This is a genomic window from Streptomyces marinisediminis, from assembly GCF_026262575.1.
In the GTDB taxonomy this organism is placed as follows: domain Bacteria; phylum Actinomycetota; class Actinomycetes; order Streptomycetales; family Streptomycetaceae; genus Streptomyces; species Streptomyces marinisediminis.
Genome location: NZ_JAPKFL010000012.1, coordinates 1 through 115,088 on the forward strand (window position 1 = coordinate 1; position 115,088 = coordinate 115,088).

Sequence of the window (115,088 nt, forward strand, 5' to 3'; positions counted from 1 at the left end):
AGGCCGAAGGCGCCTACACGGTCGACCCTTCCTCTCGGTACTGAGAAGCGTTTCCAGGATTGCCCTGCTTCGCACCACGGCAGGGCAATCCCCTGGAATGCTTTGCGTCAGGGTGAGAAGAGTGTCTCCTGCGACATCGCGAGACTTTGCTCGTGTTCTTCGGTGAGCTTACGACTCAACGAAACATAGGATGGGTCTTGTTCGATCATTACGGACCGCATGCCGGCGCTCAGGGCAGCGCGCGCGGTAGTTCCCGAACCACCGAATGGATCAAGTACCAAAGACCCAGCAGGAAGGCCGTCGAGAAGACGTTCCGGCAACGCTTGCGGGAACGGAGCAGTATGGCCATGACGGTTTTCGCCGCGAACCATCTTTACGATCGGGTGGATGCGAGCCACCTTACGTGCGTTATCAAGCAATACTGAGTCTTCGCTACCGGGTCCAGGCTTCTGGAAAATGAGCACATGCTCCCAGCAATTGAAGGGGGACTGGTAGAAAGGTGAAAAATTCTCGGCATTGAATCCGCGTTTGCCGTGAATTTCACCCTTGTCCCAGACGAGGTTTCCCCTCAGCTCGAATCCGACGCGTCGGAAGATGTCGGCGGTCCAAGCCGACAGGCTGATACGCTTCTTACCCATGTCCGAAAACGTGACAATTCGCTCGTTGTCGAAAGTGTCGAAGATGTTGTAAGCATAGACGGCTCCCGGCTTCAGGACACGGAAGACCTCGCGCGCGATGGCCTGCATGTCATGCAAGTAGCAGTAAAGATTCGGCCACTGGGAGTACTCGCGGGCATTGAAATAGGGAGGAGAGGTGATGGCTCGATCAAACGTAGCTTCCCCGATTCGCGCCAGAACATGCAACGAGTCGCCGGCAAGGATTTGCCACGGGTGGTCTTCTAGGGAAAGCTGACTTTCCTGGCCTGGCTCTTTCGATACAGGTGCGGACTGAAAGCGCTGAAAAAGAGCACTGTTCCAGAAGGCCTCCTGTTCATTACTGGACCCGATGTGGCGACGATAGTTCTGCTCGCGCCCCACGGCCGAAACTTCACTCAGGGCTTCCTTCGGGACTTCGTGGAAGGTGACGCTATCTCCGACCATCGAGTAATGACGGACGCACATGTCCAGAATCTCCCCGTCGGATTCGAAGGGCAGGATGTCCTTCTGCCAGCGGCGCACGCTCTCTACGGGGATCTCGTTCGAAGGATGCTCGATGGCTTCTTGCGACAACAGCGCCTTGAAGGAATACCGCTTCCCGCGATTATAAATACTCCGCTCAGGACACAGTACGTTCGAGCATTCCCAGCTCTTCACGCCCAGAATCGGGTACGAATTTCCGGAAATATTAGAGCTTCGGCAAGCGGGACAAGGAATCGGCGTCTCGTCACGCTGGTTTTTTTGCATGAGTAGTACGAGTCTTTTTTGCTGCCCGTGAGGATCAGTGAGAACGAACTGATCGCGGTAGGTGTAACCTTCATTGGCAATCTCGAAGCCTGCCTTCTGTGCGTCCACGTAAGGGATGTGCCGCCTCGTCTCCTGCATCACCTCACGCCAACGGAAAAACCTATTCTGCAGCCTCGCCTCAATGAAGTGCTCGCCGTACAGCACCAGGTCGCAGGCCAGTTGCCAGGCTTCCGCGATGGCTTCCGTGTCGATAATCACCGAAATGAAGCCATAGTTATTCAACTTGCCATACTCGGAAGAGAGCCAGTGGGTTAGCTTGCTCCGCAGATCGGTGTAGCCTGTGGACGCATATTCACTTCCCACGAAAGCCACTGTGAGCGCGTAATCCCGGTTGAACAAGTCCGGTGACTGGTGCTGCAGGTCCTGGAGGTACTCACCCGAATAGGGCATACCGCCAGGTTGCTCCTGGAAGTGGCGATGTAGAATTTTCGGTTCCCACAGTGACCACACAAGAGGTCCAGTGGCGGCGTTAAATACATCGTTCAGCACCTGGCGACCATGTGCTTTCCGAAGCTTTGAAGGATTTACGGCCTCACGTTGCAGGGCTTGTTTAGTCTGCCGGGGGTCGCATGGGTCCAATTCGTCCAAGCTGACAGGATAGGACGCATACCCGGGCCAATGCGCGGCGAGAATAGACTCAAGGGACTCCTTGTTCATGGAGTCAACGGCCCAAGAAATTGATTTCTTGGTAGGGTAATTAAAAGTAACTCCGGCTCGGGCCGCAACAGAGTAAAGCGTTCCTAGTGCGAATTGGTTCAGTGAGAGTTTTTGGTTCAGGCGGCCGTAGAACTGTGACTCGACCTTCTCCATGTCGACGCGGTCCGGGGGGCCGATCTCCGAGATCAGTTCGCCAAGGGTCAGGCGAACAGTGGAGTCGAACGTCCCGTCAAGACCGGTCAACTCGGTAAGAAGGTCCTGGATGTCAGCAACCGAGTTAACGGATGGCACGACGTTCATGGGAGGGCCTCCTGGTAGATCTGCGCCTTGGTGCGACGACGCGGCCACAGGCGATGGTAGCCGGAGGCGCAGACATCGAGCTGTTTCCAACCTCAGTTCGCGCAGGTCAGGTGGAGGGTGGGGGCGGCTTGTACGAGGTCGGTGTTGCGGTCGTCGGCGCATCGCGGTTCGCGCAGGAGGAGCCAGGTCTCGAGAGTGGCCGTGGCCTGTTCGGCGAACGCGCGGTCTCCACGTGCGAGCGGTTGGCAGCCTGCTGGTCCTGCGGGAAGCGTCTCCCGGCGGTTCCCGTAGGGCAGCCGTACGGTGCCGGGCGCTCCGGTAGCCCTTGTCGGCCACCAGTGGTCCACGCGGGCTCCGGCCAGGGCATCGGTGATGCCCTGGGGTCGTGCGGCCTTGATCTCGTGGATCGCCCCGGGCGGCGCGGGCGAGGCACACAGGAGCCTGCCGTGCCTCTTGTGTGCCCTGGGGTGGAAGGGCTGGTCGGCGGCGATCCGGTCGATCGGCAACAGCGTGGCGCCCAGGATTACGGACGTCTTGGGCGGAGACAGGCTCGACCGCCTGGGTGAGCATCGGGGCGGGGGCGCCAGGACATCGATGGGCTCGACGATGTAGCGGTAGGCCGTGGTGGTTGCGCACACCGAACCCGGCAGCGAACTGGGCGGAGGTGCGACCGTTGCGCAGGTGGGTCAGCGCCAGCAGTGCCTGTCATTGGGCGGGCAGACGGTGCCGACATGTGTCTTGGCCAGGACGGCGTGCCGCCAGCTCAATGCGAGGAAGCGCACCGCCCAGGTACTCAACGGCCTTGCTCGGCGAACAGGTTGGAAGACGCTCAGTGCCACGACGGACGCCAGGAAGCCGCCAGCCTCGGCCTCACCGAGCTGCTGGTGGAAGGGCAGGAGGACGGGTGGCGAACGGCATCGAATCGGTTCGCGAGCCCGACCTCCTCGCGTGAGGAAGTCAGGCTCGCACGTGTTCTGGGCTGGCGCTGAGCCGCGCTGACGTCCCTGGGGAGCCGTCCACGAGTAGCCCGCGGCCCACGGCCTACGGCCGCTCCGGGTGGCACGTGGCCGCACATACAGCAACGCCCCGCATCCAGCGTTCTGACTGGTGGCGGGGCGTTTCGGTACCTCGTACAAGGTACCCCCGGCAGGATTCGAACCTGCGCACACGGCTCCGGAGGCCGTTGCTCTATCCCCTGAGCTACGGGGGCGTGGCCGCGTTGCGGCGACGGGTGAAACCTTACCAGGTCGGGATGGGTGGTCCGGAACCCGTTTCGGGTGGGTGGGGGCGGGTGGCGTGGCGGCAGCCGGTGAGTTCGGTGCGGGAGCGGATGCCCAGCTTGCGGTAGATGCGGGTGAGGGAGGCCTCGACGGTCTTGACGCTGAGGAAGAGGTGGGCGGCGACCTCCTGGTTGGTGGCGCCGGTGGTGACGAGGGCCGCGATGCGGGATTCGTGGTCGGTGAGGTGGGGGTCGGGGCCGTGCCCGGCCTGGGCGGTCCAGGAGCGGGCGGCGTGGCGGGTGAACAGGGCCAGGGCGTCGGCGACCGCGCGGCGGGCGGCGGCGTAGCGGCGGCGACGGCGTTCGATGCGGCCGCGTTCGAGGAGGGTCTGGCCGTGTTCCAGGGGCTGCCCGGACGCGGCGAAGCGGGACTCGGCGGCGTCCAGGAGGGCGAGGGCGGCGTCGGTGTCGCCGCGGGCGGCGTGGAGGGCGGCGTCGGCGCGGTCGAGCTGGGCGGTGACGGTGGTGGCGCCGTGGGCCGCGGCGGCAAGGGACGCGCGGGTCGCGTCGATCAGCTCTTCGGCGGCGCCGAGGGAGCCGAGCGCGGTGAGGGCGGCGGCGTGGTCGGCGTGCCAGCGCAGGACGTGGGGTGCGCGGACGCCGTGGGCGTCCTCCAGGTCGCGCAGGCGCTCCAGGGCCCGGACCGCGCCGCGCAGGTCCCCGGTGCGCAGGCGGGCCTGGCCGAGCGCGTGCAGGTGCCCGGTGAGGTGGCGGACGTCGCCTTCCTGCTCGCAGGCGAGGACGCCGCGTTCGGCGTGGGTGGCCGCGCGGGCGACGCTGCCCCCGGCCAGTTCGGCCACGGCGGCGGCGTACCAGGCGGGGGCGGGGCTGTGGGCGGCCCGCTCGGTGGCGCGCACGGCACGGTCGGCGAAGTCGAGCGCCTCGCGGCAGCGGCCGGCGCGGGCGGAGGTCTCGGCGAGGTGGCACAGCAGGGCGATGGCCTCCTCCCCTGAGCCGCGTTCGGCCAGGGCGAGCAGCGTCAGGCCCGCCTCGCGGGCTTCGGTCAGGCGGTCGGTGTGGAGGGCGAGGCGGGCGGCGAGGAAGCGGGGGCCGTGGTGCCGGTGGCCGGGCGGGAGCGCGGCGGGCAGCCGCAGGGCGGCGGTGAGGTGGGCGTGGTGGTCGCTGCGGCCGGCGAGGTGGGCGACGGTGGCCTTGCCGGTGAGGGCCATGGCCTCGGTGACGGCGTCGGCCGCCGAGCGTGCGTGCCGGACGGCGCGGTCGGCCTCGGCCTCGGCGCGCAGCAGGTGGCCGGCCCGCAGCGCGGCCCGGGACAGGCGCAGCCGCAGCGGCGCCAGGAGTTCCGGGGTGTCGGCGGCGTCGAGGAGCGCGGCGGCGAAGGTCTCGTCCCCGTCCGCCGGGGCGGGGCCGGCGAGGTCGAGCAGGGCGAGGCGCACGCGGACGCGGTCGCGGGGGCGGGCGTCGGCGGCCAGCACGGCGTCGGCGGCCCGGTGGGCGATGACGTGCAGTGAGGCGGCGGCCCCGGCCTCGGCGGCGGCGACCAGGCGGTCCAGCCGGTCGGTCTCGGCCGGGCTCGCGCCGGGTGGTGGGGCGGGCGACGGGACGGGCGGTGGCACGGGCGACCGGGCGGACGGCGGACGGCCGGGCGCCGGTGCGGGCGGGTGCGGGACGGGCGGCGCACCGCACGCGGACGGGCCGGGCGGCGTCTCCGCCGGGCACGGGACGGGCTCAGGCGCGCCAGGGCCGGGCCGACGGGGTCCGGACGCGGGCGTGGTCGGGGCGGCCCCGCACCCCGGGGCCGGGGCGGGGGGCGTGAGGTCGGCGGCCAGGAGGGAGAGGTCGGCGGCCGTGTGGAGGTCGCCCTTGGCGTGGGCCGTCGCGGCGGCGGTGGCCAGGGAGCGGGCGGTGTGCGCGTCGGGCCGTGCGGTGGCGAGCGCCTGGTGCCGCAGGCGTCCGGCGGAGTCGGGGGACGCGGCGGCGAGTGCCCGGTGCCACCGGGCGCGGTGGGGGGCCGGGGCGGCGGCGGACAGGACGGCGGCGACACCGGGCGGGGTGAAGCGGAGGGGGCCGTCGGAGGTGGTGACGAGCCCGGTGGCGGCGGCCGCGCGGAGGTCGCGCTCGGCGTCCGGGCGCCCGGCGCGTATCAGCAGGTCCACGGTGGGGCGGACGGCGAGCGCGGCGGCGAGCAGCGTCTCGCGGACGCCGTGGGGCAGGGCGGCCAGCCGGTCGGCGACGAGGGCGCGCGGGGTTTCGGTGAGCGGGGCGGGACGACCGGGTTGCGGCGGCCGGTCGGTGAGGCCCGCGGCGAGGGCGAGGGCGAGTCCTGGGTTGCCGCCGGAGTCGGCGTGGAGGCCGCTGACGAGGCGGAGCGGGAGGGCGTACGGGGCGAGCAGGTCCGCCAGCGCGTGGGTGTCGAGCGGGGGGAGCGGGACGCGGACGGCGTCCGGGGGCCATGGCGGGCCGTCGTCCGGTGCGCCCGGCCACCGCCCGGCGAGCACGGTGCGGACGGGGCGGCCGGTGCGGTGGTGCAGGGCGGTGACGAGCGCGGTGGCGCGGCCGGGGCACAGCCGGTGGGCGTCGTCGACGAGGAGGAGCACCGGGGCGTGGTCCCCGGGCGGTGGTGACGCGGGTGATGGGGACGCGTCGGTCCGGGGCAGGGCCGGGTCCTCCGCGGCGGCGCCGGCCGCACCGGGGCCGGCCACCGCGGACCCGGACGCGAGGGACCCGGACGCGGCGGACCCGGACGCGAGGGACCCGGACGCGGCGGACCCGGCCGGGCCGCGCCCCGCCGAGCCGCCGTGGCCCGGGGGCAGTTGGGCGAGGAGGTCGGCCGGGGTGCACAGGGGCGGTGGGTGGCGCGCGGGGTCGGTGCCCGCGCAGTGCAGGGCGAGGTCGCCGCGGGCGCGGGCGGCGGCGAGCGCGGCGCGCAGGAGGGCGGAGGCGCCGATGCCGCGCGGGCCGGTGAGGACGACGTCGCGTCCGGAGTCGAGGTGGTCGAGGACGGCGCGCAGCACCCCGTCGCGCCCCACGAGTGGCGGGGGCGCGGCGGGCGGTGGCGGCGCGGCGCGGTCGGCGATCGTTCCCCCTGCTCGGAAGCGGGCGTCGCGCCGACCCTAGCCAGGTGGCGAGGACATGCCAACGACCGTGCCCCGGGTCGCCGCCGCCCTATCGCCGGTTCCTATGGGGCCGGCGGCGGGGCGGCGGCGGAAGCGGCGGGAGGAACCGCTTCGTCCCGGGGGTCAGGGCGTGTCGTAGCCGAGGGTGTAGGCGCCGGAACCGGAGTAGGCGTACACCTGGTAGCGGTAGTAGCCGGAGGTGCCGTCGTAGCTCACCGACTCGTCGGGGCCGGGGCTGGTGGAGCTGTCGACGGTGGTCCAGCCGGAGCCGTTCCACTTCTGCAGGGAGAGGTCGAAGTCGGCGCCGTCGGGGCCGTCGAGGCAGGCCCGGTGGGTGCCGGAGCCGGAGCTGTGGTAGTAGCTGCCGTCCGGCTGGTAGTCGGTGTCACCGCGGCCGGAGAGGCTGCCGTCGCGGCTGGTCTCGAACCCGGAGCAGGTGGAGGTGCCGCGCACGGTGAGCCGGTAGGCGGCGGTGTCGGTGGCGTCCGGGCCGGTGCCGGTGACGGTGACGTCGTACGTGCCCGACGCCGCGGAGTCGGCGGCCGTGAGCGTCAACTGGGCGGAGTCGCCGGAGGTGAGGTCGGCCGGGGCGAAGGAGGCGGTCACCCCGCTGGGCAGGCCGGAGGCGCTCAGCCGTACGCTCTGGCGCTGCCCGCGCGTCGTCTCCGTCGCGACCGTCGCCGCCACCGAGGAGCCGGCGTCGACGGTGCCCGAGGCGGGCGACAGGGCGAGGGAGAAGTCGTTGGCGGACCGGCTGCCGCCGACCGTCCACACGGCGTGCGCGATGGCGTCCGCGTTGCGGTCGAGCGCCGTGTCGTCGATGTTGTCGAGGTCGTCGCAGGCGCGGTGGTAGCAGGGGTCGTAGGGCTGCCCCGCGGTGCCGCCCCACATCCGGGCCTCGGCCGCGGTCTTGCGGCCCTCGGCACCGGTGAAGGTGCCGCCCGCCGCGATGCCGGCGCGGATGAACGGGCCGTAGTCGCTGCGCCCGTCGAAGTCGGTGCCGCGGGTGGGCACGTTGCGGGCGGCGAAGGCGTCCTCCAGGACTTCTTCGAGGTACGCCGATCCCTCGGGGCCCGGGCCCGCGCCGACGCCGTCGGAGTTGTCGCCGTCGTAGACGAAGTAGCCCGCGTTGGGCGAGCCGACCATGTCGAAGTTGTAGTAGCCGTCGATCCGCGCGCGCTCGGCCGCGGAGAGGCTGCCGACGTAGTGGTTGGAGCCGATGAGGCCGTACTCCTCGGCGCCCCACCAGGCGAAGCGCAGGTGCTTCTCGGGCGTGTGGCCCGCGCGCGCCACCTGGAGGGCGACCTCCAGGACGGCCGCGGAGCCGGAGGCGTTGTCGTTGATGCCCGGGCCGGAGCCGACGCTGTCGAGGTGGCCGCCGACCATGAGCACCTGCTCGGGGTCGCCGCCGGGCCAGTCGGCGATGAGGTTGTAGCCGGTGGCGCTCCGGTAGGTGAAGGACTGCACGCGGGTGTCGAAGCCCGCGGCGTCCAGCTCGGCCCGCACGTAGTCCACGGAGGCGCGGTAGCCGGGCCTGCCGTGGGCGCGGTTGCCGCCGTTGGCGTCGGCGATGCGCTGGAACTCGGCGAGGTGTCCCTTGACGTTCGCCAGCGGCACGTCCGGCGCGGCGGCGGGGGTGGCCGCCTGGGTGACGGTCTGGGTGACGGTCTGAGTGACGGTGGTCGCGGCGGCCGGCGGCGCGACCGTGACGGCGGCGAGAGCACCGGATATGGACAGAGCGAGAGCTGCGACGGGCGCCGTGAGGCGTCTGAGCATCCCTTTCTCCCTTCGTGTGGCACGCCGCCGCCGGGGGCGGGCGTGCCGGTGGGGGGTGGCGTGCCGAGAGTAGGGACGCGGGGCCGGAAGGGAATCGGGGGGAACCCTTGCTGTGCGGCACGTCCTCCGCGCCGGACGCGCTCTCCGGCCCGGGGAGGGCCGGGGCGGCCCGGCACGGACCAGGACTGCCGGGAGGTTCCGAAAGTGCTGGTACAACACGTAACGGGCCGGGGCAGATCGGTACACCGGGACGGCCAGGACGCCCACGACGCCCACGGCGCCCCGGGAGCGAACCCGCGCGGAGGAGGCGCCTCGGCCGCGCGACGGCCGCCCGCCCGGCGAGCGCCCGCCCCGTCGCGACGTCACCCGGCAGGCCGCGCGCGGGCTCCCGGCCCAGGTCGGGGCCGGTGCGCGGGGCCGGGGGCGCGGCGGGCCCGGGCCCGGTGGCGCACCGGTCGCCCGCGCGCACCGGCGCCGCGCGGCGTCGGCCGCCGCCCGGCGGGGAGTCCCGGACCCGCGGCCTGACCGCCTCGCCGGCGGCGCGCTCCGGATACGCTGCGGGTATGACCGTCCCGGCGTACCGACGACTGAGCGTGGAGCAGCGGCGCAGTCAGCTCATCGCGAGCGCGCTCGGCCTCTTCGCGCGCCGCCCGCCCGAGGACGTCACGCTCGACGACGTCGCGGCGGCGGCCGGGGTGTCCCGGCCGCTGGTGTACCGCTACTTCCCCGGCGGCAAGCAGCAGCTCTACGAGGCGGCGCTGCGCAGCGCCGCCGACGTGCTGGAGCGCTGCTTCGACGAGCCGCCCGTCGGGCCGCCCTCCCGGCGGCTGGTCAACGTGCTGGACCGCTACCTGGACTTCGTCGACGAGCACGCCGCCGGGTTCACCGCGCTGCTCGCCGGGGGCAGCGTCGCCGGGACCTCCCGCACCACGGCGATCGTCGACGAGGTGCGCAGGGCCGCCGCCGACGCGCTGGTCACGCACCTTCAGGTGCCGCCGTCGGCCGCGCGGATACGCGTGATGCTGCGCACCTGGATCGCCGGGGTGGAGGCCGCGTCGCTGATCTGGCTGGACGAGGGGCGGCAGCCGCCGCGCGAGGAGCTGCGCGACTGGCTCGTGGACCAGTTCGTGGCCCAGTTGGTGGCCACCGGTGTGCAGGACGCACCGGGCGGGGACGTGCTGCTGCGGGCGCTGGCCCAGGAGGACCGCGAGGGCCCGGTCGGCGCCCTGACGCGCCGCGTCGTACCCGTGGTGACCGACGCCGCGCACCTGCTGTGACACTGGGCCGGTGAGAAGCGAGGAGACGGTGTTCGTCGGCGGGCCGCTGGACGGGCGGGTGCTGGACGTGCTGGTCGGGCCGACGGGGCGGCCGCCGAAGTGGTACGAGGTGCCGGTGCCCGACGCGGGCGGCGGGCCCGCGGTGGTGCACGCCTACCGCCTGGAACCGGCGGCCACCGGACGGCTGGGCCTGCCGCGCGGCTGGCGGTACACCTACGTCCCGGAGGGACGGCCGCCCCGGGTGCGCCTGCCGTGGGGCGGGCCGCGCTGACCCGGCCCGGAGCGGCCGCGGGCGGCGCGTCGGCGGCGCGCGAGCGCGGGGCGCTGGGCGCGGGGCGCGCACCACGGCGCACACGGCGCGGGGACGGTGGGCGAGCCGCCACCGCGCGGGCGCAGGCGGGGCCGCGCCCCGACCTGGTGGGCGGCCCGCCCCGGACGCTGGCGCTCGGCACCCGCCCCGCCCTGGACACTTCCGAACTGCCGTCGGCACTGCGGGGGGGGACGCGCCGTGCCGCGCCGGCCGCACCGCTCGGCGCGCCGGGCGCCTGCCGCGTCGGCGGCGGGGTCGCCCGGGGAGGGCGGGCGGCGTGCGGCCACGGCGGGCGTGGAAAGCCCGGCTCCACCGAGCCCGGCCCCCGGCCGCCCCGCGCCCTGGCATCATCGCTTCCCTGATCCCGGGCTCCCGAACGGGTGATTCCGCTGGGCCGAATCGCGGACATTCGTAGTGACAATATGACCGCTGCGCCGGTGCATCGCCTCTTGTGGGACGTGGGAGGTGATGCGGTGTCAGCCCACCGCGGACGACGGATCGGCGGAGCGTGCGCCGCCGCGGCGTTGGCCGTCGCGCTGACGGGCCCGCTGCGGCCGCCGGTGTTCCCCGCCGCCGCCGCGCCGGTCCCGGGCCCTGAGCCGGCCCCGCGGGCGACACCGGAAGCGGCGGGCCCGTCGACACCGCCGACCGCTCCCCCGCCGACTCCTCCGTCCGCACCGTCCGCACCGTCCGCACCCTCCGCGCCCTCCGACACCGCGCCGTCGGACACCGCGCCCGGCTCCCCCACCCCGCCCGGCGGCCGCGCTCACCGGCAGCCCGCCGCCGAGCAGCCGGTGAGCGCGCTGCTGACCGAGTTGCGCACCGCCTACCGCGACGTCGCCGCCGCCACAGAGCGGTTCAACGCCGCCGACGAGGCGCTGCGGGTTCAGCGGGCGGACGTCGACCGGCTGCGGCGCGAGCGGGACGCCGCGCGCGCCGAGCTGTCCGAGCAGCGCGCGGCGGCGGGGCGGCTGGCCCGCGAGCAGTACCGCGGCGGTGGGGCGGGGCTGCCGTCGTACCTGCGACTGCTGCTCAGCCGGGACCCGCAGGAGGTCTTCAGCCGCGGCCACCTGCTGAGCCTGGCCGCCCAGGAACAGGCGCGGACGGTGCGGCGGGTGGCGGACGGGAGCCGGCACCTGGACCGCACGGCCGAGCGCGCCGAGGAGGCGCTGCGCCGGCGCGAGGAGCTGACGCGGACCCGGGAGCGGAGCCGGCAGGGCGTGCGGGAGCGGCTCGACGCCGTGGCGAAGCTGCTGGCCTCGCTCAGCGACGCCCAGTTGGCCGCCGTCCGGGAGCTGGAGCGCCGGCAGGCGCGGGAGGCCCAGCGGACCCTGCTGTCCGAGGTGCGGCTGACCGGCGGGGAGGCGGGCGCGCGGACGCCGTCGGAGGCGGGCGCGGAGGCGGTGCGGTTCGCCGTGGCGCAACTGGGCAAGCCGTACCGCTGGGGCGCGGAGGGCCCGGCGTCCTTCGACTGCTCCGGCCTCACCTGGCGGGCCTGGGCGGCCGCGGGCGCGGAGGTCCCGCGCACCAGCCAGGAGCAGTGGCGCCGGCTGCCGCGCGTCGAACTGGCCGAGTTGCGCCCTGGCGACCTGGTGGTCTACTTCGACGACGCGACGCACGTGGCGCTGTACGTCGGCGGCGGCCGGGTGGTGCACGCGCCCCGGCCCGGGGCCCGGGTGGCCGTGTCGCCGCTGGCCGGGCCCGGGGACGTGCGCGGCGCGGTGCGGCCGGACGCGGGGAAGCGGGCGCTGCCCCGTCACCCGCCACCGGCGCTGCCGCCCGCGAGCTGAGCGCACGGTCCCACCCCGCACCGGCCCGGCCGGAGGGCACACGCCGCTTTCCGGCCAATGTCGTGCGGTTTCCGGTTGGCACGCGGTCCGGACGGATAGCGAAGAACCCGGTGTCCGGAAGCAGAGGTGGTGCGGCATGCCGCGTGGGGAGCGTCCGCTGGACGAGGGCAGCAGTCCGCTGCTGGAGTTCGCCGCCGAGCTGCGACGGCTGCGGCGCGGCGCGGGCACGCCGTCCTACCGGGAACTGGCCCGGCGCGCGCACTACTCCATCGCCACGCTCTCCGAGGCGGCCGGCGGCAGGAAGCTGCCGACGCTGGCGGTGACGCTGGCCTACGTGCGCGCGTGCGGGGGCGACGCGCAGTCCTGGGAGCGGCGCTGGTACGAGGTCACGCGGGCGACGCTCCCGCCGGTGCCGGAGCCGGCGCGGGGCCCCACGGGCGCGTGCGCGGCCGGCGCCCCGCCCTACGCCGGGCTCGCGGCCTTCGACAGCGCGGACGCGGACCGCTTCTTCGGACGGGAGCGGCTGGTCGACGAGCTGGCCGAGCGGCTGGGTCGGCAGCGCCTCGTCGCCCTGGTGGGCGCCTCGGGCGAGGGCAAGTCGTCGCTGCTGCGCGCCGGTCTGGTGCCCCGGCTGCGCGCCGCCGAGGGCGGGACGCTGGTACGGGTCCTCACCCCGGGGGCGCACCCGCTCGCGGAGTGCCTGCGCCACCTGACCGCCCTGGGGGACGAGGACGCGTCCGCGGCGTCCGGCGGCGGGCCGGGCGGGACGGAGGAACCCGGCAGAAGCGAGCGCGGGCCGGGCGACCCCGTGGTGAGCCGGACCGGGGCAGGCCGACCCGCCACGGTCCAACCCGAGGCCGGCGAACCCGGGGCGGCCCGCTCCGGGGCGGGCGGAGCCCGGGCGCGCGTGCCCGGGCCGCGCGTGCCGGAGTCGGGGCGGCCCGGCGCGGGCGCGCCGCGCGCGGGCGGGGGCGCGGGGCCGCCCGAGCCACCCGCGCCACCCGCGCCCCCCGGGACGGACTGGGCCGAGCGGGTCGACCGGGCGCTGCGGGCGCACCCGGGGGCGGGCGAACTGGTGCTGATCATCGACCAGTTCGAGGAGGTCTTCACCGTCTGCCGCGGCGAGCGGGAGCGCGAGGCGTTCCTGGCCGAGCTGGCCGCCGTCGCCCGGGGCGCGGCGGGCCGGTGCCGCGTCGTGCTGGGGGTGCGCGCCGACTTCTACGCGCACGGCACCGCGCACCCGCTGCTGGTGGACGTGCTCCGGGAGGCCCAGGTCGTGCTCGGCCCCATGTCCGCGGAGGAGCTGCGCCAGGCGATCGTCGAACCCGCGCGGCGCTCCGGCCTGAACGTGGAGGGCGCCCTGCAGGCGACGCTGGTCGCCGGCGCGCACGGCCGGGCCGGGGTCCTCCCCCTGCTCTCGCACGCCCTGCTGGAGACCTGGCGCGGACGGCGCGGCACGACGCTGACCCTGACCGCGTTCCAGCGGGCCGGGGGCCTGGACGGTGGCCTCGCGCAGACGGCCGAGGGCCTCTACACCGCGCTGCGGGAGCGTCAGCGGGACATCATCCGGCAGGTTTTCGTCCGCCTGGTCGCCCTCGGCGACGGCCCGGAGGACACCCGGCGCCCCCTCCCCCGCACGGAGCTGGACGACGACGAGGACACCGCGCAGGTGCTGGAGTCGGCGGCCCGGCTGCGGCTGATCAGCCTCGACCACGAGCGGGTGCAGCTCACCCACGAGGCGCTGATCCGGGCGTGGCCACGGCTGCGCGGCTGGCTGGAGGAGGACCGCGACCGGCTGCGCGTGCACCGGCGGCTGACCGAGGCCGCGCACGCCTGGGAGGACGTGGACCGCGACCCGGGCGCGCTGTACCGCGGGGAGCGCCTGGCCCTGGCGCGCGAGCTGCTGACCGGTCCGCGTCCCGGCCTGACCGCCGGTGAGCGCGCGTTCCTGGACGCCAGCTCGGCCGCCGAGGCCGCCGCGCGCCGGTCGGCCCGCCGCCGCACGCTGACCTGGCGGTACGTGGTCGCCCTCCTCGCGGTGCTGCTGGCGGTCGCCGTGGTCGCCACCGAGCGGGCCGCGCGGGCGCAGTACGAACTCGCCCGGCAGCGGGACCGGGCCGCCGCGCAGAGCCTGGCCGACACGGCCGCCGACCTCGGGCACGACCAGCCGGGCCTGGCCGTGCAGCTCGGGCTGACCGCCTACCGCCTCGACGCCTCGCCGCGGACGCGCGACAGCCTGCTCAGCACCCTGGCGACGCCGTGGGTGGCCCACCCCGGCGAGGTGCTGTGGCTGGCGTACGCCCCCGGCGGGGACCTGCTGGCCACCGCGGGCAGCGACCACACCGCCCGGCTGTGGCGGACGGAGGACGAGAGCCTCCCGGTGGCCTCCGCGACGGTGCCCGGGCACCGCAAGACCGTCCGCTCCGTCGCCTTCAGCCCGGACGGCGCCACACTCGCCACCGCCAGCGACGACCACACCACCCGCCTGTGGAACATCACCAACCCCCACCACCCCACACCCACCGCCACCCTCACCGGCCACCGCGACGCCGTCCGCTCCGTCGCCTTCAGCCCCGACGGCACCACACTCGCCACCGCCAGCGACGACCACACCACCCGCCTGTGGAACATCACCAACCCCCACCACCCCACACCCACCGCCACCCTCACCGGACACACCACCTCCGTGTTCTCCGTCGCGTTCAGCCCGGACGGCGCCACCCTGGCCACCGCCGGGGGCTCCGACGCCCCCGTGGCGCTGTGGGACGTGCGCGATCCCGGCGCGCCCGACCGGCTGGCCACCCTGCCGGGGCACCGGGACGTCGTCGGGGCCGTCGCCTTCAGCGCGGACGGGAACCGGCTCGCCACGGCCAGCGACGACCGCACCGTGGGACTGTGGGACGTCAGCGACCCCGGCCGTCCCACGCCCACCGCCACCCTGTCCGGGCACACGAGCGCCGCGAGCTCCGTGGCCTTCAGCCCCGACGGCGGCACACTGGCCTCCAGCGGCTTCGACCGCGTCGTCCGCCTCCAGGAGCTGGACTTCGCGCGCGCCATCGCCCGGGCCTGCGCGCACGCCCACCCGACCATCTCGCGGGAGCAGTGGGAAGCCCACGTGTCCTACCTCGACTACGCCCCGCCCTGCGACCCGGCCGGAGGCCGGACCCGCACCCCGCGCGGGCGGCGAGCCGACGGGGGGAGCCCGCCGGCTCGGTGACCGGCGGACTCCCCCCTCCCGCGCGCTAGGCTCCCGCGGGCGCGTGGCGCCCTGGGGCGGGTCAGCACTCCTTCAGGCCCGGGGCCGGGTCCACCGGGGTGTGCACGTCGACCGCCGGGACGTTGCCCCAGCCGCCGGTGTCCGTGGCCGTCCAGTACCAGACGTTGTTGCCGCCCGGGTGGTGGTCGCCGCGGCCCCAGCAGGCGAACCAACTGTGCGTGCTGCGCAGCTCGCCGCGGACGGCGGAGCTGTAGGACCGGTGGGCGTAGGCCTTGGCCCCGTACTTGTTGCCGCACCACAGCTTGCCGTCGCTCTTCACACCGCAGAACGCGGCCGCCTCCGCGGACTTCGCCGGCGCCGGCGCCGCGCCGGCCGCGGGGCTGCCGCCCAGGACGGCGGTCAGCGCCGCCGCGGCCAGGACTGCGGTCTTCTTCCAGGTGGTCATGGACTCCCTCTCGTCGGTTATCCGGAGCACCCCAGACCTACCGCGGGAGCCCGCGTTCACGTTCGACCGCGCGGCCCGAACAATCGGACGCCGAACAACGGCGGCCGCCCGGGGCGGACCGGGGCCGGCGTACGCGCCCCGCGCGGGACGGCCCCGGGCGCGGGGACGCGTCCGCTACGCGCCGGCGACGGAGGCCAGGTAGGCCCGGGCCTTCTCCGGGTCGAAGAACCAGTGCTGGAAGTCGGTCGGGTCGTTGAAGCCGTTGGCGAAGCGGTCGGCCACCGGCTGGAGTTGGCCGCCCGCGCCGATGAGGTCGAGCACGTGCTCCGGCGGCGGCGCCAGCATCGCGTTCGTCCACCGGGTGACGTGCTGGGCGGTCTGCCAGTAGCGGTCGAAGGTGGCCTGCATCCACTCCTCGTCGAACGGCTGGTCACCGCGCTCGACGATGGAGGCGAGGTAGGACGCCGCGCACTTGGCCGCCGAGTTGGAGCCCTGTCCGGTGATGGGGTCGTTGGCGACGACGACGTCGGCCACGCCGAGCACCGCGCCGCCGCCCGGGAGGCGGCCGACCGGCTTGCGCACGGTGGGCGCGTAGCGCCCGGCGAGCGTCCCGCCCGCGTCCGTCAGCTCGACGTTCGTCGCCCGCGCGTACTCCCACGGGGTGAACTTCTCCATCAGCTCCAGCGTGGTGTCCAGGTGCACCTGCGGGTCCCGGATGCCCCGGAAGACGTCCAGCGGGCCGTCCGGTACGCCCTCCCAGAAGAGGATGTCGCAGCGTCCGGAGGTGGTCAGGGACGGCATGACGAAGAGCTCGCCCACGCCGGGGACGAGGTTGCAGCGCACCGCGGTGGTCTCGGGGTGCTCCGGGCGCGGGCCGAGTCCGTGCACGTAGGCGACGGCCAGCGCGCGCTGCGGGGTGGTGTAGGGGGAGCGTTCGGCGTCCCGGGCGAACATCGACACCAGCTCGCCCTTGCCCGCGGCGACGAGCACGAGGTCGTAGGCCCGGGCGAAGTAGTCCAGGTCGGAGACGGCGGCGCCGTGGATGACGAGCTGTCCGCCGCGCTGGGCGAACGTCTCCAGCCACCCGGCCATCTTCAGCCGCTGGTCCACGGACTGGGCGTAGCCGTCCAGGCGGCCCAGCCAGTCCACGGCCCGGCCGCCGTCGGGGGCGGCGACGGACACCCCCAGTCCCTCGATGCGCGGGGCCTGGCTCTCCCAGAAGTTGACCTGGATGTCGCGCTCGTGCTGGAGCGCCCGGTCGAACATGCACTGGGTGGACATCACCCGGCCGGCGCGGATCTCGTCGGCCGTCCGGTTGGACATCACGGTGACGTCGTAGCCCTGCGCCTGGAGGCCGAGGGCGAGCTGGAGCCCGGACTGTCCGGCTCCGACGATGAGTATTCTGCGCATGTCGTCCTTCTCCTCGAAACGCGTACGCCGGTGCGGGTGACGTGGCGGGGTGGGCGGTGCGGCGCGCGGGGTCAGGCGGGGGTGAGGTCCACCGCGTGGCCGACCAGCGCCAGCAGGGTGCTGACGACGCTGGGGCGTTCGCGCGCGTCCATGATCACCACGGGGACGTGGTCCGGGACGGAGAGGGCGTCGCGCACGTCCACGGCCTCGAAGCGCTCGGTGCCCTCGAAGTGGTTGACGGCCACCACGTAGGGGATGCCGCAGCTCTCGAAGTAGTCCAGCGCGGGGAAGCAGTCCTCCAGCCGGCGGGTGTCGGCCATGACGACGGCGCCGATCGCGCCGCGCACCAGGTCGTCCCACATGAACCAGAAGCGCTGCTGACCCGGCGTGCCGAACAGGTACAGCACCAGGTCGGCGTCGAGGGTGATGCGGCCGAAGTCCATGGCGACGGTGGTCGTGGTCTTCTCCGGCGTGGCGGCGAGGTCGTCGGTGTCCTCGCTGGCCTCGGTCATCACCGCCTCGGTGGTGAGGGGTTCGATCTCCGAGACGGAGCCGACGAGCGTCGTCTTGCCCACGCCGAAGCCGCCGGCGACGACGATCTTCGTGGCGATCGGGGCGCGGGTGGTGTCGCGCTGCCAGTCCCGCACCACCTCGTCGGTGACCGGGGGCGGCGGCGCGGCCGGGCGCGGCGCGGCGCCCGGGGCGGTCACCGGCTCCGCGGCCGCTCGCGCGGGCGGCACGGTCGGGGCCGGCGCGCCGGTGGCGGTCGCGGCCCGCGCGGCGCCGCCGTCGCCCGTGGCGGTGCCCTCGGCGGTGGTGCCCTCGGCGGTGGTGCCGCGCTCGGCCGCGGTGGTGGCGTCGTCCGTGGTGGTGGCGGTGTCAGAGCCTGCGAAGTCCACCCAGAACCCTTTCCAGTAGTGCTCGGTCGGGGCGTCCCGTCGATTCCCGGCCGGTTCCGTAGACGCGGATGCGGCCCTGGTCGGCGAGGTCGCTGAGCAGCACCCGCACGACGCCGAGCGGCATCCGCAGCAGGGCGGCGATCTCGGCCACGGTGCGCATGCGGCGGCACAGCTCGATGATCGCCTGCATCTCGGGCATGACGCGGTCGCGCAGCCCGGCCCGGCTCAGCGGCGGCAGTTCGCGCAGTTGCTCGGGGGCCTCGATGGCCGCGACGAACGTCTCGACGAGCAGGACGTGGCCGAAACGGGTGCGGCCGCCGGTCAGCGAGTACGGGCGCACCCGGGCGGGCCTGCGGTCGTCGGTCGGGCGCGCGGGCAGCGGGGCGTGCGGGGTCACTGGTCCAGCTCCATCGACTTGCGCAGCTCGTTGCGGAGTTCGGGGGTCAGGACGTGGCCGGCGCGGCCGACGAAGAGCGCCATGTGGTAGCCGATGACGTTCATGTCGCTGTCCGGGCTGGCGTGCACGCCCAGCAGCGAGCCGTCGCTGATGGACATCACGAACAGGCTGCCCGCGTCCATCGCGACCATGGTCTGCGTGACCGGGCCGGCGTCCATGAGCTTGGCCGCGCCCACGGTCAGCGAGCCCAGGCCCGAGACGATCGTGGCCAGGTCGGCGCTCGACCCCCGGGGCCCGGTGCCGGTCTCCTTCCGCTCGCCGGTCTGCGCCGGGTCGGATGACAGCAGCAGCAGACCGTCGGAGGAGACCACGGCCACCGAACGGATGCCGGGCACCTCCTCGACCAGGTTGGCGAGCAACCAGCGCAGGTTGTCCGCTTCGCTCCTGCGTGTGTGCGCGGTGGTGGACGCGTTCACTGACGTGCCTCCTCGGTGCCACCCATCTCGTCCGCCCCCGCTCGGTCCTCCTCCGCGGCGACCTGTGCCGCCGCCGCGCGCAGCCCCTCGCGGGCCCCGCGCTGGAAGCCGCCGAGCCGCTTGCGCAGCTCCTCGGCGTCCGCTCCGCCCCGGGCCGCCGGGCGGCCGGCGCCGCGCTCCGGCCCGGGGTCGGTGATGTGCGGGGTGCGCTTGGGCAGCCCCTTGTCGGTGTAGCGCCGTCCGCCCGCGGGCGCGGCCGCGGCGTCTCCCGACACGGCGTCTCCCGGCACGGCGTCTCCCGGCGCCGTCGCGTCCGGCGCCGCGCCCCGGGGGGCGGGCGCGGCGGGCGCCGCCGGGGCGGGCCCGGGGCGCGCGGCGGCCGGGGCGGGCGCCGCGCCGGGCTCCGGGCGCGGGGCCCCGTCGGGCCGGTCCTGGACCACCGTGTCGGCGGCCCGGGTGTGCTCCGGGGCCTCGGGGCGCACGGGGGCCTGCGGCCCGGCGGCCCCGTCGGCCGCCTCGGACTCCGCGGGCCCGGTGTGCTGCGCGGCGGCCCGTCCGTAGCGGGTGGGCAGGGTGTTGGAGTTGGACTCCGCGACCGAGCCGGGCAGGTGCGGCGCGGTGCCGCCGGGCGCCCCGCCGACGGTGGCCGCCGAGCCGGGCGCCGGCCGGTCGGGCAGCAGGGCGCGCGGCAGCACGGCGACGGCCGCGATCCCGCCCTGCCGGTGCGCCCGAAGCTGCACCCGGATGCCGTGCCGGCTCGCGAGCCGGGCGACGACGTACAGGCCCAGGCCCAGGTCGTCGGGGGCGCCGTCGCCGCCGGGGGGCCGCAGCGCGGAGGGCTCGCCGAGCCGCTCGTTGAGCGCGGCCAGCCGCTCGGCGGTGACGCCGATGCCCTCGTCCTGGACGGTGAGCATGACCTCGCCGTTCTCCAGCAGCCAGCCGGAGAGCTCCACCTCGGCGTCCGGGGGCGAGAACGCGGTGGCGTTGTCGAGCAGCTCGGCGACCAGGTGGCTGACGTCGTCGGCCGCGAACCCGGAGAGCTGGGCGTGCGGCGGCAGCGAGGTGAGCTGTACCCGCTCGTAGCGTTCGATCTCGCTGATCGCCGCGCGCAGCACGTCCAGCAGCGGGACCGGCTGCGGGTGGTGCCCGCCGGCGTGCTCCGAGCCGGCCAGCAGCAGCAGGTTCTCGCCGTGCCGCCGCATCCGGGTGGCCATGTGGTCGAGCTTGAACAGGGTGGCCAGCCGCTCGGGCTCGGCCTCCCGCTCCTCCATCGACTCGATGAGCGCGAGCTGCCGCTCCACCAGGGACAGGCTGCGCAGCGCCAGTTGCACGAAGGTGTGGTGGGCGCCGTCGCCGCGCCCGTCGAGCTCCTCGCGCAGCCGGTCCCGCTCGGCGCGCAGCCGTTCGTGCTCGGCGGCGAGCCGGTCGCGGGCGGCGGCCCGCCCGGCGTCGTCGGCCCCGGTGCGCCGGGTCTGCTCGGCCGTGCCCGCGGCCGCCGCGTGCAGGGTGTTGACCGCGCGGACGACGTCGGCGAACTCGTCGTTGCGCCCGGTGAAGCGCACCGGCTCCTCGACCGCCGGGTCGGCGGCGACGCGCTGGGCCCCGCGGCGCACGGCGGCCAGCGGCCGGGCGATCGAGCGGGCGACGCTGACGGCGGCCGCGGCCGCCAGGAGCACCGCCCCGCCGAGCAGGGCGAGACGGAGCTGGAACGCGGTGACGTCCTCGTCCCGGAGCTGTTCGAGCCGGGCCAGTTCCGCGCCGGCCAGGGAGAGCTGGACGCCGCGCATCCGGTCCACCCGGGCGGCGAGCGAGGCCGCGACCTCCTCCTGGCTCACCGCGAGTTCCTCGTCGGTGAGGGAGGGCTGGTCGGTGAGGCGGTCGAGGTAGGCGTCGGCGGTGCTGACCTCGGTGCCGTTGACGGTGGTGGTGAGGGACTCGCGGGCGCGGTCGGGGGCGAGGCGGTCGAAGTCGGCGAGCGCGGCCCGCTCCCGGGTGCGGGCGAGCTGGGCGGCCGCCACGAGCCGGGAGTCGCCGTCCCGCGCCGTGAGCACGCCGAGCAGCAGGCTCCGGGTGGCCGCCGCGTGTTCCACGGCGCGGCCGAGGTAGGGCAGGGCGTCGGCGGTGCCCGCCGCGCCCACCCCGCGCTCGTCGCCCTCGCCGGGCTCCCCGGCCTCCGGGGGGCCGGAGGTCTCGGCCGAGCGGGCGGGCAGGTCCCGGGCGGCGGCTTCGCCGAGACCGCCCAGTGCCTGCACGATGTCGGTGTAGCCGGCGTGCACGGACTGCGCGTCCTGCGCGCCGCCCTCGGCGGACTCGGTCTGCTGGCGCAGCTCGGGCAGCCGGTCCAGCAGCCGCCGCACGGACGCGGGGAGTTCGGGGCGCAGCTCGGCGGCCTTGCGGTCGACGCGCGCGTGCTCGCCGCTGCCGGGCCGCTCACCGACCGCGGCGGCGGGCCCGGTTCCCCCGAAGCGCCCCGGGGGGCCGGCCGGCGCACGGTGGGCGACGCCCTGCGCCCCGGTGCCCCCGGCGGGGTCCGGGTACGTGGCGCCGGGCGCTCCGGTGGTCCCCGGCTGCGGCGGCGTGGTGCCGGGCGGCCCCGGGTCCGGCGCGCCGGCCCCGGCCCCGCCGGTCCCGGGCGGCACGCTCGTCTCCGGCGGCACGCCGGTCCCCGGGGGCACACCCGTTCCCGGCGGCCCGCCCGCTCCCGGCGGCGTCCCGGCCTCCGGCCCGTCGGCCTCCGGTGCGTCACCGGTGGTTCCGCGCTCGGCCACGGCGCGCACGGCGGCGTCCCGCTCGTCCGCGACGGCGTGTGCCAGGGAGATGGCCCGCCGGGTCGTCTCGGCCTGGTCCACCAGGGCCTGTGACTCGGCGACGTGCGCGGCGCCGGTGGCGATGCTCGGAGCGCCGGCGGCCAGCACCGCGACGGTGCACAGGGCGACGGAGGCGAGCAGCCGGTTGCGCACCCGGGCCCGGCGGCCCTGCGGCACCCGTGCGCCGGGTGCGCTCGCCGCGTCGTCCGTGGTGCCCGCCGAGCTCGTGGTGCTCGCGGTGCCGGCTTCACGCCGTCGGCGGATGCCTCGAAGTCGCTGCTTCCCCACCCGTGCTCGCATTCTCCTTCCGCCGTCCGGGGGCCTGCCCGGTCGGCGACTCAGCCGGTGCCGGCCTCGCCGGTCCGCGCCACGTGACGGCATCCGACCCTGCCAAGGGTCCGATTCAAGCGGGCGGACTTCTCGGGGTCGGCCACCCGAAAAAGTGAACCGCACGCGGGAGCGCGCCAACAACTTCGCCGGGCGCGGCCCGGGGCGGGCGCCGGAACCGGGGCTTGGACACCCCGCGCGGAGCGTGGCAGGATGCGCGCCCGCAGCTTCACGGAATAACTGATTCCGGGTCAAATGGCCGTCGGGGGACGGGAACAGCGCTGGTCCGTACCTGCGCCCCGGTTCGCGGGGCGCGCCTCGTGCGGCGCGGGCCGCGTCGGACGGCAGACTGCTCCCCATGCGCGTAGAGATGGCCACCCGCCCCGGCACCGCGGACGTCGCCAACGAGGACTATGTTTCGGCCGCTCTGCCCGCCTCGGGCCTGGGTGGCGCCCTGGTCGTGCTGGACGGCGTCACGCCGCCGCCGGACGGTGGCGGATGCGTGCACGGCGTCCCCTGGTACACCGCTCGCCTGGGGGCGGCACTGCTCGAACTGTCCGGTTCGCGCCGGGATATGACGCTGGCCCAGTGCCTCGCGCACGCGATCGCCCTTACCGCCGCGCGACACGCCTCAACCTGTGACCTTTCTCACCCCCGCACGCCGCAGGCAACCGTCGTCGTCGCCCGCTGGGACGGGGAGAGCGTCGAGCACCTCGTGCTCTGCGACTCGGTGCTGCTCGTGGAGTCGCCGCACGGGGAGGTGACCCCGGTGCTGGACGACCGCCTGGACCTCCTGCGGCCCACGGTGCGGGGCCTGCCGACCGCCGCCGAACGGGCCGCCGGCATCGAGGCGCTGCGCAACGCCGAGGGCGGCTTCCACACCGCGGCGGCCGACCCCGCCGTCGCCGACCGGGCCGTCACCGGCGCCACCCCACGGGCGCGGGTGCGCACGCTGGCGGCCCTCACCGACGGCGCCGCCCGCTGGAGCGACGTCTTCCGCCTCGGTGACTGGACGGCCCTGTGCGCGGCCCTGCGCGACCGGGGCCCGGCCGCCGTCATCGAGCGCGTGCGCGCCGCCGAGGCCGCCGACCCGCGCGGCACCGCCCACCCGCGCGGCAAGGCCCACGACGACGCCACGGCCGCCCTCGTGGAGTTCTGAAGCCGCGCGCGGGGCTACGCCCCGGGGTCGCCCTGGGTGTTGAACCGGTGCAGCAGCCGCGCCAGCTCCGCGATCTCGGCCCGGTCCCACCGCGCGAGCTTGCGCACGTACCGCTCGCGGCGCGCCACCCGCACGGACGAGAACCGGTCCCGCCCCTCGTCGGTGAGCGCCACCAGCGAGGCCCGCCCGTCGGCCGGGTCCGGGGTACGCGCCAGGAGCCCCAGCACCTCCAGCGCCCGGAGCTGCCGGCTCATCGTGGCCTTGCCGACGCCGAAGTAGGCCGCGAGTTCGGTGGCCCGCTGCGGCCCGGTGTCCTCCAGCCGCAGCATGATCCCGTACGCCGCCGGCTCCAGGTCGGGGTGGACCGCGCGGGCGATCTCGCCGGAGGACGCCCGGGCGCGGCGCAGGAAGACGGAGAGCTCCCGTTCCAGGTCGAGCATCTCCGGGGCCGGGCCCTCCTCGTGCACGGCGCACCCTCCTTCTCCTTCGCACCCGCGCTGACGTGCGTCACGCGCGGCCAGTATCCCGCGCACCGCGCCCCGCCCGGTATCCCGCGCACCGCGCCCCGCCCGGGTGCCGACGTCCCCGTGGCCCCCGACGCCCCCGTGCGCCGACGCCCCGGCGCCCGCGGCGGGGCCCGGGGCGCCGGGCGCGCGGCTTCAGGCGGCCAGCGGCAGGTGCCGGGCCTCCGCCGTCGCCGGGGCCAGGGCCAGCTCCAGCACCGTGCGCACGTCCGACACCGGGTGCACGGTGAGGTCGGCGAGGACGTCGGCGGGCACGTCGTCCAGGTCCGGCCCGTTGCGCTGCGGGATGATCACCGTGGTGACCCCCGCCCGGTGCGCGGCCAGCAGCTTCTGCTTGACGCCGCCGACGGGCAGCACCCGGCCGGTGAGGGAGACCTCGCCGGTCATCGCCACCTCGGGCCGCACCCGGCGCCCGCTGAGCAGCGAGGCCAGCGCCGTGACCATGGTGACGCCCGCGCTCGGCCCGTCCTTGGGCACGGCGCCGGCCGGCACGTGCAGGTGGACCCCGCGCTCCTTGAGGTCCCCGACCGGCAGCTCCAGCTCCGCGCCGCGCGAGCGCAGGTAGGAGAGCGCGAGCTGGCCCGACTCCTTCATGACGTCGCCGAGCTGGCCGGTGAGCGTCAGCCCGGCGCCACCGGTCTCCGGGTCGGCGAGCGAGGCCTCGACGTAGAGCACGTCACCGCCGGCGCCGGTGACCGCGAGGCCCGTGGCCACCCCGGGCACCGCGGTGCGCCGCTCGGCCGGGTCCTGCGCGGACTCGGGCGTGTGGCGCGGGTGCCCCAGCAGCTCGCGCAGCCCGTCGGCGTCCACGGTGACCGGCAGCGCCCGCTCGCCCAGCTCGGCGCGCGCGACCACCTTGCGCAGCAGCCGCGCCAGGTGCCGCTCCAGGGACCGCACGCCCGCCTCGCGGGTGTACTCCCCGGCCAGCCGCCGCAGCGCGGCGTCGGTGACGGTGACGGTGACACCGTCGGCGTCCAGCCCGGCCGCGAGGCGCTGCCGGGGCAGCAGGTGGTCCCGGGCGATCGTCACCTTCTCGTCCTCGGTGTAGCCGTCCAGGCGGACCAGGTCCATGCGGTCGAGCAGCGGCTGCGGGATGGACTCCAGCACGTTCGCCGTCGCCAGGAAGACCACGTCGCTGAGGTCGAGCTCGACCTCCAGGTAGTGGTCGCGGAAGGTGTGGTTCTGGGCCGGGTCCAGGACCTCCAGCAGCGCGGCGGCCGGATCGCCGCGGAAGTCCGCGCCCACCTTGTCGACCTCGTCCAGCAGGACGACGGGGTTCATCGAACCGGCTTCCCTGATCGCCCGCACGATGCGGCCGGGCAGGGCGCCGACGTAGGTGCGCCGGTGGCCGCGGATCTCCGCCTCGTCCCGCACGCCGCCGAGCGCGACGCGCACGAAGCTGCGGCCCATCGCGCGGGCGACGCTGGCGCCGAGCGAGGTCTTCCCCACCCCGGGCGGGCCGACGAGCGCGAGCACCGCGCCGCCGCCCTGGCGCCGCGCGCCGGACGCCGCGCCGCCGTCCCCGGCGTCCGCCCCGGCCCGCTCGGCGAGCTCGGCCCGCTCGGCGCGGCGCTTGCGCACGGCCAGGTACTCGGTGATGCGCTCCTTGACGTCCTCCAGGCCCGCGTGGTCGGCGTCGAGCACCGCGCGGGCGGCGGGGATGTCGTAGGAGTCCTGGGTGCGCTCGTTCCAGGGCAGCTCCAGCACGGTGTCCAGCCAGGTGCGCAGCCAGCCGCCCTCGGGGCTCTGGTCGGAGGCCCGCTCCAGCTTGCCGACCTCCTTCAGCGCCGCCTCGCGCACCGCGTCGGGGAGGTCGGCGGCCTCGACGCGGGCGCGGTAGTCCTCGCCCGCCTCCGCGCCGTCCCCGGTGAGGGAGGCCAGCTCCTTGCGCACGGCCTCCAGTTGCCGGCGGAGCAGGAACTCGCGCTGCTGCCGGTCGACGCCGTCCTGCACGTCCTTGGCGATGGACTCGGCGACGTCCTCCTCGGCCATGTGCTCACCCAGCCAGCCCACGGCCAGGCGGAGCCGGGCCACGGGATCGGTCGTCTCCAGGAGCCGGACGCGCTGCTCCAGGGTGAGGAACGGCGAGTAGCCGGCGTTGTCGGCCAGCGCGGCGACGCCCTCGATCTGCTGCACCCGGTCCACGACCTGCCAGGCGCCGCGCTTGCGCAGCCAGCTCGTGGTCAGCGCCCGGTACTTCTCGGCGAGCTCGGCGACGGCCCCGGGCAGCGGGTCGGGCACCTCCTCGGCGACCTCCGTCCCGTCCACCCACAGTGCGGCCCCGGGTCCGGTGGTGCCGGAGCCGATCCGCACCCGGCGCAGGCCCCGGACGAGGGCCCCCGGGTCGCCGCCGGCCAGGCGGCCGACCTGCTCGACGCTGCCCAGCACGCCGATGGCGGCGTACCTGCCGTCCACCCGCGGCACCAGCAGCACGCGGGGCTTCTCGCCGTCCGGCGCGGCGGCGCGGGCGGCCTCCACGGCGGCGCGCACCTCGGCCTCGGTCAAGTCCAGCGGGACGACCATGCCGGGCAGGACCACTTCGCCGTCCAGCGGAACCACGGGCAGATTCATGATCTCTCCCTCAGCAACGTAGTTGAGTCACCAGGACTCAATGAGGTGCGGAGGCGGGATGTTCCGCGGCGGGGCGCCCGTTCGCTCACGGCGAAGGCCGGCGGGAGGCGCGGCCCGCGCCGGGGTCCTGCGGGACGAGCCGGGTCAGGTGTCGACGCGCGGGTGGGCCGCCGAGCCGACGGCCTGGTAGCGACGCAGCGCCGGCCACAGCGCGATGCCGGTGAGGACCGCCAGCAGGTGGCTCCAGTCGGTGACCGGGTCGGTGAGCGTCACCAGGTCGGCCACGACCTTCGTGCCGACGACCGCGACGAGCAGCCAGCGCACCCACGGCACCCGCAGCACCCCGGCCAGGGCGCCCGCGCACGCCAGCACGCCGCAACTGATCCCGTAGTCCAACCGGGTGAGGGAGGACTCCGGCAGGTGGTCCAGCGCCACCGCGGCGGCGACCGTGAGCTGCGTGGCCAGCGTGGCCAGCACGTGCCCGGCGACGAACACCGCCGCCGTGCGCCAGCCCCCGACCCGCCGCTCCAGCGCGGTCAGCGCCAGCACGAACCCGAGGGCGACGGGCGCGAGCAGCGGCCCGTCGTACAGCAGCGCGCTCGCCACCAGGACGAACAGCGGCTCTTTGGCCAGGTTCTGCACGTCCGTGCTCGCGCCGGCCAGCCAGCGGCTCACGGCGGCCGGGTCGCCGATCTCGGTGAGCACCGTCGTGGTGATCAGCAGCAGCAGGTACCAGAAGGTGAACGGCGTGCCCTTGGGGTCGGGCAGCAGCCGCATCAGGTGCCGGTGCGGCGGCAGGTGCGGCGGCTCCGGTGGCCGCGCGGCCCCCCGGCCGCCGCCCGCCGTCCGGGAGCCCGCGGCGCGGCCGCCCGAGCCGCCGTCCGCCGCGGAGGCGTCAGGGGCGTCGGCGCCGTCGGACGCCCCGGGGGCGCCCGGTCCGGAAGCCGACGAGACACCCGTGGCGACGCGCTCGCGCGCCGCCCGTGCCGTGGTCCGCATGCCCGGCTCCTTCCCTAGCGCGACCGCAGGCGCCCGCGGGCGCGCGCACGCCCGACACACGCCCCGGCCCACGGGTCAATGTCAGTGGTGGAGGCCACACCTGTCAATCCAGCCGCTGAGGCGTGCCACCGTACGTGACCGGGTGCCCCGGGTACCGCCGGTGACTCCGCGCTAGGCGCCCCTTACGCTGCTGGCACACAGCGCTTGGCACCACAGCACCGACGGACCGGCACAGCAGGGCGGGCAGCCACATGGACCACAACAACACGGCGCACGGCCGGGGTGGCGCGGGAGCGGCCGCCACCCCGGGGGCACAGCGGCGCGTCCTCGTCGTCGAGGACGATCCGACGATCGTCGAGGCGATCGCCGCGCGGCTGCGCGCGGAGGGCTTCGCCGTGCAGACGGCCGCCGACGGCCCCGCGGCGGTGGCGCTGGCCGAGAGCTGGGCCCCGGAGCTGCTCGTGCTCGACGTCATGCTGCCCGGCTACGACGGGCTGGAGGTGTGCCGCCGGGTCCAGGCCAGGCGCCCCGTCCCGGTCCTGATGCTCACCGCGCGGGACGACGAGACCGACATGCTGGTCGGCCTCGGCGTCGGCGCCGACGACTACATGACCAAGCCGTTCTCCATGCGCGAGCTGGCCGCCCGGGTGCACGTGCTCCTGCGCCGGGTGGAGCGGGCGACGCAGGCGGCCTCCGGACCGCCGGGCGGGGCGCTGCGGCTGGGCGAGCTGGAGATCGACCACGCGCAGCGCCGGGTCCGGGTGGGCGGCCAGGACGTCCACCTGACGCCGACCGAGTTCGACCTGCTGGTGTGCCTGGCCAACTCCCCGCGCGCCGTCCTCTCCCGCGAGCAGCTCCTGGCGGAAGTGTGGGACTGGACGGACGCCTCCGGCACCCGCACCGTCGACAGCCACATCAAGGCGCTGCGCCGGAAGATCGGCGCGGAGCGCATCCGCACGGTGCACGGGGTCGGCTACGCCCTGGAGTCGCCCGCGCCCGCCGCCGACGGCGCCTGACGGTGGCGTCCGCCCCGGACCGCCCGGGCCTGCGCACGCGCGCCTGGGCCGCGCTGCGGCACGTGGACCCCTACCGGTCGGTGAAGGCCGCGCTCGGCGCGCTGGTGATCGTCTCGGTCGGCATCACCACCTTCCTGGTCCTGGTGGCCGTCAACGTGGAGATCGAGATGCGCGTCATCGCGATCCTCGCGCTGATCGCTTCGCTGCTCATCACCCAGTTCGTCGCCCAGGGCCTGATCGCGCCGCTGGACGAGATGACCGACACGGCGCGGGCGATGGCCCGGGGCGACTACGCGCGCCGGGTGCGCTTCGACCGGCGCGACGAGCTCGGCGAGCTGGGCCGCACCTTCAACAGTATGGCCGCCGACCTGGAGGCGGCCGACCGGCACCGCAAGGAGCTGGTCGCCAACGTCTCGCACGAGCTGCGCACGCCGATCGCGGCGCTGCGCGCGGTGCTGGAGAACGTGGTGGACGGCGTCTCCCGTGCCGACCCGGAGACGATGCTGACGGCGCTGCGGCAGACCGAGCGGCTGGGCGGCCTGGTGGAGCAGCTCCTGGACCTCTCCCGGCTGGACCACGGGGTGGTGCCGCTGCGCCGCAGGCGCTTCGAGGTGTGGCCGTACCTGGCGACGGTGCTCAAGGAGGCCAACATGAGCAAGGGCCAGGGCCACGCCCGCACCGACGTGCACCTGCACCTGGACGTCTCGCCGCCGGAGCTGACCGCGCATGCGGACACCGAGCGGCTGCACCAGGTCGTGGCCAACCTCATCGACAACGCCGTCAAGCACAGCCCGCAGCACGGCCGGGTCTCGGTGCGGGCCCGCGCCGGCGGGCAGCCCGAGAGCCTGGAGCTGGAGGTGCAGGACGAGGGTCCGGGCATCCCCGCGCAGGACCGGGACCGGGTCTTCGAGCGCTTCGGCCGGGCCGCCGGCTCCGAGGGGAAGCAGGACGGCGGCACCGGGCTGGGGCTGGCGATCGCGCGCTGGGCCGTGGACCTGCACGGGGGCCGCATCCGCGTCGCCGAGTCCGCGCGCGGCTGCCGGATGGTCGTCACCCTCCCGGGGCTCGGGCGGCTGTCCGATTGACGTAGGGTCGGCCGCGTCGCGCACCCGTCGCTCGCGTGAAGTCCGCGTGAACCGGTGAAGCCTTCGAATGGCTGTGGCAGCAGGGCGCCGCAGCCGCGGCGCCGTGTACCCCAAAAACCCGGAACCATGCAGCTTTCCCCTCGCGGAATGCGCTGAAACCGCCGTCCGGATGTGACGTACGCGACGACGGGGGGCTACGGACTGCACCGAACGCCCTCGGGGGCGTAGCCTTTATTTCCGCTGTCCACCACCATGTGAAGCGGAAGAGGGCGGTTGCCGCCGTGTCGTCACAGTCCCCGAAGACCTCGAGCATCTCGACCGAACAGGACGGGCAAGAAAAGGGCCCCGTCACCGGTTTCGGTCCCAACGAGTGGCTCGTCGACGAGATCTACCAGCAGTACCTCCAGGACCCGAACTCGGTAGACCGGGCCTGGTGGGATTTCTTCGCCGACTACAAGCCGGGCCAGACGACGAGCGGGGACGCCGAGCCCGCCGCGGAGCAGGCTCCGGCGCAGCAGGCCACCGCCCGGCCCGCCGCGCCCCAGGCCCCCGCCGAGCCCCGGCAGGCCCAGCCGCCGCGGGCCGAGCGGCAGCAGACCCAGCGGCCGCCGCAGGCCCGGCAGGACGCCGCCGGCGCCGCCCCGGCCCAGCAGGCCCCGCAGGCGGACGCCAAGCCGGCCCAGCCCCAGCCCCAGCCCCAGGCGAAGGCCCAGCCCGCGCAGTCGGGGCAGGCCGGGGACGGGCGGGCGCCCACGGCGAAGACGCGGGCCGCGGCGCCCAAGAAGGACAAGAAGGAGGAGCAGCCGAAGCAGGAGTCGGCGCCGCGGGAGCAGCCCTCCGGTCCGGAGTACGTCACCCTGCGCGGCCCCGGCGCCGCCGTCGCGAAGAACATGAACGCCTCGCTGGAGCTGCCGACGGCCACCTCGGTCCGCGCGGTCCCGGTGAAGCTGCTGTTCGACAACCGCATCGTCATCAACAACCACCTCAAGCGCGCCCGCGGCGGCAAGGTGTCCTTCACGCACGTCATCGGCTACGCCATGGTGCAGGCGCTGAAGGCGATGCCGGCGATGAACCACTCGTTCGCCGAGAAGGACGGCAAGCCGACGCTGGTCAAGCCGGAGCACGTCAACCTGGGCCTGGCCATCGACCTGGTGAAGCCGGGCGGTGACCGGCAGCTCGTGGTGGCCGGCATCAAGAAGGCCGAGACGCTCACCTTCTTCGAGTTCTGGCAGGCCTACGAGGACATCGTGCGCCGCGCCCGCGGCGGCAAGCTGACGATGGACGACTTCCAGGGCGTCACCGCGTCGCTGACCAACCCCGGCGGCATCGGCACCGTCCACTCCGTGCCGCGGCTGATGCCCGGGCAGGGCGTGATCGTCGGCGTCGGCGCGATGGAGTACCCGGCCGAGTTCCAGGGCACCTCGCAGGACACGCTGAACAAGCTCGGCGTCTCCAAGGTGATGACGCTGACCTCCACCTACGACCACCGCGTGATCCAGGGCGCGGCGTCGGGCGAGTTCCTGCGCGTGATGCACCAGTTCCTGCTGGGCGAGAACGACTTCTACGACGAGATCTTCGAGTCGCTGCGCATCCCGTACGAGCCCGTGCGCTGGAACCAGGACATCGACGTCTCCCACGACGACGAGGTCACCAAGGCCGCCCGCGTCTTCGACCTCATCCACTCCTACCGGGTGCGCGGCCACGTCATGGCCGACACCGACCCGCTGGAGTACAAGCAGCGCAAGCACCCCGACCTGGACATCGCCTCGCACGGCCTGACCCTGTGGGACCTGGAGCGGGAGTTCGCCGTCGGCGGCTTCGCCGGCAAGTCCATGCTCAAACTGCGCGACATCCTCGGCGTGCTGCGCGACTCGTACTGCCGCACCACCGGCATCGAGTACATGCACATCCAGGACCCCAAGCAGCGCAAGTGGATCCAGGACCGGGTGGAGCGCCCCTTCACCACGCCGGAGCGCGAGGAGCAGCTCCGCATCCTGCGCCGCCTGAACGCGGCCGAGGCGTTCGAGACGTTCCTGCAGACCAAGTACGTCGGCCAGAAGCGGTTCTCGCTGGAGGGCGGCGAGTCCGTCATCCCGCTGCTGGACGCGGTGATCGACTCCGCGGCCGAGTCGCGCCTGGACGAAGTGGTCGTCGGCATGCCGCACCGCGGCCGGCTGAACGTGCTGGCCAACATCGTCGGCAAGTCCTACGCGCAGATCTTCCGCGAGTTCGAGGGCAACCTCGACCCGAAGTCGATGCACGGCTCCGGCGACGTGAAGTACCACCTGGGCGCCGAGGGCAACTTCACCGGCCTGGACGGCGAGCAGATCAAGGTCTCGCTGACCGCCAACCCCTCCCACCTGGAGGCGGTGGACCCGGTGGTGGAGGGCGTCGTCCGCGCCAAGCAGGACATCATCGGCAAGGGCGGCACGGACTTCACCGTCCTGCCCGTCCAGCTACACGGCGACGCGGCGTTCGCGGGCCAGGGCGTGGTCGCCGAGACGCTGAACATGTCGCAGCTGCGCGGCTACCGCACCGGCGGCACCGTGCACATCGTCATCAACAACCAGGTCGGCTTCACCGCGGCGCCGGAGGCGGCCCGCTCGTCGATGTACTGCACCGACGTGGCCCGGATGATCGAGGCCCCGATCTTCCACGTCAACGGCGACGACCCGGAGGCCGTCGTCCGCGTGGGGCGGCTGGCCTTCGAGTTCCGGCAGGCGTTCAACAAGGACGTCGTCATCGACCTCGTCTGCTACCGCCGGCGCGGCCACAACGAGACGGACAACCCCTCGTTCACCCAGCCGCGGATGTACAACCTGATCGACAAGAAGCGCTCGGTGCGCAAGCTCTACACCGAGTCGCTCATCGGTCGCGGCGACATCACCATGGAGGAGGCCGAGCAGGCGCTCCAGGACTTCCAGGGGCAGCTTGAGAAGGTCTTCACCGAGGTCCGCGAGGCGGCGGTGACGCCGGGCGAGGCCGAGGTGCCGGCGCCCAAGCCGGAGTTCCCGGTGGCGCTGGAGACCGCCGTCAGCCAGGAGGTCGTCAAGCGCATCGCCTCCTCGCAGGTGGAGGTGCCCGAGCGGATCGCCGTCCACCCGCGGCTGCTGCCGCAGCTCCAGCGCCGCGCGGCGATGGTCGAGGACGGCACGATCGACTGGGGCATGGGCGAGACGCTGGCCATCGGCTCGCTGCTGATGGAGGGCACGCCCGTCCGGCTGGCCGGCCAGGACTCGCGCCGCGGCACCTTCGGCCAGCGGCACGCGGTGCTGATCGACCAGAACACCGGCAACGACTACACGCCGCTGCTGTACCTCACCGACGGCCAGGCGCGCTTCAACGTCTACGACTCGCTGCTGAGCGAGTTCGCGGCGATGGGCTTCGAGTACGGCTACTCCCTGGCCCGCCCCGAGGCGCTGGTGATGTGGGAGGCGCAGTTCGGTGACTTCGTCAACGGCGCGCAGACGATCGTCGACGAGTTCATCACCTCCGCCGAGCAGAAGTGGAACCAGACCTCCGGCGTCGTCCTGCTGCTGCCGCACGGCTACGAGGGCCAGGGTCCGGACCACTCCTCGGCCCGTATCGAGCGGTTCCTCCAGCTCTGCGCGCAGAACAGCATGACGGTGGCCATGCCGACGCTGCCGTCGAACTACTTCCACCTGCTGCGCTGGCAGGTGCACAACCCGCACCACAAGCCGCTGGTCGTCTTCACCCCGAAGTCGATGCTGCGGCTGAAGGCGGCGGCCTCCGCGACGGAGGAGTTCACCACCGGCGGCTTCCGCCCGGTGATCGGGGACACCGGCGTGGAGTCCGGCAAGGTCGAGGCCACCGACATCCGCAAGGTGGTCTTCTGCTCCGGCAAGGTCTACTACGACCTCGACGCCGAGCGGCAGAAGCGGGGCGCGCACGACACGGCGCTCGTCCGCATCGAGCGGCTCTACCCGCTGCCGGCCAAGGAGATCCAGGAGGTGCTGGAGCCCTTCACCAAGGCCCAGAAGTACGTCTGGGCCCAGGAGGAGCCCGCCAACCAGGGCGCCTGGCCGTTCATCGCGCTCAACCTGGTGGACCACCTGGACCTGATCATCGGTGCGGCGCCGGACAACGCGGACCGCCTGCGCCGGGTCTCCCGCCCGTCCTCCTCCTCCCCCGCCGTGGGCTCCCCCAAGCGGCACGCCCAGGAGCAGGCCGAGCTGGTGGCCGAGGTGTTCGACCTCTGACGCCGCACGGCGGCCACAGGACGCCGGGCCGGGCGCCCCCCGTCGGGGAGCGCCCGGCCCGGCGCCGTGTGCGGGCGCCGCGCCCGTGCGCGTACGGGCGCGGCGCCCCCACACAGCACCGTACGCGCCCGGCGCCGCACCGGCGGGGGTGGCGACGGGGCGGCCGCGGTGCCCGCGCCGCCTGCTCCCCGCGTGCTTGCCGCCTGCTCCCCGCGTGCTCGTCGCGGACTCCCCGCGCGCTTCCCCGCCTACTCGTCGTCCTCGTCGTCCAGCCGCGCGAGCCACGTCGCGAGCCGCTCGACCGGCACCTCGAAGTCCGGGTTCAGGTCGACGAAGGTGCGCAACTGCTCGGCGACCCACCCGAGGGTGACCTCCTCCCCGCCGCGCCGGTTCTCCAGTTCCTCGATTCCGCGATCAGTGAAGTACACACGCGCAGCATAAGCGGCCGTCCCGGCGCCCTCGGACGCGGTGCCGCGGCCGGCGGCCGGGCCCGGGCCGCTCCCCCGGACGAGGGATTGACGCGACACAGACGCGATGTATCGTGAGAGGCACAGATCAGACGTCCGTGCCCTGGGAGGCCCTCGTGTCCAGCCCGTCGGAGTGGTGGATCGACGCCCCACACCAGCTCACCCTCACCGAACCGGTCGAGCGGCTCGACGTCCGCATCGTCGGCGGCTCCGTCAACGTCGTCGGCAAGGACACCGCAGGGGCCCGTATCGAGGTCTCCGACCTCGACGGCCCGCCCCTGCACGTCACCCACCACGCCGGCACGCTCACCGTGGCCTACGACGACGTGCCCTGGCAGGGCTTCCTCCAACTGCTGGACCGCAAGCGGTGGCGCCGCAGCGTCCACCTCACGCTCGCCGTACCGGCCACGGCCGGGGTCCGCGTCGGCGCGATCACCGCCGCGACGGTCGTCTCGGGCACCACGGGCGAGGCGGAGGTGCGCGGGATCACCGGCGAGACCACCCTCGTGGGGCTCGGCGGCCCGGTCCACGCGCACTCCGTCTCCGGCGGCGTCGCGGCGCAGGCGCTGCGCGGAGCCCTCGCCTTCCACTCCGTCTCGGGCGACCTCACGGTCATCGACGGCGGCGCCGCCTCCCTGCGCGCCGACTCCGTCTCGGGCGACCTCACGGTGGACGTGCCGGAGAGCGGCGCCGACCCCACCGAGGTGTCGTTGACCACCGTCTCGGGCGAGATCGCGGTACGGCTGCCGCAGGCCCCCGACACCACGGTCGAGGCGCACACCAACGGCGGCTCGGTCTCCTGCGCGTTCGACACCCTGCACGTGGGCGGCCAGTGGGGCGCCAGGCGCGTCACCGGCACGCTCGGCGCGGGGCGGGACACGCTGAAGGCCACCACCGTCTCCGGCGGCCTCGCGCTGCTGCGCCGCTCACCCGGGACCCACACCGACGCCCCCCTGCTCGTGAAGGACGCCTGACATGCCCCCCGTCTTCGCCCACGGCCGCCTGCGCCTGTACCTGCTGAAGCTGCTCGCGGAGGCACCCCGGCACGGGTACGAGGTGATCCGGCTGCTGGAGGAACGCTTCCAGGGCCTCTACGCCCCCTCGGCCGGCACCGTCTACCCGCGGCTGGCCAAGCTGGAGGCCGAGGGGCTGGTGAGCCACACCACCGAGGGGGGCCGCAAGGTGTACTCCATCACCGACCGGGGCCGCGGCGAACTGGCCGGCCGCCAGGGCGAACTCACCGATCTGGAGCAGGAGATCCACGACTCCCTGACGGCCCTGGCCAACGAGATCCGGGAGGACGTCCGCGGCTCGGCCAGCGACCTGCGGCGCGAGATGCGCGAGGCCGCCGAGCGCACCCGCGACACCGGGCCGGGAGCCTTCGGCACCGAGGGGTCCGACCTGTGGCGGGAGGCCACCCGGGAGTGGAAGGAGCAGGCCCGCCGGGCGAAGGCCGAGAGCCGGAAGGCCCGGGAGGAGAGCCGGGCGGCGCAGGAGGAGGCCCGCCGGGCCCGGCACGACGCCCAGCGCGCCGCGCAGGAGGAGGTCCACCGGATCGCCCGGCAGGTGCAGGACCAGGTCTCAGCCCGCGCGCAGGCGGGCGACTGGCAGGGCGCGGTGCGCGAGGGCATGGCGGAGCTGGCCAAGGAGATGGGCTCGCTGGGCGGTCGCCTGTCCGCCCACACCGCCGCGTGGTCGCCCCCCTTCACCGCGGGCCGCTCCACCAAGGCCCCCGGCCCGGATGCGCCCGGCAACGGGACGCCCGAGCCCGGAGCCCGAGAGCCCGGGGCACCGGGGCCGGGGGCGCCCGAGCCCGGAGCCCCCGGGCCCGGAGCCCCCGGGAACGCGGCGCCGGAGGCCGGGGCACCCGGGGCCGGTGCCTTCGAGTCCCGAGATCCGCGCACCGGATCCCGGCCTGACGAGGCACCGGCGCCGGCGTGGGCGGCCGATGCGGGGCCCGCCGACGCCGACGCCGACGCCGCCCGGGTCCTGGAACGCCTGCTGGACCGCTTCCGGGACGACATACGGGACGCCGCGCGGGACCACGGCGTCACCGGGGAGCAGGTGCGGGAGGTCCGCCGCCACCTGTCGACGGCCGCGGCGCACATCGGCGTCCTGCTGCGCCCGCCGCGCTGAGTCAGCGCAGCCGCTTCTCGAGGAAGTGGTCGGCGTGGGGGCCGTCGTGGTAGGCGGGGATCTCGTGGTAGCCGCGCGCCGCGTACAGGGCGCGGGCTTCCACGAGGTCCGCCCGGGTGTCCAGGCGCATCACACCGGCACCCAACTCCCGGGCGGTCTCCTCGGCGGCGGTCGCCACCGCCGCGCCGCCGCCGGTACCCCGCAGCGCGCCCCGTACGTAGACGCGGGCCAGCTCCGCCACGCCGGGTTCCAGCAGCCGGACTCCGGCGCACCCCGCCGCCCGCCCCGGTACCGGGCCAGGAGGAAACGGCCGTGCGGCGGGGCCAGGGCGTCGCTGGGCTCTCCCGCCATCGCCGCGGCGACCTCCACGGCGGTGGTGGCGCGCCCGTGGTACCGGCCCACGATGTCGGCGCAGGAGGCGCGCAGCACCTCTCGCGCCTCGGCTCCGTCCACGGGCGCCGGCCCGACCTGCCACTCCACCGTTCCGCTCCCCCGCCCCCACCGCCGTCAGACCGCCGGCACACCAGACCGCCGAAACACCAGGCCCCCGGCACACCAGACCGTCAGAACATCAGACCGTCAGAGCGTTATCCGGTCAGACCGTCAGGACGACCTTGCCGAACAGGTCGCCCGAGGCCATCTTCTCGAAGCCCTCGCGCGCCCGGTCCAGCGGGAGGGTGGAGTCGATGACCGGGCGGACGCCCTTGGCCGCGCAGAAGTCCAGCAGCCCGGCCAGCTCGTCCTTGGTGCCCATGGTGGAGCCGACGACCTTCAGCTCCAGGAAGAAGATGCGGTTGAGCTCCGCGGACGCGGGGTTGGGCCCGCTGGTGGCCCCGGAGATGACGAGCGCGCCGCCCGGCTTGAGCGACTTCACCGAGTGGGACCAGGTGGCCGCACCCACCGTCTCGATCACCGCGTCCACCCGCTGCGGCAGGCGGGCGCCCGGCTCGCACACCGCCTCCGCGCCCAGCTCCAGGGCGCGTCGGCGCTTGGCCTCGTCCCGGCTGGTGGCGAACACCCGCAGGCCCGCCGCCGCACCGAGCACGATGGCGGCCGTCGCCACGCCACCGCCCGCGCCCTGCACGAGCACGCTGTCGCCGGGGCGCACTCCGGCGTTGGTGAAGAGCATCCGGTAGGCCGTCAGCCAGGCGGTGGACAGGCAGGCCGCCTCTTCGAAGCTCAGCTCCTTCGGCTTGGGCAGCACGTTCCACTGCGGCACGGCCACGCGCTCGGCGAAGGTGCCCTGGTACTTCTCGGTGAGGATCGTGCGCGGCTCGCGCGGCCCCACACCGTGCCCGCTGAGCCCGATGACCGGGTAGACGACGACCTCGTTGCCGTCCGCGTCCACCCCGGCGGCGTCGCAGCCGAGGATCATCGGCAGCGCCTCCTCGCCGAGCCCCACGCCGCGCAGCGTCCACAGGTCGTGGTGGTTCAGGGAGGCGGCCTTGACGTCCACGGTCGTCCAGCCCGGCGGCACGTCCGGCTCGGGGCGGTCGCCGAGTTCGAGGCCGGTCAGCGGCTGTTCCGGGTCCATGCGGGCGGCGTAGGCAGCAAACATGATCCTCAAGCTACGCCGCAGGGGCCCGTCGGGGAACCGCCCGGCCCTGTGACACGCGCCGCGCACCCGCGGCGGGGGGCGGCCCGGCCACCGCCGTGCCGCCCCCTCGGGCCTCGACGTCCGCCGCGCTAGAGGACTTTGGACAGGAAGGACTTGGTGCGCTCGTGCTGCGGGTCGGTCAGGACCTCGCGCGGGTGTCCGGACTCGACGACGACGCCGCCGTCCATGAAGACGAGCGAGTCCCCCACTTCGCGGGCGAAGCCCATCTCGTGGGTGACGACGATCATCGTCATGCCGTCGTCGGCCAGGTCGCGCATGACGTCGAGCACCTCGCCGACGAGCTCGGGGTCGAGCGCCGAGGTGGGCTCGTCGAACAGCATCAGCTTCGGCTCCATGGCCAGCGCCCGCGCGATGGCCACGCGCTGCTGCTGCCCGCCGGAGAGCTGGGCCGGGTAGTTGCGCATCTTGTCGCCGAGACCCACGCGGTCCAGGAGCTTCTCGGCCCGCGCCCGGGCCACGGCCTTCGACTCGCGCTTGACCTGGACCGGCGCCTCCATGACGTTCTCCACCGCCGTCATGTGCGGGAAGAGGTTGAAGCGCTGGAACACCATGCCGATGTCCCGCCGCTGCGCGGCCACCTCGCGCTCGCGCAGCTCGTAGAGGCGGTCGCCCTTCTGCCGGTAGCCGACGAGCTCCCCGTCGACGTAGAGCCGGCCGGCGTTGATCTTCTCCAGGTGGTTGATGCACCGCAGGAAGGTGGACTTGCCGGAGCCGGACGGGCCCACGAGGCAGAACACCTCCTTCGGCGCGACCTCCAGGTCGATGCCCTTGAGCACCTCCACGGGCCCGAAGGACTTGTGGACCTGCTCGGCCTTCACCATCGGCTGGGCGGTGTCGCTGCTGCTCATGCGGTGGTGCCTCCCACCTTGCTCGGCGTACGGGAGGTGGACAGGCCCGCGCGCAGGCGCTGCAGCGGCGTGGGCGGCAGCGCGCGGTCGGCGCCCTTGGCGAAGTGCCGTTCCAGGTAGTACTGGCCGATGCTGAACACGGTGGTCAGCAGCAGGTACCAGACGGAGACGACGATGAACATCTCCATGACCGTCAAGGTGGTGGAGCCGATGTTCTTGCTGACGTAGAACAGCTCGGCGTAGCCGATGACGAACGCCAGCGACGAGGTCTTGAGCATGTTGATGTACTCGTTGCCCGTCGGCGGGATGATCACCCGCATGGCCTGCGGGAGCACGATGCGCACCATCGTCTTCGTGCTGTTCATGCCCAGCGCGTGGGCCGCCTCGGTCTGGCCCCGGTCGACGGACTGGATGCCCGCGCGGCTGATCTCGGCCATGTAGGCGGCCTCGTTGAGACCGAGCGCGAGGAGCGCGGCGACGAACGGCGTCATGACGTCGTTCATCTCGTTGCGGTAGATCGGCCCCAGGTCGACGTACTGGAAGACGAGCGACAGGTTGAACCACAGCAGCAGTTGGACGATGACGGGCGTGCCGCGGAAGAACCACAGGTAGGCCCAGGAGACGGCCGCCAGCACGGGGTTGGACGACAGCCGCATGACCGCCAGCACGGTGCCCAGGACCACGCCGATGATCATCGAGTAGACGCTGATCTTCAGCGTCTCCCAGGCCGGCGAGACGAAGGTGCCGTCCGTCAGCCGCTTGCCGACCACGTCCCAGGCGATATCGCCGTTCGCGAAGCCCAGCGCGATCGCGCCGACGAGGGCGAGGACGATCGCGGCTCCGATCCAGCGGCCGTAGTGGCGCACCGGGATGGCCTTGATCGCCGCCGGCGGCACCGGCCCGTCCGGTTCCGTGCCCCCGGGCCCGGCAGCGCCCGCCCCGCTGGCCGCGCTGGCCGCGCTCTCGGAGTCGGTGGCGGCGTTGCTCTTGGTGGCCGCGCTCTTGTCGGCCGCACCGGCCTTGGCCGCGCCGGCCTTGGCCGCGCCGGCCTTGGCCGTGGCGGGCTTGGCCGTGGCGGGCTTACCGGCCGCGCGGGTCTTCCCGTCCGCGCCACTCCCGGTGGCCGCGGCCGGTGGGTCAGTCCTGGCCGGCTGGGTGGTGCCGGTTTTGTTCTCAGCGTTCTCGGCGTTCTTGGCGCTTTCGGCGCTTTCGGCGCTTTCGGCGTTCTGGGCTTCTTCGGCCCGGTCGGACCGGTCGGCCGGGTCGGCCTGCCGGGACTGGTCGGGCTTGTCGCGTGGTTCGCTCACAGGAGTCTTGCCTCAGGTGGAGTGCGGGTGGGGCGGCCGGTCGGCGTTACTCGCCCGCGTTGACGGTGGCCTCCTCGACGGCCCCCGCCTCGGCGTTCCACTCCTTGAGGACCTCGGCGTACTCACCGTTGTCGATGATCGCCTGCACGGCCTGCTGGATGGCGTCGCGCAGCTCGGTGTCGTCCTTGCTGACGGCGATGCCGTAGGGCGCGGCGTCGATCTGGTCGCCGACGACCTCGAAGCGGTCGCCGCCACCGCCGGTCTTCTCGTTGTAGATCGCGACGGGGAAGTCGGTGATGACGGCCTGCACGCGGCCGGTCTGGAGCTGCGTGACCGAGTCGGTGTCCTTGTCGGCGATGAACGACTTGATCTCGTCGTCGCCGCACTGCTCACTCTGCTGCTTGAGCAGCTCCTCGTTCGCGGTGCCGCGCTGGGCCGCGACCGTCAGGCCGCACAGGTCCTCCAGGGACTGGATCTTCTCCGGGTTCCCCTTCTCGACGAGGAGGGCGGAGCCGGCCTTGAAGTAGTCGACGAAGTCCGCGCCGCCCTCCGCGTCCGCGCTCTGGCCCTCCTGGCGCTCCTTGGTGTCGGTCATGGCCGACATGACGATGTCGTAGCGGTCGGAGTTGAGGCCGATCACCAACTGGTCGAAGGTGGCGTCGTGGAACTTCAGCTCGACGCCGAGCTGCTCGCTCATGGCCTCGGCCAGCCCCGGGTCGATGCCCTTGAGCTCCTCGCCCTCGAAGAACTCGATCGGCGGGTAGGCGATGTCGGAGCCGACGTTGATGACCCCGGCGTCCTGTATCTCCTTGGGCAGCGCGTCGAAGAGGGGAGCGGCGTTCTCCTTCTTCTCCTGCTCGACGGAGTCGCCACCGCCCTCGGCGCCGTCCGTCTGGTCACCGCAGCCGGTGAGCAGCAGGGCACCCGTGACCGCGATGGCTCCGGCCGCGCCGAGGCGGCGGCGGGCGGAGTGACGTCGGGTGAAGCGTGCGGTCATGAGGGGTCCTCCTGCGAGGGGTGAGGGGGTGTCCGTCAGGCAGCGAAGCACGTCGTCGGGGGACGCGGCCCTGCGTAATGCGAGGAATCTTGCCATCCGGACAGGCGTCTGGTGGAGCCACGCATATCAAAATCGGATAACGGCGATCGGGAAGCGGACGCCCCGCGCACCTGATCGAGCGGATCGCGAGCTTTCTCAGACCACTGAGAGCTTCCTCACGCGTCCCCGCGCCCCGTCGGTCACCGGGCTCTCACCGGGCCGTCTCACCGGGAGTTTTTCGTCCGGTTTTCTCGGTTATGCTCGGCCGGGCCGTTCACCCGGCGTACCCATGCCGCTGCTAAGACGGGGAAAGCGACTCGTGGCGGTCACCGTCATCAGGTACAAAGGGCTGTTACACCCCTCACCCGGGGACCCAGGGCGCGTGTGCGGCGCGTCCGGCGTCCGTACCTCCCTCCTGAACGGTGGCGACCGCCCGACGGAACACGGACGCGGTTCCGCCCGCGCCTCACCAGGCAGCGGTACCCTCGGCAGTTTATTCGGAATAAGGGGTCAACAGTGGCAGCGGAGATCGTCAATCCGCAGGGAGAGCTGGCCGAAGACGCGATCGATCCGGCCTTCGCGCTGCATCGCGGCGGCAAGATGGCGGTGCGGGCGACCGTCCCCGTGCGGGACACCGCCGACCTTTCCCTCGCCTACACGCCGGGCGTGGCAAAGGTGTGCAGCGCCATCGCGGAGAAGCCCGAGCTGGTGCACGACTACACCTGGAAGTCGCAGGTGGTCGCCGTGGTCACGGACGGCAGCGCGGTCCTCGGGCTGGGCGACATCGGCCCGGAGGCCTCCCTGCCGGTGATGGAGGGCAAGGCCATCCTGTTCAAGCAGTTCGGCGGCGTGGACGCCGTGCCGATCGCGCTGGACACCCAGGACACGGACGAGATCGTCGACACCGTGGTGCGGCTCGCGCCCTCCTTCGGCGGCGTCAACCTGGAGGACATCTCCGCCCCGCGCTGCTTCGAGATCGAGGAGCGGCTCAAGCAGCGGCTGGACATCCCGGTCTTCCACGACGACCAGCACGGCACCGCCATCGTCACCCTGGCCGCGCTGCGCAACGCGGCCCGGCTGACCGGCGCCGACCTCGCGACCCTGCGCGCGGTGATCTCCGGGGCCGGTGCGGCCGGTGTGGCGATCGCCAAGATCCTCCTCGAAGCCGGCATCGGCGACGTCACCGTCTGCGACCGCAAGGGCATCGTCTCGGCGGACCGGACGGACCTGAACCCGGTCAAGCGCGAACTGGCCGGCTACACCAACCGGTCGGGGCTCTCGGGCACGCTCGACGCGGCGATGGACGGCGCCAACGTCTTCATCGGCGTCAGCGGCGGCACGGTGCCCGAGCCGGCGGTCGCCCGGATGGCACCGGGCGCGTTCGTCTTCGCCATGGCCAATCCCACTCCGGAGATCCACCCGGACGTCGCGCACAAGTACGCCGCCGTGGTGGCCACCGGGCGCAGCGACTACCCGAACCAGATCAACAACGTGCTCGCCTTCCCCGGCGTCTTCGCCGGCGCGATGCAGGTCCGCGCGACGAGCATCACCGAGGGCATGAAGCTGGCCGCCGCCGAGGCGCTGGCCGCGGTGGTCGCCGACGAGCTGAGCGCCGACCGCGTCATCCCCTCCCCCTTCGACGAGCGCGTGGCCCCGGCCGTGACCGCCGCCGTCGCCGCCGCCGCCCGCCTGGAGGGCGTCGCCCGCCGCTGACCCGGGCGCGGCGACGGCGGCCACCGCCGGGCCGGACGCCGCCCGCGAGGGAGACGTCCGGGGGCCGGGACGCGTGCGTCCCGGCCCCCGGACGTCTCCCGTCCGCGCCTCGGGCGCGGCCACCGCGGCGCGGTCACCGCAGCGCGGCGACCACCGCGTCGGAGGGCGAGGCCCACACCGTGCGGGCCTCCGCGAAGCCCGCCTCGCGCAGTGCGCGGGCGTGCCAGCCCGGGGCCTGGATCTCCCCGTCGCTGTGGTCCTCGGCCGGGGAGCCGAAGATGCGGTCGCGTTCGGCGACGGCGTCGGCGAGCGTGGGGTCGGCCGCGGCCGCCTGCCACCACTGCGCCCAGTCCTGCGCTCCGGCGGCCTTCTCCCGCTCGCGCCGCGCCTTGTCGCGGGCGTGCAGGGCCGCGTTGAGGCGCGGCGTGGCGGCGTCGGGCATGTGGTCCGCGTTGAGGAACACCCCGCCCTCCCGCACGAGGCCGGCGAGCTGCCCGTAGAGCGCGGACAGCTCGTCGGTGCGCAGCCAGTGCAGCGCGGTGGCGGTGAGCACGGCGTCGTAGGACGGGTGCGGCAGCCGCTCGGTCCAGTCGGGCCGGCGCAGGTCGACGCTGACGAACTCCACCCGGTCGTCGCCGGCGAAGGTGCCGCGCGCGATGGTGAGCAGCGCCGGGTCCAGGTCGGCGCCGGTGCAGCGCGCTTCGGGGAAGCGGGTGAGCGTGCGGTCGGAGATGCTGCCGGTGCCGCAGGCCAGGTCCAGCACGCGGGGGCGGGGGCCGACGAGCGCCTCCACGGTGTCCAGCATGACGGCGAAGCGCTCCTCGCGGTCGGGCAGGTACCACTCCTGCTGCCGGTCCCAGGAGCGCTGCCAGGTCTGCCAGTCGGTGCCTGCGGCGGTGTCCGTCACGGTTACCCTCCCTGCGTAATAGGCTGTCACGAGAGTCAGCCCTTACCGAATACGGACCTCACCCTACTGCCGAGCCGTAAGGACCACAAGTGGAACTGACCTATTACGCGGACTACGCCGTGCGGCTCGTGAACACCGAGGAGCCGCTGCGCGGCCAGGACACGCTGACCACCCTGGAGGCCGTGCGCGCCCTCTTCGGCGCGAACGCCCGGCAGGCGGCCCGGGCCGTCGAGGCCGACGTGACCCGGCTGCGCGGGGTCCGCACCCGGCTGCGCGCCGTCTTCGCGGCCGCCGCCGAGGCCGACGAGGTGCGCGCCGTGGACCTGCTCAACGCGCTGCTCATGGAGTACCCGTGCAGCCCCCAGATCGCCGGGCACGAGTACCGCGACGCCGACGGCAACCCCAAGTGGCACATGCACCTGGCCGACAGCGCCGCCACCGCCGGGGCCGGCTACGCCGCCATCGCCGCGATGGGGCTGGCGTTCAGCCTCACCGACCTCGGGGTGGACCGGCTCGGGGTCTGCCAGGCCGAACCGTGCCGCAACGTCTACCTGGACACCTCGACCAACCGCTCCCGGCGCTACTGCTCGGACCGGTGCGCCACCCGCGCCAACGTCGCCGCCTACCGGGCCCGCAAGCGCCTGGGGAGCGGCCGCACCGCCGAGAGCGCCCAGCGCGCCAGCGGGCGCGGGGAGCGCTGACCGGCCGGCCGGGGCCGCAGCCGCAGCGCCGCCCGGGCGACCACGAGCGCGTCGGGGACCGCCCCGAACTCCCGGCTGTCGTTGGACGCGTGACGGTTGTCCCCGCGCACCCACCAGCCGCCGTCGCGGCGCCCGACGACCCGCTTGACGATCAGCAGGTCGTGCTGGAACGGGTGGCGCAGCACGACGACGTGCCCCGGGCGCACCGGCGCCCCGTACCGCAGCAGCAGCCGGTCCCCCGGCCACAGCGTCGGCACCATCGACGGGTTCGACACCTCCGCGAGTCCGATCCGTCCCACGTCTCTTGCCGCCCTTCCGGTCCATCCTCCGAACGCCCCGGCGGCGCACTCGGACTTTCGCCCTAATCCCCCGGGGCCCCGCGAGAAAACGACGCCTTCAGGGAGTAATCTCGCACGAGAGAAGACGATCACGAGGAGGCCCAGCTTCATGCTTTCCCGCCTGTTCGCCCCGACGGTGAAGGTCAGCGCCCACTGCGACCTGCCGTGCGGCGTCTACGACCCGGCCCAGGCCCGCATCGAGGCGGAGTCCGTCAAGGCCATCCAGGAGAAGTACCAGGCCAACGAGGACCCGCACTACCGGGCTCGTGCCACCACCATCAAGGAGGAGCGCGCGGAGCTCGCCAAGCACCACGTCTCGGTGCTCTGGAGCGACTACTTCAAGCCGCCGCACTTCGAGAAGTACCCGGAGCTGCACCAGTTGGTGAACGACACCCTCAAGGCGCTCTCCGCGGCCAAGGGCTCCACCGACCCGGCCACGGGCCAGAAGGCCCTGGACTACATCGCCCAGATCGACAAGATCTTCTGGGAGACCAAGCAGGGCTGACCCGGCCCCGCTCCCCGCCGGACCCGCACCACGCCGGGTCCGCCGGGGCACCGCGTCACCCCGCACCCGGTCCGCGGCCGCGCGACGGCGGCCGCGGGCCGGGTGTCGGCGTCTGCGCCCCCGCCGCCGGGGACTCCCCGGACGGCGGGGGCGGGCGCGCTCACCAGGTGACGGGGATGGCCTCCGGGATGCGGAAGGCGACGTCGGCGCGCCAGGGCAGCCGGTCGGGCGGGACGGTCAGGCGCAGGGGCTTCTCCAGCGCGGCCAGCTCCGCCACGACGACGGCGAGCTGCATCCGCGCCAGGGCGTTGCCCGGGCAGCGGTGGACGCCGTGCCCGAAGCCCAGGTGCGGGCGGGGCCGTCCGTCGGCGGCGAAGCGCCCGGGCTCGAAGCGGTCGGCGCGGGGGTAGGCGCGCGGGTCGTGGTTGGCGGCCTCCAGCGAGACGAGCACGCACTCCCCCGCCCGGACCGTCAGCCCGCCCAGGCGCACGTCCTCGGTGGCCACCCGCTTCACGCCGCCGGTCGACATGAGGGTGTGCCGCAGCAGCTCCTCGACGACGGCCGGCCCACCGGCCGCCGACCTCCGCACGGCCGGCAGCGCCCCGGGCTCGGAGACCACCGTGACCAGGGCGTTGGCGACGAAGCTGGCCGCGGTGCGGTAGCCCGCGACGAGCATCATGGTGGCGACCTCGGCGAGCCCGTGGTCGCCGAGCCGCGCCCCGTCGCCGGTGCGGGCCCGCGCGGCCCTGGCCACGACGCTGTCCCCCGGCCCCGCGGCCAGCTCGGGGGCGCGCCGCAGGAAGAAGGCGTACAGGTCGTTCAGCGCGGCCTGGATCTCCGACCGAGGCCGCCCTCGCCAGACCAGCACGGTGTCGCACCAGGCGTTGAGCCGCTCGCCCTCGCGCGGCGACAGGTCGCCCAGCAGCACCCGGCACGCCGCCGCGAACGTCAGCGGCCCGGTCAGCCCGCTGCGCAGGTCCCCCGGCGGCCCGTCCGCCACAAGCCGGGTCAGCAGGTCGCGGGCCACCCGTTGGGTCCACGCCCGGTGGGCGCGGACGCCGCGGGGGTTGAGGGCGTCCGCGAGCAGGCCGCGCAGGCCCGCTTCGGTGAGGGTGGCCATGCCGTCGCCGCGGGCGTTCTCCGCGCGCGGCCGCACCGGTTCCTGGCGCGGCGCGTCGGGCTCCAGCGCGGCGGCCAGGCTGAAGCGCGGGTCGCCCAGCACCGTGCGGGCCACGTCGTGCCGGGTGACGAGCCAGGCGAGGTCGCCGGTGACGGTGCGCACCCGGTGGGCGGGCTCCCCGGCGTCCCGCAGCTCCGCGTACGCGGGCGAGAGGACGGGGCCCCAGTCGTCGAAGGGGAACGCGGGCACGGGCTCGGCGGTCACGCGCCCGTCTCCCCGCCACCCGCCGCCGACCCGACCGGCCGCCCGTCCCGTTCCGCCGGCCGCCCCTCGGCCTGTGCGGGCCGGACCACGGCGAACGCCTGCCGGGCGGAGGCCCGCAGCGCCGGGGAGGAGAAGACCAGCGGGATGAAGGGGATGACCTGGTGGTAGATGTTGACCGAGCTGGGCACGCCCAGGATGCCCGGGGCGTCGGTACACAGGGGCAGCTCCGCCAGCAGGTAGCGCATGTTCTCCTCCTGCTGCGCGAGGGTGGGGGCGCCGCCCTTCAGCCGGGGCGCCAGCGCCCGGCGGCTGGCCGCCAGGAACACCGTGCGCACCTCGGGGTCGCGCTCGACCGCCCGCTCGAACCGCTCCCGCAGCACCCGGTAGCGGGGGTGGTCCGCGAACTGCGACACCGTCAGCACGGGCCTGTCGTCGCCCGGCACGCCGAGGGTCTCCCAGGCCCGCGCGACCCGTCGGGAGATCCGGCGGGTCTGGCTCCGGGCCCGGCTCCAGGCGCGTTCGGAGTCGTCGCCCAGGGCGCGGTAGGTGTGCATGACCGAAACGTCGGGGACGATGACGTCGACGGTGCGGAAGAGTGCGGTGCTCCACCGCAGCAGCGCGGCGAGCCGCTCCTCGCTGAAGTAGCTGTTGCCGGGGCTGACCCCGATCAGGACGTGCTCCCCCTGAGCGCAGACGGCCCGGCAGTTGTCGGTGTAGGGCTCGATGGCGAAGTCCGCCGGAACCCTCGTGCCCGCGATGTCCCTCATGCCGTTTCCCCTCTGGTGGTCGGGCCTGCGGCGGGCGGCGCGCCGGCGGGCCACCGGCGCGCCTTCCCCACTGCACACGTGAGGTGACCGTTCCCCCGCACGGCGTGACGCCCCGGACTCCTGGCGCTTGTTCACGCGAAGTGGTGAGGCGCGCGGCTGCCAAACGCGGGCGGTGGGGCACGGCCGGACGTGCGGCGCACGCGGGGCGCGGACGGGCCCCGGCCCACCGCGGACGGGCCCCGGCCACCATGGCCGCCGCCGTCCCCCGTGCCCAGGGCGGACGGCCCGCCCCCCGAGCGGCGCCCCGTCTTCCGTGAGCGGACGCCGAGCACCGTGGCCGGGGTGCCGGGGCACGCCTCCGCCCCCGGTGCCGCGCGCGGGCGCGACCGGGGGCGGAGGGACCGGCGCGGCCGGAGGCCGGAGCCGGGGGCGGGGGCTGGCGCGGTGGCCTACAGGCCGTCGGTGTACAGGAGACGGTTGGGCGAGCCGGGGCCGATGTCGCGCACCTTGTCCATGCTCGCGGTGCGCTTCAGCCAGGAGGCGAGGGCACCGGGCGGGGTCTGGCCGTTCTGGTCCAGGTACAGCGCGGCCACGCCCGCCGCGTGGGGCGCGGCCATGGAGGTGCCGCTCTTGGTGGTGGAGCCGCCGCCGAGCTGAGCGGAGACGATGTCCACCCCGGGCGCGTACAGGTCCAGGCAGGGGCCGTAGTTGCTGAACTCGGCCTCCGCGTCGCGCCGGTCCGTCGCGCCGACCGTGAAGGCGAGGCGGGCGCTGGCCGGCGAGACGTTGCAGGCGTTCTGCGCCTCGTTGCCCGCCGCCACCACCGGCAGGACGCCGGAGCGGGCCAGGGAGTCGGCGGCGGCGTTCGTCGCGTAGGAGTAGGAGCCGCCCAGCGAGGCGTTGAGCACGGCGGGCTGGTCGGCGTTGGCGGCGACCCAGTCGAACCCGGCGACGATGTCGCTGGTGCTGCCGCTGCCCTCGCAGTTCAGGACGCGGACGCTCACGAGCTGCACCTCGCGCGCCACGCCGTAGGTCTCCCCGCCGACGGTTCCGGCGACGTGCGTGCCGTGGCCGTTGCAGTCCGCGCCGTTGCGGCCGTCGCCGACGGCGTCGAAGCCCGGCACCGCGCGGCCGCCGAACTCGGCGTGGTCGTAGTCGATGCCCGTGTCCATGATGTAGGCGGTCACCCCGGCGCCGGTGTGCTCCACGGTGAAGTCGCCGTCCAGCGGGAGGTCGCGCTGGTCGATGCGGTCCAGGCCCCAGCTCTCGGCGGGGGCGAGCGCGCCACCGCCCGGCGCGCCCTCGGCGGGCGCGTCCTCGGCGACCGCGTGCGGGGCGACCGGGGGCACCGGCCGCGGGGCGTGCACGGCTTTGACCACCGCGTCCTGCTCCACGGTGGCCACGCCGGCCACCCGGCGCACGGTGGAGAGCTGGGCGTCGGTGAGGGTGGCGGCGAAGCCGCGCATCGCGGACTGGTAGACGTGGCGCGGTTCGATGCCGATGTCCTTGGCGGCCTTCGCCGGGTCGACGCCCTCGTCGAGGGTGACGAGGTACTGGCCGGGGATGGGGTCGGCGGCCTGGTAGAGCGGCGCCAGCACGGTGCGGCCGGGTTCGGGCACCGCGTCCCCGGGGGGCGCGGCGAAGGCCAGGGGTGTGGGCAGCAGGACGGCGGCCGTGAACAGGCCCAGCCGTCGCGCGAAGGAACGGAGCATGAGCGCCCTCTCTCGTGCGTGGAGTCACGGCCGAGCCGGGCGCGCCCGGGTGTCGCTGACACGCTCGACGGCCGTTTTCCTGACTTATCGTCAGAGACCGCATCGGACTTGAGCGAACTCACTCGTACGATTGACGCGAAATCAGGCCACCAGAGGACTCCCGTGCTCCCGGAGCCAGGCGTGGTACTCCGGGGCCTCGCGGGCGATGCGGACGTACTCGGCGCGCAGTTCGGCGAAGATCTCCTCGGTGTCCGTGCCGGGGGCGGAACCGGGGCGGGAGGCCAGGAAGAGCCGGACGCCGAGCGGGTCTCCGGCCAGCCGGCGGACCAGCACCCCCGGGCGCGGCCGGGTGCCCGGCTGGCAGGGGATCACCACCTCGCCGGCCGCCAGGAGGTCCCAGCCGGTGAGGTAGTCGCCCAGCATCACCTTCGGGTTGATCCCGGCTGCGGCGAAGACCCGGCGCAGGCCGTCCCACTCGCCGTCCGCGGTGGGGTCCACCATCCAGCGGACCCCGGCCAGGTCGGCCAGGTCCAACGGCCCCTCGTTCCCGGCGGCGGGGTGGTCGGCGGGCAGGGCCACGAACTGCGGCTCCCGGTCGATGAGGACACGCTGCTCCAGGCCGGGCGGGACGCGCAGCGGGCTGCCGGCCACCTCGTGCACGAACGCCGCGTCCAACTGCCCGGCGTCCACCATCCGCAGCAGCGCGTTGGCGGACACCTCGACGTGGATGCTGGTGTCGACGTCCGGGTAGCGGGCCTGGAGGCGGCGCAGCCAGCCGACCACGGTGCGGCTGCCGGTGTTCCCGGTGCTGCCGACGCGCAGCCGCGCCTCGCCCGCGCGGCGCACGGTCTCCCGGGCCTCCAGGACCAGGGCGGACATCTCCGAGATGATGGGCCGGGCCCGGCTGAGCACCGTCCGGCCGAGTGTCGTGGGCCGGCTGCCGGTACGCTCGCGGACGAACAGACGGCCTCCCAGGGCGCGTTCGATGCGTCGTAACTGGGTGGTCAGCGACGGCTGCGTCATGCCCAGTTGCCGGGCCGCCGCGCGGACGCTGCCGGCGTCGGCGATGGCGCACAGCGCCCGCAAATGCCTGACTTCCAGCTCCACGCCCGGAGGATAACGGCGGGTCCGGCGCGCTCACCAGAGCCGGGAGGCGGCGAAAGCGATCCGGCACGGCGAGCCGCGGGCCGGGAAGTGGGTGCCGCCCCAACCCCATAGGACGGCCCTATCGCGGGCTGGCATCCTCCGCACCGCTGGTCATGTACCCGACACTCGCTGTCGACCGCGATGTCATCCGGCGCTCAGGGCCCACCGCCACCCCACAGCAGGCGGCCGGGCGGGTGCCGGAGGAAGGGAAACCCCCCATGCAGCACACCAGGACAGCCCTCTCGGCCGCGCTCGGCGTCGGTCTGGCGGCACTGCTCGCCGCGGGCCCGGCGGCGGCCACCTCGGCGGCCCCCGAGGCCGGGGCCGGCACGTCGGGCGCGGCCACCGCCGCGTTCACCCCGCCCAAGGGTCCGAGCGCGAGCGTCTCCGACGAGCAGGCCACGCGGGCGTTCTTCGAGGCGGTGCGCGCCTCGGCGATGGAGAAGTACGCCGAGAACCCGGGCGCCAGCGCCGTCACCGTCACCTACGACGCCAGCCGGGCCCCGAGCTTCCGCACGCAGATCGCCAGCTCGACGCGGATATGGAACTCCTCCGTCAGCAGCGTGCAGCTCCGCGAGGGGAGCAACGCGGACTTCCGCTACTACGAGGGCAACGACCGGCGCGGCTCGTACGCCTACACCGACGGGCGCGGCAACGGCTACATCTTCCTCGACTACCGGCAGAACCAGACCTACGACTCCACCCGGGTCACCTCCCACGAGACCGGGCACGTGCTCGGGCTGCCGGACAACTACTCCGGCCCGTGCAGCGAGCTGATGTCCGGCGGCGGCCCCGGCCCGTCCTGCACCAACGCCTATCCCAACCGCACCGAGATCAACCGCGTGAACTCGATGTGGTCCTACGCGCTGTCCGCGTTCGCCAAGGAAGGCGCTGACAAGTAGCCGACAAGAGCCGGCGGGTAGCCGGCAGGTAACCGGCCGCCCCGCGGCCCCCGTGCCCGGCGCAGGCGGGTGCGGCACGGCCCGGGCGCGGCGCGGCACGGGCCCGCGCGGGCGCACAGCCCGGGCGGCGGGAGCCGGCCCGATCGGCTCCGTGGGCGCCGTGGCCGTCCGTCCGAGGGGGCGGGCGGCCCACGGCGCCCTTTCGCGCGCACGAAAAACCCCGTGGCCCGGGGGGCCGCGGGGATGGGAGAGTGGGCACCGACCGTCCGCAGCCGAACCGTGAGAGGGCGTCCGCCGTGCTGCCTCCCGCCACCGAGTCGATGTGTCTGCTGTGCGCCGCCGTCGTGGTGCACGACGAGCGGACGGACCGCGTGCTGCTGGTGCGGCGCGGCCCCCGCGCGGCGTTCGCCCCGGGGCGCTGGGACCTGCCGGTGGGCAAGTGCGAGCCGGGCGAGCCGGTCACCGCCGCCGCCGTGCGCGAACTGCGCGAGGAGACCGGCCTGGCGGTCGAGCCCGAGGCGCTGGAGCTGGCCCACGTCGTCCACGGCGCGCACGGCGTGCAGGCGCCCGGCGGCTACCTCACCGTCGTCTTCGCGGCGCGCGCGTGGCGGGGCGAGGCGGTCAACGCCGAGCCGCACAAGCACGCGGAGGTGCGCTGGGTGCCGGTGTCCGAGGTGCCGCGGGACGCCGTGGCGCCGACCCACGAGGCCGTCACCCGCTACCGGGCGGGCGAGCGCGCGGCGCTGCTCACCGGGTGGGAGTCAGCCGCCACAGCGAGGTGACCTCGGCCGCCCGGGCCGCGTGCAGCGGGTCGCCGGGATCGGCCGTCTTGGGGTGCGCGGGTCGGACGTCGAGCCGGTCGGCGACGGTGAGCCCGGCGGCGTCGAAGAGCGCGGTGAGCTCCGCCCGCGAGCGCAGGCCCAGGTGTTCGGCGAGGTCGGACAGGATCAGCCAGCCCTCCCCGCCCTCGGTCAGCGCTGCGGGCAGCCCGGACAGGAAGCCGCGCAGCATGCGGCCGCCCGGATCGTAGACGGCCGCCTCCACCGGGGACGTCGGCTTCGCCGGCAGCCAGGGCGGGTTGCAGACGGCCAGGGGGACGCGCCCGGGGGCGAACAGGTCGGCGGTGACGACCTCGACGCGGTCGGCCACGCCCAGGCGCGCGGCGTTCTCCCGGGCGCAGGCCACGGCGCGCGGGTCCTGGTCGGTGGCGAGGACGCGGCCCACCCCCCGTCGGGCCAGGACCGCGGCGAGCACCCCGGTGCCGGTGCCGACGTCCTGGGCGAGCCGGCGGTCCGCGGGCAGCGGCGCGCGGGCCACCAGGTCGACGTACTCGCCGCGCACGGGCGAGAAGACGCCGTAGTGCGGGTGGACGCGGTCACCGCCGAGCGCGGGGACCGGCACCCCCTTCGTGCGCCACTCGTGCGCCCCGATGACGCCGAGGAGTTCGCGCAGGGCGACGGCGAAGGGCCGGGCGCCGGGGCCGGGCGGACCGTAGGCCGCCGCGCAGGCGGCCCGGACGTCGGGGGCCCGCCGCAGCGGCACGGCGTACCCCTCGGGCCCCGGCGTCAGCGGCACGAGCAGCAGGCCCAGCAGGCGCGCGCGGCGGCCCTGGACCTGCCGGTGCCGGTGGAAGGCCTCATACGGTGTCGCGGCCGTCGCGGCGGACGCGGCGCGGCGCGCGTCCCGGCGGCGCGGGGCCCGGTCGGCGCGGCGGGCGAGTGCGCTCAGGAGCTGCCGCGCGCCGTGGTAGTCGCCACGCCACAGCAGGGCGGTGCCCTCGCAGACGAGGCGGAAGGCCTCGTCCGCGCGCAGGGCGTCGTCGGCCTCCACCACGCGGCGCGGCACCGGCGCCCCCGACTCCGAGTGCCAGCCCAGCGCGGGCCCGCCGGGGCCGAGGGGGAGGCCGAGCGGGGGGCGGGGCGGAGGGGCGTCCATGCGCAGAGCCTATCCAGGGCACTCCGGGCGCCGACCGCCGGACGTACGCCGGGGGACGACCCGGCGCACGCCCGGATCGCGGCGCCGAGAACGCACCCCGATCAGCCCTCATGACGAGGAGTGATCACACGACCACAGCGGGCAGGACACAGGTATGGCGACTCCCATCACCTCCGGCTCCCTGCTCACCGCGCTGCGCCGGGAAGGCTGCACCGTGGTCGAGGTGGGCGACTGGCGCAGGCACAACCGCAACCACCGGGGCCCGTGGGGCCCGGTGAACGGCGTGATGATCCACCACACCGTCACCAACGGCTCCGCGCGCACCGTCGAGCTCTGCCGGGACGGCTACCCGGGGCTGCCCGGGCCGCTGTGCCACGGCGTCATCACCAAGGACGGCCGGGTCCACCTGGTGGGCCACGGCCGCGCGAACCACGCCGGTCTCGGCGACGACGACGTGCTGCGCGCCGTCATCGCCGAGCGGCGCACCCCCACGCCGAACGAGCGCAACACCGACGGCAACAGGCGCTTCTACGGATTCGAGTGCGAGAACCTCGGGGACGGGCGCGACCCCTGGCCCGAGGCGCAGCTGGACGCCATCGCACGCGCGGCGGCGGCGGTGTGCCGGCACCACGGCTGGAACGAGTGGTCGGTCATCGGGCACCTGGAGTGGACGCACTACAAGATCGACCCGGCGGGCTTCACCATGGACGCGATGCGCGAGCGCGTCGGGAAGCTGCTGCGCTGACGCCGCCGCGCGCCCCCGGCACCGGCGCACCCCGCGGCCCGCCGCGTGCCGCGCACCGCGCACCGCCCGGGGACAATCAAGGGGTGACGCTCCCCGCCGCCCTGGCCGCCCGGCTGCCCTCGCCGCTGACCGAGTGCGCCGACGAGCGCTTCACCCGGCGCGGGCTGCGCCTGCTGCTCAAACGGGACGACCTGATCCACCCGGCGCTCCCGGGGAACAAGTGGCGCAAGCTGGTGCCGAACCTGGTGGCGGCCCTGGAGGCCGGGCACCCCACGCTGCTCACGTTCGGCGGCGCCTACTCCAACCACCTGCGCGCCACCGCGGCGGCCGGGCGCCTGCTGGGCCTGGCCACGGTGGGCGTCGTGCGCGGCGAGGAGCTGGCCGACCGGCCGCTCAACGCCTCCCTCGCCCGGTGCCGGGCCGACGGGATGCGGCTGCACTTCGTCTCCCGCGCCGCCTACCGGCGCCGCGCGGAGCCGGAGTACGTCGCCGCCCTGCGCGCCCGGTTCGGACCGTGCGCCGTGCTGCCCGAGGGCGGCAGCAACGACCACGCGGTGCGCGGCTGCGCGGCGCTCGGCCGCGAGCTGGCCGGACGGGCGGACGTGGCCGCGGTCGCCGTCGGCACCGGGGGCACCCTGGCGGGACTCGCGGCGTCCGGGCCGCCGGCGCTCGGCTTCCCGGTGCTCAGGGGCGGGTGGCTGGGCGCGGAGGTGGCCCGGTTGCAGGGGTCGGCCTTCGGCGGTCCGCGCGGCTCCTGGCGGCTGGACGAGGGCTTCCACTGCGGCGGCTACGCCCGCACGACGGCGGAGCTGGAGCGGTTCGCCGACGACTTCGAACAGCGGCACGGGCTCGCCCTGGACCGCGTCTACGTCGCCAAGCTGCTCCTCGGCCTGACCACCCGCGCGACCGAGGGGGCCTTTCCGCCCGGCACGCGCGTCGCGGCCGTGATCACGGGGTGAACCGCGCCCGCCGCACCGGGGCGGCGTCCGGCTAACCTTTGCCCCATGATCCGAGCCGCCACCCCCGACGACGTGCCCGTCATCCGGAACATGGTCCGCGAACTCGCGGAGTACGAGCGCGCCGCGGAGCACGCGCGGGCCACCGAGGAGCAGTTGCGCGAGGCGCTGTTCGGCCCGCATCCGGCCGTCTACGCCCTCGTCGCCGAGGAGCCGGGGGACGCGGGGCCCGTGCCCGTCGGCTTCGCCCTGTGGTTCCGCAACTTCTCCACCTGGACGGGCACGCACGGCGTCTACCTGGAGGACCTGTACGTGCGCCCCCACGCGCGCGGGGGCGGGCACGGGAAGGCGCTGCTGGCCGCGCTCGCGGAGATCTGCGTGGAGCGGGGCTACGAGCGCTTCGAGTGGTGGGTGCTGGACTGGAACGAGCCGTCCATCGGCTTCTACCGCTCGCTCGGCGCGGAGCCCATGTCCGACTGGACGGTGTTCCGGCTGGCCGGTGCCCCGCTGCGGGCGCTGGCGCGGAGCCGCCCGCGCGGTGCGGGCCCAAAGGCGGGGGGCGGGAGCGACCCCGCGGCGCGACCGGCGGCCGACGCTTCGGTCGGCGGCAACACAGCGTAGTCTTCTCGTAATTGATACCGCCCCACCCCTAGCCACGGACAGTGCCCATGTGTTTACGATGGGTTACGTCATCGGTAGGGGGCGGCGCGACGGCGTCCTGGGGACAGCATGCCACGGATCGCGATAGCGTCGCAGGCGGAACCTTCTGCTCGCGCCCGTCACCGGCCCCCGGCCCTCCGGGAGCGCCGCCGGCGGGCGGGGCAGCCCAACCAGTGTGCATCACCTTGGAGGTGAGGGTGTCCCAGATCGTAGGTGCGGAGCAGGACTTCGTCGAGGTCCGACTGCCCGCGGCGGGTGCCTACCTGTCAGTGCTGCGGACGGCCACCGCCGGGCTCGCGGCCCGCTTGGACTTCACCCTCGACGAGATCGAGGACCTGCGCATCGCCGTCGACGAGGCGTGCGCGATCCTCCTCCAGCAAGCGGTTCCGGGGTCGGTACTGAGCTGCGTCTTCACTCTGGTCGGAGACTCACTGAGAGTGACGGTCGCCGCCCCCACGACGGACGGTCGCGCCCCCGAGCGCGACACCTTCGCCTGGACGGTGCTCTCCGCGCTGGCCGGCGAAGTGGACTCGGCGGTGGCCGAGGACCGCACGGTCAGCATCAGCCTGCACAAGAAGCGTGGCGCCGGCCCCGGGGCATCGTGACCGATGCTCACGGGCCGGCCCGGGACGAGGGGGCCGGTATGAACGACCTGGAGCCGAACGCGCCGGTCGGCCGCCACGACATGGCGGCGGATACGGCGATCCCGGAACAGCAGGCCCGACCGCACCCGGCCGACCCCGGTCAGCCGGCGGAGCGGACCCAGCGGGCACAGGTGGCGGACGCCGCGGTACGGGCCAGGCCCGCGGGGGCCGGGCCCGGCCAGGGTCCACCCGGGCAGCAGCCGCAGCGGGCTCGCGGGTCCGGGACGGACCCCGGCCCCGGCGGGCCCGGGGCGGCCGCGGGGCCGTCCGGCGGCCCGCAGGCCCGGGCGGGGGCCCGCGAGCTGTTCGTCCGGCTGCGCGGCCTGCCCGACGACGCGCCGGAGCGCGCCGAGCTGCGCGACCGCCTGGTGCGCATGCACCTGCCCCTGGTGGAGCACCTGGCCCGCCGGTTCCGCAACCGCGGTGAGCCCCTGGACGACTTGACCCAGGTGGCCACGATCGGGCTGATCAAGTCGGTGGACCGCTTCGACCCCGAACGCGGGGTGGAGTTCTCCACCTACGCCACCCCCACCGTCGTCGGCGAGATCAAGCGGCACTTCCGGGACAAGGGCTGGGCGGTGCGGGTGCCCCGGCGCCTCCAGGAACTGCGGCTGTCACTGTCCTCGGCGACGGCGGAGCTCTCGCAGCAGCACGGCCGCGCGCCCACGGTGCACGAGCTGGCCCAGCGGCTGTCGATCTCCGAGGAGGACGTGCTGGAGGGGCTGGAGTCGGCCAACGCCTACAGCACCCTGTCGCTGGACGTGCCGGACACCGACGACGAGTCCCCGGCCGTGGCCGACACCCTCGGCGCGGAGGACGACGCGCTGGAGGGCGTGGAGTACCGCGAGTCGCTCAAGCCGCTGCTGGAGCAGCTCCCGCCGCGGGAGAAGAAGATCCTGCTGCTGCGCTTCTTCGGCAACATGACCCAGTCCCAGATCGCGCAGGAGGTCGGCATCTCGCAGATGCACGTCTCCCGCCTGCTGGCCCGCACGCTCGCCCAGCTCCGGGACAAGCTGCTCGTCGAGGAGTGACGGCCCGCGCCCGGCGGGCGGCGTTCACGGCTCCCGGGCCGCCCGGCCCGTCGGCACGCCCAGGGCGGTGGCGGCCGCCGTGTGGAACAGGCACACCAGCACGGCGATGGCGACCGCCGCGACGGCCAGCCCAGCGGGCACCCAGCCGCCGGTGCTGGAGGCCATCTGCCAGCCGACGGGCAGCGCCAGGAGCTGCGTGAGGATCGCCGGGCCCCGGCTCCAGCGGCGCAGCCGCCACAGGCCGCGCGCGGTGATCAGCGGCAGCAGCGCCAGGGCCAGCACGGTGAGGCCGCCCGTGAGGGCCTGCGTCAGACCGTCCGGGGTGCCCGTGACGGCCAGCACCAGCATGGCGGCCCCCCATCCGGCGACGGTGACACCCTCGGCCGCGACCAGGCCGGCGGCCACGCTCACCCGCGCCGGCCGCGCCCCGGCCGTCTTCTCCACTGCCTCGCCACTCACCCCGCCAGCGTAACCGGGCGCCCCCGGGTCCGGGCGTCAGGCGCCCGGACCCGGGGTGACCCGAAGTCGGTAACCTGCACAGCATGCGCGCACTCCTCGTGGTGAATCCGAAGGCGACCAGTACCAGCGCGCGCACCCGCGACGTGCTGGCCCACGCCCTGGCCAGCGACCTCAAGCTGGACGTCGTCAGCACCACCCACCGCGGCCACGCGCGGGAGCTGGCCCGGCAGGCGGCCGAGGAGGGCCAGGTCGAACTGGTCATCGCGCTCGGCGGCGACGGCACGGTCAACGAGGTCGCCAACGGCCTGCTGCACCGGGGCCCGGACCCGGAGGGGCTGCCCCGGCTCGCCGTCGTGCCCGGGGGCTCCACCAACGTCTTCGCGCGCGCCCTCGGGCTGCCCAACCACCCGGTGGAGGCGACCGGCGCCCTGCTGAGCGCGCTGGAGTCCGGGAGCAGCCGCACGGTCGGGCTGGGTTTCGCCGACGGCACCGCGGGCACGGTGGACGCCGGGGTGCCGGGCCGCTGGTTCACCTTCTGCGCCGGGTTCGGGTTCGACGCGGGCGTGGTGGGGCGCGTGGAGCAGCAGCGCGAGCGCGGCAAACGCTCCACGCACGCCCTCTATGTGCGCCAGGTGCTCCGGCAGTTCGTGGGCGATCCGCACCGCAGGCGGGGAACGATCGTTTTGGAACGGCCGGGCGGGGAACCAGTCGAGGGGCTGGCGGCGTCCATAGTCTGTAACACCGCGCCCTGGACGTACCTGGGCGACAAAGCGGTGTACGCGGCGCCGGCGGCGTCGTTCGACACGGCGCTCGACGTGCTGGGGCTCACCCGGCTCTCGTCGGCGGCGGTGGCCCGTTACGGCACCCAGCTGCTGACGTCGTCGCCGGAGCGGGGACCCCGCGGAAAGCACGCCGTGTCGCTGCACGATGTGGCGGCCTTCACCTTGCATTCGCAGGTGCCGTTGCCGTTTCAGATGGACGGTGACCACCTGGGGCTCCGTACGAGCGTCAGCTTCACAGGCGTTCGGCGTGCACTGCGTGTGATTGTGTAAGTCGAACGCCCAAAAGTCCTTCCACTCGAACGTTTAGACCAGGCTCCACCCACTAGAAGTACGGCTGTGAGCCAAGCGACACCAAGGAATCAAAAAAAGATTGCCGGAAGGGGTTGTATCCGCCGCCGAGGTTTGCGAGTCTCTTCATGGCGATCGGGACAGCCGCCCCTTGGTGGGCTCCCGGAACCGCCCGAACCCCCTCCACAAACACATGGGACCCGCATCACATTTGCTGGTCGGTGCCTTCACTTGTCGAGGGATTCGTGAAAGCGTTCACATTCACAAGCCACGTACACCCCGCGTAGGAGATGGAGCAGCCATGGACTGGCGTCACAACGCCGTTTGCCGCGAGGAAGACCCCGAGCTCTTCTTCCCCATCGGCAACACCGGTCCTGCGCTGCTGCAGATCGAGGAAGCCAAGGCCGTCTGCCGCCGCTGCCCCGTTCAGGAGCAGTGCCTGCAGTGGGCCCTGGAGTCCGGCCAGGACTCCGGTGTCTGGGGTGGTCTGAGCGAGGACGAGCGCCGCGCGATGAAGCGCCGCGCCGCCCGCAACCGCGCGCGGAAGGCCACCGCCTGACGCTCGCCAGGGCCGCCCGCTGCCCCGAGCCGCAGCACGCAGTGCCGGTTGCACACCGCCGCTAGCACACAGCACGACGCACGAGCCCCGTGCCGACCGGAGCCCCTCCGGACCGGCACGGGGCTCACTGCTTGCCCCGGCCCCGGTGCGGCGCCGGGCCCGCACACCGGCGGCCGCCGGAGGGGCGTCCGCCTCCGGCCCTCAGCGCACGCCCCCGGCCCCGGGCCCCGGCCGTCTGCCCCCGGCCCCGTCCAAGGCCCCGGGGCCGTCCGAGAGCCCGGCCGTCGGCGCTCGGCCGCCGCCCCGGCCCCCGCACGCGGCCCCGTCCGGGCCGCCCCGACCGGCGGCGCCGGACGCCCGCGGGCCGCGCCCGGCGCAAGGCCGTCAGCGCTTGTCCGCCGGGACCGGGAGGTCGAACAGCACGCGCGTGCCCCGCTCCCCCGCACTCACCATGTCGAACGTGCCGCCCAACTCACCCTCGACGAGCGTGCGCACGATCTGCAGCCCGAGGTTGCCCGAGGTCCGCGCGTCGAAGTCCGCGGGGAGGCCGCGCCCGTCGTCCTGCACGGTCACCAGCAGCCGCGGCTCACCGCCCGCCGCGCCGCGCACCGCGCCCACCTCCAGCGTGCCGAGCTCGCCTGGGCCGTAGCCGTGCTCCAGCGCGTTCTGCAGCACCTCGGTGAGCACCATGGACAGCGGGGTGGCCACTTCGGCGGCCAGGATGCCGAAGCGGCCGGTGCGCCGCCCGGTCACCTTGCCGGGCGCGATCTCCGCGACCATCGCCAGCACGCGGTCGGCGATCTCGTCGAAGTCGACGCGCTCGTCCAGGTTCTGCGAGAGCGTCTCGTGCACGATGGCGATGGAGCCCACCCGGCGCACGGCTTCCTCCAGGGCCTCGCGCGCCCGGTCGTCCCCGCTGGCGCCGATGCGCCGGGCCTGCAACCGCAGGAGCGCGGCGACGGTCTGGAGGTTGTTCTTCACCCGGTGGTGGATCTCCCGGATGGTCGCGTCCTTGGTGAGCAGTTCCCGCTCCCGGCGGCGCAGTTCGGTGACGTCGCGCAGCAGGACGAGCGAACCGATGCGGGTGCCCTTGGGCTTGAGGGGGATGGCCCGGAGCTGCACCACGCACTCGTCGCCCTCGATCTCCGCCTCCCGCGGCGCCCAGCCGCTGGCCAGCTTCACCAGCGACTCGTCCACCGGCCCGCGCGCGGGGGCCAGGTCGGCCGTCGTCTGGCCCAGGTGCAGGCCCACCAGGTCGGCGGCCAGCCCGAGGCGGTGGTAGGCCGACAGCGCGTTGGGGCTGGCGTACTGGACGTGCCCCTCGGCGTCCAGCCGGATCAGCCCGTCGCCGACGCGCGGGGAGACGTCCATGTCCCCCTGCTGCTCCGGGAAGGGGAACCCGCCGGCGGCGATCATCTGCGCGAGGTCGGAGGCGCTCTGCAGGTAGGTGAGCTCCAGCCGGCTGGGCGTGCGGACGGTGAGCAGGTTGGTGTTGCGCGCGATGACGCCCAGCACCCGCCCCGCGCGGCGCACCGGGATCGACTCGACGCGCACCGGGACCTCCTCGCGCCACTCCGGGTCGCCCTCGCGGACGATGCGTCCCTCGTCGAGCGCGGAGTCCAGCAGCGGCCGGCGCCCGCGCGGGACGAGGTGGCCGACCATGTCGTCCTGGTAGGAGGTCGGCCCGGTGTTCGGCCGCATCTGGGCGATGGACACGTACCGGGTGCCGTCGCGGGTGGGCACCCACAGCACCAGGTCGGCGAAGGAGAGGTCCGACAGGAGCTGCCATTCGGACACCAGCAGGTGCAGCCAGTCCAGGTCCGCTTCCCCGAGGGCGGTGTGCTGGCGTACGAGGTCGTTCATGGAGGGCACGGCCCGAGGGTAACCGCCACCGGTCGCGGCCGGCGCGAGCGGGCCGGGAGGCACTTCGGGCCGCGGCGCCTGGGCGGGACCCTCAACCCACCCGGCACCGCAGCCCGGAGCGACTGGGGGCCCGGCGCAGTCAGGGCAGAGAACGCCGCGGGCCCCGTGTTCCGCCCTCCTGTGCGGGGAGGGCGGAAGTCGGTACCTCCATTGTGGACTAGACCAATAGCCGTGTCCATGCCCGGGACGCGGTCCGGGGGCGGCGCCCGCCGAGGACCACGGCGCTCCCCGCCCGGGACGCGCGCCCGGCGGGCCCGGGCGGCTCGGCGGCCCACCGCGCGCCGCCGGGGCCGAACCCGGCGCGTCAGGGCGCCGACACGGCCCGGGCGGCGCGGCGGCGGCGCGGACGGCGCGCGCTCCGGTCCGGGCAGGGCGCGGCGCGGGGCGGCACTCGTCGGTCTCGACGCCGGGGGCCGCGGCCCTCGCCGGAGAACGCGCGCGTCAGGGCTCCGGCCGCCCGCACCGTCCGAGCGGCGGCGGCCCCTCGGCGTCGGCCGAGCCCGACCGACCGACGCCGACGGCCGGGCCGAGGAGAAGACCGACGACCAGGTGGTGCCGCCGGGCGCCGTGGGCCGTCGTCGGCCCGGAGGCCCGCCCGCGCGCCCTCCCGGAGTCCGCCGAGCGCGCGGCCCGGAGAGCCGAACGCCGGCCCGGGAGCCGCGCGCCGTGAGCGACGCGGAGCGGTGGCCGGACGGGCGGGCCGCGCGGCGCCGCTCCCGCGGGCCGCGTCCGCGGTGGGCCGGCCGCGCGGGGCGGTGGGCCGCTCCGCGTCCGGCCGGACGCGGAGCGGCCCCCGGGGGCGGCCGTGCGGGCCGCCCCCGGGGGCCGACGTGCGGGCGTGCCCGCGGCTCAGCTCTCGCGCCGCCCGGCGATCACCTCGGCGGCGGCCCGGCCGCAGACCCGGGCGGCACCGTGCGTCACCAGGTGCAGGGCACCGGCGGGCGGCGCCTGCGGAACGCCCATCTCGACCACCACGCTGTCCGGGCGGGCGGCGAGCAGGGCCTCCACCGCGGCGGCCATCCAGGGGTGCCGGTGCAGGTCGCGGACCACGGCGACGACCCTGCGGTCCCCGGCCTCGGCCAGCACGCTCTCGGCCACCCCGGAGGCGCCGGCGGCCTCGGCCTCCGCCCGGCTCCAGGAGCCGGTGGCGGTGCCGGGCAGCAGCCGCTCCAGCTCGGCGGCCACGCCCCAGGGGGTCTGGTCGCCGACGGCGATGTTGGCCACGGGGGTGAACGCGGCGACGTAGGGCGCGGCGTCGAGCGGCTGCCAGGAGGTGCCGTCGGCGGGGGTGGCGCGCAGCGCGCGGCGGGCCGCGGCGAGGCCGACCTCCGGGTCGGCCGGGGCGTCGGCGCGCGCCGCCGCGGCCCGCTCGGCCGCCCAGCGGGCCAGCGCCCGCACCCGCTCGGCCGCGTCGGCCAGCCGGGCGGCGTCGAGCTCGCCCTCCCGCACCGCGCGCACCAGCGCGTCGCGCAGGTTCAGCACGGTCTCCTCGTCGGCCAGGTGGCCGCCGACGCAGACGGCGTCCGCGCCGGCCGCGATGGCCAGCACGGTGCCGCGCTCGACGCCGTGGTGGTCGGCGATGGCCCCCATCTCCACCGCGTCGGTGACGATGACGCCCTCGAAGCCGAGACCGCCCTCGGCCACCGGGGCGCGCAGCAGCCCGGTCAGGGCCGGGAAGCTGAGCGTGGCGGGCAGCTCCGGGTCCAGCGCGGGCAGCAGGATGTGCGCGCTCATGATGGACTTGCTGCCCGCCTCGACGGCCGCCCGGAACGGGACGAGCTCGCGTTCGCCCAGGGTGCCGAGGTCGACGTCGATGCGGGGCAGCGCGTGGTGGGAGTCGACGTTGGTGTCGCCGTGCCCGGGGAAGTGCTTGGTGCACGCGGCCACCCCGGCGGCCTGGAGCCCCTCGACGTAGGCGGCGGTGTGCCGGGCGGCGCGCTCGGGTTCGGCGCCGAAGGAGCGCACGCCGATGACCGGGTTGTCCGGGTTGGAGTTGACGTCGGCCGACGGCGCCCAGTTGAGGTTGACGCCGCACGCGGCGAGGCGCCGGCCGAGCTCGCGGGCGACCGCGCGGGTGAGCGCGGGGTCGTCGACGGCGCCCAGCGCCAGGTTGCCGGGGAAGGAGGAGCCGGTGCGCGCCTCCAGCCGGGTCACGTCACCGCCCTCCTCGTCGACGGCGACCAGGACGTCGGGCCGCACCGCGCGCAGCTCGGCCGTCAGCGCGGCGAGCTGTTCGGCGGATTCGATGTTGCGCCCGAACAGGCCGACGGAGGTCAGGCCCTCGTCGAGCTGGCGCAGCAGCCACGCGGGCGCGGTGGTGCCGGTGAAGCCGGGCTGGAGGACGGCCAGGGCGTCCCGCAGCAGCGTCTGGGAGGTGGGGGCGAGTGTGGTCATCGGTGGGTCATCCCTTCACCGCGCCGGCGCTGAGCCCGCCGACGGCACGACGCTGGAGGAAGAGGAACAGGAGCAGGACGGGGATCGCGAAGAGCGAGGAGGCGGCCATGGTGGCGCCCCAGTCGTTGCCGAAGGCGCTCTGGAACTGGGTGAGCCACAGCGGGAGCGTGTACGCCTCGGGCTCCTTGTTCAGCACCAGCACCATGGCGAACTCGTTCCACGCGGTGATGAAGCCGAACAGCGAGGTGGACATCAGCCCCGGCGCGAGCAGCGGGAAGATCACCCGGAAGAACGCCTGGGTGCGGCTGCACCCGTCGATCATGGCCGCCTCCTCCAGCTCCTTCGGCACGGCGGCGATGAAGCCGCGCAGCGTCCAGATGGTGAAGGGCAGGACCATCACGAAGTAGATGAGGGTGAGGAAGCCGATGCTGTTGAGCACCTGCGCGTCCCGGGCGATCAGGTACATCACGATGACCATGACTTCCCAGGGCGCGAGCTGGGCCATCATCACGGCGAGCACGAGGCCCTTGCGGCCCTTGAACTTCATCCGGACGATGGCGAAGCTGGCCGCCAGCGCCACCACCAGCGCGATGAGCACGGCGCCCACGGTGGCCGTCAGGCTGTTGCGCACGAACGTCCAGAACAGCTCGACCTCGGTGGCCGTGCCGTAGTGCTCGAAGGTGGGCGTGAAGAAGAAGGTGGGCGTCTTCGTCAGGACCTGCGCGGCCGGCTTGAAGGACGTGGAGAACATCCAGTAGACGGGGAAGACGAAGAACGCGGCGAGGGCGAGCGCCAGGAGGTTCGGCCAGATCCGTCCGAGCGTCTTGCGGCGCCTGGCCCGCGTCGCCGCCCGGTCGGGGGCGCTCGGGGGCCGGGGCGCGACGGCGTTCGGGGCGCCGGCGGGCCCGGCGAGGGTGGTGTTGCTCACTGCTCGTCCTCCTGCTTGAGGATCAGGCGGAAGTAGAACGACATCGCCACGATGAGGATCAGGATCGTCAGCACCGAGGCGGCGGCCGCGACGCCGAACTGCATCTGGCTCATGCCCTCGACGTAGGCGAAGACGGGCAGCGTCTCGGACTCGCGGTTCGGTCCGCCCTGGTTCAGCGCGTAGATCTGGGCGAACGCCTTGAAGACCCAGATGATCTCCAGGAACGTGGTGATCAGGAAGAACGGCTTGAGCAGCGGGAAGACCACGGAGCGGAAGATCCGGTAGTTCGTGGCGCCGTCCATGCGGGCGGCCTCGTACAGCTCGCCGCTGATCGTCGTCAGGCCCGCGTACATGTTCAGCGCGACGAACGGGACGGAGGCCCAGACGATGAGCAGCGTGACGATGGCCAGCGTGGAGAAGCCGGTCTGGAACCAGTTGTGCTGCTCGTACCCGGCGAAGCCCAGGCTGCGCATCACCCAGTTCACGACGCCGAACTGGGTGTCGAACAGCCAGCGGAAGACGGTCGCGGAGGCCACGATCGGCATGGCCCAGGCCATCACCAGCGCCAGCGAGAGCACCAGTCGCATGGCCTTGCCGAGCCGGTTCAGCAGCAGCCCGATGAGCGTGCCGCCCAGCATGATCAGCGCGACGTTGACCGCCATGAAGACGAAGGTGCGCACCACGACGGCCCAGAAGGCGTCGTCGCGCAGCAGTTCGACGTAGTTGTCGAACCCGGTCCAGACCGTGGCCCGGGAGATCATCTCCATGCGGCCGAGCTGCTGGAAGGAGACCAGCACGTTGCGGACCAGCGGATAGCCCAGGAACACCGTGAGCGCGAGGACGGCCGGGGCGATCAGCAGGTACGGCAGCCAGCCGCTGGGCAGCGACCGTCTGCCGCGGGGTGCGGCCTCACCCGGAGGCCGGGAGTCCGGGCCGCTGGGCGGCGGCTCCTTGGTGACCGGGGTCGCGCCCTCGGTGGTCTGCACGGTCATGGTCTTCTTCCTCGGACCTTCGTCGGACCGGACTGCGGTGGTACGGGGAGGGGGCCGTGGGCGCCCCGGCCCCGGTGCCGGGCCGGGGCGCCCACGGTCGGTGGCTCAGCCCTGGTTGATGCGCTCGGTGATCGCCTCGTCGGCGTCGTCACCGGCCTTCTTCGGGTCCGTCCCGTTGAGCACGTTGGTCATGTACTGCTTGACCGGGTTCGGGTCGGTCTCGACGTTGGCCCAGCCCGGGGTGATCGGGGTCAGGCGCCCGACGTCCGCGGACTGCACCATGGCCTCGGCGAAGGAGCCCGGCTCGGGCGTGATCTGCGCGGCCTGCGAGTTCGGCAGCGCGGCCCCGCCGGTGGCCTCGGCGTACTTCTTCATCCACTCCTCGGAGGTGGCCAGCTTCAGCCACTCCTGCGCCAGCTCCTTGTTCTGCGAGCGCTCGGGGACGGCGAGGTTGGAGCCGCCGAAGAAGACGTGGCCCGGCTGCTCGGCCGTCTTGCCCGGGACCGGGAAGTAGCCGAAGTCGGCCTCGCCGCCGGCCTCCTCGATGGCGGCGATGGCGCCGTTCGCCTCCCAGCCCAGGCCGATCCAGGACGCCACGTCACCCTTGGGCACGATGTCGGTGGACTGCTGCGGGGTGGCCTCGTCGGTGTCCTTCGGGGCGGTGGAGAAGGACTGCAGCTCCTCGTAGAAGTTCATGGCCGCGGCCCCCTCGGGGGTGGCCAGGGCGCCCTTCCACTGGTCGCCGTCCTCGACCGCGAGGTCGCCGCCCTCGTCCCACAGGAAGCCGGAGTAGACGTACCAGCTCTGACCGGGCAGGTAGATCGGCTGGGCGTCGGTCTCGTCCTCGATCTTCTGGAGGCCCTCGACCCACTCCTCACGGGTGGTCGGCGGCTCGACACCGGCGTCGGCGAAGATGGACTTGTCGTAGATCACGACGCGGTTGGCGGCCCACCACGGCGCCGCGTAGAGCTGGCCGTCCAGCTCCGCCGAGGGCAGCATGCCCTCGTTCCAGGTGTCGTAGCCCAGCTCGTCCTTCATGTCGGTGAGGTCGGCGAGACCACCGGTGACCGCGTAGCCGGCGGTCTGGGTGTTGCCGAGCTCCAGGACGTCCGGCGGCGCGTCCTCGGAGAGCGCCGTGGTGACCTTCTCCTGGATGCCGTTCCACTGCTGGGTCTGGATCTCGACGGTCACGCCCTCGTGGGCGGCCTCGAACTCCTTGTTCAGCTCGGTGACCCACTCCTCGGGAGCGGACCCGTCCATGACCCACACGGTGAGCGTCTTGTCACCGTCGCCGCTCTGCGCGTCCTCGCCGCCGTCAGAGCCGCAGGCCGCGACCCCCATCATCGCCGCCACACCGATGGCCGCTATGAGCTTGCGCCTCACGTCACCCTCCTCGGGATGCAGAAACCTCCCGCCCACCGCGAGGACATACGTACGAAGTAGTGCCCGTGGGACTGGGATTGGTCTTTAATGGTTTAGACCAGTGCCCCGCAGCTTGGCCTAGACCTATAGGGGTGTCAAGGGTGTATAAGAGGGGGTCTCCCGTCCGTTACCGGACCGACACCTCGGCCGAGCGGCGGCCTCGCGCACGCCCCGTGCCAGGATGTGAGGCCGGGAGTGCCCAGCCGGTCGGCCGGACAGGCCACAGAGACGGAGTCGGAGGAAGCCGGTGACGGCGACAGGACGACGAGTGAGCACGCCCGAGGGCGGCGTCACCGAGAACGGATCGGGTCCGGGTGGCGCCACCCGGACGGCGCGCGTACCAAAGTACTACCGCCTCAAACGGCACCTGCTCCAGATGACGGAGACGATGCCGCCTGGCACGCCGGTGCCGCCGGAGCGCACGCTGGCCACCGAGTTCGACACCTCCCGCACCACGGTGCGCCAGGCGCTGCAGGAGCTGGTCGTCGAGGGACGGCTCGAACGCATCCAGGGCAAGGGCACCTTCGTGGCCAAGCCCAAGGTGTCCCAGGCCCTGCAACTGACCTCCTACACCGAGGACATGCGGGCGCAGGGGCTGGAGCCGACCTCCCAGCTCCTGGACATCGGCTACGTCACCGCCGACGACCGGCTGGCCGGCCTGCTGGACATCCCCGCGGGCGGCCGCGTCCTGCGCATCGAGCGGCTGCGGCTGGCCAGCGGGGAGCCGATGGCCATCGAGACCACGCACCTGTCCCAGAAGCGCTTCCCGGCGCTGCGGCGCAGCCTGATGAAGTACGCCTCCCTCTACACCGCGCTGGCGGAGGTCTACGGGATCCATCTCGCCGAGGCCGAGGAAACGATCGAGACCTCGCTGGCCTCGCCCCGCGAGGCGGGCCTGCTCGGCACCGACGTGGGCCTGCCCATGCTGATGCTCTCCCGGCACTCCTACGACCGCGACGGCGAGCCCGTGGAGTGGGTTCGCTCCGTCTACCGCGGGGACCGGTACAAGTTCGTGGCCCGCCTGCGGCGTCCCCCGGAGTAGCCCCCGCCGCGCTCCGTGCCGCTCCGCCACCGGGACGGCCGCCACCGCCGTGACGTGCGGCGCGGGCGGCGCGGGCGGCGGCCCGCGAGGGTCGCGCGACGGGCCCGCGCGGCCCACGCAACGAGCAGCCCGACCGTCCCGCGACGGACCGCACCCGGGCGCCCCGACCGTCCCGCGACAACCCGCACACGGGCGGCCCGGCGACCCCGCGACGGCCCACGCGCGGACGGGCACGGCGACCCCGCGACGGACCGCGCACGGGCGCCCCCGGCCGTCCCGCGACGGCCCGCGTCGGCGGCCGGTGTGCGCCGGCGTGCCGCGCCCGGTGCCGTTCACCGCAGAAGTCGACCGTTCGGCCTCCCCCGATCTGTACGACGAGTGACGCCCCCGCCACGGCTGACCTAGATTTCCTGCGCGTCGAGGACGACCCGACCTGCAGGAACGGAGTGAACGGGGATGACGGAACCCGCAGCAGCGGCCGGCAACGAGGGGACGACGGGGCGCGGCAGCCCGTCCCCGGGGAAGATCGCGGTGTGGACGGCCGTGGCCCTGGTGGGCGCCGTCGGCTGGGCCGTGCTCGCGCTCTCGCGCGGCGAGGAGGTGTCGGCGGCCTGGATGGTGGCCGCGGCGCTCGGCAGCTACGCGATCGGCTACCGCTTCTACGCCCGGTTCATCGCGCGCCGGGTCCTGCGCGTCGACAAGAGCCGCGCGACGCCCGCCGAACGGCTCGACAACGGCGTCGACTTCCACCCCACCGACCGCCGCGTGCTCTTCGGCCACCACTTCGCCGCGGTCGCCGGGGCGGGTCCGCTGGTCGGCCCGGTGCTGGCCGCGCAGATGGGCTACCTGCCGGGCACGATCTGGATCATCGTCGGCGTCATCTTCGCCGGTGCCGTGCAGGACATGGTGACGCTGTTCTTCTCCACCCGGCGCAACGGCCGCTCCCTGGGCCAGATGGCCCGCGACGAGATCGGCCCCTTCGGCGGCGCCGCGGCGCTCGTCGCCGTCTTCGCCATCATGATCATCCTGCTCGCGGTGCTCGCGCTGGTGATCGTCAACGCGCTCGCCCACTCCCCGTGGGGCGTGTTCTCCATCGCCATGACGATCCCGATCGCCCTGTTCATGGGCTTCTACCTGCGGGTGCTGCGCCCCGGCCGGGTGACCGAGGTGTCGGTGATCGGCGTCGCGCTGCTGCTGCTCGCCATCGTCGCGGGCGGCTGGGTCGCGGAGTCCTCGCTGGCCGGGACCTTCACCCTGGCGCCGGGCACGCTGGTGATCTGGATGGTCGCCTACGGCTTCCTCGCCTCCGTCCTGCCGGTGTGGATGCTGCTGGCGCCGCGCGACTACCTGTCCACGTTCATGAAGGTCGGCACGATCGTGCTGCTGGCCCTGGGCGTGGTCGTGGCACTGCCGACGCTGAAGATGCCGGCCGTCACCGACTTCGCCACGCGCGGCGACGGTCCGGTCTTCGCCGGTTCCCTCTTCCCCTTCGTCTTCATCACCATCGCCTGCGGCGCCCTGTCCGGCTTCCACGCCCTGGTCTCCTCCGGCACGACGCCGAAGATGATCCAGAAGGAGACGCAGGTCCGCATGGTGGGCTACGGCGCGATGCTGACGGAGTCGTTCGTCGCCGTGATGGCGATGATCACCGCGTGCATCATCGACCCGGGCCTGTTCTTCGCGGTCAACTCCCCCAGCGGCGTCGTCGGGGACACCGTCCAGTCGGCCTCGGAGTTCGTCAACGGCCTCGGTCTGGGGGCGCCGATCACGGCGGAGGACCTGCAGGCGGCCGCGGCGGCCGTCGAGGAGGACAGCCTGCTCTCCCGCACCGGCGGGGCGCCGACCTTCGCGCTCGGCATGTCCGAGATCTTCTCCGCGGTGATCGGCGGCGCCGGGATGAAGGCGTTCTGGTACCACTTCGCGATCATGTTCGAGGCGCTGTTCATCCTCACCACCGTGGACGCGGGCACCCGCGTCGGCCGGTTCATGCTCCAGGACACCCTGGGCAACGTCTTCAAGCCCATGAAGGACGTGAGCTGGAAGCCGGGCGTCTGGCTGGCCAGCGCGGTCGTGGTCGGCGGCTGGGGCTACTTCCTGTGGGTGGGCGTGCACGACCCGCTCGGCGGGATCAACCAGCTCTTCCCGCTGTTCGGCATCGCCAACCAGCTCCTCGCGGCCGTCGCCCTCGCGGTGTGCACCACGCTGCTGGTGAAGTCCGGCCGACTGAAGTGGGCGTGGGTGACGGGGGTGCCGCTGGTGTGGGACGTGGCGGTGACGCTCACCGCGAGCTGGCAGAAGATCTTCTCCGGCGACCCGGCGGTGGGCTTCTTCACCCAGCGCCGCATCTACCAGGAGGCCATCGAGCGCGGTGAGGTCCTCGCCCCCGCACGGGACATGGCGGACATGCACACCGTCGTCACCAACTCCACCGTCGACGGCGTGCTGGCGGCGCTCTTCGCCCTGCTGATCGTCGTGGTCATCGTGGACGCGGGCCGGGTGTGCTGGAAGGCGGTGCGGGCGCCGGAGTCCGTCACGCTGCACGAGGCGCCCTACCAGCGCTCCCGGCTCGTGGCACCGGCCGGGCTGATCGCGACGCGGGAGGAGAAGGCGGAGCTGGCGGCGGTCGCCGCGGGCGACGGCGACGGCGGTGCCGAACCGCCGGTGGGGGCGCGGAGGTGACCTGGGGCCGCCGGCTGCGCGGGGCCGCCGCGCGCGTGCGCTGGTTCTGGCGGGAGGCGACAGGCGAGGCGGCCTACGACCGGTACGTCGCCCACGCCCGTCGGCACGACCCCGCGGCCCCTCTCCTCACCCGCCGGGCCTTCGAGCGCCGCCGCACCGACGCCCGTGAGTCCGACCCCCGCGAGGGCTTCCGCTGCTGCTGACCGGCGACGGCGGGCAGCGGCGAGAGCCCCGCGGCGCCCGCCCCCGCCGCACGGGGGCGGGCGCCGCGGCGTCGGCCCGTGACCGTGCAGCAGACTGGGAGCATGGACGTGACCATGGACCTCACCGTGCGGGCGGCACGCCCCGAGGAGCTGGAGGAGATCGGGGAACTGACGGCCGCCGCCTACCTCGGCGACGGGCTGCTGGACTTCGGCGAGGCCGACCCCTACCTGGCGGAGCTGCGCGACGCCCGGCGCCGCTCGGAGCACGCCGAGGTGCTGGTGGCCGTGGACGCCGGCGGGGAGGTGCTGGGCGCGGTGGCGTTCGTCGGCGAGGGCGGGCCGTACGCGGACCTGGCGCGGCCCGGCGAGGCGGAGTTCCGCATGCTGGCCGTGCGCCACGAGGGACGCGGCCGGGGCGCGGGCGAGGCGCTGGTGCGCGCCTGCGTGGCGCGGGCCCGGCGGCGGGGGCTGATACGGCTGGTGCTGTCCAGCCAGGAGGGCATGGTGCCCGCGCACCGGCTCTACCGCAGGCTCGGCTTCGTCCGCACCCCGGAGCGCGACTGGCGTCCGCTGCCGGAGTTCAACCCGCTGTGGACGTTCGCCCTGGAGCTGTGACCGGCCTCGGCGGCGAGCGGCGGGGCCGGGCGCGCGGGTGCCGGGTGAGCGCGGGAGGCTCACCCGGCACGGCGCGCGGTGGACGGCTACGGGGCCCGGGAGGGCCGCCGGGGGCCGTCGAGCCGGCCCCGGGGGCCGGAGGTCGTCAGATGCCGCAGCTCGGCGCGTCCCAGTACCGGCTGCCGCGGTGGTCGAGGTGGGCGTGGTCGTTGTGGCCGGGGAAGCCCGGGCCGAGGATGCCGTTGAACCCGTGGTACCGGGCCCGCTTGCTCAGGGTGCACAGCGAGTGCGATCCGGCGCCGAGGTCGGCCGCGTCCCCGTAGAGGTGACGGCTGCTGGGCGCGCCGCCGACGGCGTTGTTGCAGGCGTGGGAGCGGAAGCCGCTGGTGACGCGGATCGGCTGGTCGCCGAGGGCGTGGCGCAGCGCCTCCAGCTTCCACATGGTGCGCTTGGCGTTCTCCCGGGCCGTCGCCGCGCTGACGGCGCCGCCGCTCCAGGAGGAGTTGCACCGGTTGAGCTCCGCGAAGTCGAAGTGCGCCGGGGAGCAGTCGGCTTCCTGGAGGGCGTAGATCTTGTTGAAGGTCTGCGGCCCGGCGATGCCGTCGGCGCCGAGCCCGTAGGCGGACTGGAAGCGCTTGACGGCAGCGGCCGTGGCGGGCCCGTACTGGCCGTCGATGGCGAGCACGTTGCCGTAGCCGGGGTAGCCGGCCACGCGGATCTGGAGCTCCCGGACGTCGGACCCGGAGGCGCCCTGCGAGAGCGTGCGGTTCCACGTGTAGCAGGAGTCGGCGGAGGCGACGGGTGCGGTGGCGACGGTACCGGCGAACAACGCCGTCGCGAACATGACAAGAGCAAGGAGGCTTCGGGTCACTCGTCTACGCATGGCCCAGAGCGTGGCCGAGCCGTCTGTACGCGTCAACAACGCGCGTTGAATGCCAGAGGGCGCGCCTCTGGCGGTGGGGGCACACGACCCGGGCCCGGCGCCGGACCGGCCCCCGCGCGGACGCGGGGTCCGGCGCCGGACCGTGGGCGCGGCCGTCCGCTCAGTCGCCCGGCACCGTCTCGTAGCGCGGCGTGGACTCGGCCATCTGCCGCAGCACGTCCTTGCGCTCCCGCTTGGAGAGGCGGTCGATGTAGAGCCGTCCGTGGAGGTGGTCCGTCTCGTGCTGGAGGCAGCGGGCGAAGTACCCCGTGCCGCGCACCCTGATGGGCTTGCCGTCGGTGTCCTGCCCGCTGACGACGGCGAAGTCCGGCCGGGGCACGGCGCAGTAGGCCCCGGGCACGGACAGGCAGCCCTCGTTGCTGTCGTCCAGCACCCGGCGCTCGGCGGGCAGTTCCTCCAGCACCGGGTTGCACACCGCGCCGACGTGGCGGACGCCGTCGTCGTCGGGGCAGTCGTAGACGAACACCTTCAGGTCCACGCCGATCTGGTTGGCGGCGAGCCCGACGCCCTCGGCGGCGCGCTGGGAGGCGAACATGTCGTCCACCAGGGCGGCCAGCTCGGGGCCGAAGTCGGTGACCTCCCGGCACTCGCGGTGCAGCACCGGGTTGCCGACCACGGTGATCGGGCGGGCGGTGCCGCGCTCCCGGTGCGCGCTCTCGCGCGCCTCGCAGTCCTCGGTGTCGACGATGAACTCCGAGTCGGCCGCGTCGGTGCGCGCCTCACCGGTCTGTTGCTCCTGAGCCATGCCGCCGTACGCCTTCCTCGACTGCCTGCGGGGTCGCCCTACAGGGTAAGGCTCCACGCGGCGCCGCGGTGCCACGCCCGGACGGTGGGGCCCGGCCGGGGAAGCGGGGTCAGCAGACCTCTTCGAGATCCCGCCACTCGCGGGTGTCGGGGCTGTCGGCGACCCAGCCGTCCAGCAGCCCGCGGACCAGGGAGGCGGGCGCGGCCAGCCCGCACTCGCGCTCGGGGGTCCACACCTGGTCGGGGCCGCTGCCCGCCGCCATGTGGCCCAGGGGGCCCGGCTGGCCCGGCTCGCTGTGGTCGTGCGGATCGTGCCGCAGGGCGGTGCCGTCCCCCTCGTCGCTGGCCATCCGCGACTCCGAGCACGAGCGGCACAGCAGCCGCACGGAGGACGACCAGTCCTCCGCGGCGAACCCCGCCTCGGCCGCCAGGCGCTCCAGGGCCTCCCGGTCGGCCTCGGTGGCCGCCTCCAGCAGCACCACCCAGGTGGGCACCGGCGAGGGTGCCCAGAGTTCTATCTCGTCGAAGACGGGGTAGGCCGACGGGCGCCCGCCCCCGCCGGCCACCGTGCGCTCGCCGTGCGGGACGCCGTCGTGCAGCACCACCTCGCCCCAGCGCCGCCCGGACGAGGGCAGCGGGATGGACTGCACGGCTATGCGGGCCGGGTCGAGCCGCCGCCCCCAGACCACCTCGGACTCGCCCTCGGGCGACAGCCGCACGGCCGCGCTGCCCAGCCGCATGCCCGTCGGCTCCCCGGTGCCGGTGCCGCCGACCGCGTCGGTGGGCACCTTCAGGCCGTAGGCCTGCCAGGCCCGGCGGGCCAGCGGCCAGTCCTGCAGGGCGGTGGCCGCGATGCCCACGTTCCACCAGTCGGGCGCCCCGGTGGCGCGGTCCAGCAGGGCCACCGCGCGCAGTCCGGCGGTGCGGGCCTGCTCCCAGTCGTGGCGGAACTTGTGCAGCAGCGCCAGGTTGAACCAGGACTCCGACAGCCACGGCTCCAGGTCCGCGGCCCGGGTGAGCAGCTCGCCCGCGTCCTCGTAGTGTCCGTCGCCGATCAGGGTGAAGGCACGGTCGGTGGCCAGCCGCCAGTCGGTGGACGGCCGCTGCCGTGCCCTGCCGAAGATCTTCACGATGCTCCCGCCTGATTCCCGCCTGTCGATGGGTGGCGTGTACCCGGTCGAGTGCGCCGCGCACGGCGCCTGGGGTGTCGCGTTACGGTGCTCTGCCCCCGCATCCAACCATGCCCGCTCCAGGGTGTGCTCATGACCCGTGTTCCGGACCGTTCCGCACGGCCGCGCCCGGGCCCCTACACGGCCCAGCTTGCTCCAGCCGCCCGCGGGGCGCGACACGGCGGGGGTCGAGCGGGGGTGCGGCGCGGGACGGCGGCGCCGCCGGGGCCGCCGCGGCGGCCCGACGGTGGCCGGGCGGGCGGCGGCCGGAAGGAGCGCCGGGCCGGGCGACCGGTGCGGGCGGAGGCGGCGGGCCCGGCTCAGCGGGCGTTGCGGCGGGCGGACGCCGACGGACCGCCGGGCTCCGCCTCCTCGCCCGGTGCCGGTGCGGCGGCCTGGGCGCCCTGCGCTGCCGGGGCGCCGTCGAACACCGCGCGCTCCGGTCTCGTCTCCCCGGACCGGATGAGGTCGATGCGGCCCATCACCTTCGAGCGCAGGTCGGTGGGCACCTCGTCGCGCCCGCAACAGCGCTTGACCAGCTTCTTCACCGCCTGCTCCAGCCCGTACTTCTCCAGGCACGGCGAGCACTCGTCGAAGTGCTCCGCGAGCTTCTTGCGGTCCGCCTCGGGCATCTCCTGGTCCAAGTACTCGTACAGGTGGTCCAGGACCTCGGAGCAGTCCGTCTCGTGCGGCTTGCCGCAGCTCATCAGTCCGAGCCCTTCCGGTCGTGCGCCTCGTCGAACCCCCCGGAACCGCCCGCACCGGCCGCCGCGCCGGCCGGGACGAGCCCGCGCTCGCGCGCGTAGTCCTCCAACATGCCGCGGAGCTGGCGCCGGCCGCGGTGCAACCGCGACATCACGGTGCCGATCGGCGTTCCCATGATGTCCGCGATCTCCTTGTAGGCAAACCCCTCGACGTCGGCGAGGTAGACCGCGATGCGGAACTCCTCGGGGATCGCCTGTAGGGCCTCCTTGACGTCGGAGTCCGGCAGGTGGTCCAGCGCCTGCGACTCCGCCGAGCGCAGCCCGGTCGACATGTGCGACTCGGCGCGGGCGAGCTGCCAGTCCTCGATCTCCTCCGCCGCGCTGCGCTGCGGCTCGCGCTGCTTCTTGCGGTAGGAGTTGATGAACGTGTTGGTCAGGATGCGGTAGAGCCACGCCTTGAGGTTGGTGCCCTCGCGGAACTGGTGGAACGAGCCGTACGCCTTGGCGTACGTTTCCTGCACCAAGTCCTCGGCGTCGGCCGGGTTGCGCGTCATGCGCAGGGCGGCCGAGTACATCTGGTCCAGGTAGGCGAGGGCGTCGCGCTCGAAGCGTGCGTTGCGCTCGGCGTCGGTCTCCCGCGATGCGCGCTGCTTACCGTCCTCGGTGCCGGTGACCGGACCCACCTCCTGCGTTGCGGCGGTGAACCCGGGGCCGGGCCCACTCGAACCGGAGAATAGACGACCCGTACCGGTTTCCACCTCATCCGCCACCTGAATCGTCCGGGCACCGGCCAGCGTCAGCGTGGCCCAGTCCACGTCAATGGCGCGGGGACGCTGCGGGCAAGCGACAGAACCCATGACGGCGGCTTCCTCTCCTCAAAGCGTGCGTCTCGACTCGCGGCGGCCGTCGCGCGGACGGCCGACCGGACGCGTATGCCCCCGGCACCGCGCACAACGCTGTGGCGGGTTCCGTCATTCCCGCAGCCAGGCGGCGACGGCGTCGGTGACCGCGGCGAGCGCCGCCTCCTGGCTGGTGGCGGCCCGCTTGGGCACCGCGAAGCCGTGGTCGGCGTCGGGCACGGCGGCCAGCGGGGTACCCGGCGGGAACTCCTCGGGCCGGCCGAAGGGGTCGCGGGCGCCCTGTACGACGAGGAGGGGCGCCCCGGCCCCGGCCAGCTCCCCCGCGCGCGAGGACTCCGGCCGGCCCGGCGGGTGCAGCGGGAAGGCCAGCGCGAGCACGGCGCGGGCGCCCAACCCGGCCGCCGTGCGGCACGCCACCCGGGCACCGGCGCTGCGGCCCCCGGCGATCACGGGCGGCCCCGGCTCGGCGAGCACGGGCCACAGCGCCCGCCAGGCGGCGTCCAGCGTCTTCGGCGCGGGCGCCACCTTCCGGCCCGCGACGCGCCAGGGCTGCTCGACGAGGGCGACGGTCACGCCGTGCGCGGGCAGAGCGGCCGCCAGCGCCGCCAGGTCCCGGGCCTCGACGCCGCCGCCCGCCCCGTGGCCGAGCGCGAGCACCCGGCGCGCGTTCGGCGCCGGGTGCCAGGTGACGCGGGCCTCCCCGGCCGGGGTGGGAACCCGCTGCGTACGCGGTGCGGAGCTGCTCATGCCCGCCAGCGTGCCAGAGCCGGGGCCCGCCCTGCGGCCGGACACCACCGCGCGCACGCCGCCCCCGCCCGGACGGCACGCCCGCCTGCTACCGCACGCGACGTGCCGCACGACGTGACTTTCCACACGCACGCCCGTGCCCGCACGCACGCCCGTGCCCGCACGCACGCCCGTGCCCGCACGCCCGTACCCGCCCCGGGGCGGCGCGGGGGGGGGTCGCACGGGGGTCAGAAGAGGGTCTTCTCCTCCGGCTCCGCGAGTTCCCGCAGCAGCTCGGGGGCGTTGTTGCGCACGTTGCTCACCTCCGTGCCCACCGGGTAGGCGCGGTGCCGCCCCGTGGGCAGGCCGTTCAGCAGGTCGCGCAGCTCGTCCGCGTCGTCGCGCGCCGGGTCCAGCCAGGCGTCCCAGCGCTCGGGCGGGAGGGCGACCGGCATGCGCGGGTGGATGTCGGCGAGCGAGCGCGGCCCGGTGCCGCCCGCCCCGGGCAGCGGGGTGGTCTCGGCCTCGGTGGTGAGCACCGTGCACGTCACCCACCAGGCGCGCGGGTCGCCCTCGGGGCGCGTGCCGTCGCGCCAGAACTCGTAGAGCCCGGCCAGCGCCATCACCGATCCGTCGACCGGTGTGACGAAGTAGGGCTGCTTGCGGGCCCGCTTCCGGCGGCCCTGCTGCTCCAGGTCCAGCTCGCCCCTGCCGGTGACCCACTCGAAGTACCCGTCGGCCGGCAGCAGGCAGCGGCGGGCGGCGAAGGCCCGCCGGAAGGCGGGCTTCTCGTGCACCGTCTCGGCCCTGGCGTTGATCATCTTCACGCCCAGTTCGGGGGACTTCGCCCAGGGCGGCACCAGGCCCCAGCGCAGCACGCGCAGTTGCCGCACCGGCTCGGGCGTCGGGGCGTCCTTCAGCGGCCGGTCCAGGACCGCGAAGACGTCCTTGGTCGGCGCCACGTTGTAGTCGGGGGCCAGCGTCTCCTCCGGCTCCCACTTGCGCACATCGAACAGCCCCACCAGGTCCTCGGGGCTCCGGCTCGCCGCGTACCTACCGCACATGGGTGCCACCCTGCCACGCCGCACCGACAGGCGGGGCGGCGTGGCAGGGACCGGGCGGTCAGGCCCCGGGTGCCTCCGCCGCCCCGTCCGCCTCGTCGGCCCGGTCCTTGGCGCTGAGCGCCAGCTCGCCGCGGAAGGTGACGTAGGGCTTCACCCGGGTCGCGCCGCGGTCGGCGTGGGCGAACTCCAGCTCGGGGAAGGTGTCGGTCTTGCGGCGGTCGGCCGAGTCCCCGCCGATCCGGCCCAGCGGCACCCGCGCGGCGCCGGGGGCCGGCACCAGGCGCAGGTCCCACAGGTCGTGCTCGACGCTGCGCCGGGCGAGCACGTCGTCGTAGGGCAGCGTCACCGACACGCGCCCGTCCGGCAGCGCCTGGACGGGCGCCTGGAAGTCGTATGCCTCCGCCTGCCGGGAGACGGCGACGACGGCGGCCTCGGGGCCGGCTTCGACGCCGTACAGCCGGGCCGTGACGGTGGCCGCGGCCTCCCCCACCTCCACCTGCTCGACCTCCGCGTGCCGGGGCCGCAGCCAGGTGCGCACGCTGAGGTTGCCGTCGGCGGTGGTGTAGGGCACCCAGGACGTCACGCCGTCCGCGCCGGAGCGGGGCGGCAGCGGGACGAGGGCGGCCGTCTCCACCAGGGTCGCCGCCACCCGGCGGCCCCGGCCCTGGCCACCGCGCGGCACCACGTACGCGTCCCAGCGGCCTTCCGCCAGGGTGTGCGCCGAGCGCTCGACGACGGCCTCGACACGGCCGTCGACCGCCTGGTCGCGGGCGGGCAGCGGGACCCGGACCGACCGCCCCTCCTCGTCCTTGCGCAGCCGCAGCACCAGGTCGTGCTCCCGGTGGGGCATGCCCGCGGTGGCCACGCGCACGACCAGCCCGCCGTCCGCGGTGGCCCGGGCGTGCGCGGTGGGCGTCCAGCGCGCGGCGGGCCGCGCGGGGGCCGGTGCGGAGCGGCGCCCCGGGCGCAGCGCGCGCACCGCCGAGCGCAACCGGTCGCCCAGCGTGCGCGGCCGGGGGGCGGGGGCGCCGGCGGCCGGGAGGCGGATGCCGCGCTCGGCGGCGAGTTCCGCGATCAGCTCCAGGTAGCGCCCGGCGATGGCGGCGGGCGCGTACCGCCGCACCGTCTCCAGCGCGGCGCGGCCCATGGCCCGGCGGCGCTCCTCGTCGTCGATGAGCTGGAGCAGCGCGTCGGCGAAGGCGTCCTCGCCCCCCTCCAGCGGCACCAGCAGCCCGTCCCGGCCGTGCGTGATGATCTCGCCGGGCCCGTAGGGGCAGTCGGTGGCCACGACCGGTACCCCGCAGTGCATGGCCTCCACGATGGTCATGCCGAAGGACTCGGTGTCCGAGGAGACCGCGGCGATGGCCCCCTTGGCCCACTCGGTCTCGATGGGCGTGACGGCCCCCATGAGCCGGACGCGGTTGTACAGGCCCAGCTCCTGGACGAGCCGGCGCAGCGCGTCGGCGTTGCGGCCGCGCCCGTACAGGCGCAGGTGCCAGTCCGGGCGTTCGGCGGCGACCTTGGCGAAGGCGCGGATCAGCCGGTCGTAGCGCTTGACCGGGATGAGCCGGCCCGCCGCGACGACGGTCTTCGAGGCCAGGTCGGAGGGGCTCACCTCGGGCGCCGGCACCGCGTTGGGCACGCACAGGATGCGGGTGGCCACGTCCGGCAGCGTCCGGCGGTAGTGCCGGGCGTCCGCCTCGGAGACCGTGACGAAGGCGTCCAGCCCGGCCAGCGCGGCGTTCTGGTCGGCGGCCAACTGGTCGGTGTGGAGGTCGAGCGTCACGTGCTCCTGGCCGATGCGCAGGTAGTCGCGCCGGCCGTAGCGGTCGAGGTAGCCGTTGAGCACGGGGCGGGTGCCGATCACCACGTGCGCGTCGGTCTCGCGCAGGTAGGCCGAGACCCGCTCGTCCGTCAGGCGGGTCGGGGCGAGCGGTCCGTTGCTCACCCCGGGGTCGGGCCACATGTCGGTGGGCTCGGCGAGCCGGGGGTGCCCGCCCTCGTACCCGGGGGCGTCCTTGCGCCAGTCGATGAGCGGCGTGATCCGCACCCCGCGGCCGAAGTCGATCCGCGGTTCCGTCCTGCTGCGGTACACCGAGGCGATCTCGACCGTGTGCCCGGCCTCGGCCAGCGCCGCGCTGAGGTTCGCCGTCGACCGGATCGTCCCCCCGATCCCGTACGCGTTGTACAACAAGAACGCGATCTTCACGTTCACACCTTCCCCGATTGCGGCAGATCCCCGGCGAACGCCCGCCAATGGTCAAGCGCCGAGCGTACCCGGGCGATGCCCCCCAAACCGCGCCGGACCGGTGGACCACCTCGCCCCGACCGCGCGGGGCCCGTGCGAGGCTGGTGCGGGGTTGTGCGGGTCTGGGAGAACTCTAGGGGAACGATGGGCATCGAGGACATGACCGACGTGTGGCACCGCGTGGTCGCGACGCAGCCGGGACCCGAACCCTGGCTGGTCGTGGCCACGGGTCTGCTGGCGTGCGCGGTGGTGGGCGTCCGCGGCTCCTGGCGGCTGGCGCGCACGGCGATAACCATCGCCCACGAGGGCGGGCATGGCGTGCTGGCGCTGGCGACGGGCCGGCGGCTGGAGGGCGTGCGGCTGCACTCGGACACCTCCGGGCTGACCGTCTCGCGCGGCAGGCCGGACGGGCTCGGGATGGTCCTCACCGCCGCCGCCGGATACCCGGCGCCCTCGCTCCTGGGGCTGGGCGGCGCGGCGCTGCTGGCCGCCGGCCACGTCACGGCGCTGCTGTGGGGGGCGACGCTGCTCCTCCTCGCCCTGCTGGTGATGGTGCGCAACGCCTACGGGGTGCTCAGCGTGGTGGTGACGGGGGCGGCGTTCGTCCTCGTCTCCTGGCTGACCGCTCCGCAGGTGCAGGCCGCGTTCGCGTACGCGGCGGTGTGGTTCCTGCTGCTGGGCGGGGTGCGGCCGGTGTTCGAGCTGCACCGCAAGCGGCGGTCCGGCGGGGCTCCGGACAGCGACGCCGACCAGCTCCACCGGCTCACGGGCGCCCCGCCGCTGGGCTGGCTGCTGCTGTTCCACGCCGTCGCCCTGTGCGCCCTGGTGGGCGGGGGAAGGTGGCTGCTGGGGCTGTGAGACGACCGGCTCCCCGGCCCGGTCCGCGGCGGCGCGTACCGGCCCCCGTGGCGGGCCGGTGACCGTACGCACGCACTACAGTGAGACCCATGACCGCCACCGCTGCTCCCTGGCCGGCACCCACCGCGTCCGGACCCGTCCACGCGACCGTCACCGTGCCCGGTTCCAAGTCGGTCACCAACCGCGCGCTCGTGCTGGCCGCGCTCGCCTCCGAGCCGGGCTGGCTGCGCAGGCCGCTGCGGTCGCGGGACACCGTGCTGATGGCCGACGCCCTGCGGGCGATGGGCGTGCGCATCGAGGAGGGCGTCGGCCCCGACGGCACCGGCGAGGCCTGGCGCGTCATCCCGGCCGGGCTGCACGGTCCGGCGACGGTGGACGTGGGCAACGCGGGCACCGTCATGCGCTTCCTGCCCCCCGTGGCCGCGCTGGCCGGCGGGCCGGTCCACTTCGACGGCGACCCCCGCTCGCACGAGCGCCCGCTGCACGGCGTCATCGACGCGCTGCGCTCGCTGGGTGCCCGGATCGACGACGACGGGCGGGGCGCGCTGCCGCTGACCGTGCACGGCGGCGGCTCGCTGACCGGCGGCCCGGTGAAGGTGGACGCCTCCTCCTCCAGCCAGTTCGTGAGCGCGCTGCTGCTGTCGGGGCCGCGGTTCAACCAGGGGGTCGAGGTGCGCCACACCGGCGCCACGCTGCCCTCGCTGCCCCACATCCGGATGACGGTGGACATGCTGCGCGCGGCCGGCGCCCAGGTGGACACCCCCGAGGCCGGTGGCGAGCCGGACGTGTGGCGGGTGACGCCCGGCGCGCTGCTCGGGCGCGACCTGGTGGTGGAACCCGACCTGTCCAACGCCCAGCCCTTCCTGGCCGCGGCCCTGGTCACCGGCGGCCGCGTCACCATCCCGGACTGGCCGCGCCAGACCACCCAGCCGGGTGACGCGCTGCGCGAGATCCTCACCGCCATGGGGGCGAGCTGCGAGCTGGACGAGACGGGCCTGACGTGCACCGGCGGCGGCCGCGTGCGCGGCATCGACGTGGACCTGCGCGACGTCGGCGAGCTGACGCCCGGCATCGCCGCCCTCGCGGCGCTCGCCGACTCCGAGTCGGTGCTGCGCGGCGTGGCCCACCTGCGGCTGCACGAGACGGACCGGCTGGCGGCGCTCACCAAGGAGATCAACGGCCTGGGCGGCGACGTCACCGAGACCGCCGACGGCCTGCGCATCCGGCCCCGCCCGCTGCACGGCGGGGTCTTCCACACCTACGACGACCACCGGCTGGCCACCGCCGGCGCCCTGCTGGGGTTGGCCGTGCCCGGCGTCGCGGTGGAGAACGTGGCGACGACGGCGAAGACGCTGCCGGACTTCACCGGCCTGTGGGGCGCCATGCTGGGCGCGGGGTCCTGAGAGCGTCACCATGCGCCGCTACGGCAAGCACACCGACGAGGACGACATCCGGGTCCGCCCGGGACGCCGCGGCAGCCGCCCGCGCACCCGCATCCGCCCCAAGCACGAGGACGCGGCCGAGGGCTTCGTGGTGACCGTGGACCGCGGGCGCATCACGACGCTGGTGGCGGGCCGCACGGTGTTCGCGATGAAGGCCCGGGAGCTGGGCCGCAAGGGCGTGGTGGTCGGTGACCGGGTGGCCGTCGTCGGCGACCTCTCCGGGGAGCGGGACACCCTCGCGCGGATCGTGCGCGTCGAGGAGCGCACCTCGGTGCTGCGCCGCTCCGCGGACGACGACGACCCCTACGAGCGCGTCGTCGTCGCCAACGCCGACCAGCTCGCCATCGTCACCGCGCTGGCCGACCCCGAGCCCCGGCCCCGGCTGATCGACCGCTGCCTGGTGGCCGCCTACGACGCGGGGCTCGACCCGCTGCTGGTGCTCACCAAGGCCGACCTCGCCCCGGCCGACCCGCTGCTGGAGCGGTACGCGCCGCTGGGCGTGCGCGCGGTCGCGGCCCGGCACGACGCGCCGGTGGCCGCCGTGCGGGAGCTGCTTCAGGGCCGCACCACCGCGTTCGTCGGGCACTCGGGGGTGGGCAAGACGACGCTGGTCAACGCCCTCGTCCCCGCGCGCAGCCGGGCCACCGGGCACGTCAACACGGTCACCGGGCGCGGGCGGCACACCACCACGTCCGCGCTGGCGGTGCCGCTGCCCGACGACACGGGGTGGGTGATCGACACCCCGGGCGTGCGCTCGTTCGGGCTGCACCACGTCGATCCGGGACGCGTGATCCAGGCCTTCCCGGACCTGGAGCCGGGCACCGCGCAGTGCCCGCGCGCGTGCAGCCACGACGAGCCGGAGTGCGCGCTGGACGCCTGGGTCGCCGACGGCCACGCCGACCCGGCCCGGCTGGAGTCCCTGCGCCGCCTGCTGGCCACCCGCGAGCGGCGCGAGGGCGACTGAACCGCGCGCCGCCGCCCGCCCAGGGCTCAGCGCACCGCGTCGCCCGCGGCCAGGAGCGCCCGCACCACGTGGGCGACGCGGTCGGGCACCGCGTTCCCCGGGTCCTCCGGCAGCGGGGCCAGCACGAAGGACAGGGCCAGCCGCAGCCCCACCTCGCAGGCGTGCCGCACCGCGCGGCCCTCGCCGCCGGGCAGCGCGGCCAGCGTCGAGGCGCACAGCCGCTCGACGACGTACCGGGGCGGCCGGCCGGGCGGGGGCGCCGGCAGCCGGGAGTTCCACGTGCCGGTCAGCGCGGCCCGCACCAGGGGCTCCTCCCCCGCCCGGCCCAGCATCCACGCCGCGGCCGCCGCACAGCACTCGGCGGGTCCGGCGCCGCCGCGCCGGGCGGCGACCGCCGCCTGCGCCGCGCCCGTGACGAGCTCCTCCACCTGCCGGGCGACCAGGGCCGCGCCCAGGCCCTCCTTGGAGCCGAACTCGTTGTAGAGGGTCTGCCGGGACACCCCGGCCGCCGCGGCCACCTCCACCATCCGCACCGTCGCCCACGGGCGCGTGCGCAGCGCGCTCCGGGCAGCGCTCAGGAGCGCTTCACGTGCGGTGGGCATGCGCTCCTCCCGACCGGCGTCCGGCTGACGGACCGACAGACGTGCGGCACAGAATCGGGGCGGCGACCGCCCCTGTCAAGTCCGTTCGTATGAAAAAATGCACCCGCGCATACCAGCGGCGGCCCGTCCGTGTGGCCAGGGGCGGAACCGGTGGATACTGTCTGATCATGCCGGACTACCACGATGACCTGCGTCTCGCCCACGTACTGGCCGACGCCGCCGACGCCGCCACCATGGAGCGGTTCAAGGCGCTCGACCTGAAGGTCGAGACCAAACCCGACATGACTCCGGTGAGCGAGGCCGACAAGACCGCCGAGGAGCTGGTCAGGTCGCACCTCCAGCGGGCCCGGCCGCGCGACGCCGTGCTCGGCGAGGAGTTCGGCTCCGAGGGCCACGGTCCGCGGCGCTGGATCATCGACCCCATCGACGGCACCAAGAACTACGTCCGCGGCGTCCCGGTGTGGGCGACGCTCATCGCGCTGATGGAGCGCGGCGCGGAGGGCGACCGCCCGGTGGTCGGCGTCGTCTCCGCGCCCGCGCTGCACCGGCGCTGGTGGGCCGCACTGGGCAGCGGGGCGTACAGCGGCCGCAGCCTGTCCTCGGCGACCCGGCTGCACGTCTCCCGCGTCGCCCGCCTCCAGGACGCCTCGTTCGCGTACTCCTCGCTGTCCGGCTGGGAGGAGCGCGGCCGCCTCGGGGGCTTCCTCGACCTGTCGCGCAACGTCTGGCGCACCCGCGCCTACGGCGACTTCTGGCCCTACATGATGGTGGCCGAGGGCTCGGTGGACGCCTGCGCCGAGCCGGAGCTGTCCCTGTGGGACATGGCGGCCAACGCCGTCATCGTGCAGGAGGCGGGCGGCTCGTTCACCGGTCTCGACGGGCGGCCGGGCCCGCACGGCGGCGACGCCGCCGCCTCCAACGGCCTGCTGCACGAGAGCCTGCTGGGCTACGTCGGCGACCAGGCCGCGCCGCGCGCCTGAGCCCCGCGCCCGGCGGGCCCGCCACGCCCGCACCGCCGCCGTCCGCCCCCACCGCGCGCCGCCCCCACGCGTCGACGACGCGCCCGTGCGACGACGCGCCCGCGACCCCCGCACCGGAGCGCCCCGGGGGCCCGCCACTCCGCCTGCGGCGGCGACGCCCCGCGCCCCTCCGCCACTCGACCGGGCCGGACGAGCACCCGTCCGCCCGTGCCCTTCCCCCCGGCACGACGACGTGTGGCCCCGGCTCGGACGGGTACACGACGGCCGCGGCGGCGCGTCACCGGCGCCGACCCGGCGGCCAGGAGGTCGGCCGGGGTGCCCCGGACGTGCCGCAGGGGCCGGAGCCCAGACGGCGTCCGGCCCCTGCGGGACCTGGCGGCGGGCGGTCACCGGCCACGCAGGGCCTTGACCGTGGCGCGGGCGACCGCCCGCCGCGGCTTGCGATCGGCGGCCGTCAGCCGCGCAGGGCCTGGACGGCGGCCTCCAGACGCTTGCCGTAGTCCGGGTCGGCCTTGCGGAAGTTCTCGATCGCGCGCTGGGCGATGTCGTCCCGCGAGACCTTGGCGATGAACCCGGACAGGTTCGCGATCAGGCGCTCCTTCTCCGGCTCCGTCATCAGGCGGTAGAGGTTGCCCGCCTGGACGAAGTCGTCGTCCTCGGCGTGCGTGGGCGCCTCGTGGTCACCGGTCAGGCCCGAGACCCCCACCGGCTGCCACAGCGGGCGGCCGGTCTCGGCCGGGCCGCCGAAGCTGTTCGGCTCGTAGTTCTTCGCGCGCCCGTGCCGGCCGTCGTACATCACGCCGTCGCGGCCGTGGGTGCGCGCGTGCCCCGCCTTGGGCTGGTTCACCGGCAGGTGGTCGGCGTTGATGCCGACGCGGTAGCGGTGGGCGTCGCCATAGGCGAACAGGCGGCCCTGGAGCATCTTGTCGGGGGACGGGCCGATGCCCGGCACGAAGTGGTGCGGGGAGAAGATCGACTGCTCGACCTCGGCGAAGATGTTCTCCGGGTTGCGGTTGAGCTCCAGCTTGCCGATCTCGATGCGCGGGTAGTCCGCGTGCGGCCACACCTTGGTGAGGTCGAACGGGTTGAAGCGGTAGGTGGCCGCCTCGGCCGCGGGCATGATCTGGGCGTACACCGTCCAGGTCGGGTACTCGCCGCGCTCGATGGCCTCACGCAGATCGCGCTGGTGGCTGTCCGGGTCCTGGCCGGCCAGGACGTCGGCCTCGGCTTGGGTCAGGCACTTGATGCCCTGGTCGGTCTTGAAGTGGTACTTGACCCAGAAGACCTCGCCGTCCTCGTTCGTCCACTGGAAGGTGTGCGAGCCGAAGCCGTCCATGTGGCGGTAGGACGCCGGGATGCCGCGGTCACCGAACAGCCAGGTCACCTGGTGCGTGGACTCCGGCGACAGGCCCCAGAAGTCCCAGACGTTGTCCGCCTCCTGCGAGCCGGTGTACGGGTCGCGCTTCTGGGTGTGGATGAAGTCGGGGAACTTGATGGCGTCCTTGATGAAGAACACCGGGGTGTTGTTGCCGACGAGGTCGTAGTTGCCCTCCTCGGTGTAGAACTTCAGCGCGAAGCCCCGGGGGTCGCGCACGGCGTCCGCCGCGCCGAGGTTGCCGGCCACCGTGGAGAAGCGCAGGAAGACCTCGGTCTCCTTGCCGATCTCGGAGAGGAACTTGGCCCGCGTGTACGGCGTCACGTCGGCGGTCACGGTGAACGTGCCGTAGGCGCCGGCGCCGCGCGCGTGCACGATGCGCTCCGGGATGCGCTCCCGGTTGAAGTGGGCCAGCTTCTCCAGCAGGAGCTGGTCCTGGACGAGGACCGGACCGCCGACTCCCGCTGTCTCGCTGTTCTGGTTGTCCGCGACGGGTGCACCGGCCTCCGTGGTGAGCGGGCCGGTCGTCTCGGTCTGAGCAGTCACTTACGCCTCCTGCAAGGTTCCTGTCCCTGGGGCTGTCGCCGCAGCCGAGCCTACATTAGACTAAGTCCAAGTCAAGATGGAGAAGAATTCCATACAAGGTCCGGTCAAAAGGGCCCGCTGTTAAGCTGGCCGGACCGGTAACGATTGGTGGAACGAATGAGCGACCTGCTGGAACGACTGCGCGACCGCGGCTGGCGGCTCACCGCGCAGCGCCGCGTCGTCGCCGAGGTCCTCGACGGTGACCACGTGCACTACACAGCCGACGAGGTCCACGCCCGGGCGGCCGAGCGGCTGCCGGAGATCGCGCGGGCGACCGTCTACAACACCCTCAGCGAGCTCGTCGCGATCGGCGAGGTCCTGGAGGTGAGCACGGACGGGCGCGCCAAGCGGTACGACCCGAACGCGCACCGCACCCATCAGCACCTGGTGTGCTCCCGCTGCGGCACCATCCGGGACGTGCGCCCGGCGGCCGATCCGCTCAGCGCGCTGCCGGAGAGCGAGCGCTACGGGTTCGCCGTCTCCGAGGCGTCGGTGATCTACCGGGGCCTGTGCCCCTCCTGCGCGACGGCGTGAAGCCCCGGGCCCCAGCGGACCCACCGGGCCACCGGCTCTGACCCCCGGCCGCCTCGCCGGGGGCGTCGCAGGGGCCTCACGGGGGGCAGGGCCACTCGGCCGCGCCCTCGGGCCGCGCGGCCCCCGCGGTGACTGACGCGGACCAGCCCGCGCCCGCCCACCACAGCACTGGCTCACCCGCCACGCACGACACCGCCCGCCACGCACAACACCGAGGGCCCGGAGATGATCTCCGGGCCCTCGGCCTCAAGTAGCGGGGACAGGATTTGAACCTGCGACCTCTGGGTTATGAGCCCAGCGAGCTACCGAGCTGCTCCACCCCGCGTCGTTGTGATCCCTACTCTAACCACGCGGCGTCGACCAGTGCAAATCCGGGTGACGGCGGCCCGTCTCAGGCCGTCAGCTCGGCGTGCAGCGCCTCGCTGAGCCGGGCCGCGCGCTCGCTCACCGCGCGCGGTCCCAGGTCCACCGCGCGGGCGCACCAGCGCTGGGCCTCGGCCAGCTCGTTGCGCCGCGAGGCCAGCAGGGCGAGCCGCAGCGCGGCCCGGCCGTGCCCGGCCTCGGCCGCACGCGTCCACCACAGCGCCGCCTCCGGCTCCGCGCCCTCCCGGGCGAGCAGCAGGCCGAGGTTGAAGGCGCCGTTGCCGCTGCCCGCCTCGGCCGCCGCCCGGTACCAGCGGGCCGCCTCGACGACCTCGCCCCGGGCGGCCGCGCACATGCCCGCGCGGACCTGGGCGCGCCGGTGGCCCGCGCGGGCGGCCACCAGGTACCAGCGCTCGGCCTCGGGCACCTCGGCGCACCGGCCGTGCTCCTCGCCCTCCGCCGCGCCGCGCCGCTCCAGGTAGGAGGCCAGCCGGAAGGCGCCCTCCACGCTGCCGCCGTCGGCGGCGCGGCGCAGCGTGCGCTCGGCGGCCGCCTCGGCGCCCTCGCGCAGCAGCGCGGTGCCGACCTGGAGCGCGGCCTCGGCGTGGCCCGCGTCGGCGGCCCGCCGGTACCACGTCAGCGCCTCGGCCTCCTCGCCGCGGCCGGCGTAGAGGATGCCGAGGTTGAACGCCCCGTCCACGCTGCCCCCTTCGGCGGCCTTGGAGAACCACGGCTCGGCCCCCTGCGCGTCACCGCGCTGGAGCAGCAGGACGGCGAGGGCGTTGGCGGCCTCGGTGTGCCCGGCGTAGGCGGCCTTGCGGTACCACTGCTCCGCCTGGCCCGTGCGCCCCTGCCCGGCGCAGAGCAGGCCCAGGTTGAAGGCGCCGTTGACGTCCCCGGCGTCCAGCGCGGCCCGGTACCAGCGCTCGGCGGTCTGCCGCTCGCCCCGGTCGGCGTGCAGCGCGCCCAGCGCGTTCGCGGCGTTGCCGTCGCCGTCGCGGGCGGCCCGCAGCCACCACTGCTCGGCGGCCTCGGCGTTGCCGGAGTCGCGCAGCAGGAAGCCCAGGGCGCAGGCGGCGCGCGCGTCTCCGGCGTTGGCCGCGATCAGGTACCAGCGGCCCGCCTCGCGCAGCTCGCCCCGCTCCTCCAGCAGGGTGCCCAGGCGCAGCGCGGCGCGCTCGTGGCCCCGGGCGGCGGCCTGCCGGAACCAGCGTTCGGCCACCCGCGCGGCGCCGTCGTCGGCGCGCTGGAGGGCCGACAGGCCGACGCGGTAGGCGGCCTCGCGGTGCCCGCCCTCGGCGGCGGCGCGGAACCACTGCTCGGCCCCGTCCTCACCCCGGTGGTCGAGCAGGTCGGCGAGCGCGTAGGCGCCGAGGGTGTGCCCGGCCTCGGCCGACTGGCGCAGCCAGTACCCGGCCGCCGCCTCGTCACCGCGCTCCCGGTGGTGCCGGCCGAGCGCGTGGGCCGCGGCGGCCGAACCCGCGACGGCGGCGCCGCGCCAGCACTCGGCGGCCTCCTCCGGCCGCCCGAGCTGGTGCAGCAGCACCCCGAGGTTGTTCGCCGCGGCCCGGTCGCCCGCCGCGGCGGCGGCGCGCAGGGGCTGCTCGGCGCTCTCCAGATCCCCCCGGCGCAGCAGCGCCGCCCCCAGCGCGCTCAACGACCGGGCCTCCGATGCGGGGCCGTGGCACTCCGCGCTCGACGGACTATCTCGGGCATCCCGGTACGTGGCGTCGTCAATGCCTGTCATCTCCCCCATAAGGTCCATCGTCGCACCACCTGCAACCCGGGTACACCTGGTATACCGCAGCCCGTGAGGTCTCTTCAGCGTTTTGTCGACTTCCCGACACGACGAGTGCTCAAACTCGCTCGTCCGAGGGGGAGTTGCTGCAGCGCAGCACGAAGGGCCCGGAGTGTGATACTCCGAGCCCTTCGGTTCTGGTAGCGGGGACAGGATTTGAACCTGCGACCTCTGGGTTATGAGCCCAGCGAGCTACCGAGCTGCTCCACCCCGCGCCGTTGTGTTCACAACTCTACCACGGCGCGGGGCGGGCTCGGTTCACTCCCCTTCGCCGCCGTCGGTCTGGGCCTCACCGGCGCGCCGCAGGGCGTCCTGGAGCTGGTCCAGCGCGTCCTGGGCGTCCTGGAGCGCGTCCTCCAGCTCCTGGAGGTCGCCGGGCGGGGTGTCCTGCTCCTCCTCCGGCTGGTCGGCCGGCGGGTCCTGCTCGTCGGCCGGCGGGTCCCCGGGGGGCGGGTCCTCGGACTCCTCCACCTGGAAGACGACGTTGAGCGCCTGCTCCAGCGTGTCCTCGTAGGCGATCTCACCCTGGTAGGAGGCCAGCACCTTCCGCATGCGCGGGTAGTTGGTGTCCGCGCCGCGGACGTACAGCGGCTCGATGTAGAGCATGCCCTCCTGCAGCGGGATGGTCAGCAGGTTGCCGTACTCCACCTCCGAGTCGCCGCGTTCCAGGAGGTTGATGGACTCGGCGATGCGGGTGTCGGAGTTGAAGCGGCTCTGCACCTGCTGGGGACCGGAGACGGAGTTGCTCGCCGGCACGTTCAGCAGGCGGATGGTGCCGTAGTCCTCCTTGGTGGCGTCGGACTCCACCGCCATGAACGCGCCCAGCGTCTGCCGGTTGTTCGGCGTGAACGTGGTGGTGAGCGAGAAGGACTTCTCCTCCTGCTCCGGCATGCGCAGGCTCAGGTAGTAGGGCGGCACCGGCTCCTCGTCCGCGCTCGTCGGGTCGGCCGGGATCTCCCAGCGCTCGCTGCCGCTGTAGAACTGGCCCGGGTTGGTGACGTGGTAGCGGGTCAGCAGCTCGCGCTGGACCTTGAACAGATCCTGCGGGTAGCGCAGGTGGTCCAGCAGCGCGTCGCTGATCTCGCTGCGCGGCTCCACGGTGCCGGGGAAGGCCTTCATCCAGGTCTTCAGCACCGGGTCCTGGGTGTCCCACTGGTAGAGCTGCACGTCGCCGGTGTAGGCGTCCACCGTGGCCTTGACCGAGTTGCGGATGTAGTTGACCTGGTCCTGCTGCGCCAGCACCGCGCGCTGGCCGTCGGTGAGCGCGTCCTGGGTGGTGTCGCCCAGCGTGGTGCGCGAGGAGTACGGGTAGCCGTTGGACGTCGTGTACGCGTCCACGATCCACTGGATCTTCCCGTCGACGACGGCCGGGTACGGGTCCCCGTCGATCGTCAGCCACGGGGCGACGGCCTCGACGCGCTCCTTGGGCGTGCGGTTGTACAGGATGCGCGAGCCGTCCCCGATGGCGCCGGAGTAGAGGATCTTCGGCTCCCCGAAGGCCAGGGCGTAGGCGGCGCGGTTGACCGTGCCGGAGATGTCGACGCCGCTGTCGCCCTCGTAGGTGTAGAGCTTCTCCTCGTCGTTGGCGACGTAGTCCAGCTCCTGCTGGGGCCCGCCGACGATCGAGTACCGCGTCGTCTCCTCGCCGTAGTACACCCGGGGCTGGTACTCCCCCAGCGTGCCCTGCGGCGGCAGGTCCGACTCGGTGAAGACCGGGGTGCCGCCGCCCTCCTCGTAGTCCACCTCGGTGCCCAGCGCGCTCACCACGCCGTAGCCGTGGGTGTACTTGAAGTGGTCGTTGATCCAGTTCCGCTCGGGCACGCCCTCGATGTTGATCTCACGCAGACCGATGACGGTGTCGCGCTCGACGCCCTCGGGGTCCGCGTAGCGGTCCACGTCCAGGTTGTCGGGGAAGGTGTAGTAGCCGCGCACCTGCTGGGTCTGGCGGAAGGCCGGGGAGACGACGTTCGGGTCCAGCAGGCGGATGCTGGCCGCGTCGTTCACCGAGTCGCGGGCCGCCTGGAGCACCTCCTCCGGGGGCTGCTCCCCGTCCTCCTCCTCGTCACCGGCGCCCTCGTAGTTGGTGATCTCCGCGTCGTCGATGCCGTACGCCTTGCGCGTGGCGTCGATGTTCTTCGCGATGTACGGCGTCTCCTTGGCCTGCTGGTTCGGCTGCACCTGGAAGCGCTCCACGAGCGCCGGGTACAGGCCGCCGATGAGGATGGCCGAGAGCACCAGCAGCCCGAGGCCGATCACCGGGAGCTGCCAGGTGCGCCGCCACAGGGCGGCGAAGAACAGCAGGGTGCAGATGATGGCGATGAAGAACAGGATCGTCTTCGCCGGCAGGTAGGCGTTGGCGTCGGTGAAGCGCAGGCCCGTCCACTCCTCCTGCCCGCGGATGTCGCTGGACTTGACCGCCAGGCCGTAGCGGTCCAGCCAGTACGCGACGGCCTTCAGCGCCACGAACACCCCGAGCAGCACCGAGAGGTGGCCGGTGGCCTGCGCCGTGGCCCGCGCGCCCGGCGTGGTCACGCGCAGCCCGCCGTACAGGTAGTGCACCAGCGCGGCGGCGATCAGCGACAGCACGGTGGCCGCGAAGCCGAAGCTCAGCAGGAAGCGGAAGAACGGCAGCTCGAAGGTGAAGAACGAGATGTCCTTGCCGAACTGCGCGTCCGTCTGCCCGAACGGGGTGCCGTTCACCCACATCAGCCAGGTCCGCCACTGGCCGGAGGCCGACGCGCCCGCGATGAGGCCGATGAGCGCCGTCACGCCCAGGAGCAGCCACTTGCGGTAGGGCGCGATGCCCATGCGGTAGCGGTCCAGGCTCTGCTGCTCCATGGACATGGCGCTCAGTGGCGGCCGCAGCCGGTGCGCCAGCCAGATGTTGAACCCGACCGCGAGCGCCATGAACAGGCCGAAGACGGCGAAGAGGCCGACCTTCGTCCACAACTGGGTGGTGAAGACGTTCGTGTAGTCCACGGATCGGTACCAGAGCCAGTCGGTCCAGAATCCGGCGAACATGACGAAAAGCATGGCCAGTACCGCCAGCACGCCCGCCGTGATCAACAGCGTCTTGGCGCGCCGGGACGGCTGGCCGACTCTGGTCCGTGGCCCGGTGGGGCCTCCTGAGCCCCGTTCCGGCATCTGGAAAGCCAAGGTGCGCACCTCGAAGATCGCAGGGATGAAGCAGGCCCCGTACCACAGGGCTCACTCGGTCAACTTACTCAAGCTTTACCCAGTTCCCGTTCTGGGGGTCGTTGAAGGCACGATATGGGCATGAGTAATCCCCCCCTTGACGGCACACCCCTGGCGGCCTCCCCCCTCACCCGGGCCGTGCTGGAGATCGACGACTACACGGCCGGGCTCGGCTGGGACCAGCCGGCCCGGCTGTTCGCCCTGGTGGACACGGTGCGGCTGCGCGCCGAGGAGCCGGACCTGGCCGAACAGCTCGGCATCGGCGACGCCGCGCAGACCGACGCCCTCACACCCGTCGAGCAGGACGAGATTCCCGCGGGGGTCGCGCTGGACGAGTTCCTGGCCACCATCGCCTGGCCGGACGCGGTGTCGGGCTGCGCGCTCACGGTGGAGCGGCTGATGCTGCCGGCGACGGCCGAGTCCACGCTCCCGGAGGGCCTGTCCGACGCGGAGTTGACCGCCTGGGTGGCCGAGCACCCCGAGCGGCAGGAGGTCCGCATGACCGTCGGCGTCCTGCGCGACGGCGACCGGGAGTCGGCGCTGCGCCTGCGCGAGAAGGACGCCGCGACGGAGGTGCTCACGGGGCGCGACCTGGTTCCCGGCCTGGCGGAAGCCCTCTCCGCGACGTTCACCGGCTGACGGTTCCGGCCCGCACCGCCCGGGCGGACGGCCGTGCCGCGCGCGGACGGTCGCCCGGCGGCGCCGTCGCCCGCGGGGCGCCCCCGGGCGACGGCGCCGCACGGGGCGACCGGCGCGGCCGGGGCGGCGGGCGCGGGGCGTGGGTTACGGCCCGTGCGGGCGGGGCCCGGCGCTCAGGCCGCCCGGCACAGCGGGAGCGCGTCCGTGTCGTCGGCCCGGATGGCCTCCAGCGCGGTCATCGCGTCGTCCATGGTCTCGACGCGCACCAGCCGCAGGTCGCCCGGCGGGTCGGCGAGCGCGGTCGCGCAGTTGGCGGCCGGGGTGAGGAAGTACTCCGCGCCGGCGGCCTCCGCGGCGCGCGTCTTCATCGTGACGCCGCCGATCGGGCCCACCGCGCCCGCGCCGTCGATGGTCCCGGTGCCCGCGACGAAGGCGCCGCCGGTCAGGTCCTCGCGGGTCAGCTTGTCGACGATGCCGAGCGCGAACATCAGCCCGGCGCTGGGCCCGCCGACGTCGGCGAGCTGGATGTCGATGTCGAACGGGAAGGTGTGCGCCGTGCCCGCCTGGATGCCGACGATGGCGCGGCCGTCGTCCCCGGCGGCCCGCGTGGTGACGGTGACCTCGCGGGTGTCGGCCGCCGCCGGGTCCTCGCCCGCCTTCTCCGCGGCCGTCGCCGCCTTGACCGGGACGACGGTGAAGACGGCCGCCTCGCCCGGCTCGTGCTCGGTGACCAGCTCGGCCACGTCGGCCGGCGCCTCGACCGGCTCCCCGTCCACGGCCTTGATCACGTCCCCGGCGCGCAGGCTGCCCTCCGCGGGGCCGTCCTTGACCACGGCCCGCACCACGGTGCGCGTGTCGACCTCGATGCCCAGCTCGCGCAGGGCCGCGACCTTGGCGCTCTCCTGCGACCGGCTGAACTCCTCGGCGTTCTCCTCCTCCGCCTCCTCGGCCGTCGTGCCGTCGGGGTAGAGGGAGTCGTGCGGGACGACGGCGGAGTCGTCCGCCAGCCAGCCGTAGAGCGCCTCGCCGAGCGTCATCCGGTAGTCCGCGCTGGTCACGCGGACGGTCGTCATGTTCAGGTGCCCGGTGGTGTCGAAGGACTCGTGGCCCTCGACGCTCAGCACCGGGTCGCCGCCGTGCTCGCCGAGCGTGTTCACCGTGGGGCCGGGCGAGAGCTCCGCATAGGGCACCCGGATCACTGCCACCGCACTGAGCATGCCTATCAGGAGCAGCACGGATGCCAGGATCGTGGCGTGGCGGCGAGACATGCCCCGACACTACGGGACGGGGTCGTCAGTCGGCCCTCCGGGACGGTCCGTCCGTGGGTATCCGGAGCGAGCCGTCGGTGGGTATCCGGAGCGGGCCGTCGGTGGGTATCCGGGACGGGCCGTCGGTGGATATCCGGCCGAGCGCGGCGGGCGGGGCCGGGCGGTGGCGCGCGGCGGACCTATCCATCGCGGCGCGGAAGGCGTCGTACCCGGCGACCCCGGCCGCGTCCCCCGAGCCCCGCTCGCTGCTCTGCCGGGCCGCCCACAGGGCCCAGGAGACCGCGCATACCGTTCCCAGCAGGGGTATGACCCACCAGACGAGCGCCGCCATGTCCCACCTCCAGATCCCGCCCGCCGAAGCGGCGGGGAAGTCGTCCTTCCGGCGTCTCAACCCTGTGACGGCGGCGCGGGTCACGCAACCGGTCGCCCACCGTACGGGGCACGGCGGGGCGGACCCGGCCCGGCGGGCGTCACCGCAGGTCGGCCGGGCGGTACGCGGGCCGGGGCGGCGCGGGGCCCGGGTGTGGGCGCGGGCCGGGGCGTCAGGCGCCGACCCACTCCTCGGTGCCGTCGGAGAACGTCTGGTGCTTCCAGATGGGGACCTCGTGCTTGAGGTCGTCGATCAGCCGGCGGCAGGCGGCGAACGCCTCCGCCCGGTGCGGGCAGGACACCGCGACGACGACGGCCAGGTCGCCGACGGCCAGGTCACCGACGCGGTGGACGGCGGCGAGCGCGCGGACGGGGAAGTCGGCGGCGACCCGCTGGGCGACGCGGCGCAGCTCCGCCTCGACCGTGGGGTGCGCGGAGTAGCCGAGGCGGTCGACGTCGCTGCCGCCGTCGTGGTCGCGCACCGTGCCCACGAACAGGGCGGTGCCCCCGGCCGCGGCGTCCCCGACCGCGGTGAACACCTCGTCGAGCGACAGCGGGGCGTCGCGGACCGCCAGCAGCCGGATCGGGTCGGCGGCGGCCTGCTCGCCGGGGTGCTCCGGCCTGTCGTGCGTCTGTGCCATGCCCCTCATGCTGCCGCACGGGAGCGGATTCGGAAAGCTTCTTCCACTGCCTCCGCCGACGGGTCGGACGGCGGGCGGCCGGCGGACGGCGGACGGCCGGCAGGTCACAGGCCGCGCCGCCTGCGGGCCCTGCGGACGAGGGCGGCGGTGCCCACGAGGGCGACGGTGGCCCCGGCGGCGCCGAGCGTGGTCGCGGCGTCCTTGCGCCCCAGCCGGCGTCCGGCCACGGTGTGCCGCCCCTCGACCTCCGCCAGCAGCTCGGCGAGCACCTCCTCGTTGGTCCACTTCGGCCGCCAGCCCGCGTCGTGCAGCCGCGAGCCGCTGACGACCCAGGGGTGCATCGTGTACGCGAGGTCGCCCGCCGGTGACGGCGTCAGCCCCAGGCGGTGCAGCCGGGAGGCGGCGCCCAGCGCGACGGCCGAGGGCAGCTCCATGCGCCGGATGCCGGACAGCTCCTCGACCTCCTCCTGCTCCAGCCAGCCGTCGCAGCCCACCGCGAGCTCGCCGTCGGCCTTCTCCAGCGCGGCGTACTCCAGCGCGCTGACCAGGTCCTCCACGTGGCAGAACTGCCAACACGGCCGGGACCCGGAGACCACCAGCAGCCGGGGTGACTCGAAGTAGCGGGTCAGCGCGGTGTCCGTGCCGCCGACGAGCACGGCGGGGCGGACGACGGTCACGTTGAGCCCGGGGTGGGCGCGCGGCGCCCGCTCGGCCAGCCGCTCGATCTCCAGCAGGTCGCCGACGCCGGTGGCCTCGGCGGTGGCGCGCAGCTCGGCGTCCTCGGCCAGCGGCACGTCGTTGTCGGGCAGCGCGCCGTAGACCATGGCGGAGGTGCACAGCACGACGCGGCGCACGCCGGCGGCCGCGGCGGAGGTCAGCACGGTCTGGGTGCCGCGCACGTTGTAGGCGGTGCGGGCGGCCGGGTCGGCCTCCAGGTCGAGGTCGAGCGCGAGGTGGACGACGACGTCCACCGGGCCGTCGGCGGCGCCCGCCGAGCCCAGCCGCTCGGCCAGCGCCGGGTCCCGCACGTCCAGGGTGTGCCACTGGGCGCCCGTCACCTCGCCGCGCCGCTCGTCGAGCGCGACGACCCGCCGCACCTCGGCGGAGGCGGCCAGGCGCGCGGTGAGCAGCGCGCCGGTCCCGCTCGCGGCGCCGGTGACGGCGACGACGGGGCCCGCAGCGTCGTTTCGCGCTGCGCGAACGTTCGGCTCAGGGGAACTCACCGGGCTGCTCCAGTGGTTGTCTCTGGTACGGATGCGCAGGGCCCCATCCTGCCTGACCGGTGTCTAGGCTGGTGGTAAGCGCCCGGAAAACGGGCAGGTCCGTTCCGTACCGGCGCGAGAGGGCTGATACCGGACGGTACCGGCCCGCGCATGCGCCCCCAGCAGACCACCGCCCCACCGACAGAGCCGAGGAACTTCCGTGAGTGACACCCCATTCGGATTCGGCGTTCCGCCGGAGGAGCCGGACGACGGCGACGACGAGCGGAAGAAGGGCCGGCGCGGCGGCGACCCGTTCGGCTTCGGCGGTGCCGGCGGCCCCGGCGCGGACAACCCGCTGGCCGCGATGTTCGGCTCGCTGGGCGGCGGCTCCGGCGGCCTGGACCCGGGCGACCTCGGCGCGGCCTTCCAGCGGCTCGGCCAGATGCTCAGCTACGAGGGCGGGCCGGTCAACTGGGACATGGCCAAGGACATCGCCCGCCAGACGGTCGCGCAGGGCACGGCGGACGGCGGCAAGGACGCCAGCGTCGGCCCGCAGGAGCGCGCCCAGGTCCAGGAGGCGCTGCGCCTGGCCGACCTGTGGCTGGACGGCGTCACCTCCCTCCCCTCCGGCGCGACCGCCACGGTGGCGTGGAGCCGCGCGGAGTGGGTCGAGGCGACGCTGCCGGTGTGGCAGGAGCTGGTGGACCCGGTGGCCGAGCGGGTGGGCGCCGCCATGGGCGACGTGCTGCCCCAGGAGATGCAGGCCATGGCCGGGCCGCTGCTGGGCATGATGCGCTCGATGGGCGGCGCGATGTTCGGCACCCAGATCGGCCAGGCGCTCGGCGTGCTCGCCGGCGAGGTCGTCGGCTCCAGCGACGTGGGGCTGCCGCTCGGCCCGGCCGGGAAGGCCGCGCTGCTCCCGCGCAACGCGGCGGTGTTCGGCGAGGGCCTGGGCGTCCCGCAGGAGGAGGTGCGGCTGTACCTGGCGCTGCGCGAGGCCGCCCACCAGCGGCTCTTCGCCCACGTGCCGTGGCTGCGCTCGCACCTGTTCGGGGCGGTCGAGGGGTACGCGCGCGGCATCGCCGTGGACACCGCGAAGCTGGAGGACGTCGTCGGGCAGCTCGACCCGTCGCGCCCGGAGGACATGCAGGAGAAGCTCCAGCAGGGCATGTTCCAGCCGGAGGACACCCCGGAGCAGAAGGCGGCCCTGGCCCGTCTGGAGACGGCGCTCGCGCTGGTCGAGGGCTGGGTGGACGCGGTGGTGCACGCGGCGGCGGCCCCGCACCTGCCGTCGGCCGACGCGCTGCGCGAGACGCTGCGCCGCCGCCGGGCGAGCGGCGGGCCGGCGGAGCAGACGTTCGCCACGCTGATCGGCCTGGAGCTGCGCCCGCGCCGCCTGCGGGACGCCTCCCGGCTGTGGGCCTCGCTGGCCGACGCCCGGGGCCCCGAGGGCCGCGACGGCCTGTGGGAGCACCCGGACATGCTGCCCACCGCCGCCGACCTGGACGACCCCGACGGCTTCGTGCACCGCGAGCAGCCGGACTTCTCGGAGCTGGACAAGATGCTCGGCGACGCCGCGCACCGGGACGGGTCCGCGGGTTCCGGCGCGCCGGGGGAGGACACGCGCGCCGGCACCGAGGCCGACGACGGCCCGGCAGGCGGCGACGGCCCGGCAGGCGGCGACGGGGACGCCGACGACGGCGACGGCGAGCGGGGCCGGGGCGCGTGAGCCTGCACGCCGACGCGGTGCGCGTGCTCACGCGGTGGCCCCCGCCCGAGCCCGCGCAGGACGAGCTGCGCCGGGACTACCTGGAGCACCTCGCGAGCCACCGGGACGCGATGTGGCGCGCCTGCGCGCCGGGGCACCTCACCGCGAGCGCGCTCGTGGTGGACCAGGCCGGCGAGCGCGTGCTGCTGACCCTGCACCGCAAGCTGCGCCAGTGGCTGCAACTCGGCGGGCACTGCGAACCGGGGGACGCCTCGCTGGCCGGAGCCGCGCTGCGCGAGGCGACCGAGGAGTCGGGCATCGCCGGGCTGGAGCTGCTTCCCGGCGGCCCGGCGCGGCTGGACCGCCACCGCACGCCGTGCGCCTGGCACCTGGACGTGCAGTACGTGGCCGTCGCCCCGGCGGGCGCCGTGGAGGCGGTCAGCGAGGAGTCGCTGGAGCTGCGCTGGTTCGGCGTCGCCGAGGTGGCCGACGTCGCCGACGCGTCGGTGGCGCGGCTGGCCGAGCGGGCCCGGGCGCTGCTGTGAGGCGGCGCCCGGGCCACCGGGCGCCGCCTCAGTTGGAGAAGATGTTGCCGTGCGTGGGCCGGTCCATGCCGAACTGCCCGCGCACCCCGCCGCCGAGCCGGGCGTCCTGCGGCGGCAGCAGCTCGCTGGGCTGGACGAGCGCGAAGCCGGTGCCCGCGAAGTTCAGCTCCCAGCCCTCGCCGGTGCTGCCGCGCCTGCGCCACACCCCGGAGCTGCTGGTCTGCGCCTGCATCTGCACGGTGAGGTCGGTGGACCAGGCGACGACGGCGTCGGAGTCCACGCTCACGTAGCGCTCCGGGGTGACCTGGAGCGTCAGCGGCTTGCCCGAGGTCATGAGCGCGACCTGGCCCTGCCCGGTGATCAGCAGGTTGTACTTGCCGGTTCCGGAGATGCCGTACTGGCTGTCCACGCTGATGACCTCCCAGTGCAGCGTGGGGTCCAGGGCGAGCACGTAGCCGCTGTCGACGGTCAGCCCCTCCCGGCCGACGTCCACCACGTGCACGTCCTGGGCGAGATTGGCGAGGAAGACCGTCCCGTCCCCCGAGCAGCGCATCAGGTCCAGCGCCTCCCGCGCCCTGCGGCGGTTCCCGCCGCGCGGCCGGTACTCGGCGTCGAACTCGATCCGCCCCTGGTAGGCGACCATGGCCCCCTTCCGGGCGAGCACGTCCCGGCCGCCGTCCAGCCGCACGCGCAGCAGCTTGTCGTTCTGCAGCGCGAACGGCTCGGCCGTCTGCACCTCGGTGTGGGCGAAAAGCGGGCTCTGCATGGTGTTCCTCCCCCGTCAGCCGCGCACGCGCAGCCGGTCGGCACTGTCCTCGCTGGGCTGGACGACGACGAAGCCCTGCCCGGAGAAGCCGAGCTGGAACGCCTCGCCGCTGCCGCGCCCGATGAGCGCGGACGCCTTGAAGCTGCGCTTGCCCTTGACTTTGAGCTTGGTCGACCAGGCGACGAGCGCGTCCGGGTCGACGTACGTCTCGTCCTCGCCCCTGCCGCAGTCGACGACGACGGGCACGCCGCGCGAGGTGAGCGCCACCCAGCCGGTGCCCGCGAGCGTGACGTTGAACAGGCCCTGCCCGGAGAACTTGGCCAGGCCCTTCACCCGCTCCACGCCCCACTGGAGGTGGGCGTCGAAGGCGAGCACGTTGGTGCCGTTGACCGACAGCGAGTCGTCGGCCAGGTGCAGGACGACGACGTCGGCACCGTAGTCGGCCAGGTAGAGCAGCCCGTCGCCGTGGCAGCGCATGAGCGGCGCGCCCTCACCGGTGAGCCACTGGGCGGCCTGCTGCCGCACGGCGGGCGGGTTGGGCTCGTACTGGACGAAGCCCTCGTAGGCGATCATCGAGCCGGTGCGCGCGAAGACGTCCTGGCCGCCGGCCATCGCGATCTTCACCATGTGCGAGCCGTGGTTCTCCATCCGCGCGGCCGGCGCGGTCGGGGCGAAGCCCGCGAGCGGTGACTGGTCCATGACGGGCTCCCTCAGACCTCGTAGGGCTGGACGACGACGAAGTTCCCCGGCGCGCCGCGGAACTGCAGGTTGACGCTCTCCCCGCTGTGCCCGGGGTAGGCGTTCCGGCGGAGCCGGACCTGGGCGGAGACGATGACCTGCGCGGCGGCCGACCAGGCGACGACGGCCTGCGCGTCGGCGAACGTCATCGGCGTCACCGGGAGGACCACCGGGGTGCCGTGCGTCTTGACGACGACCGTGCCGGTGCCCTGGAACTGCAGGGTGAACATGACGCCACCGGGGATGCCGTGCCCCTCGACGCGGCGCACCTCGTACTGCAGCGACTCGTCGAAGGCGAGCACGTTCTCGGCGGACACGCAGACCGCGTCGCCCTGCAGCTCGATGGGGTGCAGGTGGCTGCTCTGGTCGGCGAAGAAGGCCTGGCCACGCCCCGTGCAGCGCATGAGCGGCAGCTCCTGGCCGGTGGCGTTGCCGACGACGCGGCCCAGCACCCCCGCGCCCTTGTAGCCGAAGTCGACGTCGCCCTGGTACAGCACCATGCTGCCCTGCCGGGCCAGCACCGGCTGCGGGTCGGCCCCGAGGTCGGCGCGCACGAGCTGGTGGCTCTGGAGGGTCCAGCGCTGGCCCACCGGGGCCTCGCGGTACTTCTCCAGGCTGACGCGCAGCCCGCCGCCGCCCTGCTGCGGGACGCCATAGGCGGGGGCGGGGGCGCCGGGCGGGCCCGACTGCTGCGGGACGGCGGGCGGGGCGTAGGCGCCGGGCGGCGGCTGCGGCGGCCCGGGCGGCCCCGGTGGCTGCGGCGGCCCCGGTGGCTGCGGCCCGGCCAGCGGGGCCGCCATGGTGGGCGCGGCGTGCGCGGGCACGGGGGGTTGCGGCGGTGGGGTGTGCGGGGCGGGGGCCTGGGGCACGGGGACGGGCGGGGCCTGGGGCGGAGGCTGGGGTGCCGGGGCCTGGGGCACGCCCTGGGCCGGGGGCTGCCCGGCGGGCGGCGCGAAGGCCGGGGGCGCCGCGGGGGCGGGCGCGGCCTCGGGGGGCAGGGCGAAGGCGGGGGGCGCCGACGCGGGCGCGGGCTCCGGCGCGGCCTCCTCCTCGGCCACGCCCTCCTCGGCGACCTCGCCACCGAAGTGGCGCAGCAGCGCTGCGAGGCCGCCGTCGAAGCCCTGGCCGACGGCGGCGAACCGCCACCCGTCCTTGACGTAGAAGTCGCCGATCATCACGGCACGCTCGGTGCTGAACTCCGAGCCGTCGAAGGCGTAGCGCGCGACCTCCTCACCTCCGGCCACGATCCGCAGGTAGCCCGGCCCGATCTGCGACATCTGCCCGTCGCCGTCGACGGTCGCGGTGAAGGACAGGCGGCGCACCCGCGGCGGCAGCCGGTCGAGGGTGACGCGGAAGGACTCGGTGTCGCCCGCCTGCGCGCCGAGCTGCTGGAGCGCCTCCTCGGGGGACTTCGGCTGGTTGAAGAAGACGAAGTACCGGTCGTCGGACAGCTTCTCGTCGGCGTCGAGGCCGAAGCAGCTGATGTCGAAGGTCACCCCGGGTGCGGCGACGTGTACGCCGACGTACAGGTCCGTCCCGGCCGTGAGGTCACTGAGCCTGGCCTTGTGGCCGCGCTGGAATTGCCTGGTCATACCTGACGCACGTCCCCCGTCCGTGGCTGAAACTCGCTGTGCGCCAGGCTAACGGGTGACCGCCGGGGCTCAACCCTCGCGTGCGTCGCGGGCGTGCGGCAGCCGGGAGGCGGAGGCCACCCCCTCCAGGTACCCCCGAGCCCGCTCGGTGCGCGGGTAGCCGTCCAACAGCCGCCAGAACGCGGGCCCGTGGCCGGGAACCAACAGGTGCGCGAGCTCGTGCAGCAACACGTAGTCGAGCACGTAGTCGGGCATGCCCTGGAGCCGGTGGGAGAGCCGGATGGTGCCGTCGGCGGGCGTGCACGAGCCCCAGCGGGTGTTCTGGTTGGTGACCCAGCGCACCGACGCGGGACGGGCGCGCCCCTGGAGGTACTGCTCGGACAGCCGCGCGGCGCGGTCGGCGAGCTCGCCGCGCGCCAGGGTGCGGCGGCTCTCCTGGGCGGCGAGCTTGTCGAGCATCACGGCCACCCAGTGCCGCTCGTCCGCCGCCGACATGCGCTCGGGGATCAGCACGATCGTCCGCCCGTCCTCGCGGTACGCGGAGACCGTACGGCGGCGGCGGGCGCTGCGCCGCACCTCGACCGGGCCGTGCGCGACCGGCCCGGTGGCGCCCGGGCCCGGGTCGAGGAGGCCGGCTCCGGGCGCGGCGGCCGTCGGGGCGAGGGAGGCGCGGTCCAGGGATTCGGCGGGCACGGCACGACGGTACCGGCCCGGAGGGCGAGCTGCCGAGAGGGCGGGGACCGCAGTCGCACGTCGGCGACGCACCGGCCGCACGCCCGGGCGCGGGCGGCGGGGACGAACGGCGGGAGCAGGCCTGGCGGGGGCGTCCGGCCGGGCGGGGCCCCGCCCGCCCCGGAAGCACCCGCTCAGTGGACGGGGACACAGGCCGCACGGTGGTGACGCCCTCCGGCTGAGCCTCCGGCAAGGGCCACCGGAACGGGCGGGCGGCCGGGACGGGCGGCGCGGGCGGCCGGGCACGGGGCAGGCGGCGGGCGGCCGGGACGGGCAGGCGACGGGCGGCAGGCGGCGGGCAACCGCCACGGGCAGGCGGCGGGCGGCCGCCACGGGCGGGACGGGCTGCTCAGTGGTGCAGGCGGACGGCGTAGGCGAACGGGACTGGCGAGCGGCGCGGGCGGGAGAGGCAGGCCGGCGAGGCAGGCGGGCGGCGGCGGCCTCACCGGAGGGCGTGCCAGGCATCTGGTACGACCATCACCCACCCGCTGTGGACAACTCTGCGCGCCGTCGGCCGGAATGCCGCATGCTGGCTCCGTCGCCCGGTGACGGACCAGTCACCGAACGTGGGCGGCACGCGGCGTCGTGCACGGCGCGTGCCGCGCCCGCACGGCCATCCGAGGACACCTGCGAGGGGGCGGACATGCATCCGATGATCAAGCCGGCGCTGCGCCGGAGCTGGCGGGACCGGGAGACGGTGCAGTACGGCGTGACGCCCGCGCACGCCGTGGTGCTCGGCCCGGTGGACGCCGCCACGGGCAGCTTCTTCGACCTGCTGGACGGCACCCGCAGCATGGCCCGGCTGCGGGAGGCGGCCCAGGTGATCGGCCTGGGCGCCCCCATGGCCGACCGGCTGGTGCGGCAGTTGAGCCGGGCCGGGCTGGTGGACGACGCCACGGCGCAGCGCGCGGTGGTCGCCGCCACCGGGGAGCGGCTCCGCCCGGATCTGTCCTCGCTGTCCGTGCTGCACCCACGGCCCGGGGCCGCGGCCCGCGTCCTGGCCGCCCGGCGGGAGGCACGCGTCCAGGTCCGGGGCGCCGGGCGGGTGGGCGGCACGCTGGCCGCGCTGCTCTCGGCCGCCGGGGTGGGCACGGTCGAGGCGGTGGACGGTGGCTGTGTGACGGCGGCGGACGCGGCCCCGGGCGGGGTCCGCCCCGACCAGAGCGGCGAGCGCCGGGACGCGGCCCTGCGCAAAGTGGTGCGCCGGGTCGGGCCGTGGGCCCGTCGGCCCCGCTCCCCGGGCGGCGCCGGTACCGAGCTGGACCTCGTGGTGTTCGCGCCGCGTGACGGGCTCGCCGCGTACGCGCCGGACCCGGAGGCGGCCCGGGAACTGGTGCGCGCGGGGCGCCCGCACCTGTACGCGGGGGTGGTGGAGGCCACCGGGTTCGTCGGCCCGCTCGTGCTGCCGGGCGTCTCGGCGTGCGCGGAGTGCGCCTTGCTGGAGCGGTCGGTGCGGGAGCCCTCGTGGCCGCTGATGGTGGGCCAGTGGCGGCAGGCGCGGCGTACCGGAACGGTGGCGTGTGACGGACCGCTCGCGGCGGTGGTCGCCGGGGCGGCGGCGTCGTTCGTCCTGAGCCTGCTGGACAGCGACGGTGCGGCGGCGCCGGGGGTGCGCACCTCCTTCGTGCTCCCCGGACTGCGCCGCGAGGAGGAGGTTGTGCGACCGTATAGCCGGTGCCCGTGTGGTGCCGCTGCCGCCGGGGCCGACGCACGGGACTCGGCAGGGAGCGCCCCGCCGGTGACAATGGCGTCCTGACGGCGGGCGGCGTGGAGCCGCGCGGGCCGTCGCGAGTTGGAGGGGTGCATGTCGGATCTTCCGCGCAAGGCTGTGACCCGCACCGCCAAGCTGGCCGCGCTCCCCCTGGGATTCGCCGGCCGGACGGCGCTCGGCATCGGCAAGCGCATCGGCGGGCGTCCGGCGGAGGCCATCGCCACGGAGCTGCAGCAGCGCACCGCCGAGCAGCTCTTCGCGACGCTGGGGTCGCTCAAGGGCGGGGCGATGAAGTTCGGGCAGGCCCTGTCCGTCTTCGAGTCGGCGCTGCCCGAGGAGGTCGCTGGGCCCTACCGGGCGGCGCTGACCAAGCTCCAGGACGCCGCGCCGCCGATGCCCTCGTCCACGGTGCACCAGGTGCTCGCCGAGCGGCTGGGCGCGGACTGGCGGGAGCTGTTCACCGAGTTCAGCGACAAGCCGGCGGCCGCGGCCTCCATCGGCCAGGTGCACCGGGCGGTGTGGCACGACGGCCGCGAGGTGGCCGTCAAGGTGCAGTACCCGGGGGCGGGCGAGGCCCTGCTGTCGGACCTCTCCCAGCTCGGGCGCTTCGCCCGGCTCGTGGGGCCGCTCATCCCGGGCATGGACGTCAAGCCGCTCATCACCGAGCTGCGCGAGCGGGTGAGCGAGGAGCTGGACTACGGGCTGGAGGCCGAGGCCCAGCGGGCCTACGCCGCGGAGTTCGCCGACGACCCGGACGTGCGGGTGCCGCAGGTGGTGCACCAGAGCGAGCAGGTTCTGATCACCGAGTGGATGGAGGGCACCGCGCTGGCCGAGATCATCCGCGACGGCACCCAGGCCGAGCGGGACGCCGCCGGCCAGCTCCTGGCCCGCTTCCTGTTCAGCGGCACGGCCCGCACCGGTCTGCTGCACGCCGACCCGCACCCGGGAAACTTCCGGATCCTCCCGGACGGCAGGCTCGGGGTGATGGACTTCGGCACGGTCGACCGGCTGCCGGAGGGGCTGCCGGAACCCATCGGCGTCACGCTGCGGATGACGCTGGAGGGCCGCGCGGAGGACGTCTACGGGCTGCTGTGCGCGGAGGGCTTCGTCAAGCCGGACATCGAGCTGCGGCCCGAGGCCGTACTGGACTACCTGCTGCCGATCATCGAGCCCGCGCAGACCGAGGAGTTCCGCTTCTCCCGGGAGTGGATGCGCGAGCAGGGCGCGCGCATAGCCGACCCGCGCTCGCCCGCGCACCAACTCGGCAAGCAGCTCAACCTGCCGCCCTCCTACCTGCTGATCCACCGGGTCACGCTCAGCACGATCGGCGTGCTGTGCCAGCTCGGGGCGCGGGTGCGCATGCGCGACGAGCTGGCCGACTGGCTGCCCGGCTTCGCCCCCGGGGAGGAGGCGGGCGAGGGCGGCGTGCCGCCGGCCCGGGTCGAGGCGCTGGACGACCTCCCCGAGCCGGGCGACCCGGCCGAGGTGGCCACGACCGCCTGACCACCCGGCCCGCTCCCGGACACCCGAGCCCCGAAGCCACCCGAGACGCGGACGCGCGCCCTCCACGCGGACGGCACCCGAAGGGCGGACGGTGCCAGTGCGCGCCGACGCACCCGAGCGGGGGCACGCGAGGCCCGGGCGCCACCGGCCGACGCGGACGCGCGCCTACCCGCGGACGGCACCCGAAGGGCGGACGGTGCCAGTGCGCGCCGACGCACCCGAGCGGGGGCGCCCCAGGCGCGGGCGGCGCCGGTGGGCGCTGGCGCACGTCCGGGGCGCGGGCGGAACGCGCCGGAGCCGGGGCGTGGGCCCCGGCTCCGGCGGTAGGTGCGGGCAGTGACACGTGCTGTGGTGAGGTAAGCGGCCGCGGTCAGGTCGTGTGGCCGTCATCGCTGTGACGGCGCCGGATCACGGGCATCTCCTGCTCTTTTCAGTGCATGACGGTCCTGGCGAGGGCGCGGCGGGCGCGCAGCGAGGCCCGTTCGGCCTTGCGCTGCATGCGTCGGGCGGCCACCAGGCGGCGGGCGACGCGTTCGCTGTCGACCTCGCGCAGATAGTCCTGCATTCGTGCTCTGCTCAGGGTTTCTGGCATGAGTTGCATGTCCCGGGTCCTGTTCTGGGGAGCGGCGGACCGTTCCGGCGAGCGGCGGTCGGCCATGGGAAGAAGTGTGTCGTTCATGGGGTCCTGCTGGGCCGGTCCGTACGCGGACGGGCGGTCGATGGTGCCGGGCGCGTTCATGCCGTGACCGGGTTCTTGCGCGGGCGGCCGCGGGGCCGCTTCCGGGGCACCACGACCCCCTGGACGAAGAGCTCGCCGCCCCACACGCCCCAGGGCTCGCGCCGCTCCTTGGCGCCCGCGAGGCAGGCTTCGCGCAGCGGGCAGGTCTGGCACAGCGACTTGGCGTACTCCACGTCGGCCGGGGCCTCGGCGAAGAACACCTCCGGGTCGTAGCTGCGGCACGGTACGGCGGCGCCGAGCCGGTCGATGGCCTGGTCCAGCTCGGTGAGGGTGGTGAGGGGGAACAAGGAGTCCTCCGGGGTATCAGGCGGGTTCAGGTCGGGGCGTGACGGGGTGTGCGTCTGCGTCTGCACGGTGACTTCCTCGTCTGTCGTTGTCGGTCCGGCTGGTGGCCGGGCTGCTTTTGGGCAAACAGAAGGGCCGCGGTACCCGGTGTGGGTTCCGCGGCCCTGGAAGGTGCCGACCTGATCGCCGATCAGGCTGGATCTCTCCAGGGTTCGAGCCCACGGAAGGCCCACATCGTGTGGTGCTGCGTCTTCTGGCGACCAAAGCCGGCATCCGCCGCGCCAAGGGCATAGGTCTGCGCCTGTGCCGCCGCTGCTACTGCGGACGCCTCGATCGGTCGCTCATCGCTGATCCGGGCACAGGGCAGACCGGTGCCACGGACGGAGGAGCCGAGCAGGCAGGTGGCAACGACCGAGCGCTCGGTCACTTCGCCGGTGTTGGTCAGAATTCCGATCACTGGTCTCGCCTCCTCTCGGCGCCTCGGTCGGGCTCCCCGGCCAGGGGCCGGACCCGAAGATGTTCAGGGATGAGTACATCATGGAGAAGTGGAGAAGATGGGGCGAGTAGCCCGCCCTCTCCACGTCTCGAAGGCTATGGCGCGCGTAGCGGCGTGCGCAAACTATTTTCCGGGAAGTTCGGCGGGAAGTTTTGAACGGTGTGTCAGGTTCCGAGCGGAAGCTTTCCTTCCGCCGGTGGCCTCAGCCGGCGTCCCCCGCCTGGTCCGCCAGTTCCTCCCCCGCGCACAGGGCGAGCACGTCCGCCCCGAAGGCCCGGACCTTGCGCGCGGTGACGCCCGCGATGGCCCGCAGCCCGGACTCGTCGTCGGGCACGGCCTCGGCGATGGCCAGGAGCGTCTTGTCGGTGAAGACGCAGTACTCGGGCTGGCCGATGAGCCGCCCCTGGCGGGTGCGCCACGCGCGCAGCCGGTCGTAGAGCGCCTCGTCCACGTCGGACGGGCAGCTCTCGCAGCGCATCAGCTTCACCTCGCCGGCGTCCGTGAGGGTGCGGCCGCACACCCGGCAGCGCACCACCGTCCGCCGCCGCGCCGGGCGGGGCGACGTGCCGTGCTCGACGCCGCCCCGGCCGGTCGGTGCGCCCCCGCCGCGGGCCGCCGCCGCGCCGGAGCCGGGGCGCAACCCGTCCAGGAACCGGCTGGGCGCGCGGGGCGGGCGGCCCTCGGGGTTGCGGGTCAGCGACCACGACAGGCGCAGCAGGCGCCGCGCCCGGGTGACGCCGACGTACAGCAGCCGCCGCTCCTCCTCGATCTGGGCGGGCGTCTTGGCGTAGGTGATGGGCAGCACGCCCTCGACCATGCCGACGAGGAAGACGGCCTCCCACTCCAGCCCCTTGGCCGCGTGCAGGGAGGCCAGGGTGACGCCTTCCACCGGCGGCGCGTGCTGGGCGGCCGCACGCTGCGACAGCTCCGCGACGAAGTCCGCCAGCGTGGCGCCCCGGCGGGCCGTCGCCACCTCTTCGGCGAGGCGGACCAGGGCCGCCAGGGACTCCCAGCGGTCCCGGGCGACGCCCGAGCCCGCCGGTGGCCGCGGCTGCCACCCGGCGCCGCCGAGCACCACGCGCACCTGGTCGGCCAGGCCCTGCGCGGCGGCCAGCCGCGGGTCGTTGTCACCGGCACGGGCGGCGCCGCGCAGCAGCACCCCCGCCTGCCGGATCTCGGGCCGCTCGAAGTAGCGCTCGGCCCCGTGCACCTGGTAGGGGACGCCCGCGTCGGCCAGCGCCTGCTCGTAGGCCTCGGACTGGGCGTTGATCCGGTAGAGGACGGCGATCTCGCCGGCCGGTACGCCCGCGGCGATGAGGTCGCGGATGTGCCGGGCGGTGTCGCGGGCCTCCTCCGGCTCGTCGGGGTACTCGGCGTAGGCGGGCTCGGGGCCGGGCTCGCGCTGGGAGACCAGCTCCAGCCGGTGCTCGGCCGCCCGGCCCGACGCCTGCGCCAGCAGCCCGTTCGCCAGGTGGACGACCTGCGGCGTCGAGCGGTAGTCGCGCACCAGGCGCACCACGGTGGCGGTGGGGTGGCGGCGGCGGAAGTCGAGCAGGTGGTCGGGGGTCGCGCCGGTGAAGGAGTAGATCGTCTGGCTGGCGTCGCCCACCACGCACAGGGTGTCGCGCTCGCCCAGCCACAGGTCCAGCAGCCGCTGCTGGAGCGGGCTGACGTCCTGGTACTCGTCGACGACGAAGTGCTGGTACTGGGCGCGCACCCGCTCGGCGACGTCCCGGCTGTCCTGGAGGATGCCGACGGTGAGCAGCAGCACGTCCTCGAAGTCGATGGTGGCCGTCTCGCGCTTGAGGTTCTCGTAGGCGGTGTAGACGCCGACCGTCTCGGCGGCGTCCCGGGGGAGCTGGCGGGCGGCCTGCGCGGCGGCGGCCGGGTAGTCGTCCGGGATGGTCTGGGTGACCTTGGCCCACTCGATCTCGCTCGTGACGTCGCGCAGCTCGGCGCGGTCCAGCCGCAGGCCGACGCGGGCGGCCGCCTCGGCGACCAGGGACGCCTTGCGGTCGACCAGCCGGGGCAGGTCACCGCCGACCGCGCGGGGCCAGAAGAACTGGAGCTGCCGCAGCGCGGCGGAGTGGAAGGTGCGGGCCTGCACGCCGTCGGCCCCGAGCTGGCGCAGCCGTCCGCGCATCTCCCCCGCGGCGCGGTTGGTGAAGGTGACGGCCAGCACCCCGGCCGGGGGCAGCACGCCCGCGCGGACGCCGTAGGCGATGCGGTGGGTGATCGCCCGCGTCTTGCCCGTCCCGGCGCCGGCCAGCACGCACACCGGGCCGTGCAGCGCCGTGGCCACCTCGCGCTGCTCGGGGTCGAGCCCGTCGAGCACCGCGTCGGCCGTCTCGGGCACCGGCGGGAACAGGGTGGAGTGGGTCGCTGCGGTCACCCCGCCATGCTGCCAGGTCCCCGGGGGCGCCGGGTCCGGCCGTCCACAGGGGGGTGCGCCTTGTCATACCGGTGTCCCGCCGGTGGCGGGAATCCGGACGCCTCTGCTCTCGTTGTCCGAAAGCAACACCCGACAACACGAAGGAGCGCCGGTCCCATGACGGGAACCGTGACGATGTACAGCACCACGTGGTGCGGCTACTGCGTCCGTCTGAAGCGGCAGATGGAGCGCGAGGGCATCGCCTACAACGAGATCAACATCGAGCTGGACCCGGAGTCGGCGTCCTTCGTGGAGAAGATCAACGGCGGTGACCAGACGGTGCCGACGGTGGTGGTGGTGCCGTCGGGCGGCGGCGACGAGGTCGTCATGACCAATCCGAGTCTCGCCCAGGTGAAGAAGGCGCTCGCGGCCTGAATCCGGCCGTCGGCGGCCTCGGGCCGCCGAGCCGAGCCGCCCCGCGGCGGCGGGGCGGCCGCGGGCTCAGGCCCGCCGACTCGGACGGCGGGCTCGGACGGCGGGCTCGGGCCGCGGGCTCACACCGGGCTCGGGCCACCGGGCCCGCACACCGGACCCAGGCCGCGAGCTACACAGCAGACCCGGGCCGCCGGGCTCAGGCGGGGGGCGCCTTGGGCAGCGGAGCGCCGTACCACCGCTCGACGAGGCGGGCCGCGATCGAGATGCCCACCAGGGGCAGCACCTCTCCGTCCTCGATCGCGACGCGCAGCTCCTCGCGGGAGAACCAGCGCGCCTCCTCGATCTCCTCGCCGTCCACGGCGATCTCCGCGGCGGTGGCGCGCGCGGTGAAGCCGAGCATCAGGCTGGAGGGGAACGGCCACGGCTGGCTGGCGACGTACTCCACCTCGCCCACGGGCAGTCCCGCCTCCTCGAAGACCTCGCGCCGCACGGCGTTCTCCAGCGACTCCCCCGGCTCGACGAACCCGGCGAGCGTGGAGAAGCGCCCCTCGGGCCAGTGCACCTGGCGGCCGAGCAGCGCCCGGTCCCGCGCGTCGGTGACGAGCATGATCACCGCGGGGTCGGTGCGCGGGTAGTGCTCGGCGCCGCAGGCCGGGCAGCGCCGGATGTGGCCGGCCGCGGCGATGACGGTGCGCTCGCCGCAGCGGGAGCAGAACCGGTGCAGGCGCTGCCAGTTCTCCAGCGCGACGGCGTGCACGAGCAGCGCGGCGTCGCGCTCCCCGAGCAGGGCGCCGGCCTCGCGCAGCCCGGCGGGGCGGGCGAGGTCGTCCATGCGGCCCGGCAGGGTGTCCTTCTGCAACGCGAAGTAACGCACGCCCTCGGCGTCGGTACCGAGGAAGTAGCGGTGCGCCTCGGTGATGGGGGCGTCGAAGGTGGGCATGGTCACCAGCTCGGTGCGGCCGTCGTCGGTGTCCACCACGAGCGCCTGACCGCCGGAGACGACGAAGCACCGCGTGCTCGGGTGGCTCCAGGCCGCCGCGAGCCAGGCCTCGTCCAGCCGGTGGTGCGCGCTGCGGTCGATGCCCCCGGTGCCGGTGAGCGTCACGGGTGGCTCGGCCTGCTGCTCGGTCCAGGTGGTCACGCTGCTCGGTGCTCCTTGTCTGGGGCGGCGGTGGGGCTCGGGCGCGTCCGCTGCGGACGCGGGCGGGCGGCGGGGCCCGTGGGGCCGAGGGAACCGGTGGGTCAGTCGCGGGCCGGCTGCCAGTGGCGCGGCAGGTCGTCCCACAGGTGGGCGACGGCTTCGGCCCCCTTCAGCAGCAGCCCCAGCTCCACCTTCTCGTTCGGGGCGTGCCAGCCGTCGGAGGGCACGGAGATGCCGAGGAAGAGGACGGGGGCGTCCAGGACGTCGCGCAGGTCCGCGGCCGGGCCCGAGCCGCCCTCGCGGGTGAAGCGCACGGGCCGGTCGTCGAAGGCGCGGGACATGGCGCGCACGACGGACTGGAGCGCGGGGTGGTCCAGCGGCGTCAGGCACGGCCGGGTCGCACCCCAGAAGGTGATCTCGTGCCGGATGCCGTCGGGCAGCCGGGCCGCCGCCCACTCCCGCACGGCCCGCTGGACGTGGTCCGCGTCCTGCCCGGCGACCAGCCGGAAGGAGAGCTTGAGCTGCGCCCGGGCCGGGACGATCGTCTTGCCGCCGGGGCCCTGGTAGCCACCGGAGACGCCGTTGACCTCGGCGGTCGGCCGGGCCCAGACGCGTTCGAGCACCGTGTAGCCCTCCTCGCCGAGCGCGGCGGAGCTGTGCGCGGTGCGCAGCCAGCGCTCCTGGTCGAACGGCAGCTCGGCGAAGAGGGCGCGCTCGCGCTCGGTCAGCTCCACGACGCCGTCGTAGAACCCGGGGACGGCGACGCGCCGCCGGTCGTCGTGGAGGGCGGCGGCCAGCCGGGCGGCCTCGGTGGCCGGGTTGGGCACGGCGCCGCCGAAGGAGCCGGAGTGGATGTCCTGGGCGGGGCCGAACAGGTCGATCTGGCAGTCGGTCAGGCCGCGCATGCCGGTGCAGACGGTGGGCGTATCCTCGTCCCACATGCCGGTGTCCGACACGAGCACGGCGTCGCAGGCGAGCCGGTCGGCGTGGGCGCGCAGCAGCGCGGGGAAGTGGGGCGAGCCGGACTCCTCCTCGCCCTCGATCAGCAGCTTGACGTGCACGGCGGGCGCGGTGCGGCCGGTGGCGGCGAGGTGGGCGCGCAGCCCCAGGGTGTGCATCCACACCTGGCCCTTGTCGTCGGCGGCGCCGCGGGCGTAGAGGCGGCCGTCGCGCTCGGTGGGCTCGAAGGGCTCGCCGAACCAGCCGTCGGAGCGGTCGGCCGGCTGCACGTCGTGGTGACCGTAGACGAGCACGGTGGGCGCGTCCGGGTCGGCCGAGGGCCACTCGGCGAAGACGGCCGGCAGCCCCGGCGTCGACCAGACCTCCGCGACGGGGAAGCCGGTCGCGCGCAGTCGTCCGGCCAGCCACTCGGCGCTCCGCCGGACGTCCTCGGCCCGCCCGGGGTCGGCGGAGACCGAGGGTATGCGCAGCCAGTCGACGAGGTCGGCCAGGAAGGCGGTGGCGTGCGCGGTGACGTGGTCGCGGACGGCGTTGTCCGGGGCGGAGCTCATGCCAGGAGCCTATCGAGGAGGCGTGTCGTCGCGCGCCGGGGCGTCCGGCACCGCGGGACCGTCCGGCGCCGCGGGGCCGTCCGGCGCCGGGCCGGCGGGTGCGGCCGGGGCGTCGTCCAGCAGCAGGCGTTCGAGCTCGGCCCGGCCCGGCAGGGGGTCGGGCCGCACGATCCGGCCGGTGCGGACGTGCACGAACACGGCGCGCACCGCCTCGGGCGGCAGCCCGTGCCGCTCGGCCCACGCCAGCCGGTAGACGGCGAGCTGGAGCGGGTCGGCGTCCGGACCGCGGCCGGTCTTCCAGTCGACGATCTCGAAGCCGTCGGCGTCCTGGTAGACGGCGTCGATGCGGCCGCGCACGACGCGCCCGGCCAGCCGGAGCTGGAAGGGCGCCTCCACCCGGTAGGGGGTGCGCCGGGCGTACGGCGTGCCCTCGAACGCCTCCTTCAGCGCGGCGAGGTCGCGCTCGTCGGCGATCTCGGCGGTGGTGCCGCCCGGCTCGCCGTCGGCGCCCGACAGCTCCTCCGGGCCGAGCATGGGCAGCGCCAGCTCCTCGTAGCGGGACTGGACCCAGGCGTGGAAGCGGGTGCCGCGCCGGGCGGCGGCGGGCCGGGGCGGGCGGGGCATCGGCCGCACCAGGTCCCGGGCGAACCGCTCGGGGTCCGCGGCCAGCCGCAGGAGCTGGGAGGCGGTCAGCGTGGCCGGCAGCGCGACCTCGCGCACGGTGCGCCGGGAGCGGCGCAGCTCCTCGGCGAGCGCGGTCAGGTCCCGGTCCCAGGAGGCCGTCAGCCGCTGTTCCTCGGGGGTGAGGACGTACTCCGCCTCCGGCGCCGGGGCCTGAGCGGGCACGGCAGCCGCGTCCCGCGCATCCACCTCGTCAGGCACCTCCGCCTGGCTCAGCACCTCCGTCCCGCCCGACAGCTCCGCCTCATCCGACACGTCCACACCACCACGCGCACTGTCCTCGTCCGGCACACCCGTCCCGCCCGGCGCCGTCTCCCCCGGTGCGGCCGGGTCCGCGGCGGCGGTGAGGTGGGCGAGGACGGTGCGGGCGGCGGCGCGGCGGCGGGCGAGCGCGGTCCCGTCCAGCGGGAGGGGCCACGCCAGGTCGGTCTCGGGCGCGGCGAGCGCCGGGTTCTCCTCGCCCTCCGCGGGCGGGTCCGCCCACGCCTCGACCTCGCCGTGCGCGGGGTCGGCCTCGGCGTGCCGGCGGACGGCGTCCAGGAACGGCGAGGGGCCGCGGGGCTTCTTCTGACGGGGCCCCCACCAGTGCCCGGAGGCCAGCAGCAGCGAGCGGGGGCGGGTGAGGGTGACGTAGCCCAGGCGCAGCTCCTCGGTGGCCTGGTGCTCCTTGGCGGCCGTGTCGTAGGCGGTGCGGTCCCGGGCCGTCCAGCCGGCGAGTTCGGGCAGCGTCGCGGCGTCACCGCGCAGGGGGTGCGGCAGCACCCGGGGCTGGGTGAGCCAGGAGTCCTGGCCGCGCTCGCTGGGGAACTGTCCCGCGACCAGTCCGGGCACGGCCACGACGTCCCACTCCAGGCCCTTCGACTTGTGCGCGGTGAGCACCTTCACCGTGTTCTCGCCGCCCGGGAGCGAGCTGTCCAGCCCCTTCTCGTACCGCACGGCGGTGCGCAGGAAGCCGAGGAAGGCCAGCAGGGTGGCCTCGCCGTCCAGGGAGGCGAAGCCGGCCGCGAGGTCGAGGAAGTGGCCGAGGGTCTCGCGGCGCCGGGCGGCCAGCGCCTGCGGCGAGGCGGCCAGCTCCACCTCCAGGCCGGTGACGGCCAGGACCCGGTGCAGCACGTCCATCAGCGGGTCGGCCAGGGAGCGGCGCAGTTCGCGGATCTCGGCGGCCAGCCGGGCGAAGCGGACCCGGGCCTCGGCGGAGAAGGGCAGGCCGTCGTCGAGGCCGCCGGAGTCCAGGAAGGTGTCGAGCGCGTCGGCCAGGGAGACGACCTCGGCCGGGTCGGTGCCCTCGACGGCGGCGGCCAGTCGCGCGTCGGCGTCGTCGGCGTTGCCCTGGCCGGGTCCCGGCCCGGCCAGCAGCCGGGCGCGGCGGCCGAGCAGCGCCAGGTCCCGGTGGCCGATGCGCCAGCGCGGCCCGGTGAGCAGCCGGACGAGGGCGGCGTTGGCCGTGGGGTCCTGGAGCACCTCGCAGGTGGCCACCAGGTCGGCGATCTCCGGCAGGTGCAGCAGGCCGGACAGGCCCACCACCTCGACGGGCAGGTCGCGGGCGACGAGCGCGGAGTGCAGTTCCGCGAAGTCGCCCGCGCCCCGGCACAGCACGGCGACCTCCCCGGGCGGGGTGCCGGTGGCGACGAGGTGGGCC

At 74.7% G+C, this 115,088-nt stretch carries 95 protein-coding genes, 3 tRNA genes and 1 pseudogene (1 of these 99 running past the window's edge); 37 read left to right on the top strand and 62 right to left on the bottom strand.

Annotation, left to right across the window (positions count from 1 at the left end):
• Positions 1–107: 107 nt before the first annotated feature.
• The 5 genes and pseudogenes from OSB71_RS11695 to OSB71_RS11715 all read right to left on the bottom strand — a co-directional run.
• The gene (locus tag OSB71_RS11695; RefSeq protein WP_265947277.1) at positions 108–2,420 is read right to left on the bottom strand and encodes a DNA-methyltransferase; all 2,313 of its coding nucleotides are present in this window, start codon (positions 2,418–2,420) and stop codon (positions 108–110) included.
• Between the two features lie 92 nt (positions 2,421–2,512).
• Positions 2,513–3,058 carry an IS5/IS1182 family transposase gene (locus OSB71_RS11700; RefSeq protein WP_265947279.1) on the bottom strand — a complete coding sequence of 182 codons (546 nt, stop codon included), beginning with the start codon at positions 3,056–3,058 and terminating at the stop codon, positions 2,513–2,515.
• A 500-nt stretch (positions 3,059–3,558) separates the two neighbouring features.
• Positions 3,559–3,630, bottom strand: a tRNA-Arg gene (locus OSB71_RS11705).
• 29 nt (positions 3,631–3,659) lie between these two features.
• Positions 3,660–6,671, bottom strand: a complete 3,012-nt coding sequence (locus tag OSB71_RS11710) for a helix-turn-helix transcriptional regulator (RefSeq protein WP_265947281.1) — start codon at positions 6,669–6,671, stop codon at positions 3,660–3,662.
• Positions 6,672–7,274: 603 nt separating this feature from the next.
• Positions 7,275–8,549 (bottom strand): annotated as a pseudogene (locus OSB71_RS11715) (M20/M25/M40 family metallo-hydrolase); the annotation flags it as partial.
• A 563-nt stretch (positions 8,550–9,112) separates the two neighbouring features.
• Here OSB71_RS11715 and OSB71_RS11720 point away from each other — a divergent pair.
• The 4 genes from OSB71_RS11720 to OSB71_RS11735 all read left to right on the top strand — a co-directional run bounded on the left by OSB71_RS11720 (position 9,113) and on the right by OSB71_RS11735 (position 15,143).
• Positions 9,113–9,826, top strand: a complete 714-nt coding sequence (locus OSB71_RS11720) for a TetR/AcrR family transcriptional regulator (RefSeq protein ID WP_265947283.1) — start codon at positions 9,113–9,115, stop codon at positions 9,824–9,826.
• 10 nt (positions 9,827–9,836) lie between these two features.
• The gene (locus OSB71_RS11725; RefSeq protein ID WP_265947285.1) at positions 9,837–10,097 is read left to right on the top strand and encodes a DUF8847 domain-containing protein; all 261 of its coding nucleotides are present in this window, start codon (positions 9,837–9,839) and stop codon (positions 10,095–10,097) included.
• Positions 10,098–10,930: 833 nt separating this feature from the next.
• Positions 10,931–11,926, top strand: a complete 996-nt coding sequence (locus OSB71_RS11730) for a C40 family peptidase (protein WP_265947287.1) — start codon at positions 10,931–10,933, stop codon at positions 11,924–11,926.
• 136 nt (positions 11,927–12,062) lie between these two features.
• Positions 12,063–15,143: an nSTAND1 domain-containing NTPase gene (locus tag OSB71_RS11735; RefSeq protein WP_265947289.1), complete on the top strand. Its 3,081-nt coding sequence runs from the start codon at positions 12,063–12,065 to the stop codon at positions 15,141–15,143.
• Between the two features lie 61 nt (positions 15,144–15,204).
• Here OSB71_RS11735 and OSB71_RS11740 read toward each other — a convergent pair whose 3' ends face one another.
• The 6 genes from OSB71_RS11740 to OSB71_RS11765 all read right to left on the bottom strand — a co-directional run bounded on the left by OSB71_RS11740 (position 15,205) and on the right by OSB71_RS11765 (position 21,865).
• Positions 15,205–15,588: a hypothetical protein gene (locus OSB71_RS11740; RefSeq protein WP_265947291.1), complete on the bottom strand. Its 384-nt coding sequence runs from the start codon at positions 15,586–15,588 to the stop codon at positions 15,205–15,207.
• 174 nt (positions 15,589–15,762) lie between these two features.
• Entirely contained in the window at positions 15,763–16,998 is a 1,236-nt protein-coding gene (locus OSB71_RS11745) for a styrene monooxygenase/indole monooxygenase family protein (protein WP_265947293.1), read from the bottom strand.
• Between the two features lie 71 nt (positions 16,999–17,069).
• Entirely contained in the window at positions 17,070–17,738 is a 669-nt protein-coding gene (locus tag OSB71_RS11750; RefSeq protein WP_416237249.1) for a GTP-binding protein, read from the bottom strand.
• Positions 17,739–17,877: 139 nt separating this feature from the next.
• Positions 17,878–18,294, bottom strand: a complete 417-nt coding sequence (locus OSB71_RS11755; RefSeq protein ID WP_265947295.1) for a DUF742 domain-containing protein — start codon at positions 18,292–18,294, stop codon at positions 17,878–17,880.
• Positions 18,291–18,770 (bottom strand): roadblock/LC7 domain-containing protein, encoded by a 480-nt coding sequence (locus OSB71_RS11760; protein ID WP_265947297.1) that lies wholly within the window; start codon positions 18,768–18,770, stop codon positions 18,291–18,293. Before OSB71_RS11760 ends, OSB71_RS11755 begins: the two co-directional genes overlap by 4 nt.
• Positions 18,767–21,865: a sensor histidine kinase gene (locus OSB71_RS11765; protein ID WP_265947299.1), complete on the bottom strand. Its 3,099-nt coding sequence runs from the start codon at positions 21,863–21,865 to the stop codon at positions 18,767–18,769. The genes OSB71_RS11760 and OSB71_RS11765 overlap by 4 nt, the downstream gene beginning before the upstream one ends.
• 397 nt (positions 21,866–22,262) lie before the next feature.
• Between OSB71_RS11765 and OSB71_RS11770 the strand changes: the two genes are divergently transcribed.
• Positions 22,263–23,063, top strand: coding sequence for a protein phosphatase 2C domain-containing protein (locus tag OSB71_RS11770; RefSeq protein WP_265947302.1), 801 nt, complete (start codon positions 22,263–22,265; stop codon positions 23,061–23,063).
• A gap of 14 nt (positions 23,064–23,077) precedes the next feature.
• On the opposite strand, the gene OSB71_RS11775 is transcribed toward OSB71_RS11770, so the two are convergent.
• The 3 genes from OSB71_RS11775 to OSB71_RS11785 form a co-directional block, all read right to left on the bottom strand.
• Positions 23,078–23,503, bottom strand: a complete 426-nt coding sequence (locus OSB71_RS11775; protein WP_265947526.1) for a MarR family winged helix-turn-helix transcriptional regulator — start codon at positions 23,501–23,503, stop codon at positions 23,078–23,080.
• Between the two features lie 219 nt (positions 23,504–23,722).
• Positions 23,723–26,158, bottom strand: coding sequence for an endopeptidase La (gene lon / locus OSB71_RS11780; protein ID WP_265947304.1), 2,436 nt, complete (start codon positions 26,156–26,158; stop codon positions 23,723–23,725).
• 144 nt (positions 26,159–26,302) lie between these two features.
• Entirely contained in the window at positions 26,303–27,157 is an 855-nt protein-coding gene (locus tag OSB71_RS11785; protein WP_265947306.1) for a rhomboid-like protein, read from the bottom strand.
• A 251-nt stretch (positions 27,158–27,408) separates the two neighbouring features.
• Here OSB71_RS11785 and OSB71_RS11790 point away from each other — a divergent pair, with 251 nt between their 5' ends.
• The 3 genes from OSB71_RS11790 to OSB71_RS11800 all read left to right on the top strand — a co-directional run bounded on the left by OSB71_RS11790 (position 27,409) and on the right by OSB71_RS11800 (position 33,478).
• Complete coding sequence (locus OSB71_RS11790; RefSeq protein WP_265947308.1) at positions 27,409–28,173, top strand: response regulator transcription factor; 765 nt, start codon at positions 27,409–27,411, stop codon at positions 28,171–28,173.
• A gap of 2 nt (positions 28,174–28,175) precedes the next feature.
• Positions 28,176–29,258 carry a sensor histidine kinase gene (locus OSB71_RS11795; protein WP_265947310.1) on the top strand — a complete coding sequence of 361 codons (1,083 nt, stop codon included), beginning with the start codon at positions 28,176–28,178 and terminating at the stop codon, positions 29,256–29,258.
• A 281-nt stretch (positions 29,259–29,539) separates the two neighbouring features.
• On the top strand, positions 29,540–33,478 hold the full coding sequence (locus OSB71_RS11800) for a multifunctional oxoglutarate decarboxylase/oxoglutarate dehydrogenase thiamine pyrophosphate-binding subunit/dihydrolipoyllysine-residue succinyltransferase subunit (RefSeq protein WP_265947312.1): 3,939 nt from the start codon (positions 29,540–29,542) through the stop codon (positions 33,476–33,478).
• 248 nt (positions 33,479–33,726) lie between these two features.
• Here OSB71_RS11800 and OSB71_RS11805 read toward each other — a convergent pair whose 3' ends face one another.
• Positions 33,727–33,906 (bottom strand): DUF6104 family protein, encoded by a 180-nt coding sequence (locus OSB71_RS11805; RefSeq protein WP_265947314.1) that lies wholly within the window; start codon positions 33,904–33,906, stop codon positions 33,727–33,729.
• A gap of 155 nt (positions 33,907–34,061) precedes the next feature.
• On the opposite strand from OSB71_RS11805, the gene OSB71_RS11810 reads away from it, so the two are divergent.
• Positions 34,062–34,919, top strand: a complete 858-nt coding sequence (locus OSB71_RS11810) for a DUF4097 family beta strand repeat-containing protein (RefSeq protein ID WP_265947316.1) — start codon at positions 34,062–34,064, stop codon at positions 34,917–34,919.
• Between the two features lies 1 nt (position 34,920).
• Positions 34,921–36,081 carry a PadR family transcriptional regulator gene (locus OSB71_RS11815; protein ID WP_265947318.1) on the top strand — a complete coding sequence of 387 codons (1,161 nt, stop codon included), beginning with the start codon at positions 34,921–34,923 and terminating at the stop codon, positions 36,079–36,081.
• A gap of 1 nt (position 36,082) precedes the next feature.
• Here OSB71_RS11815 and OSB71_RS11820 read toward each other — a convergent pair whose 3' ends face one another.
• The 5 genes from OSB71_RS11820 to OSB71_RS11840 form a co-directional block, all read right to left on the bottom strand.
• The gene (locus OSB71_RS11820) at positions 36,083–36,322 is read right to left on the bottom strand and encodes a GNAT family N-acetyltransferase (protein ID WP_265947320.1); all 240 of its coding nucleotides are present in this window, start codon (positions 36,320–36,322) and stop codon (positions 36,083–36,085) included.
• 354 nt (positions 36,323–36,676) lie between these two features.
• Entirely contained in the window at positions 36,677–37,639 is a 963-nt protein-coding gene (locus OSB71_RS11825) for a zinc-binding dehydrogenase (protein ID WP_265947322.1), read from the bottom strand.
• A 128-nt stretch (positions 37,640–37,767) separates the two neighbouring features.
• Positions 37,768–38,547 carry an amino acid ABC transporter ATP-binding protein gene (locus OSB71_RS11830; RefSeq protein WP_323055279.1) on the bottom strand — a complete coding sequence of 260 codons (780 nt, stop codon included), beginning with the start codon at positions 38,545–38,547 and terminating at the stop codon, positions 37,768–37,770.
• Positions 38,544–39,443: an amino acid ABC transporter permease gene (locus OSB71_RS11835; protein ID WP_265947530.1), complete on the bottom strand. Its 900-nt coding sequence runs from the start codon at positions 39,441–39,443 to the stop codon at positions 38,544–38,546. Before OSB71_RS11835 ends, OSB71_RS11830 begins: the two co-directional genes overlap by 4 nt.
• Positions 39,444–39,900: 457 nt before the next feature.
• Complete coding sequence (locus OSB71_RS11840; protein ID WP_265947324.1) at positions 39,901–40,851, bottom strand: ABC transporter substrate-binding protein; 951 nt, start codon at positions 40,849–40,851, stop codon at positions 39,901–39,903.
• A gap of 555 nt (positions 40,852–41,406) precedes the next feature.
• On the opposite strand from OSB71_RS11840, the gene OSB71_RS11845 reads away from it, so the two are divergent.
• Entirely contained in the window at positions 41,407–42,603 is a 1,197-nt protein-coding gene (locus tag OSB71_RS11845) for an NAD(P)-dependent malic enzyme (protein ID WP_265947326.1), read from the top strand.
• Positions 42,604–42,736: 133 nt separating this feature from the next.
• Here the strand turns inward: OSB71_RS11845 and OSB71_RS11850 are convergent, their stop codons facing one another.
• Positions 42,737–43,510 carry a class I SAM-dependent methyltransferase gene (locus tag OSB71_RS11850; RefSeq protein ID WP_265947328.1) on the bottom strand — a complete coding sequence of 258 codons (774 nt, stop codon included), beginning with the start codon at positions 43,508–43,510 and terminating at the stop codon, positions 42,737–42,739.
• Positions 43,511–43,599: 89 nt separating this feature from the next.
• Here OSB71_RS11850 and OSB71_RS11855 point away from each other — a divergent pair, with 89 nt between their 5' ends.
• A complete protein-coding gene (locus tag OSB71_RS11855; RefSeq protein WP_265947330.1) occupies positions 43,600–44,211 on the top strand; it encodes a CGNR zinc finger domain-containing protein in 612 nt (203 codons plus the stop codon).
• Here OSB71_RS11855 and sodX read toward each other — a convergent pair.
• On the bottom strand, positions 44,133–44,660 hold the full coding sequence (sodX, locus tag OSB71_RS11860) for a nickel-type superoxide dismutase maturation protease (protein WP_265947332.1): 528 nt from the start codon (positions 44,658–44,660) through the stop codon (positions 44,133–44,135). The two genes, OSB71_RS11855 and sodX, sit on opposite strands and share 79 nt — an antisense overlap.
• Here sodX and sodN point away from each other — a divergent pair.
• Positions 44,659–45,054 carry a superoxide dismutase, Ni gene (gene sodN / locus OSB71_RS11865; protein ID WP_265947334.1) on the top strand — a complete coding sequence of 132 codons (396 nt, stop codon included), beginning with the start codon at positions 44,659–44,661 and terminating at the stop codon, positions 45,052–45,054. The genes sodX and sodN overlap by 2 nt on opposite strands.
• A 160-nt stretch (positions 45,055–45,214) precedes the next feature.
• On the opposite strand, the gene OSB71_RS11870 is transcribed toward sodN, so the two are convergent.
• From OSB71_RS11870 to OSB71_RS11885, 4 genes are all read right to left on the bottom strand, one after another.
• Complete coding sequence (locus tag OSB71_RS11870) at positions 45,215–46,438, bottom strand: cytochrome P450 (protein WP_265947336.1); 1,224 nt, start codon at positions 46,436–46,438, stop codon at positions 45,215–45,217.
• Entirely contained in the window at positions 46,435–47,205 is a 771-nt protein-coding gene (locus OSB71_RS11875) for a tRNA-dependent cyclodipeptide synthase (protein ID WP_265947338.1), read from the bottom strand. The genes OSB71_RS11870 and OSB71_RS11875 overlap by 4 nt, the downstream gene beginning before the upstream one ends.
• Before the next feature lie 449 nt (positions 47,206–47,654).
• Positions 47,655–48,917: a S8 family peptidase gene (locus OSB71_RS11880; protein ID WP_265947340.1), complete on the bottom strand. Its 1,263-nt coding sequence runs from the start codon at positions 48,915–48,917 to the stop codon at positions 47,655–47,657.
• Positions 48,918–49,058: 141 nt separating this feature from the next.
• Positions 49,059–50,024 (bottom strand): LysR family transcriptional regulator, encoded by a 966-nt coding sequence (locus tag OSB71_RS11885; RefSeq protein WP_265947342.1) that lies wholly within the window; start codon positions 50,022–50,024, stop codon positions 49,059–49,061.
• Positions 50,025–50,281: 257 nt separating this feature from the next.
• Here OSB71_RS11885 and snpA point away from each other — a divergent pair, with 257 nt between their 5' ends.
• Both snpA and OSB71_RS11895 read left to right on the top strand, forming a co-directional pair.
• On the top strand, positions 50,282–50,965 hold the full coding sequence (gene snpA / locus OSB71_RS11890) for a snapalysin (protein ID WP_265947344.1): 684 nt from the start codon (positions 50,282–50,284) through the stop codon (positions 50,963–50,965).
• Between the two features lie 320 nt (positions 50,966–51,285).
• Complete coding sequence (locus OSB71_RS11895) at positions 51,286–51,747, top strand: NUDIX domain-containing protein (protein WP_265947532.1); 462 nt, start codon at positions 51,286–51,288, stop codon at positions 51,745–51,747.
• Here the strand turns inward: OSB71_RS11895 and OSB71_RS11900 are convergent.
• The gene (locus OSB71_RS11900; RefSeq protein ID WP_265947346.1) at positions 51,713–52,900 is read right to left on the bottom strand and encodes a methyltransferase; all 1,188 of its coding nucleotides are present in this window, start codon (positions 52,898–52,900) and stop codon (positions 51,713–51,715) included. The genes OSB71_RS11895 and OSB71_RS11900 overlap by 35 nt on opposite strands.
• Positions 52,901–53,054: 154 nt before the next feature.
• On the opposite strand from OSB71_RS11900, the gene OSB71_RS11905 reads away from it, so the two are divergent.
• The 5 genes from OSB71_RS11905 (at position 53,055) to OSB71_RS11925 (ending at position 56,936) form a co-directional block, all read left to right on the top strand.
• Entirely contained in the window at positions 53,055–53,645 is a 591-nt protein-coding gene (locus tag OSB71_RS11905) for an N-acetylmuramoyl-L-alanine amidase (protein WP_265947348.1), read from the top strand.
• Between the two features lie 83 nt (positions 53,646–53,728).
• On the top strand, positions 53,729–54,604 hold the full coding sequence (locus tag OSB71_RS11910; RefSeq protein WP_265947350.1) for a 1-aminocyclopropane-1-carboxylate deaminase/D-cysteine desulfhydrase: 876 nt from the start codon (positions 53,729–53,731) through the stop codon (positions 54,602–54,604).
• 45 nt (positions 54,605–54,649) lie between these two features.
• Entirely contained in the window at positions 54,650–55,222 is a 573-nt protein-coding gene (locus tag OSB71_RS11915; RefSeq protein WP_265947352.1) for a GNAT family N-acetyltransferase, read from the top strand.
• A 236-nt stretch (positions 55,223–55,458) separates the two neighbouring features.
• Positions 55,459–55,866 (top strand): ATP-binding protein, encoded by a 408-nt coding sequence (locus tag OSB71_RS11920; RefSeq protein WP_265947354.1) that lies wholly within the window; start codon positions 55,459–55,461, stop codon positions 55,864–55,866.
• Positions 55,867–55,904: 38 nt separating this feature from the next.
• Positions 55,905–56,936 carry an RNA polymerase sigma factor SigF gene (locus OSB71_RS11925; RefSeq protein WP_265947356.1) on the top strand — a complete coding sequence of 344 codons (1,032 nt, stop codon included), beginning with the start codon at positions 55,905–55,907 and terminating at the stop codon, positions 56,934–56,936.
• 24 nt (positions 56,937–56,960) lie between these two features.
• Here OSB71_RS11925 and OSB71_RS11930 read toward each other — a convergent pair whose 3' ends face one another.
• Positions 56,961–57,395 carry a hypothetical protein gene (locus tag OSB71_RS11930; protein ID WP_265947357.1) on the bottom strand — a complete coding sequence of 145 codons (435 nt, stop codon included), beginning with the start codon at positions 57,393–57,395 and terminating at the stop codon, positions 56,961–56,963.
• 83 nt (positions 57,396–57,478) lie between these two features.
• Here OSB71_RS11930 and OSB71_RS11935 point away from each other — a divergent pair, with 83 nt between their 5' ends.
• Both OSB71_RS11935 and OSB71_RS11940 read left to right on the top strand, forming a co-directional pair.
• On the top strand, positions 57,479–58,447 hold the full coding sequence (locus OSB71_RS11935; protein ID WP_265947359.1) for a diacylglycerol/lipid kinase family protein: 969 nt from the start codon (positions 57,479–57,481) through the stop codon (positions 58,445–58,447).
• A 319-nt stretch (positions 58,448–58,766) separates the two neighbouring features.
• A complete protein-coding gene (locus OSB71_RS11940; protein ID WP_191211014.1) occupies positions 58,767–59,024 on the top strand; it encodes a WhiB family transcriptional regulator in 258 nt (85 codons plus the stop codon).
• Between the two features lie 384 nt (positions 59,025–59,408).
• Here the strand turns inward: OSB71_RS11940 and OSB71_RS11945 are convergent, their stop codons facing one another.
• The 5 genes from OSB71_RS11945 to OSB71_RS11965 form a co-directional block, all read right to left on the bottom strand.
• Entirely contained in the window at positions 59,409–60,887 is a 1,479-nt protein-coding gene (locus tag OSB71_RS11945; protein WP_265947534.1) for a histidine kinase N-terminal domain-containing protein, read from the bottom strand.
• 909 nt (positions 60,888–61,796) lie between these two features.
• Entirely contained in the window at positions 61,797–63,341 is a 1,545-nt protein-coding gene (locus tag OSB71_RS11950) for a glycoside hydrolase family 3 protein (protein WP_265947363.1), read from the bottom strand.
• Positions 63,342–63,348: 7 nt separating this feature from the next.
• The gene (locus OSB71_RS11955; RefSeq protein ID WP_265947536.1) at positions 63,349–64,152 is read right to left on the bottom strand and encodes a carbohydrate ABC transporter permease; all 804 of its coding nucleotides are present in this window, start codon (positions 64,150–64,152) and stop codon (positions 63,349–63,351) included.
• 113 nt (positions 64,153–64,265) lie between these two features.
• The gene (locus OSB71_RS11960) at positions 64,266–65,261 is read right to left on the bottom strand and encodes a carbohydrate ABC transporter permease (RefSeq protein WP_265947365.1); all 996 of its coding nucleotides are present in this window, start codon (positions 65,259–65,261) and stop codon (positions 64,266–64,268) included.
• Positions 65,262–65,366: 105 nt separating this feature from the next.
• On the bottom strand, positions 65,367–66,644 hold the full coding sequence (locus tag OSB71_RS11965) for an extracellular solute-binding protein (RefSeq protein WP_265947367.1): 1,278 nt from the start codon (positions 66,642–66,644) through the stop codon (positions 65,367–65,369).
• Positions 66,645–66,951: 307 nt separating this feature from the next.
• Here OSB71_RS11965 and OSB71_RS11970 point away from each other — a divergent pair, with 307 nt between their 5' ends.
• From OSB71_RS11970 to OSB71_RS11985, 4 genes are all read left to right on the top strand, one after another.
• Positions 66,952–67,725, top strand: a complete 774-nt coding sequence (locus tag OSB71_RS11970) for a GntR family transcriptional regulator (RefSeq protein ID WP_265947369.1) — start codon at positions 66,952–66,954, stop codon at positions 67,723–67,725.
• Positions 67,726–68,181: 456 nt separating this feature from the next.
• Entirely contained in the window at positions 68,182–70,404 is a 2,223-nt protein-coding gene (locus OSB71_RS11975; RefSeq protein WP_265947371.1) for a carbon starvation CstA family protein, read from the top strand.
• The gene (locus OSB71_RS11980) at positions 70,401–70,607 is read left to right on the top strand and encodes a CstA-like transporter-associated (seleno)protein (RefSeq protein ID WP_265947373.1); all 207 of its coding nucleotides are present in this window, start codon (positions 70,401–70,403) and stop codon (positions 70,605–70,607) included. Before OSB71_RS11975 ends, OSB71_RS11980 begins: the two co-directional genes overlap by 4 nt.
• 114 nt (positions 70,608–70,721) lie before the next feature.
• Positions 70,722–71,222: a GNAT family N-acetyltransferase gene (locus OSB71_RS11985; RefSeq protein WP_265947538.1), complete on the top strand. Its 501-nt coding sequence runs from the start codon at positions 70,722–70,724 to the stop codon at positions 71,220–71,222.
• A gap of 145 nt (positions 71,223–71,367) precedes the next feature.
• Here OSB71_RS11985 and OSB71_RS11990 read toward each other — a convergent pair whose 3' ends face one another.
• The 8 genes from OSB71_RS11990 to OSB71_RS12025 form a co-directional block, all read right to left on the bottom strand.
• Entirely contained in the window at positions 71,368–72,105 is a 738-nt protein-coding gene (locus OSB71_RS11990) for a D-Ala-D-Ala carboxypeptidase family metallohydrolase (RefSeq protein ID WP_265947375.1), read from the bottom strand.
• A gap of 160 nt (positions 72,106–72,265) precedes the next feature.
• Positions 72,266–72,910, bottom strand: coding sequence for a peptide deformylase (gene def / locus OSB71_RS11995; RefSeq protein ID WP_265947376.1), 645 nt, complete (start codon positions 72,908–72,910; stop codon positions 72,266–72,268).
• Positions 72,911–73,019: 109 nt separating this feature from the next.
• Positions 73,020–74,039, bottom strand: coding sequence for a tetratricopeptide repeat protein (locus OSB71_RS12000; RefSeq protein WP_265947379.1), 1,020 nt, complete (start codon positions 74,037–74,039; stop codon positions 73,020–73,022).
• Between the two features lie 359 nt (positions 74,040–74,398).
• Positions 74,399–74,785, bottom strand: coding sequence for a mycothiol system anti-sigma-R factor (gene rsrA, locus OSB71_RS12005; RefSeq protein ID WP_265947381.1), 387 nt, complete (start codon positions 74,783–74,785; stop codon positions 74,399–74,401).
• Positions 74,785–75,465 carry a sigma-70 family RNA polymerase sigma factor gene (locus OSB71_RS12010; RefSeq protein WP_416237250.1) on the bottom strand — a complete coding sequence of 227 codons (681 nt, stop codon included), beginning with the start codon at positions 75,463–75,465 and terminating at the stop codon, positions 74,785–74,787. The genes rsrA and OSB71_RS12010 overlap by 1 nt, the downstream gene beginning before the upstream one ends.
• A 288-nt stretch (positions 75,466–75,753) precedes the next feature.
• Positions 75,754–76,389 carry an alpha/beta hydrolase family protein gene (locus tag OSB71_RS12015; protein WP_265947384.1) on the bottom strand — a complete coding sequence of 212 codons (636 nt, stop codon included), beginning with the start codon at positions 76,387–76,389 and terminating at the stop codon, positions 75,754–75,756.
• A gap of 227 nt (positions 76,390–76,616) precedes the next feature.
• Positions 76,617–77,432: an SOS response-associated peptidase gene (locus OSB71_RS12020; protein ID WP_265947385.1), complete on the bottom strand. Its 816-nt coding sequence runs from the start codon at positions 77,430–77,432 to the stop codon at positions 76,617–76,619.
• Between the two features lie 58 nt (positions 77,433–77,490).
• Positions 77,491–79,641, bottom strand: coding sequence for a glycosyltransferase family 4 protein (locus OSB71_RS12025; protein WP_265947386.1), 2,151 nt, complete (start codon positions 79,639–79,641; stop codon positions 77,491–77,493).
• A 183-nt stretch (positions 79,642–79,824) separates the two neighbouring features.
• Between OSB71_RS12025 and OSB71_RS12030 the strand changes: the two genes are divergently transcribed.
• The 3 genes from OSB71_RS12030 (at position 79,825) to rsgA (ending at position 82,944) form a co-directional block, all read left to right on the top strand.
• On the top strand, positions 79,825–80,538 hold the full coding sequence (locus OSB71_RS12030; protein ID WP_265947387.1) for a M50 family metallopeptidase: 714 nt from the start codon (positions 79,825–79,827) through the stop codon (positions 80,536–80,538).
• A gap of 89 nt (positions 80,539–80,627) precedes the next feature.
• Positions 80,628–81,941 (top strand): 3-phosphoshikimate 1-carboxyvinyltransferase, encoded by a 1,314-nt coding sequence (gene aroA / locus OSB71_RS12035; RefSeq protein ID WP_265947388.1) that lies wholly within the window; start codon positions 80,628–80,630, stop codon positions 81,939–81,941.
• Positions 81,942–81,951: 10 nt separating this feature from the next.
• A complete protein-coding gene (gene rsgA, locus OSB71_RS12040) occupies positions 81,952–82,944 on the top strand; it encodes a ribosome small subunit-dependent GTPase A (protein WP_265947390.1) in 993 nt (330 codons plus the stop codon).
• A 26-nt stretch (positions 82,945–82,970) separates the two neighbouring features.
• Here rsgA and OSB71_RS12045 read toward each other — a convergent pair whose 3' ends face one another.
• A complete protein-coding gene (locus tag OSB71_RS12045; RefSeq protein ID WP_265947392.1) occupies positions 82,971–83,546 on the bottom strand; it encodes a TetR/AcrR family transcriptional regulator in 576 nt (191 codons plus the stop codon).
• A gap of 167 nt (positions 83,547–83,713) precedes the next feature.
• Here OSB71_RS12045 and hisN point away from each other — a divergent pair, with 167 nt between their 5' ends.
• Positions 83,714–84,526 carry a histidinol-phosphatase gene (gene hisN, locus OSB71_RS12050; RefSeq protein WP_265947394.1) on the top strand — a complete coding sequence of 271 codons (813 nt, stop codon included), beginning with the start codon at positions 83,714–83,716 and terminating at the stop codon, positions 84,524–84,526.
• Between the two features lie 454 nt (positions 84,527–84,980).
• Here hisN and OSB71_RS12055 read toward each other — a convergent pair whose 3' ends face one another.
• Positions 84,981–86,447: a catalase gene (locus OSB71_RS12055; protein ID WP_265947396.1), complete on the bottom strand. Its 1,467-nt coding sequence runs from the start codon at positions 86,445–86,447 to the stop codon at positions 84,981–84,983.
• Positions 86,448–86,603: 156 nt separating this feature from the next.
• Between OSB71_RS12055 and OSB71_RS12060 the strand changes: the two genes are divergently transcribed.
• Positions 86,604–87,020 carry a Fur family transcriptional regulator gene (locus tag OSB71_RS12060; protein WP_265947398.1) on the top strand — a complete coding sequence of 139 codons (417 nt, stop codon included), beginning with the start codon at positions 86,604–86,606 and terminating at the stop codon, positions 87,018–87,020.
• A 251-nt stretch (positions 87,021–87,271) separates the two neighbouring features.
• On the opposite strand, the gene OSB71_RS12065 is transcribed toward OSB71_RS12060, so the two are convergent.
• The 4 genes from OSB71_RS12065 to OSB71_RS12080 all read right to left on the bottom strand — a co-directional run bounded on the left by OSB71_RS12065 (position 87,272) and on the right by OSB71_RS12080 (position 92,325).
• Positions 87,272–87,345, bottom strand: a tRNA-Met gene (locus OSB71_RS12065).
• Between the two features lie 66 nt (positions 87,346–87,411).
• Positions 87,412–89,130: a tetratricopeptide repeat protein gene (locus OSB71_RS12070; protein WP_265947400.1), complete on the bottom strand. Its 1,719-nt coding sequence runs from the start codon at positions 89,128–89,130 to the stop codon at positions 87,412–87,414.
• A 189-nt stretch (positions 89,131–89,319) separates the two neighbouring features.
• A tRNA-Met gene (locus tag OSB71_RS12075) sits at positions 89,320–89,396 on the bottom strand.
• A 43-nt stretch (positions 89,397–89,439) separates the two neighbouring features.
• Positions 89,440–92,325, bottom strand: a complete 2,886-nt coding sequence (locus OSB71_RS12080) for a UPF0182 family membrane protein (RefSeq protein WP_265947540.1) — start codon at positions 92,323–92,325, stop codon at positions 89,440–89,442.
• A 132-nt stretch (positions 92,326–92,457) separates the two neighbouring features.
• Between OSB71_RS12080 and OSB71_RS12085 the strand changes: the two genes are divergently transcribed.
• Positions 92,458–93,015 carry a PPA1309 family protein gene (locus tag OSB71_RS12085; protein WP_265947402.1) on the top strand — a complete coding sequence of 186 codons (558 nt, stop codon included), beginning with the start codon at positions 92,458–92,460 and terminating at the stop codon, positions 93,013–93,015.
• 173 nt (positions 93,016–93,188) lie between these two features.
• Here OSB71_RS12085 and OSB71_RS12090 read toward each other — a convergent pair whose 3' ends face one another.
• The 4 genes from OSB71_RS12090 to OSB71_RS12105 form a co-directional block, all read right to left on the bottom strand.
• Positions 93,189–94,283 carry a YlbL family protein gene (locus OSB71_RS12090; protein WP_265947404.1) on the bottom strand — a complete coding sequence of 365 codons (1,095 nt, stop codon included), beginning with the start codon at positions 94,281–94,283 and terminating at the stop codon, positions 93,189–93,191.
• Positions 94,284–94,308: 25 nt separating this feature from the next.
• Complete coding sequence (locus OSB71_RS12095) at positions 94,309–94,614, bottom strand: hypothetical protein (RefSeq protein WP_265947406.1); 306 nt, start codon at positions 94,612–94,614, stop codon at positions 94,309–94,311.
• Between the two features lie 211 nt (positions 94,615–94,825).
• A complete protein-coding gene (locus tag OSB71_RS12100) occupies positions 94,826–95,293 on the bottom strand; it encodes a molybdenum cofactor biosynthesis protein MoaE (RefSeq protein ID WP_265947408.1) in 468 nt (155 codons plus the stop codon).
• Between the two features lie 104 nt (positions 95,294–95,397).
• Positions 95,398–96,516, bottom strand: coding sequence for an SDR family oxidoreductase (locus tag OSB71_RS12105; RefSeq protein WP_265947410.1), 1,119 nt, complete (start codon positions 96,514–96,516; stop codon positions 95,398–95,400).
• A gap of 199 nt (positions 96,517–96,715) precedes the next feature.
• Between OSB71_RS12105 and OSB71_RS12110 the strand changes: the two genes are divergently transcribed.
• Together OSB71_RS12110 and OSB71_RS12115 are read left to right on the top strand one after the other, a co-directional pair.
• On the top strand, positions 96,716–98,224 hold the full coding sequence (locus OSB71_RS12110) for a zinc-dependent metalloprotease (RefSeq protein ID WP_265947412.1): 1,509 nt from the start codon (positions 96,716–96,718) through the stop codon (positions 98,222–98,224).
• A complete protein-coding gene (locus tag OSB71_RS12115) occupies positions 98,221–98,748 on the top strand; it encodes an NUDIX hydrolase (RefSeq protein WP_265947414.1) in 528 nt (175 codons plus the stop codon). Before OSB71_RS12110 ends, OSB71_RS12115 begins: the two co-directional genes overlap by 4 nt.
• 28 nt (positions 98,749–98,776) lie before the next feature.
• On the opposite strand, the gene OSB71_RS12120 is transcribed toward OSB71_RS12115, so the two are convergent.
• The 4 genes from OSB71_RS12120 to OSB71_RS12135 form a co-directional block, all read right to left on the bottom strand.
• Complete coding sequence (locus tag OSB71_RS12120; protein ID WP_265947416.1) at positions 98,777–99,514, bottom strand: AIM24 family protein; 738 nt, start codon at positions 99,512–99,514, stop codon at positions 98,777–98,779.
• A 15-nt stretch (positions 99,515–99,529) separates the two neighbouring features.
• On the bottom strand, positions 99,530–100,213 hold the full coding sequence (locus OSB71_RS12125; protein ID WP_265947418.1) for an AIM24 family protein: 684 nt from the start codon (positions 100,211–100,213) through the stop codon (positions 99,530–99,532).
• Positions 100,214–100,224: 11 nt separating this feature from the next.
• Positions 100,225–101,844, bottom strand: coding sequence for a TerD family protein (locus tag OSB71_RS12130; RefSeq protein WP_265947420.1), 1,620 nt, complete (start codon positions 101,842–101,844; stop codon positions 100,225–100,227).
• Positions 101,845–101,913: 69 nt separating this feature from the next.
• Positions 101,914–102,537: a M48 metallopeptidase family protein gene (locus OSB71_RS12135; protein ID WP_416237246.1), complete on the bottom strand. Its 624-nt coding sequence runs from the start codon at positions 102,535–102,537 to the stop codon at positions 101,914–101,916.
• Positions 102,538–103,219: 682 nt separating this feature from the next.
• On the opposite strand from OSB71_RS12135, the gene OSB71_RS12140 reads away from it, so the two are divergent.
• Both OSB71_RS12140 and OSB71_RS12145 read left to right on the top strand, forming a co-directional pair.
• Positions 103,220–104,332: a ThiF family adenylyltransferase gene (locus tag OSB71_RS12140; protein WP_265947422.1), complete on the top strand. Its 1,113-nt coding sequence runs from the start codon at positions 103,220–103,222 to the stop codon at positions 104,330–104,332.
• 48 nt (positions 104,333–104,380) lie between these two features.
• Positions 104,381–105,790, top strand: coding sequence for an ABC1 kinase family protein (locus OSB71_RS12145; RefSeq protein ID WP_265947424.1), 1,410 nt, complete (start codon positions 104,381–104,383; stop codon positions 105,788–105,790).
• Between the two features lie 430 nt (positions 105,791–106,220).
• Here OSB71_RS12145 and OSB71_RS12150 read toward each other — a convergent pair whose 3' ends face one another.
• The 4 genes from OSB71_RS12150 to OSB71_RS12165 form a co-directional block, all read right to left on the bottom strand.
• The gene (locus OSB71_RS12150; protein WP_265947426.1) at positions 106,221–106,469 is read right to left on the bottom strand and encodes a putative WhiB-interacting protein; all 249 of its coding nucleotides are present in this window, start codon (positions 106,467–106,469) and stop codon (positions 106,221–106,223) included.
• Between the two features lie 56 nt (positions 106,470–106,525).
• Positions 106,526–106,882, bottom strand: coding sequence for a WhiB family transcriptional regulator (locus OSB71_RS12155; RefSeq protein ID WP_265947428.1), 357 nt, complete (start codon positions 106,880–106,882; stop codon positions 106,526–106,528).
• Positions 106,883–107,004: 122 nt separating this feature from the next.
• Positions 107,005–107,271, bottom strand: coding sequence for a hypothetical protein (locus tag OSB71_RS12160; RefSeq protein WP_265947430.1), 267 nt, complete (start codon positions 107,269–107,271; stop codon positions 107,005–107,007).
• A gap of 241 nt (positions 107,272–107,512) precedes the next feature.
• Entirely contained in the window at positions 107,513–109,702 is a 2,190-nt protein-coding gene (locus OSB71_RS12165; RefSeq protein WP_323055280.1) for an ATP-dependent DNA helicase UvrD2, read from the bottom strand.
• A 156-nt stretch (positions 109,703–109,858) separates the two neighbouring features.
• Here OSB71_RS12165 and OSB71_RS12170 point away from each other — a divergent pair, with 156 nt between their 5' ends.
• On the top strand, positions 109,859–110,116 hold the full coding sequence (locus OSB71_RS12170; protein ID WP_265947432.1) for a glutaredoxin domain-containing protein: 258 nt from the start codon (positions 109,859–109,861) through the stop codon (positions 110,114–110,116).
• A 196-nt stretch (positions 110,117–110,312) separates the two neighbouring features.
• Here the strand turns inward: OSB71_RS12170 and nudC are convergent, their stop codons facing one another.
• The 3 genes from nudC to OSB71_RS12185 all read right to left on the bottom strand — a co-directional run.
• Complete coding sequence (gene nudC, locus OSB71_RS12175; protein ID WP_265947433.1) at positions 110,313–111,257, bottom strand: NAD(+) diphosphatase; 945 nt, start codon at positions 111,255–111,257, stop codon at positions 110,313–110,315.
• A 101-nt stretch (positions 111,258–111,358) separates the two neighbouring features.
• Complete coding sequence (locus OSB71_RS12180; protein WP_265947435.1) at positions 111,359–112,768, bottom strand: dipeptidase; 1,410 nt, start codon at positions 112,766–112,768, stop codon at positions 111,359–111,361.
• 9 nt (positions 112,769–112,777) lie between these two features.
• Positions 112,778–115,088, bottom strand: partial view of an ATP-dependent DNA helicase gene (locus tag OSB71_RS12185; protein WP_265947437.1) — the 3' portion only. The gene runs 1,196 nt beyond the window's last position; 2,311 of the gene's 3,507 nt are visible here — the last part of the coding sequence; its start codon lies off the right edge, out of view; the stop codon is at positions 112,778–112,780.

Bases quoted from the DNA above. Each gene is read 5' to 3' on its own strand.
- OSB71_RS11695 (WP_265947277.1), bottom strand. From the start codon at position 2,420: ATGAACGTCGTGCCATCCGTTAACTCGGTTGCTGACATCCAGGACCTT.
- OSB71_RS11720 (WP_265947283.1), top strand. From the start codon at position 9,113: ATGACCGTCCCGGCGTACCGACGACTGAGCGTGGAGCAGCGGCGCAGT.
- OSB71_RS11735 (WP_265947289.1), top strand. From the start codon at position 12,063: ATGCCGCGTGGGGAGCGTCCGCTGGACGAGGGCAGCAGTCCGCTGCTG.
- OSB71_RS11740 (WP_265947291.1), bottom strand. From the start codon at position 15,588: ATGACCACCTGGAAGAAGACCGCAGTCCTGGCCGCGGCGGCGCTGACC.
- OSB71_RS11745 (WP_265947293.1), bottom strand. From the start codon at position 16,998: ATGCGCAGAATACTCATCGTCGGAGCCGGACAGTCCGGGCTCCAGCTC.
- OSB71_RS11770 (WP_265947302.1), top strand. From the start codon at position 22,263: ATGCGCGTAGAGATGGCCACCCGCCCCGGCACCGCGGACGTCGCCAAC.
- OSB71_RS11775 (WP_265947526.1), bottom strand. From the start codon at position 23,503: ATGCTCGACCTGGAACGGGAGCTCTCCGTCTTCCTGCGCCGCGCCCGG.
- lon (WP_265947304.1), bottom strand. From the start codon at position 26,158: ATGAATCTGCCCGTGGTTCCGCTGGACGGCGAAGTGGTCCTGCCCGGC.
- OSB71_RS11785 (WP_265947306.1), bottom strand. From the start codon at position 27,157: ATGCGGACCACGGCACGGGCGGCGCGCGAGCGCGTCGCCACGGGTGTC.
- OSB71_RS11790 (WP_265947308.1), top strand. From the start codon at position 27,409: ATGGACCACAACAACACGGCGCACGGCCGGGGTGGCGCGGGAGCGGCC.
- OSB71_RS11815 (WP_265947318.1), top strand. From the start codon at position 34,921: ATGCCCCCCGTCTTCGCCCACGGCCGCCTGCGCCTGTACCTGCTGAAG.
- OSB71_RS11825 (WP_265947322.1), bottom strand. From the start codon at position 37,639: ATGTTTGCTGCCTACGCCGCCCGCATGGACCCGGAACAGCCGCTGACC.
- OSB71_RS11830 (WP_323055279.1), bottom strand. From the start codon at position 38,547: ATGAGCAGCAGCGACACCGCCCAGCCGATGGTGAAGGCCGAGCAGGTC.
- OSB71_RS11840 (WP_265947324.1), bottom strand. From the start codon at position 40,851: ATGACCGCACGCTTCACCCGACGTCACTCCGCCCGCCGCCGCCTCGGC.
- sodN (WP_265947334.1), top strand. From the start codon at position 44,659: ATGCTTTCCCGCCTGTTCGCCCCGACGGTGAAGGTCAGCGCCCACTGC.
- sodX (WP_265947332.1), bottom strand. From the start codon at position 44,660: ATGAAGCTGGGCCTCCTCGTGATCGTCTTCTCTCGTGCGAGATTACTC.
- OSB71_RS11875 (WP_265947338.1), bottom strand. From the start codon at position 47,205: ATGAGGGACATCGCGGGCACGAGGGTTCCGGCGGACTTCGCCATCGAG.
- OSB71_RS11880 (WP_265947340.1), bottom strand. From the start codon at position 48,917: ATGCTCCGTTCCTTCGCGCGACGGCTGGGCCTGTTCACGGCCGCCGTC.
- snpA (WP_265947344.1), top strand. From the start codon at position 50,282: ATGCAGCACACCAGGACAGCCCTCTCGGCCGCGCTCGGCGTCGGTCTG.
- OSB71_RS11895 (WP_265947532.1), top strand. From the start codon at position 51,286: ATGTGTCTGCTGTGCGCCGCCGTCGTGGTGCACGACGAGCGGACGGAC.
- OSB71_RS11900 (WP_265947346.1), bottom strand. From the start codon at position 52,900: ATGGACGCCCCTCCGCCCCGCCCCCCGCTCGGCCTCCCCCTCGGCCCC.
- OSB71_RS11905 (WP_265947348.1), top strand. From the start codon at position 53,055: ATGGCGACTCCCATCACCTCCGGCTCCCTGCTCACCGCGCTGCGCCGG.
- OSB71_RS11915 (WP_265947352.1), top strand. From the start codon at position 54,650: ATGATCCGAGCCGCCACCCCCGACGACGTGCCCGTCATCCGGAACATG.
- OSB71_RS11925 (WP_265947356.1), top strand. From the start codon at position 55,905: ATGAACGACCTGGAGCCGAACGCGCCGGTCGGCCGCCACGACATGGCG.
- OSB71_RS11935 (WP_265947359.1), top strand. From the start codon at position 57,479: ATGCGCGCACTCCTCGTGGTGAATCCGAAGGCGACCAGTACCAGCGCG.
- OSB71_RS11940 (WP_191211014.1), top strand. From the start codon at position 58,767: ATGGACTGGCGTCACAACGCCGTTTGCCGCGAGGAAGACCCCGAGCTC.
- OSB71_RS11945 (WP_265947534.1), bottom strand. From the start codon at position 60,887: ATGAACGACCTCGTACGCCAGCACACCGCCCTCGGGGAAGCGGACCTG.
- OSB71_RS11950 (WP_265947363.1), bottom strand. From the start codon at position 63,341: ATGACCACACTCGCCCCCACCTCCCAGACGCTGCTGCGGGACGCCCTG.
- OSB71_RS11960 (WP_265947365.1), bottom strand. From the start codon at position 65,261: ATGACCGTGCAGACCACCGAGGGCGCGACCCCGGTCACCAAGGAGCCG.
- OSB71_RS11975 (WP_265947371.1), top strand. From the start codon at position 68,182: ATGACGGAACCCGCAGCAGCGGCCGGCAACGAGGGGACGACGGGGCGC.
- OSB71_RS11985 (WP_265947538.1), top strand. From the start codon at position 70,722: ATGGACCTCACCGTGCGGGCGGCACGCCCCGAGGAGCTGGAGGAGATC.
- OSB71_RS11990 (WP_265947375.1), bottom strand. From the start codon at position 72,105: ATGCGTAGACGAGTGACCCGAAGCCTCCTTGCTCTTGTCATGTTCGCG.
- def (WP_265947376.1), bottom strand. From the start codon at position 72,910: ATGGCTCAGGAGCAACAGACCGGTGAGGCGCGCACCGACGCGGCCGAC.
- rsrA (WP_265947381.1), bottom strand. From the start codon at position 74,785: ATGAGCTGCGGCAAGCCGCACGAGACGGACTGCTCCGAGGTCCTGGAC.
- OSB71_RS12015 (WP_265947384.1), bottom strand. From the start codon at position 76,389: ATGAGCAGCTCCGCACCGCGTACGCAGCGGGTTCCCACCCCGGCCGGG.
- OSB71_RS12020 (WP_265947385.1), bottom strand. From the start codon at position 77,432: ATGTGCGGTAGGTACGCGGCGAGCCGGAGCCCCGAGGACCTGGTGGGG.
- OSB71_RS12030 (WP_265947387.1), top strand. From the start codon at position 79,825: ATGGGCATCGAGGACATGACCGACGTGTGGCACCGCGTGGTCGCGACG.
- aroA (WP_265947388.1), top strand. From the start codon at position 80,628: ATGACCGCCACCGCTGCTCCCTGGCCGGCACCCACCGCGTCCGGACCC.
- rsgA (WP_265947390.1), top strand. From the start codon at position 81,952: ATGCGCCGCTACGGCAAGCACACCGACGAGGACGACATCCGGGTCCGC.
- OSB71_RS12045 (WP_265947392.1), bottom strand. From the start codon at position 83,546: ATGCCCACCGCACGTGAAGCGCTCCTGAGCGCTGCCCGGAGCGCGCTG.
- hisN (WP_265947394.1), top strand. From the start codon at position 83,714: ATGCCGGACTACCACGATGACCTGCGTCTCGCCCACGTACTGGCCGAC.
- OSB71_RS12060 (WP_265947398.1), top strand. From the start codon at position 86,604: ATGAGCGACCTGCTGGAACGACTGCGCGACCGCGGCTGGCGGCTCACC.
- OSB71_RS12070 (WP_265947400.1), bottom strand. From the start codon at position 89,130: ATGACAGGCATTGACGACGCCACGTACCGGGATGCCCGAGATAGTCCG.
- OSB71_RS12080 (WP_265947540.1), bottom strand. From the start codon at position 92,325: ATGCCGGAACGGGGCTCAGGAGGCCCCACCGGGCCACGGACCAGAGTC.
- OSB71_RS12085 (WP_265947402.1), top strand. From the start codon at position 92,458: ATGAGTAATCCCCCCCTTGACGGCACACCCCTGGCGGCCTCCCCCCTC.
- OSB71_RS12090 (WP_265947404.1), bottom strand. From the start codon at position 94,283: ATGTCTCGCCGCCACGCCACGATCCTGGCATCCGTGCTGCTCCTGATA.
- OSB71_RS12095 (WP_265947406.1), bottom strand. From the start codon at position 94,614: ATGGCGGCGCTCGTCTGGTGGGTCATACCCCTGCTGGGAACGGTATGC.
- OSB71_RS12100 (WP_265947408.1), bottom strand. From the start codon at position 95,293: ATGGCACAGACGCACGACAGGCCGGAGCACCCCGGCGAGCAGGCCGCC.
- OSB71_RS12120 (WP_265947416.1), bottom strand. From the start codon at position 99,514: ATGCAGAGCCCGCTTTTCGCCCACACCGAGGTGCAGACGGCCGAGCCG.
- OSB71_RS12125 (WP_265947418.1), bottom strand. From the start codon at position 100,213: ATGGACCAGTCACCGCTCGCGGGCTTCGCCCCGACCGCGCCGGCCGCG.
- OSB71_RS12130 (WP_265947420.1), bottom strand. From the start codon at position 101,844: ATGACCAGGCAATTCCAGCGCGGCCACAAGGCCAGGCTCAGTGACCTC.
- OSB71_RS12140 (WP_265947422.1), top strand. From the start codon at position 103,220: ATGCATCCGATGATCAAGCCGGCGCTGCGCCGGAGCTGGCGGGACCGG.
- OSB71_RS12145 (WP_265947424.1), top strand. From the start codon at position 104,381: ATGTCGGATCTTCCGCGCAAGGCTGTGACCCGCACCGCCAAGCTGGCC.
- OSB71_RS12150 (WP_265947426.1), bottom strand. From the start codon at position 106,469: ATGAACGACACACTTCTTCCCATGGCCGACCGCCGCTCGCCGGAACGG.
- OSB71_RS12170 (WP_265947432.1), top strand. From the start codon at position 109,859: ATGACGGGAACCGTGACGATGTACAGCACCACGTGGTGCGGCTACTGC.
- OSB71_RS12180 (WP_265947435.1), bottom strand. From the start codon at position 112,768: ATGAGCTCCGCCCCGGACAACGCCGTCCGCGACCACGTCACCGCGCAC.